Raw genomic sequence first — 115,343 nt, forward strand, 5'->3', positions numbered from 1 at the left:
TGAGGTGATTAAATGTTTAAACAAATTCAATATATAAAAATATATTTATATATATTTTTAATTTTATGGATTTCAAATAAAATTCTAAAGTATATTATAAAGTTTTATGAAAATAAACAAAAAAATAAAAAAAAGAAAAATTTAATTTTAAGTACAGGATGGTTAAAATCTATAAATAAAAATGATTTTCAAGAACAATGTTATAAATATTTAAGTTTATTAGGATATAAAAATATTATATTTATTGAAAATGGTTTTGAGCATTTTATATGTTATAAAGAAAAAGAAACTATTGTAAAGTCTATTCATAAGGAAAATAACAAACTAATTGAAAAAGAACATATATTAATTTTTCTTGGATATCTTATAAATAAAAATATTAATGAGGGAATTATTTTAACTAATACATCTATTGCTAAAAGCGGAGAGGAAGCTTTAGTTCTAGCTAAAGATAAAGGATATAAAATTGCTATTTGTGATGGGGAAAAAATAACAAAAGAAATAAATAAAATAAATGATTTAGAGATTTTAGAAAAGGAGGAATAGTTATATTTTCTTTAATTTTTGGAGTCTTTGGAATACTTTCTTTTTATGAATTGTTAAAATTAGTCTATAAAATAACAAATTTAACAAAAATAATAAAAAACAATTCAAAAGAGGATTTATTAATTGAGGAGCTAGAAGAACTAAATAAAGATGATTTTTATAATTGGATTATAGATTATTTTATTTTTTCAGGATTTAAAGTAAATAAAAAAATATCAAATAATCTCTTAGAAATGACAAAAGAGAAATTTAATTATGGTGTCTTAATATTAAAAGAACATATTAAAGATGAAGATTTATATTTATTAGAAAGTTTAAGTTATATTAATAATTGGGATAATTTGATAATACTAACACTACAAAAGGGAAATAATAATAAAATTTTAGAGAACATAAATCAAAAAAATATAAATATAATAAATGGAGAAATTTTTAATATTAAATATATAGATTTTATAAAAGAAAAAAGAAAAATATTTATATAGTAACGATTTTTAATAAAATAAATGAATTTTTTTCTCATAATAACCAAAAAAAATATATAATTTTTTATATTTCTTAAAAATTATCTTATAAAAAATATATAATTTGATGTATAATTAGATATTGTAAAATAATTATATAGATGGTGATAGTTATGATGAAAAATAAGCTAATTATGTTGACTATTTGTGCTGCAACTATGATTTCTGTTTTAACAGTTAATGAACCTTTAAAGGTAAGAGCGGCATCTAAAGAAAACATTGAAAATAAAATAGAATCTAATAAAAGTAAAATAAGTGATTTGGAAAGTCAGAAAAATCAAATATCAAAGGAAAAGTCTAATGAAAAATCAAAACTTGATGAGATACAAAGTAAATTAGATAGTAAAGGTGAGGAATTAGCTAAATCTCAACAAAAAGTAGATGATTATGAAAATAAAATCGATGTTGTTCAAAATAAAATATCTAAAGTAGAAAGTGAAATAGGAAAGCTACAAGAAGAAATAAAAAATGTAGAAGATGAAATTAAAGCTAAAGAAAAAGAAAAATTAGAAAAAGAAAATATGTTAGGATCTAGATTAAGAAATATTTATAAGACAAATTATACTGAAAAAATGTTAGCAGTTTTATTAAGTAGTAGAGATCTTAGTGATTTTATTTCTAAGTTTGCAAATTTTAGTAAGATTGTAAAGATAGATCAAGGGTTAATAAAAGAGGTAGAATCTATACAAGAAGATCTAAAGAAAAATGAAAAAGAACTTAATGCAAAACGAGATACTTTAAATAATGATAAAAAACAAATAGAAAATCAAAGAGAGGAACTAAAGAAAATTCAAGATGAATATTTAAAAGAAAGAGATGTTTTAGAGGGTCAAGTAAATGAACTAAAGACTTTAGAAAATGAAAAAAATAATATTGTAAATGGATTAAGTGATAAGGAAAAGGAACTTCAAAATCAAATAAGTGATTTATCTTCTTTTAATGAAAATTTAAGGAAAGAATTAGATCAAATTTTTGCAAATATAAATAGTAATTCAAGTAGTAATGGAGTTATTTCTAAAGAAAATGCAGGACAAGGGTTTATTGCCCCTGTTGTAGGAACAATAACTTGTGATTTTGGACCAAGAACCCATCCAGTTACACATAAACAGGGATTTCATACTGGGTTAGATATAGGAGTATCTTTTGGAACTCCTGTGAAAGCAGCTAAAGGTGGTATAGTTGTTAGAGCTGAATATAATAGTGTTTATGGAAATATGGTTATAATAGACCATGGTAATGGTGTTCAAAGTTTATATGGGCATTCATCATCATTATCAGTTAATAAAGGACAGAAAGTTGAACAAGGACAAGTTATAGCTTTAGCAGGGTCTACTGGTATGAGTACAGGTCCTCATGTACATTTTGAAATTAGAGTAAATGGACAACCTGTAAATCCTAAAAATTATATTTAATAAATATTAAGAATTTAATAGTTTAGATAAATTTTTCATACAAAATAGTATATTAATAAAAACAATTATATTAAAATAAATTTTTATTATGATTTTAAAATATTAAAATAAAAAATAAACACTATGAAGTTATTATATAAATAACATCTCATAGTGTTTATTTTTATGTTTAAATTAATTACAAATAATAATTAAGTAAATCTAATATATTTTATATTTATTTAAGACTAATAGCAGTATCTAATGCAGCTTCTATCATTTTTGTAAAGGTAGTTTGTCTTTCTTCTGAGGTAGTTAACTCTCCAGTTACCAAGTGGTCACTAATAGTTAACATAGAAAGTGCATTTACATTATATTTTGCAGCTAAGGTATATAAGGCAGCAGTTTCCATCTCTACCGCTACACAACCAAATTTAGCCCATATTTTCCAACTATCAGGCGCGTCATGATAAAAGGTATCAGAAGTGAATACACTTGCCACTTTAGGATTAAAGCCTTTTTCTAAAGAAATATTGTATGCTTTATTTAATAATTCAAAAGAAGCAGTAGGTGCATAATCACGACCACTAAATCTTATTTTGTTTATATTTGAATCAGTAGAAGCAGTCATTGCTATTACTAGATCTCTAACATGAACATTTTCTTTTAATGATCCAGCAGTACCAACTCTTATAAGATTTTTAACTCCATATTCAGTTATGAGTTCGTTTACATAAATTGAAATAGATGGAATTCCCATTCCTGTACCTTGAACGGAAACTTTTTTACCCTTATAAGTACCGGTAAAACCATACATGCCTCTTACTTCATTATAACATTTAGGATTTTCTAAAAAAGTTTCAGCAATAAATTTAGCTCTTAATGGATCTCCTGGTAATAATATAACTTCTGCAATATCTCCTTTTTTTGCTCCTATATGAACACTCATAAATTAAATCCCCTTTCATATTTTGATAATTTAATTATAGCACATAAATTTTAAAGAAAGATAAAAAATAATATTTATAAATTATGATAAAATATAGTTTAATAAATGATTTTAAATTGAATAGTAATGTTAAATTTTATAGTTAAAAGGAGATGTTATAATGAGTTTTTATGATAAATTAAGTGAATATTATGATATTATTTTTAAGGAGAATAAAAATACATTGAATTTTTTAATGGATGATGTAGATGATAAAATTAAGGTTTTAGATATTGCTTGTGGTACAGGTACTTATTCTATACCTTTTGCAGAGAAAGGCCATGAAATTATAGGAATAGATCTAAATGAGGAAATGATAAAGAAGGCTAATGAAAAGAAAGAGAATCTTAAAGTTAGTTTTGAAATAAAAAATATGGAGAACCTAATAAAGGATTTTAAAGAAAATGAATTTGATAGAGTTTTTTGTATTGGAAATTCTATAGTTCATTTAGAGTCTAAAAATAAAATAGAAAAGGCTTTGAAGGATATTAAAGATTTATTAAAAAATAATGGTGAACTTATTATTCAAATTATTAATTATAATAGAATTTTAAAAAAGGGAATTACTGAATTGCCTACTATTAAAAGAGAAGAAGAAAGAGTGGAGTTTATAAGAAATTATAGATATAATAAAGAAAAAAATAAAGTGGATTTTAATACAACTATAATAATCTATGATAAAAATTTAAATATAAAGAATGAGTATAAAAATTCCATAGAGTTATTACCTTTATTAAAAAATGATTTAGAAGATATGATTAAAAGAATAGGTTTTACTAAATATGAGTTTTTTGGTGATTTTAATAAGTCAAAATATATAGAAGATGAATCATATGCTTTAATAGTTAGGGCTTATAAATAATTTAATATATGTGTTTTTAAAACTAATTATTAAATATAATATTAAAAAATAATTAGTTATTAGTAAATTAAAATTTTTAATAGGTAATTTTAATAAAATAATTTTATAAAATATAAAGGAGAAAATATGAAAGATATATTTAGGGAAAGTTATTTAAAGGATGCTCCTGAGTATGAAGACTATTCAGAAAATGTAGCAGTGCTTAATAAAGAAGAGCTTAAAGAGTTAGGATTTACTTTCTGTGGTTCTAAAGGAAAATGTGGCAGTTGTAGTGGTGGGTGCTGCAATAAGGAAAATGATAAGTGTAAATCCAAATGCTGTAGTAAGAAATAATAGATACAATAAATAGAATTAAATATAAAGTGTATTTAAAGCATAAAAAAAGCATTATTGTTAAACTAATAATAGATTTTTCAATAATGCTTTATTAACTATTAAATTTTTCTGTATAATAGTTTTATAGACAACTTTTAATTTTTATTAATTTCTTGAATTATTAAAAGTTCTTCCTTTTTTTGAGTTATCTCTTCTGAAGTTTCTATTAGAACCGCCGCTTTTTTTAGAATTACCGCTTTTATTAGCAACTTCTACATTAACTCTTCTTCCGCCAAGCTTATTTCCAGAACAGCATTCTAGAACTTTCTTTGCCATATCGCTATCAACATTTACAAATGTAAAGTTTTCTAAAACATCAATATCACCGATAAGAGATGGTCTTATTTTTGATGTATCTTTTATATAATTTACAAGAACCTTAGGATTTATTCCATCTCTTCTTCCTATAGAGAAGAATAAACGAGTTTCTTCCATTGATGGTGACTCTAAAGCGTTAGTAGAATAATCCATAACAGCTTCTTTATCAAAATGTATTTTCATTAAAGCAGCTGCAACATCAACTAAGCTATAATTTTCATCAAGTTCAAGAGCCATTGGAAGGAATTTTGAAAAATCTTCTGTTTCTATAGTGGATTTAATTTTATCCATCATTCCTTGGAATTTATTAGAGAAAATTTCATCTACTGTTGGAACTGTTTTTCTTTGAATATTACTCTTAGTTACTTTTTGGATCTGCTTAAGCATAGTATATTCTTTTGGAGTAACTAAAGAATAAGCTGTACCTTCCTTATTTGCTCTACCAGTTCTACCTATTCTGTGAACATAAGATTCTACATCTTGAGGAAGATCATAATTTATAACGTGAGTAACACCTTCTACGTCAATTCCTCTAGCAGCAACATCTGTAGCAACAAGGAAATCTAAAGAACTTTCTTTAAACTTTCTTAATGTTTGCATTCTATGCATTTGAGTCATATCACCGTGCATACCTTCAACTATATATCCTCTTGCTTGCATTGAACCAACTAATTCATCTACACCTTTTTTTGTTTTGCAAAATATTATTGCAGCTGATGGTTCATCAAAATCTAATACTCTACATAAAGTTTCGAATCTATCTTTATTTTTTATTTCAAAATAATATTGTTGTATCTTTGAAACAGTCATAGAATTTTTCTTTATTTCTATAAGCTTTGCATCTTCTTTCATGTAACGCTTAGCAAGTCTTTTTATTTGAGGAGGCATAGTTGCTGAGAATAATAAAGTCTGTCTTTCCTCTGGAAGTGAACTTATTATTGCCTCTAAATCATCTATAAATCCCATATTTAGCATTTCATCAGCTTCATCTAATACTAAAAATTTTATACTGGATAATGTTAAGCTTCCTCTTTTTATATGGTCTAATATTCTACCAGGAGTACCTACTACTATATCAGCACCTCTTCTTAAAGCTTTTAACTGACGATCTATTGATTGACCACCGTATATTGGAATTATAGATAGATTCTCATATTTAGCAAGTCTTGTTAATTCTTCATTTACTTGAATTGCTAATTCTCTTGTTGGAGCTAAAATTATAGCCTTTGCTCCTTTGTCAGCTTTACATATATTATTTAATATACCACAACCAAAAGCAGCAGTTTTACCAGTTCCAGTTTGCGCTTGCCCTATTAAATCATGACCTTCTATTGCTAAAGGAATACTTTGAGATTGTATTTGAGATGGCTCCTCAAATCCTAAATCTTGTATGGCTTTTAAGATTGAATCTTTTAAGCCTAAATCACTAAATGTTAAATTGTTCATAAAATTCCTCTTTCTTTCTATTTATTTCATTATTTTAAATATCTTTTCTACTTTACGATAAAACACAAAGCTTATAATAACACAGTAAAGAATTAATATCAATTAAAATGGATTAATCATCTAATTTTGTCTTAAATCTACTTAAATTATATTAATAAAGTTAGCGAATTTTAAAGAATTGTATTTATGATAAGATAAGTTGATAAGATAAATTTCCTCAAAAAACATTATAAATTTATTAACGAAAAGAAAAATATGTTTCATTATACAACATATTTTGATTTTTTACAAAATTTATTATTAATTTACCTAGGAATAAGGTATAATATATATGTTGAATTTTTATGGATAGGAGGGAATAAATTTGCGTAAGCCTAGTATTTTTAGTAAAGAATATGAAAGAAAAATGAAAAGAAGAAAAAGAATGTTAATCATTATAGTTATAGTAGCTATAATTTGTATTTTGGCAGCATTTTTTATTAAAGTCCAAGGATTCCCTTCAGATATTAAATCAAAAATAGTATCTATTTTTAATAAATCTAAAACTGATGAAGGTAATAAAAAGGATAATAATTTATTAGAAGAAAAAAATAAGGAAGATGAAAAAGTACAAGAAGCTGCTAATAATCAAGAAGAAAATTCATCTGAAAAAGAAGAGGATAAAGAGTTTGATGTAGCTCTTTCTTCAGGTAATACTATTAAAGTAACTTATAAAGAAGATAATGGTGTAAGAATGTATGAATCAGTAGCGCCTTTAGAAAATGGAACTACCTTTAGTATAAGTCCTACACAACATTCACTTTTAATAGTAGATGGAAGTACTCAAGAATTAAAACTATTTGATCAAAATGGAAATGAAAAAGATTTAACCTTTAAAAGTTATAAAACAAGAGATGGTAGAGTTTTTACAAGAGAACAAATCTTATCATCACAACAAGGATATAAATGGTGTGAAAATGCTAAGTTCTTAGATGATAATAAAATAGTTTATTTATCTAACTTACCATGGTTTGGAACAGGAAATCTTGATACATATCTTTGGATGTTAGATCTTCAAACAGGAAATTATCAAACATTATTTAATGTAAAAGGTAAAGAGATTATTTTAGGGAATCTTACAGACAAAGGATTAGAAATAACAATAGATGGAAATTCTAAGTTCTTAACAGCAAATGGAGAACTTATTAATTAAAATCTTTGCTAAAGTCAAGTTTATATATTAAATTTTTTGTCTATAATTAATAATACCTTAATATTTTTATTAATTTTTAATGCATAATTTAGAAAATTATTTAATTAGAAAAATTGTAATAAATCAAGATAAATTTGTCGTTCTTTGAAAAATAAAAAGTTAATGATAATGTAAAATATTTATAATATTTTATTGTATTTTGATGAATAACCAATAAAATTAAAGAAATATTTGAAAGTGTAAGAAAATATATGTTATAATGGCTTAGTTAATATAAGTAAGTATTAAGATCTTATAACTGTCTTTAGGAGGAATAATACAATGGATGTTAAAATGGAAAAAATAGAGACTAATGTTGTTAAATTTGAGATTAGAGTTGAAGCAGAAAAGTTTAACGAAGCAATAAAGAAAGCTTACCATAAGAATGTTAAGAAACTTAATGTTCCAGGATTTAGAAAAGGTAAAGCTCCAATGAATGTTATTAAAAAATATTATGGAGTTGGAATTTTACTAGAGGATGCTGTAAACATTGCAATAGATACAACTTATCCAGAAGCTATAAAAGAAAATGATATTAAACCAGTGGATTACCCACAAATAGATATCGTTGAAGTTGGAGAAGGAAAAGATTTAGTTTATACTGCAAAGGTAACAGTTTACCCAGAAGTTGAATTAGGTCAATATAAAGATGTAGAAGTTAAAAAACCTTCTTATGAAGTTTCAGAAGAAGAAGTTGAAAAACAACTTAAAGCAATGCAAGAAAGAAATGCAAGAGTAGAAACTAAATCAGAAGGAAAAGTTGAAGATGGCAATATAGCTGTAATAGACTTTAAAGGTTTTGTTGACGAAGTAGCATTTGATGGTGGAGAAGGAACAGATTATCCATTAGAAATAGGTTCAGGTACATTTATAGGAGACTTTGAACAACAATTAATAGGATTAGCCGCTGGAGAAAAGAAAGACGTTAAAGTAACTTTCCCTGAAAACTATGGAAAAGAAGAGCTTAACGGAAAAGAAGCAACTTTCCAAGTAACTATAAAAGAAATAAGAGTTAAAGAATTACCAGCTTTAGATGATGAATTTGCTAAAGAAGTTTCAGAATTTGATACTTTAGATGAATTAAAAGCTGATATAAGAAAGAAAGTTGAAGAAAGCAACGAAGAAAGAGCTAAGAGAGAATTCGAAGAAGCTGTTATAAATGCAGTAGTTGATAATGCAAAAGTTGAAATACCAGAAATTATGGTAGAAAAAGAAGTTGAAGCTATGATTAAAGACCTTGAAGGAAGATTAAAATATCAAGGCTTAACTTTAGATCAATACTATGAATTCACTGGAAATACAGAAGATAAAATGAAATCTTATATGAAAGAAAGAGCTGAAAGAAAAGTTAAAACAGATTTAGTTCTAGATAAAATAGCTAAAGAAGAAAACATAGAAGTTTCAGATGAAGAATTAAAGGCTAAAGCAATGGAAGTTGCTAAGATGTATAGTGCAGACAATGCTGAAAAAATGGCTGATTTAATAATGAATGCTCAAGGTCATTTAATAAGATTAGAAGCGACTACTGAAAAAACAATAAATTTCTTAGTAGACAATTGCAAAATAGCATAATATAATAAATATAATATTTGAAATAAATGCCAGAAATCTTTCTGGCATTTATTTTAAATTCATTAACAAAAATAAAAATTTTTTATATAATTTAAATATAATAAATTTTGTTTTTTTTAAGAGGTTAGGTTATACTATATAGTATTATTTTAATTTATATTTTGAGGAGGGAGATTTATGAGTTTTGTTCCTGTAGTAGTTGAACAGACAAGTAGAGGAGAAAGATCTTACGATATATTTTCAAGATTATTAAAAGATAGAATAGTAATGTTAAGCGGTGAAGTTAATGATGCTACTGCTAATTTAGTTATAGCTCAATTACTTTTTTTAGAAAGTGAGGATCCTGATAAGGATATTTATCTATACATAAATAGTCCTGGGGGATCAATAACTTCTGGAATGGCTATATATGATACAATGGAATATATAAAACCAGATGTATCAACTATTTGTGTTGGAATGGCTGCATCAATGGGTGCATTTTTATTATCATGTGGAGCTAAAGGCAAAAGATTTGCTCTTCCAAATAGTGAGATAATGATACATCAACCTCTTGGCGGATTCCAAGGTCAAGCAACCGATATAGATATTCATGCCAAGAGAATATTAAAGATAAAATCTAAATTAAATGAAATTTTAAGTGAAAACACTGGAAAATCTTTAGAACAAATAAGTAAAGATGTTGAAAGAGATTACTTTATGGATGCTAGTGAAGCAGAAGAATATGGATTAATAGATAAAGTAATAAGAAAAAATGAAACATCTAAAAGTAAAGAATAACCTTTATTAATATAAACCTTAGTGAGGTGTAGTCGATGGCAAAATACGAAGATAAGAAACAGCTAAGATGCTCTTTTTGTGGGAAAAATCAAGACCAAGTGAAAAGATTAATAGCAGGACCTGGAGTGTATATTTGTGATGAGTGTATTGAACTATGCTCAGAAATAATTGCAGATGAATTTGAAGAAAGAGTTGAATTTGATTCAACAAGTTTACCAAAGCCTTCAGAAATCAAAAATTATTTAGATCAATATGTAATAGGTCAAGATGAAGCAAAAAAAGCTTTATCAGTAGCTGTATACAATCATTATAAAAGAATAAACTCAAACGAAATGGAAGATGATGTAGAGTTACAAAAAAGTAATATATTACTTTTAGGACCAACAGGAAGTGGTAAAACATTATTAGCACAAACACTTGCTAAATTTTTAAATGTACCTTTTGCAATTGCTGATGCCACTACACTTACAGAAGCAGGATATGTTGGGGAAGATGTAGAGAATATACTTCTTAAACTTATACAAAATGCTGATTATGATGTAGAGAGAGCTGAAAAGGGAATAATTTATATTGATGAAATAGATAAAATAGCAAGAAAATCAGAAAATCCATCAATAACTAGAGATGTTTCTGGAGAAGGTGTTCAACAAGCATTATTAAAAATTCTTGAAGGCACAGTAGCTTCAGTTCCACCACAAGGGGGAAGAAAGCATCCTCATCAAGAATTCTTGCAAATAAATACTGGAAATATATTATTTATTTGTGGAGGGGCTTTTGATGGCATTGATAAAATCATTGAAAAAAGAACAAGAAAAAGTTCAATGGGATTTGGTGCAGAAATACAATCAAGAACTGAAAAAGATGTTGGTCAATTATTAAAGGAAATAATGCCAGGAGATTTATTAAAGTATGGTTTAATTCCAGAGTTTGTTGGAAGAATTCCAATAGTTGTAACTTTAGAGTCTCTTGATAAAAATGCTTTAATAAACATATTAAGTAAACCTAAAAATGCTCTTGTAAAGCAATATAAGAAGTTATTTGAATTAGATAATGTTCAATTAGAAATAGAAGATTCAGCTTTAGAAGAAATAGCTTCTGAGGCTATTAAGAGAAATACTGGTGCTAGAGGATTAAGGGCAATTTTAGAGGAATCAATGAAAAATATAATGTTTGAAATTCCTTCAAGAGAAGATGTAGTTAAGGTAACTTTAAACGATTCTGTTATAAAGAAAGAAAAGGAACCTGACTTAACTCTATTAAAGGAAGGAGAAACAAGACCAGTTCTTAAAAAAGCAAAAGCAAAAACAAGAAAAGATATAGAAACTGCTTAATAAAGAGAAGTTAGAGCTTAAAAGCATATTTTAAGCTCTTTTTTCTTTTTAAAAACTAATTTAAAAGTTTATATAATAAAAAACTTATATTAGTTGAGTATTTATAATGTTTATATTATTATGTAAGTATTAAATTCTATTAAAATATAGATAAAAGAGACCTTTATAATATATTGAAAATTATTTATTTTATGTGTATACTGAATTAGACTAGGTATATTTTGAAATGGAGGAGCAAACATGAATGATGAAAAATTAGTTCTTCCTTTAATTCCTCTAAGAGGTATAACTATATTTCCTAATATGGTAATGCATTTTGATGTTGGAAGAGAAAAATCAATTGCAGCTCTTGAAGAAGCAATGATGAAAGAGCAAAAAATATTTTTATCAACTCAAAAGGAAGCTAAAGTTGAAGAACCAAGTGAAGATGATATTTTTAAAGTTGGAACTATATGTACTATAAAACAATTACTTAAAATGCCAGAAAATAGAATTAGAGTTCTAGTTGAAGGGATTGAAAGAGCGAAGATAAATTCATTCTTAGATAAAGAAAAATTCTTTACAGTAGAAATAGAAAAATGCCCTGATAAAGTTGATAAAGAAGATACTGAATTAGAGGCACATATAAGGACTTTAAAAAGTACCTTTGGCGAGTATCTAGCTATAGCATCAACACCATCTACTGATATGATAGGAACATTAGATGATGTAGAAGAACCAGGGACTTTAGCAGATATTATAGCTTCTTATATATCTTTAAAAGAAGAAACAAAACAAGAAATTCTTGAAGCTATTGATGTAAAAGAAAGAATAGAAAAGCTTTTAGTTATTTTAAAAAATGAAATTGAAGTTTTAAAGATAGAAAAGAAAATTGGCTATAAAGTTAAGAAAAACATGGATAAAATGCAAAAAGAGTATTATCTTCGTGAGCAGCTAAAGGTTATTCAAGAGGAATTAGGAGAAGATGACGAGGATCAAAAGGATATTAAAAAATATGAAGACAAGATAAAAAAATCTAAGTTACCAAAAGAAGTTAAAGAAAAAGCTCAGCATGAATTAACAAGGTTAAAAAATACTGGAAGCTATTCTTCAGAAGGTAATGTTATAAGAACATATTTAGATTGGATTCTTGAACTTCCATGGAACAAACAAACTAAAGATACTATAGATATAAAAAAAGCAAGAAAGATCCTAGATAATGACCACTATGGTTTAGAGGATGTAAAAGATAGAATAATAGAATATTTAGCAGTAAAGCATATGACAAAAAGTTTAAAAGGTCCTATATTATGTTTAGTTGGACCTCCAGGAGTAGGTAAAACTTCTATAGCTAAGTCTGTCGCTAAAGCATTAAATAGAAATTTTGTTAGAATGTCTTTAGGCGGTATGAGAGATGAAGCTGAAATAAGAGGACATAGAAAAACTTATGTAGGTGCTATTCCAGGAAGAATAATATATGGAATGAAGCAAGCTGCATCAAATAATCCTTTGTTTTTGTTAGATGAAATAGACAAAATGGCAAATGATTTTAAAGGTGATCCAGCAGATGCCTTATTAGAGGTTTTAGATGCAGAACAAAATAGCACCTTTAGAGATAATTATTTAGAGCTTGAGATGGATTTATCTAAGGTTATGTTTATAACTACGGCTAATTCATTAGATACAATACCAAGACCATTACTAGATAGAATGGAGATAATTGAAGTATCAGGTTATACTTATGAAGAAAAGTATAATATAGTTAAAAAGTATTTAATTCCAAAACAATTAAAAGAACATGGATTAAATAATAATGAAGTAAATATAACAGATAATGCTATAAAATTAATTATTGAAGGATATACAAGAGAGTCAGGAGTTAGAAATCTTGAACGTAAAGTAGGAGCTATTATAAGAAAAGCTATAACTGAAATGGTAGAAAAGGATAAAAAGTCATTAAAAGTAACTACTGCTCAGGTAGAAAAATACTTAGGTCCTAAAATCTTTAGCTATGATAAAGTAGATAAGGAAGATAAAATAGGTGTAGTTACTGGAATGGCTTGGACTGCATATGGAGGAGATACTCTTCCAATAGAAGTTATGGTTATGGATGGTACAGGTAAATTAGAGTTAACAGGACAGCTTGGAGATGTTATGAAAGAATCTGCAAAGGCTGGATATACTTATGTAAGATCTAATGCTGAAAGATTCAATATAAATAGTGAATTCTATAAGAAAAAAGATATTCATATTCATGTTCCAGAAGGTGCAGTTCCTAAAGATGGTCCATCTGCAGGTGTTACTATGATAACAGCTTTAGTATCTGCTTTAAGCAATAGAAAAGTAAAACATAATATTGCTATGACTGGAGAAATAACTTTAACAGGTAAAGTGTTACCTATAGGTGGAGTAAAAGAAAAATGTTTAGCGGCCTTTAGAGCGGGAATAGATACTGTTATAATACCAAAAGAAAATGAAAAAGATACGTTAAAAATACCAAATTCAATAAAATCAAAAATTAAATTTATTTTTGCGGAAGAAGTAGATGACGTACTTAAAAATGCACTAGTTGGAGATGATAAAAATGAAAATTAAGACTTCAGAATTTATAACATCTGCTGTAAGAAGAGATCAATATCCAGATGAAGGTAGATTAGAAGTAGCATTTGTTGGAAGATCAAATGTAGGAAAATCTTCAATAATAAATGCTTTAACAAATAGAAGACATTTAGCTAAAGTAAGTCAAACTCCGGGAAAAACAAGACTTATAAATTTCTTTTTAATAAATAATGATTTTCACTTAGTAGATTTACCAGGCTATGGTTATGCTAAGGTATCAAAAAAAGAAAAAGCTAGTTGGGGTACTACAATTAGTAATTATCTTACAGGAAGAAGAGAGTTAAAAAAGGTAGTGTTATTAGTTGATTGTAGGCACAAACCTACAAATGATGATATAACTATGCATGAATGGATAAAACATTATGGTTATGAAGTTATAGTAATTGCAACTAAAAGTGATAAATTATCTAATAACGACCTTAGAAAAAGTGAAAAACTTATAAAAGAAACATTAAAGTTAACTCCAAATGAAACTTTTACATTTTTTTCATCACTAAATAAAAAGGGAAGAGACGAACTTATTGATTTAATATTTACAGACGTGTCTTCTGAAGAATGGTAATTAAATATAATTCAAATATAAAAATATAGGTTAGAGATAAATTCTCTACCCTATATTTTTTTTATAAGCTTAATATTTATAAATATAAAACATAAATAATTTTAATTTTTAATAAAAGGGAAAAGGTATATTAAGGTAGAATATTTATGGGAAATAATTTAGGAAATTATTTGTGTCAAATTTAAAAGAAGAGAATAGAATATAGTATAAAATAAATCTAAATAAAGAAAAGGAGAATTATTATGGAACTAAATGAAATTCTAAATGGATTAAATGAATCTTCAAATTGTAATAATAGGCCAAATTGTGGTAATAACAATAATTGTGGTTGTGGAAATAATAATGGATGTGGCTGCGGAAATAATGGCTGTGGAAATAATAACTGGTGGTGGATAATAATCCTATTGTTATTCTGCTGTGGTGGATTTGGTGGAAACTTTGGTGGAAATTATGGAAATAACTGCTGCTGTTGTTGCGAAAAACCTAAATTTAAGAAATGTAAACAAACACTTTATGTTCCAGAATGCGGAGGCATGGGTGGAAACTATGGCGGACATGGATTTGGCGGAAATAATAGCTGGTGTTGGATAATAATATTATTACTATTCTTCTGCTGTGGTTTTGGAAATAATTGCAATAATAATTGCAATTGCTAAAAATAGAACTATAGAATAAAAAGGAGGAATATATATGTCACGTAGAAGAAGAGATTGTTGTTGTTGTGATAATGCAGTAATTATGTCACCTAACTATGGAAATAATTGCAATAGCTGGTGGTGGATAATAATATTATTACTATTCTGTTGTGGTGGATGTAATAATGGAAATAACAACTGTAATAATAGTGGCTGTGGAAATAATAGTTGGTGGTGGATATTTATCTTATTGATATTATTCTGCTGTGGTGGAAATAATGGAGGATGTTGTTTCTAAGAATTATGAAGATTAGTTTATAAGAATTTATTGTTATAAACTTATAAACAATATTAACTATCTTAGTAGTAATTTAAAATTATATCTGGATGGTAATTGTTGGAGGGCTTTTTAGCCCTCCAAAAAAAATAATTATTTTAGGAAGTTTAGTAAATAAATAATAAGAATATATAAAATAAAAATATTATACATAAAAAAATATTATACATAAAATATTAAGCTAAATAAAAAATTATAGGAGGAAGGTTATGGGGAAAAGAAGACATAAGCAATATAAATATGATAATAATACTAATATGGGAGGTAATCCTTTAGGAAATAATTTTAATCAGATGAATGGTATGAATCCTTTAGTATTATTAAGTACATTAGCTTTTAATAATGGTTCTTTAGGAAGTTTAGGAAATGGAATGAATCCTATGAGTATGATATCCAGTATGCTAGGAGGAAATGGAGGAGTTTCTCCAAATGGAGAAGGAAATGGTGGAATGAATAATCCTTTTAATATGATATCAAGCATGTTAGGAGGAAATGGAGGAGTTTCTCCAAATGGAGAAGGGAATGGTGGAATGAATAATAATCCTTTTAATATGATATCAAGCATGTTAGGAGGAAATGGAGGCTTTTCTCCAAATGGAGAAGGGAATGGTGGAATGAATAATCCTTTTAATATGATATCCAGTATGTTAGGAGGAAATAGAGGCTTTTCTCCAAATGGAGAAGGTAGTAATGGAATGAATCCTATGAGTATGATATCAAGCATTTTTGGAGGAAATGGAGCTAATTCTATGAATCCTATGAATATAATTTCTAGTATTATGGGAATGAATGGAGCATTTCAAGGAGGACAAAATCAAGAAAATACAATGAATCCATTACAATCTTTATTTTCTGCTATGAATAATAATGAGTCTTTTAATTTAAATAATTTTAATGATCTTTCAGATTCTATAGGTAATAGAAGCCCTCAAGATATATTAAATAACTTAGTTAATAATGATTCTAATAATAATATGAGAGAAAATAATCATAGTCATAGCAAAAAAAGAAGGCGTCATAGAAAAAATACTTCTGAGGTTAATCAGTCTAATATAGAGATGTTAAAATCCTTAAGAAACATAGTAGAGCCTTCTAAGGTAGAATTTTTAGATAAATTAATATATATGTATGAAAAAGGAGAAATAGAAGATTAATTTTAATTTATTTGTATAATTTCTATACTATTAGTTAATAATAATACTGTAAGTTAGGAGAATATTTCCTAATAACGATGAAGATATGTTTGTCTTCATTAAAGTTAAAACCCCCCATCCCCCTTTTTGGGTCGCTTATGCGACCCTTTAATTTTGTCAAAAAATAAAATATTTATATTTAAAAAATTTCAAATATTATTTTATAGGTATATTTAAAGGAATATTTAAGGAATACTATATTTTATAGTATTCTTTTGAGGTGATGATATGAAAAATTTATTTAAAGTTATAGGTTGTTTTAGTATAATTTTATTAATATCTACTAATTTATTAAGTTGTAATAAAATTAATAATGATAATAATAAAAATTTAAAAATAATTTTAGAAGATCCTAAAAGTATAGATAATGATTTTATAAATACAATATTTGAAGAATATAAAAAAGAAAATGAGAATATTAAAATTAACATAAAAAATACTAAAGGCTTAGATGAAACTTTAGAAGTAATTAAAAAAGAAGATTATGATATCATACTTTGTGGTAGACAAAGTATGATGGAATTATCAAGAAGAGGAATTATAAAAAATATTTCAGAACTTTATAAAGCTAATAAAATTAATGAAAGATTCTATAATATAGTTTGTAGCTATGGAAAAGCATATGAGGAATACTTTGGATTAGGACTTATGCCATATTCTATTGAAATGTTATGTAAAAAGGAGGATATACCTTTTAATATAGATGGAAGCATAAAGTTAGATGAAAATAATTTTAAAACATTATTAAGTAAAAATAAAGGTGAATTGCCTGTAATAGTTCCAAAAGAGCTAGATTTTAATCTTACCACTTTAACTTACTTAAGTAATAACTTAATAACTTATAGTGATATAGAAAATAAATTTGATGAAAGTAAAGAAAATTATTTAGGGATCAATAAAATGCAAAATGTTTTCTATAGCTTTAATTTATTTTTAAATATATTAAAAGAAAATAATGTTACTTTAGTTAAAGAAGAAGATAAAAATTTTGAAGCCTTTTTTAATGGTGATAAAAAATTAATAATTACTTGTACTGCTGCATTAGGTGGATTAGAAAGTAAAGAAGATATAAAGACTATATCTAATTTGTTTTCCAAAAACTATCATATAAGTCCTCCAGTAGTAGTGGAGCATATAGTTTGTAGCTTTACAGGAACAGATAATAAATCAGAAGTTAATAAATTTTTAGATTATATATGTAGAGATGAGATTTATATAACTTTAGGTAAAAAGGGATTCTTATCAGGAAATATGAAAGGAACTCATTATACACCAGGTCTTATTAATGAAATGGTTTGGACAATAAAAGCTGCTAATGAAAATAATATTCCATTTTATTTAAATTTACCTAAGAAAATTGAAGAAGAGATAAAGGTAGAATTAAAAAGTATTTCTGAAGGAAAATATAGTGGCAATGAGTGGCAAAATATTATAGAGAGAGTTTATAAACAATAAAAAGTTTATTATAAATATAAAAGCTAGGAAATTCCCTAGCTTTTATATTTATAATAAATTGTTATTTTAATATTTTTTTTGACAATCTTCACAAAGACCGTAAAAATAAACTTGATTTGATAAAACTTTATACTTACAATGAGACTCTGCATCTTTATTTAAATTACTGAAATCTAAATCTTCTAAATCGTCTACTTTGCTACAATTTATACATTGAATATGTGGATGACATACAGGATTACCATCATATCTAAAATTACCTTCACCTACATTAAGTTCTTGAATAAGACCAACTTCAACTAAAGTTTTTAAAGCCTTATAAACAGTAGCTAAACTCATAGTAGGATAATCTTCCTGTAAAGATTTATAAATGGTTTCAGCAGAAGGGTGCTCTTTAGTACCTTTTAAATACTTATATACAGCTATTCTCTGTGGTGTTAGTTTTAACTTTTTTTCTCTAAAAATTTGAGTTATATTATCCATATCCACCATCCTTCTTTATAAACTAAAAATATTATATAATAGCTATTATTTGTTGTCAAATGTTATTTACTGCTAGTATCTATTAAAAACTAATAAAATAGAAAAATTTTACTAAGAATTAATAAGATTTTTTTAAAAAGATATTGTCAAAAATAAAACAATCTGATAAAATAATAATATAAGTTGTTAATTAATTAACAAGTTTGTAGTAAAGTCCATGTTCATTTTTCTTTATCCTTAAAGAACAGTTTAACTGTTCTTTTTGTTTTTTTTATTAAAAATTAAATATAATTTAAAATAAGTTTTAAATGCATCTATTGTTATAATATAACACAATAGATAATTTTTCAATATATTACAAAAAACATAGTAATATTTAAATATTCTAAAATTAAAGTCAAATAAATACAAAAGCTAATAAGGCAAAGGATTACATTCCTTTGCCTTTAAATTTTTTTATATAAAAACTAATGATTAAAGTTAATCCATAATCATATATCAAAAATATTATCTCACTTAGTATTATAATTAATGGTTTAGAAATATTTAAATCTCCATAACCTAGAAATAGTATTTTATATAAATAATAAAATATTATTAAAAAGACATTAAAAAATAAAACTTTTAAAATTATTTCTATATAAATATTATTTATTTTTTCAGCAAGGTTTTTTATAAATCCATATACTCCTAAGAAGCTTACATACATAAAAGCTATTTTTTTATCTACGAATAAGAAAGCTAATATAGAAGAGCTTAAATAAATTAGTATAGAACTTTTATATCCTAAGGATATTATTGAAAATGGAATTAAAGCAGATGCTAAGGTTAACAAAGCGATTTTACTTGTAGGAATAATAGATGTTAAATACAATAAAATCAATGTTAAGGCAGTAAAAATACCGCCTTTTGCAAGTTCACTAGATTTATTCATATAAATCACCTAATTTAAATTTCTAACAGCAAGGGATACAGTCAAATCCCATACACTCACATATAGAATCTAAACACCAAAGTTTTAAACAAGTATCACAGGTATCATCGCTTCTTGTTGTTCTGTAGTAATTATTTCCAAAATTATTTGCTCTTGATTTTAATGAGTTTAATGTTTGTCTGTACTCTAAATTATTAGGATCTAGGCTACAAGCTGTTTGAATGTAACTTAAGGCACTATCATACCAGCCTTTTTGAAGTTGAATAACGCCATATAAATAGTTCCATTCAGCATCTCTTGTTCTTATAGAATTAAGCTTTTGTTCTGCTGCCAAAAATTGACCAGCAGCTATATCTTGTTTTACAGCTTGATATGTGTTGAAGTTATTTGTTGATCCATTGTTATAAGAATTATTGTTATAAGAATTATTTGAAAAGTTTTGAGAATTTTTCATAAGATAATCATAAGCTTCATTTAATTCTCTCATTTTTTCTTCGGCTAAATCTTTTAATGGATTATTTCCATATTGATCTGGATGATATTTTTTTGCAAGATCTCTATATGCTTTTTTTATTTCATCTTCACTTGCCCCTTCGCGTATACCTAATACTTCATATGGATTAGTCATATTATCACTCCTCTAGTTTATCTTTTTTACAAATAGATTAATCATTTTTATATAGTACTTTAAAGGTTTTCTCTGTTATACCTAATTTTATTATATTATCTAAAATACCTTTATTTTTAGATATATTTAAATTTTGAAGATGATTATAACATTGAGAGGCACAATTTAAAAGAGAAAATTCAATTCTTTTTAAAATTGTTTCTCTAAAATCTTCAAAGGAAAGATTATCATTATTTAAAATAGAAGACAAAGCATTAAATTTATTATTTTTCATATCTTCTTCTAAGTCATCAAAGGCATCTATTAAATATATCCATTTACCTAGATTATATCCAAGCCAATATAATTGATCTCTTTTATATTGAGAATCATCTTCTATGGGGTTTGGATAATTCATAAATAAATATCCAGTTAAATCACTAAAAGGATGAGCTATCTCATCTAAAGATAAATTTTTGTAATTATTTTCTTTTTCATATAAGTCTTTTAAATTTGAGGTGATTTTAGTATTTATTTCACTATAACTATCCTTAAATTTATTATTAACATTGAAAAATAATAAAGCACCTAATTTACTTTTAAAACTTTTATCATCTTGAATATCATCTAGTAGTTTGTTATAAAATAATATAACATTAATATTTGCAGCATAATCTAAAGCAAAAGAATTATTTATTATAGGTTTTTCCTTATTGGGATGAAGAAAACATCTAATTTTTTTTGCGTTAGAATTATTTATTGACATTGAGTCTAATAAAAGTCCTAAAAATGTCATATCATAATTTAATGAAAGTCTTGGTATATTACCATAAATATTTTTTATTGCATGGCATAGTCCACAATAATAAGCTTTGAATTTTTCATATTCTTTTACTTTTAATTCCATTCTACATGGAAATACATAACCAAACAAATAGTAGGCCTCCTTAATAGGTTTTCAATTTATTATAACAATAAAAAAAATATAAATAAATATTATAAATATAATAAAGATAATTATATTATCCATAATAAGAGAAAAAACCTTAAAATATGCAAAAAAACAGTTATTATAAAGTTTAACTTAATTTTTATAACTTTACTAAAAAAATACAAAGTGATAAACTAAAAGTATATTGATTGAACTTAATGATAAAGGATAGGAGCGATAATATATGGCTAAATATAAAGTTGGAGAAGAACTTATTATAGTGAATGATCCAAATAAAGAAAAGCAAAAATTGAAGGATTTAACTAAACTATCTGTAGATGGAGATTATGCACAAATCTCTTGGGGATTAAGAATAGTTGATGTTGAATATAACAAGCCTAATGTTACATTAACTTATAGGAATGTAGATGGAGAAACTAATAAGGTTTTTGCAATATGTAAAGATGAAGAAAATTTTGATAACGATAGAGTTTTAGAAAAAGCATTATTAAAGGCTTTCCAAAATGAAATAATAAATATTTCAGTTAACAAAAATAATGGAAACAATAAATAGAGAATTATAAAATATTACATAAATAAAAGGTCATGGAATTTTCCATGACCTTTTATTTATATAACATTAATATTTCAATATAAAAAATTACAATAAATTACCAAGTTGTTAAATAAAGCAATTAAGTAATGTAAAATCACAAAAAATTCAAATAATTAAAAATAGCCTTTATTTTTATTCTTTTTTTTAATATAATAATCTATAATTAGGGAATTTATTAACAGTGAATGGGGGGATTTATATGAGTCACTGTCCATTTTGGTCAACATCTAAAAAAATTATAGAGTGTAATGATGAGTGTCCTATGATCAATTCATCAGAAGAAGGAGAAGGTTGTGTTTTTCAAATGTGTTCTATAGAAGATAATATGGATAACTACAAAGGATTTCATAATAGTTTCAAGTATGATAATGATTTAGAACATGATTATTTCTTTAAAAAGTTTGGAATTTCAAGTAATTTTTAAATATAAAAAACCTGCTTAAGCAGGTTTTTTATTTATATTGATCCGTATATTTATGAAGTAAATCCTGTTTTAAATTCCATAAGTCATTGGATAAATCTACATAATAAGTATGTGGATTTTCAAACCTTAAAACCTCAGGCCATAATTTTTCAGTTTCTTGTTTAGCAAGATTTTTAATTTCAAGAACTGAGGGGTTTTTATAAATCGCTTTACCTTTATCAAAAATCTTAACCATTAAATCTTTTATATAATAATTAGTTAATTTTTTTCTTTTCCAAGTATATATAGGGTTAAAGATTTCTAAGGTCTTTGTAGTATCTATAGTTTCATTATTTAAAGATATTAAATCAGCAATAGCTTTATGGGAATCTTTTTCAAAGATTCTATAGATTTTTTTAAATCCTGGATTTGTGATTTTTTCTTCATTTTCACTGATTTTGATCTTAGGTATTATTTTACCATCTTCTTCAATAGCAACAAGTTTATATACACCGCCAAAAACAGGTTCTGATTTAGCAGTAATTAATCTTTCACCAACCCCGAAGGAATCTACCGCAGCACCTTGATTTATAACATCTCTTATTATATGTTCATCAAGAGAATTTGAAATTATTATAGATACATCTTCATATCCAGCTTTATCAAGTAGCTTTCTACATTTTTTAGTAAGATAAGTTATATCTCCACTGTCTATTCTAATTCCTTTAGGTCTAATACCTTGTGGTTTTAATATTTCATCAAATACTTTTATAGCATTAGGAATACCTGATTTTAATACATTGTAAGTATCAACAAGTAATACGCAATCTTCTGGATATACTTTTGCCCAAGCTTTAAATGCTTCATATTCAGAAGGATATAGTTGAACCCAGCTATGGGCCATAGTTCCTACAGCTGGTACTGAAAACATTTGATCTGATATAGTGCAGGCAGTTGAATTACAACCTCCTATTATGGCAGCTCTAGCTCCATATATTGCACCGTCATATCCTTGAGCTCTTCTTGAACCAAATTCCATAACAGGTCTTCCTTGAGCGGCTCTACATATTCTATTTGCTTTAGTTGCTATTAAAGTTTGGTGATTTATAGTTAAAAGAATCATTGTTTCAACAAATTGAGCTTGAATAACAGGTCCTTTAACAGTTACTAATGGTTCATTAGGAAAAACAGGATTTCCTTCTGGTACGGCCCATACATCACAAGAAAATTTAAAGTTTTTAAGATAATCTAAAAAATCTTCAGAAAATAAATTTTTACTTCTTAAATAATCTATATCTTCTTTAGAAAATTTTAAATTAGATAAATATTCTATAAGCTGCTCTACACCAGCCATTATGCAATAGCCACCACCATCAGGTACTCTTCTAAAAAACATATCATAATATGCTATTTTATCTTTTAGTCCGTCATTAAAGTATCCATTTCCCATAGTAAGCTCATAGAAATCAACAAGCATCGTTAAATTTCTTGAGTTTTGTACATCAAACTTGTAATTCATGTTATTATATCTCCTTTATTCGTAGAATACCATAAACATATTGTACCCTCATGAAGAAATTATTACAATAGAGTTATTAGTAACTTTAAATTTGGTAATAATTAATATATAGATTTTAATAAGGAGTAGAAATGATAAGTTTAGATAAATTTCAAAAAGAAGCTGCCTTTTGCGATAATAAGAAGGTTTTAATTGTAGCTCCTCCAGGTTCAGGTAAAACTACAGTAATATTAAATAGATTAAATTATTTAATTAATAAAAAAAATATTTCTCCTTTTAATGTTATAGTTATAACATTTACTAAAGCAGCAGCTAATAATATGAAGGAAAGATTTAAAGAAAATTATAATGAAAACAAATTACCTTTCTTTGGAACTTTTCATGGGCTATTTTATAAAATATTAATAAGACATAAAGGAGAAATAAAATTAATATCTCAGAAAGAGGCCTATGGAGTTGTAAAAAAGGTATTAGAAAGTATATTAAATGAAATAAGTGAAGAAAAAATAAAAGAAGTGTTAAATATGATTTCATATTATAAATGTAGAAAACAAATAAAGGATAATAGTGAATGTAGCGAAGAAATATTTTTTAAATGTTATGAGGAATATGAAAAATATAAAGAGAGGTTAAATCTTTTAGATTTTGATGATCTTCAAATACAATGCAGAGATTTACTTTATAACAATGAAAATATATTAAGAGGATATAGAAGACTTTTTAAACATATTTTAGTAGATGAATTTCAAGATTGTGATCCTATACAAATAGAAATTCTTCAGCTTTTAAATGAAGATAATTCTTTATTTGCTGTAGGAGATGAAGATCAGTGCATATATTCTTTTAGGGGGTCAAATCCACAGTGTATGGTTGATTTTAATAAATTATTTTTAAATGGAGAAAAGAGATATTTAAAGTATAACTATAGAAGTAGTAAAAATATAGTAGATTTATCTTCTAAGGTTATTGAAAATAACAAAAACCGAAATAAAAAAGAAATTATAAGCTATAAAGAAGATAATGGTAGATTTGAAATTATGTACCCTTATGATGAAAATAAAGAAGTAGAGATAATTAGTGATATTATAAAGGAAAATATAAAAAGTGGAGATAATTATGACGATAATGTGATTTTATATAGAACTAATATACAAAGTAGAGGAGTTATTGATGGATTTATAAGAAATAAAATTCCATTTAGATTATTAGATGGGGAATATAATTTTTATGATCACTTTATCTGTAAAGATATAATTAGCTATTTAAAATTATCTATAGATCCTACTGATAGAGAAAGTTTTTTTAGAATTATAAATAAGCCTTTTAGGTATATTTCAAAAAAATCTATAGAAGATATTAAAGGTAAAAAATATAAAGAGAACTTATTTGAGGTTCTTAAAAATTTAGAAAGCATTCATCCATATCAAATAAAAAGTATTGATGATTTATATAAAGATATAGCCTATTTAAATAAAATGTCTTTATGTGGTGCTGTAGAATTTATAATAAATAATTTAGGATACTTAGAGTATATAGGGGATTATTGCAGTAGATATAAACAAGATATAGAAAGTTTTAAGGAAATTATAGAAGAATTTAAAAGTTCTGCATTAGAATTTAAATCCATAATAACTTTTTTAGCTCATATAGATTCTATAAAAGAAAAATTAAAAGAAAGTAAGAATAGTAAAGGAAATAGGGTGATTTTAAGTACTATTCATGGAGTTAAAGGAATGGAATTTAAGAATGTTTTTCTAATTGATGTAAATGAAGAGATAATTCCCCATAAAAATTCTAAAGAAGAAAATCAGGAAGAGGAGAGAAGACTTTATTATGTGGCTTTAACTAGAGCTATAAATAATTTATATATTTACGCACCGAAAAATGTAAGGGGAACTTTTAGAGATAAATCAACTTTCTTAAAGGAAACTGATTATAATAAATTTTTTCTGAAAAGAGATTATGGATTTAAAATAGAAGATAAAATTACACATAAGGTTTATGGACAAGGTAAGATTATTTATTTAGAAAATAATGAAATAAAAATAAAATTTGAAGATGGTGAGGAAAGAAAATTTTCTTTGCAAACTGTAATAGAGAATAAATTAGTTACTAAAATTTAGCAAATAAAATCAATGGAGTATTCTAATTATTTTGTATTTCTATATATAGTATGCTTTATTTTTATAAGTATATTATATAAGTGAAAAAGATATATTTAATTAAAAGAAAAGTGAATATAGTATATTCTAAATGGGGATAATTAGCTTATATAAAAGTTGTTAAAATAAAAATAAATATGATATAATGTAATAGATTTCAATAGAAACTCTATAAAAGGAGGCATTAAGATTGTTAAAGTTTAAAGATATGTGGAATGACGTAAACAAATTAGTAAATGATAAAAAAGATTATTTTTCAATTGACAATGAATTACAAAATGTATTTCTTATAAAAAATGGAGATGATTTTGTATTATTAACTAAAGAAGATTTTGTTAATTTATGGAGTAAAATATTATTAAATAATAAATGCTGCATTAAAGATGCAATAGATAAATCAGATATTAAACTTTATTATATATGCAAAATAATGAAGGAACTACCATATATAAGAGAAGAAAATGAAGAGATGATTTTAATATAATTTAAAGTTAGTTGAATGTTGAAAATCCTTATTATATAATCAATATTATAAGCTCATATTCTAAGAATATGAGCTTATAATATTTTTATGGATACTTATAAAGTTAAAATTTGAAAGTGTGAGGTAACTTATATGGATTTTTATAATAAAGCATTAAATATAAAGGATAAATTAATAGAAATAAGAAGAGATTTGCATGAACATCCAGAGCTAGGATTTGAAGAGTGGAGAACCTCTGGGAAGATTAAAGAGTTTTTAGAGAAAGAAGGAATAGAATATTTTTCTTTAGCTAAGACAGGAGTATGTGGAATAATAAAAGGAACAGGAAATGTAGGAGACAAAGAAAAAGTCATAGCTTTAAGGGCAGATATGGATGGACTTCCAATACAGGATAAAAAGGTTTGTGAATATAAATCTCAAGAACCTGGAAAAATGCATGCTTGTGGACATGATGCTCATACTACTATATTATTAGGAGCAGCAAAACTATTAAATGAAAATAAAAATTTATTTAGTGGAAAAGTTAAACTTATTTTTGAACCTGCAGAAGAAACTGTAGGTGGAGCTAGAAATATGATCGAAGAAGGAGTCCTTGAAAATCCAAAGGTAGATAGGGTTTTAGGCTTGCATGTAACTGAAGATTTAGAAAAGGGGAAAATAAAAATAAAAAAAGGAGTAGTTAATGCAGCGTCTAATCCTTTTACAATAAAGATAAAAGGAAAGGGTGGACATGGCGCAGCTCCTCATAGTACAGTAGACCCTATAGTTATTTCATCACAGGTTATATTAGCTCTTCAAGTGTTAGCAAGTAGAGAAATTTCACCGGTAAATCCTATAGTAATAACTGTAGGGGCCATAGAAGGAGGAACAGCTCAAAATATTATTCCAGATGAAGTAATATTAAAGGGAATAATAAGAACAATGGCAAAGGAAGATAGAGAATATGCAAAAAGAAGACTTGAGGAAATAGTAAAAGGAATAACTTTAACTATGAGGGGAGACTATGAAATAGAGATAGAAGAAAGTTATCCATGTCTTTATAATGATGATAGTATGGTTGATTTATTAAAGAATGCAGCAAAGGAAGTAATAGGAAAAGATAATGTTATAGAGCAACCATCACCAAGTATGGGGGTTGAAAGTTTTGCTTATTTTGCGATGGAAAGACCAAGTGCTTTTTATTTTTTAGGTGCTGCAAATAATGAAAAAGGTATAAACGCACCTGCACATAATGCCATGTTTGATATTGATGAAGAATGTATTCCAGTAGGTGTAGCTATTCAGTGTACTGCAGCTTTAGATTATTTGACAAGTAAGTAAAATAATATTAAGCTATTAAAATGGAGAATTTTAGATAACTTTAGATTGGGAGCTGATTTTTTTGAAAATAGAAATAACTACAAATGAGGCAGGGCAAAGATTAGATAAATTTTTGAGAAAACTGCTAAAAGACGTTCCATTAAGTGCTATATTTAGAGCACTTAGAAAAGGGGATATAAGAGTTAATGGGAAAAAAGGAAAAGAAAAGTATTCCTTAAATGAAGGGGATATAGTAGAAATAAAATATATAATGTCTAAAAAAGAAAAGAAAGATGAAAAGTTTAAAGAAGTAGATCCAAAATCTTTAAGAATTATCTATGAAGATGAAAGCATGGCTTTAGTAGAAAAATGGCCTGGAATTTTAGTGCATAGTGATAAAAAAGATGGAGATCCAACTTTAACAGACTATGTTCTTAGCTATCTTAATAGAAAAGGAGATTATCTTCCAGAAAAAGAGGTTACATTTACACCAGCTTCTTGTAACAGACTAGATAGGAACACTTCAGGAATTGTTTTCTTTGGTAAAACTTTTGAAGGATTAAAGCTTTTAAATGAAATGATAAGAGAAAGAAAAATATCAAAATATTATTGTGCCTTAGTAAAGGGAAGAATAAAAGACGGAAAATATGAAGCTTATATAACTAAGGATGAAGAAAATAACATTTCACAAGTATTTGAAAATGAAAGAAAAAATACAAAAAAAATAGCAATGGAAGTTAAAACATTAGAAAGTAATGGCGCATATTCACTAATAGAAATTAATTTAATAACAGGTAAAAGTCATCAGTTAAGAGCTCATTTATCTTTTTTAGGCAATCCTATAATAGGAGATCCTAAGTATGGTGATAAAAGATTAAATTCATTCTTTGAAAATAAATATGGTTTAAATTATCAGTTTTTATATGCGTATAAGGTTATATTTAAGAATGTACCAGAGAAGTTTAATCACTTAAAAAATAAAACTATAGCAGAAACTCTGCCGCCTATCTTTAAAAAAATAAAAAGGGATGTATTTAAAGTAGTATTTTAAGATAGGGGAATTGTTTTATGAGTGAAAATTCAACGTCAACTACTAGAGGATTTGCAATTTTATCTATTGCAGGTATATTATCTAAATTATTATCACTTTTGTATGTTCCCATGCTTCAATCTATAATCGGGATTGAAGGATACGGAATATATGCAAAAACCTATGAAATATTTGTATTTTTTTATGCTTTAACTAATTTAGGAATGCAAACTGCTATTGCTAAATATGTATCTGAACTTACTACTTTAGGTCAACATAAAGATGCAGTAAGAACCTTTAAAATAGCAAGAACGCTACTTTTAATTGTAGGTACTATAATTACAGTTATATTAATGGTAAGTGCAGACTATGTTTCAATAAAATCAAAAAATCCTAATATTGTATATGGCCTTATGACATTAGCACCAGCAGTAGCTATAACTTCTGTTTTGTGTGCATATAGGGGATATTTCCAAGGTAAAAATTTAATGACGCCTTTAGCAATATCTACGGTATTAGAACAATTTTTCAATGTTTTTGTAAGCTTAATTTGCGCAGCCTTTCTTATTAAATATGGAGTTAATTTAGGTAGTGCAGGAGGAACTATTGGAACCTCAGTAGGAGCTTTATTAGCAGTATACTTTTTAATATATGTATATTATAAAAAAAGATTAGATAGAGAAGCTTATAAAATAGATAAATCTAAAAAGAGAACTAGAAATTCTGTAATAATTAAAAAGTTAATTATGTATGGATTTCCAATAACTTTAAGTGCTGGACTTCAAAATTTAGGAGCTTTAATAGATATGTTTATAGTAAATGCTAGACTTTTATCTGCAGGATTTAATCATAAAGAAGCAGATATATTATATGGGGTTTTAGGATTTTACAAGAACTTATTATATGTTCCTCTTATAATAATAACAGCCTTAGCAACGGCTATACTTCCTATAATAACAAAATCTTATGTTTTAAAGGATAGAAAAGGAATAAAGGATAATTTAATATTTACTATAAGAATAAGCTTTACAGTAGCTATTCCAGCGGCTCTAGCTTTATCTATGTTAAGTAAAGAAGTTTATACAGTATTATTTAATACAATAGAAGGTAATGAACTTATGCTTTATGGTTCTATAGTTGTAGTTTTTATGGCTATGGTTCAAATTCAAAGTACAGTACTTCAAAGTATAAATAAATTTTACTTTTTATTAGTATCTTTAAGTATAGGAATTATTCTTAAGATAATTTCTAATTATATTTTAGTAGGAATGTATAAAATTAATATTTATGGTGCTGTCTTAGGTGGAATATTATGTTTCTTGATACCTATGTTAATAAATCACAAAAAAATATGTTCAGTATTAAAAATTAGAATTTCTTTAATAAAGCTTTCTTTAAAACCAATAATTAGTTCTTTATGTATGGGATTAGTTTTGTATGGAACTAAATATATTTTTAATTTATTAGGTTTTGGAGGAATGAGAAGATTTCAAGAAGTAATTCCATTAACAGTATTAATTATTTTAGGTGGAATCACATATCTTTATGTTATGATATATTTGGGCGGTATAAGAAAAAGAGAAATAAATGCTTTATCACCTAGGTTATTAAGAATGCTTCCTAAGTTTATGAAGAAAAGATTAAGATAATTATTTAGAGTTTTTAAATTATAAATATATATTAAAGTTTAACTAAATTCCTTAAAAATAGTTTTTTAATAACTTTAAATACTATAATTATTAAAAATCTGTGAATTGAGAAAAAATTATTTTCTAATTCACAGATTTTTTATATTTTTAATCTTCACTTATTTTATATTTTAAAGCAAAAAGTACAAAAAATATAAAGGTTATAAGTATGAATAATACATTTTTGAAAATGACATTAGTGTTAATCAATAGGGAAGAAATGATTGATAAAGAAAAATAAAATAATACACCAACTAAAATAAATATTATTATGTTTATTATAGAAAAGTTTATTTCTATAACTTTATTAGTTTCATATAAATTAAGAATTAAACTTAAAGAATGTACTATTAAAGCAGTTATACAGTATCCAAAAATATTAATACGAGAAATTCCAGTTAAAATAAATAAAAGGGTAATTTCTAAAGTTTCTGTAATAATAGTATTTCTAAGTAAAATTCCTTGTCTTCCAAGTCCATTTAATATTCCATACATAGTTAATGATAAAAATTGAATTGGAGCAGTTATAGCAGCAGCTTTTATATATAAACCAAGGTCATTTCTAGAAAAAAACATTTGTCCTAAGGAATCAGGAATAGATAAACATAAAACTGTAGTACCAATTCCTATTAAAAAAACTAATCTTAAAACATCTCTTATTCTTTTGGAAACAGCATAATAATTTTTTTCACTCATAGTTTGAGATAAATCTGGTATTAGTAAAGTATTTAAGGAATTTATAATAACACCAGGGAAAGTAACTATATTTAAAGCCATACCATTATATTTACCTATCATAGATAGAGCAGCTCCATATTTAAATCCAGAAGATACTAATCTTCTTGGAACAATTAAGGCAGAAATTGTATAGAATATATTGTTTAAAAATCCAGTAATACAAAGGGGAAAAGAAACTACCAATACGTCCATTAAAAGCTGAAGTCTACTTTCTCTTTTTTTAGAAGAAACAATAATATCTTTTTTTAGGTTTCTATAATATAAAAATAAAAGAATAAGGCTTTGAAGTTCCCCGATGCATAAAGCAACGTAAGCAACAGTAACTAAAGATGAAAGTGATTTTGCCTTTAAAAAGTAAATTAATAAGGAAATTATAAAGATTCTTAAAGCTTTTTCTAAGATATCTATAAAAGATGGTACAAAAAGCTTAGATGTACCATAAAAATATCCCTTTAATATGTTAGAAAGAGCTATAAAAATCATTGCAGGACAAGTAACCTTAATAGCATTTATAGTTCTAGGATCTTTAATCCAATTAGTACCTAAGAAATCTGCAAAACTAAATACTAAAATGCCAATTATAATGGCCCATATAATATTAAATGTGGATACAGTTTTTATAGTTTTAAAAAGATTACCATAGTCATTTTCAGAAGAGTAAATAGCAGATACTTTAGAAATAGCAGCTATTATTCCTGCAGTCATTAAAGCTATAAATAAATTGTAAACTGGCATAACTAAACTATATAAAGCCATTCCTTCTGCACCTAAAATTTTAGAAAGATATATAGAAAATATAAAACCTAAAATTCCAACAGTAACATTAGAAGCTGTTAATACTATAGTATTTTTATAAAAATTATTTTTCATATATTTCTCACTCCTAAAATATTGTTCAATATTAAACTAATATTCAAAAGCTTGGACGAATATTCAAATTTAAACTTTATAAAGGAATTATTCTAGGGAGTTAAAAATATAAATATTTTGAAGGGAGTGAGAATGTTGGAGAAAATTTTAAAAGTCAGTAGTGCTTTTATATTAATTTTAGCTTTAGCATTAGGATTTTTATTTTTAACTAAAAATCAAGAAATAGATATTTTAAAAGGAAATTGTAAAATTAAAGTAGTTTATAAGGGAATAGATAAAGGTGTAGCCTTAGATTTTGATGAAGAGGGAAACTTATATTTAGCAAAGGAAAAGGGTATAGAAGCTATATATTCTAATGGAGTAGTTAAGGAATTAATAAAAGATGATTCTTTTAAGATATCTTCAATGAGATATCTAAAGAATAAGATATATTATATAGATAGAAATTATTTTAAAGTTTTAGATTTAAATAATATGGAAACAGAAGTACTTATGAATAATTTACCTACTTATGGACAATTAAATGAAACTAAAATTTTAGCATCTTCTGATAATATATATATTAGTATAGGAACAGTAACTAATTCTGGAGTTGCTGAAAATTTAGAAGAAAAAGGAATGGTATATGATTTATCTCCTAAACCTTTAACTTTAAGTGGAATAAATTTTGGAGAAAATATAACAGGTCCCTTTTTACCTTATGGTAGTGGGGGAATAAAAGGACAAATTATAAATAGTAATTTTCCGGGAAATGGAGTAGTTATTAAATATTCTTTAAAAAATAAAAAAAGCAATTTATTTAGTTGGGGTATAAAAAATATTAAGTCTTGGGATACTAATTCAAAAGGTGAAATTTATTCTATAATAGAGGGAATGGATAATATAGGAGTAAGAGCTATAGAAGGAGATAATGATTATTTATATAAATTAGAAGAAAATAAATGGTATGGGTGGCCTGATTATAGTGGTGGAGAACCTATAACATCAGAAAAGTTTCTAGTAAATGGGGAAAGAGGAGAATTCATATTAGATAATCATCCAACTACAGAGATTCCTAAAGCTTTTTATAATCATAATAATTTAGGATCATTAGAAGCTTTAGTTATAGATAAAATGAATGAATTAAATAAGGTAGAAAAAATTTATTTTTACGATAAGAAAGATAAAAAACTTAGTACCTTAACTTATGATTGCCTTATTGATGATATAATAACTTTTAAAGATGATGAAGACATTAAAGATATTAGGATATTTAAAAATAAGTTATATTTATTAAGTAACAAAAAAAATATTATATTTTCTGTAGAGATAATATAATAAAAACGATATAAGAATAAGGCGATATAAAGTTTAAAATATGTTTATAGGATTTTTTTACAAAACATGTTATCATTATGTAAAGCTAATATTTATTCAAAGAAGGGAAAAAGATGAAGAAAGTTGAAAAAACTTATGGAAAAGTAGCAAAGGGAGTTATGTTTGCTGTAAATCCAATAAAAAAGGTAGCTGTAAAAACTACTTGTATAGTCCATAAGTTTATTAATTTACAAGCGATTCAAATACTAAATAATGATGGATATACTATAACTAGTGAGTTTTATAGAAAGTATGTAAGAAATTTAAATGAAGGAGTTTCTTGGGCGGATCAAGATTTTAAAAGCACAAATCACTTTTTTCATTATTCTAAGGAAAAAGGACTTTATGGATTTTCTAATGCTTTAGATGAGTGCATAAAATATCATAATAAAGCTATAAGTTATATAGAAAAAGGCGATTTTGAAAAAGCCATGTTTTATTTAGGAGCAGCATGTCATTTAATACAAGATTCTACAGTACCTCAGCATGTTAATAATAAGCTTCTAAAAAGTCATAGGAGTTACGAGCTTTGGATTATATCAAAGTTATTTAATGATTATGATTTTGCAGTAGAAAAGGGAGCTATAATTTATAAAAGAATTGATGACTATATAAGAGCTAATGCTAAAGTTGCCTATAGTGTTTATGAGACATATATAGGAATAAAAGATAAAGATAAAAGATATTATAATATTTCAATAAGAACTTTAAAACAGGCACAAAGAACAACAGCAGGTTACTTAGCTTGGTTCTATGACGAGTTTATTAAGAATTCCTTATATTAAAAGGAATTCTTTTTTTTATGTAGAATTATAAAATATGGAAAAATATAGAAATGGGGGACGTTATGAAAAAAAGTTTATTTAATAAAACCATTAAAGATAAAATAAATGAATATAAAAAAAATCATTTAAAAGATTTCTCTTTTAAAAATGAAGAAAAATCATTTAAAAAAGAATTAGAAAAGAAAATTAAAAATGAACAAATTATTAATATAGATTTGAGTAATATAAAAATAAATGGTGACATATTAGATATTGGAGAAGAAAACTATGGTATAATATATACTTTATCGAAAACCTTTGATGATGAAGTCTGTGTAGATTATTATGAAGGGATAGAAAGTCCTAAAGATAAAGAGAAATTTGATAATGGCATCTTATTTTTTAATTTATCTAAATTTGGTATTTTAGGAGGAAGGGATAAACTTATAAAACAAATATATGATTTAATTATTCATGATGGATATTTATATATATGGGATTATGAAAAAGAGTTTAAGGAAATAGTTTCTACTAAAATAACGGTTAATTTACCTAGAGAAGATAAAAAAGAGTTTCTTTATAAAGATTTTAATTTTCTTAATAAATTTAAAATGGAAGATGCAGTAAAATTAATTGAAAAATATTTTTTTATAGAAGAGATAAAGGTTTGTGATAAAATATATTTTATTAAAGGAAAAAGGAAGGGAAGCGTAAAAGATGAAGGTATTATTGACAGCAGTAAACTCAAAGTTTATCCATAGTAATTTAGCTGTAAGATATTTAAAAGCATATACTAAGGATTTAAATTATGAAAGTAAAATAAGAGAATTTTCTATTAATGATAGAATAGAAATAATAACTGAAGAGATTATGAAAGAAAAACCAGATATTATAGCCTTTTCATGTTATATATGGAATATGGAATATGTAAACAGACTATCAGAACTTATAAAGTTAATTGATGAAAACATAAAAATACTTTATGGAGGACCGGAGGTGTCTTTTAATAGTGATGAATTTTTAAAAAATTCCTCTGGAGATTATGTAATAGAGGGAGAAGGAGAGGAAACATATAAAGAATTTATAGAAAAGAAAATAAAAGGTGAAAATCTAGAAGTTATAAAAGGATTGTATGTAAAAAAAGAAAATGGAGATATTTCTTATGGAGGAATAAGACCTCAAATGGATATGGATAAACTAATTTTTCCATATAATGAAGAGGATAATTTTGAAAATAAAATAATTTATTATGAAGCATCAAGAGGCTGTCCTTTTAATTGCAAATATTGTCTTTCATCTACAATAAAAGGGGTAAGATTTTTACCGATAGATAGAGTGAAAAAGGAATTAAAATTTTTTATAGACAAAAAAGTAAGACTTGTAAAGTTTGTTGATAGAACTTTTAACTGTAATCATGACTATACAAAAGAGATTTGGAGCTTTTTAAGCAAACAAGATACAGAAACAAGATTTCATTTTGAAATCGCAGCAGATATATTAAAGGAAGATGAAATAGAAATATTAAATAAAGCACCAAAAGGAAGATTTCAACTAGAGGTTGGAGTACAGACTACTAATAATGAAGTTTTAAAAAATATAAATAGGTTTATAGATTTTGAGCATATAAAAGAAAAAGTCTTAGGAGTACAGAGAGGAAAAAATGTTATACAGCATTTAGATTTAATAGCAGGACTTCCTGGTGAAGATTATAATTCCTTTAGAAATTCTTTTAATGATGTCTACTCTATAAGTCCAGATGAACTTCAATTGGGATTCTTAAAACTTTTAAAAGGATCATTAATGAGAATGGAAGCTGAAAAGTGGGGAATAATATATTCACCATATGCTCCTTATGAGATTATAAAATCTAAAGATTTATCTTATGAAGATTTAATGAAACTAAAAAGAGTAGAAGCAGTATTAGACAAATATTATAATTCACAAAAATTTAACACTATAATAAATTTCTTTAAACCTAAATTTAGCACTCCTTTTGATTTTTACTATGAATTAGGGGAGTTTTTTGAGAAAAAAGGATACTTTAATAGAAATATTGGCAATGTAGAATACTATAAAGTATTTTTAGATTTTAACGAAGATAAATTTAATAGAGAAGAAGAGGATGTATTAAAGGAATTAATAAAGTATGATTATTTAATGTTTAATAAGAAAAAATGGCTTCCAGATTTTCTAATAAGAGATATGAAAAAAGAAGAAGAAAGAGAAATTAGATTTTTTGTTAATGAAAATTTTGAAAAGAAGAGATATCATATAGAAAGATTTAGATTAGACATAACAGAATACATAGATAATAACAAAATAAAATTTTCTCCCTGTTATCTAATATTTGATGAAGAAAATTGTAATAATATAATTGATATAACAGATAAGATTTAGCTTTTGCTAAATCTTATCTTCTGAATATATTTCTAAATTGTTAAATTTGTGAATTTTTTAAATATAGAAAAAATATTCAAATAGATTTATAATAGGCATAATATTTAAAAAATTATAGATTTATATAATTTAATTAAGTAAAACTAGATTTTAATAAGGAAAATGGTAAAATAATAACAATAATAGAAATTTAATTAATACTAAAAGGTTGAAAAAATATTAAAAAACTGTATAATACTATAGTATAAGACGTAATTAATACTATATAAAGTATTAATATATATACTCTTAAATCTATTCTAAAGGTGGTGAGATCTTGGCATTAGAGGCAATTAATCAGATTAAAAAAGCTGAAGCTGAAGCAGATGACATTTTAAAAAAAGCTCAGGCCGATAGTAAAGAAATTGTAAATAATGCTGTGGCTGAAGGTGAAGAAACTTATAAGACAATAATTAACAATGCTAAAGCTAAAGCACAAAAAATAATGGAAGAGGCTATAGCTTTAGGGGAGAAACAAGCAAAACCTATCCTTGAAAAAGGAGAGGAAGAAACAAAAGCCATTTATGATGTTCCTAAGAACAAAATAAATGACGGAGTTAAAATAGTGATTGAGAGGATCGTGAATATTCATGGCAATAGTTAAAATGAATAAATTTACATTACTCTCCTTTGAGTCACAAAAGGCAAAACTTCTGGAAGCTATTCAAAGTTTCCAAGGAGTTCAATTCATCAATCTTCAGGAGGATGGAATTGAAGAGGAGATCGAAATATTAAAAGGATTGAATAAAGATTCAGTAGGAACAAGTTGCGTTGAATTTGAGGATAACCTTTTAAAAATAAAATTCACCTTAGATCTTCTTCAAGAATATGCTCCTAAAAAAAGTGGACTAATGACTATGCTTAGTGATAAAGAAAGTATAGGATATAGCACATTAAATGATATGATGAAGAAAAGTGATTGGCAAGAGGTATGCAATACTTTAAAAGAAAAAGAAGTAAGATTAAATGAGATTTCTAACGAGGTTACAAAGCTTAGAACTGAAATCGCTACCCTAGATAAATGGGCGAATTTTGATGCTCCTTTTAGTTCAATTAAAGAATTAAAGTATACTTCATATTTTTTAGGAACTTTCTCAAAACAATATGAAGAAAAACTTATCTCAGAACTAAAAGAAGAGATAACTGATGGCTATTATGAAATATTAAATAGGGATAACCAAGATGCATATATATTCATCTTAGTTAATCATAATGATAAAGATATAGCATCAGAAATATTAAAGGAAAATGGTTTTTCTTCTTTTGCTCTTGTTTATGATCAAATGCCGACCTCTTTAATAAAAGAATATAATAAAAAAATAGAAACTTTATTAAAAGAGGAAGATGAAATAAAGGAGAGCATTAAGTCATTTGCTAATAAAAGAGATGACTTACAAATGGCTTATGATTACTATAATAATCTAATTATAAGATTTAATGCCACTGAAAACTTCCTAAAGACAGAGAAAGTTATAACTATCTGTGGATGGAATATTGAAGAAGACAATAATGAATTAGAAGCTGCTATTAAAGAAGCAGTAGGAGATAATTATTATTTAGTCTTTGAAGCTGTAAAAGAAGAGGAAAATGAAAAAGTTCCAATTAAACTTAAAAATGGTAAATTTTCTTCAGCATTTGAAGGTTTAATTGAAATGTATAGTATGCCTCAATACACAGAAGTGGACCCAACACCAATACTTGCAATATTCTATTTTGTATTTTTTGGCATGATGCTTTCAGATGCAGGATATGGATTAATGATTGTTGCAGCATCAGCTTTTGCTTTATTTAGGGTAAAAGATGAGGAGAAAAGAAAAACATATAAGTTATTCTTCTTCGCTGGAATATCAACAGTAGTTTGGGGAGCTATATATGGAGGATGGTTTGGAGATTTACTACCAGTTTATTTTGGTATAAAGGTACCTTACCTATTAGATCCTGCTAAAGATATTACTACAATATTTATCTTATCATTAGCATTTGGTGTAGTTCATATATTTATAGGACTAGGAATCAAAGGATATATGCTAATAAAATCAGGACAAATAAAAGATGCTATATATGATGTATTAACATGGTATTTAACACTTATAGGAGCCATTTTACTTTTAGTTGGAGTTGGTGGAAGAATAGGTGGAATACTAATGGCCCTTGGATTAGTAGGATTATTATTAACTCAAGGTAGAACAGCGCCTACATTAGGTGGAAAAATAGGTGGAGGAATTTATGGTGTTTATGGAATTACTGGTTACTTAGGAGATGTAGTTTCATATTCAAGATTATTAGCACTAGGTCTTGCAACAGGATTTATAGCAAATGCATTAAATCTAATTATAAATCTTGTACCATCACCAGCTAAGTATCTTTTAGCACCATTTATGTTCTTAGGACTTCACACATTTAACTTATTAATAAATGCTCTTGGTTCATATGTCCATGCAGCGAGATTACAATACTTAGAATTTTTCAGTAAATTCTATGAAGGTGGAGGAAAGAAATTTACTCCATTTAAGCTTTCTGACAAATATATAAAGATCACAAAATAGAGGAGGAATATTTTAAATGAATACATGGATTGAATTCTTTGCAAATGGAACAAACGGTATGATTTTCGCATTATTAGGAGCTGCAATAGCAGTAGGATTAGCAGGTATAGGATCTGCACAAGGTATAGGAATAGTAGGTCAAGCGGCAGCAGGACTTATGGCAGAAGATCCAGACAAATTTGGTAAAACATTTATATTAGTTGCACTACCAGGTACACAAGGTTTATATGGTTTCGTTATCGCACTATTATTATTCACAAAGATTGGTATTTTTGGTGGAGATGCTCCAGAGTTAGGATTAGGACTTAAATATTTCATGGCTTGTTTACCAGTTGCTATAGCAGGATGGAGATCAGCTATATGGCAAGGTAAGGTTGCTGCAGCTGGTGTTCAAATACTAGCTAAGAGACCAAACGATGTAATGAAGGGTGTTATATACGCTGTTATGGTTGAGACATATGCTGTTTTAGGTTTCGTTGCATCATTATTTATGGTTCTATTCATAAAATAGTTTGGAGTGAAGCGTAATGGCTAATTTAGAAAATTTAACAAGTAGGATACTTGAAGAAGCAAAAGTACAAAGTAATGAAATATTAGAAAGTGCTAATGCAGAGAAGAATAAAATAATAGAGAAAAAGGTTAATGAAGCTAAGCAACTAGAATTTGAAATTTTAGAAAAAGCTAAAAGAGAATCAGAAACTAGAAAAGAAAGAATAATTTCTAATGCAGAGCTTCAAGTTAGAAATAAAAAGCTTGAAGGAAAGCAGACAATTATATCTAAGGTTTTTGATGAAGCAGTAGAAGGTTTATGTAAGCTTTCAAAAGAAGAGTTTTTAAACTTTTTAAAGAAAACTATATTAAACAGCGATATTGTTGGAGATGAAAATCTTATATTAAATTCTAATGGTAAGAATATAGTATCAAAAGAATTTATTTCAGAATTAAATAAAGATTTAGAAATTAAAGGTAAAAAAGGTTCTATAAAATTAAGTAATGAAATTGGCCAATTTAAGGGCGGATTCATACTAGAGAAAAATGGTATAGAAATAAATAATACCTTTGAAGCTTTAGTAAGTTCTATGAAAGATGATTTAGAATACGATGTAGCAAATGTATTATTTAATTAAGGAGGGTAACACATGGATGTAATGGAATTTACCCAAGTAATTCCAAGAATTAGGGTTTATGAAACCAAACTCCTTGATAAAGCCAAAATTGACAGAATGATAGAAGCATCCTCTGCTCAAGAGGTTTTAAAAGTTTTACAGGAAACAGAGTATGTCAATGTTATGACTAATGTAAAAAGAGCTGAAGATTATGAAATAGTTCTTAGTGAAGAATTAAAAAGAGTATATAATCTTCTTTATGAAATAAGCCCTGAAAAAAAGATAATGGATGTCATGAGTTTAAAGTATGACTACCATAATGCTAAAGTATTTGTTAAGGGAAAAATTCTAGAAAAGGATTTTTCCCATATGGCAATACCAGTTGGTACTGAAAATGTTGGAAAACTTAAATATGCTATAGATAATGAAGCATATAGAGATTTACATCCAATTATGAGACAGGGTATAGAAGTTGCTTTTGAAGATTTTGCATCTCATAAAGATCCTCAAAGAGTTGATATTATATTAGATAAATATATGTTTGAACATATGAGGGAAATAGTTAAAGAAGTTAATGATAATTTCTTAAATAAATACATTAAAAGTCTTATAGATTTAACTAATATAAAAACTTTATTAAGAGTAAAAAAGCAGAACAAATCAAGAGACTTCCTTTCATTAGTTTTAATTGAAGGAGGAGCAATTGATAATGATAAATTAATAGCTTTACTTAACGATTCTGTTGAAAATATAGCTGGAAAATTATCATATACTGATTACTCAGAAGTTTTAAAGCAAGGTATAGAATCTTATTCTAAAACAGGTTCTGTAAGCCTTTTAGAAAAGTTAAGTGATAACTATATAATGGCTTTAATGAAAGATGCGAAATATGTTAGTTTAGGCATAGAACCATTATTAGCATACTTGTACGCTAAAGAAAATGAAATTAAAGATGTAAGAATAATCATGGTTGGCAAACTCAATAATATTACTGAGGAAGTTATAAGAGAAAGGCTGCGTGATAGTTATGTATAAAAAAGTTGGAGTAGTTGGTGACAAAGACTCAGTTTTAGCTTTTAAAGCATTAGGAATAGATGTATTCCCAGTAGTTGAAGCTGAAGAAGCAAAAAAGACTATTGACAGACTAGCAATGAGAGATTACGCAGTTATCTTTGTAACTGAACAAGTTGCAAAAGATATAGAAGAAACAATAGAAAGATACAATAAAAAAATACTTCCTGCTGTGATATTAATTCCAAGCAATCAAGGAACATTAAATATAGGAATGCAAAGAATTAGTGATAACGTAGAAAAAGCAGTTGGCGTTAATATTTTATAGAAAGTAGGTAGGTAACTTGAAGACCGGAAAGATCATTAAAGTATCTGGACCTTTAGTTGTTGCTGAAGGAATGGATGAAGCTAATATATATGACGTTGTTAAGGTTGGAGAGAAGGGACTTATCGGAGAAATCATTGAGATGAGAGGCGATAAGGCTTCAATCCAGGTTTATGAAGAAACATCAGGAATAGGACCAGGAGACCCAGTTATAACTACTGGAGAGCCACTTAGTGTTGAATTAGGACCAGGACTTATAGAGTCAATGTTCGATGGAATTCAAAGACCACTTGATGCATTTATGAAGGCTGCAAAAAGTAACTTTTTAACAAAAGGAGTTTCAGTACCTTCATTAAATAGAGAAAAGAAGTGGGACTTTAATCCAACAGTTAAAGCTGGAGATAAAGTTAAAACTGGAGATATAATAGGAACAGTTCAAGAGACTGCAGTTGTACTTCATAAGATTTTAGTACCTTTTGGAGTAGAAGGAACAGTTAAAGATATTAAATCAGGATCATTTACTATAGATACACCAATATGTGTTGTAGAAACATCAAAAGGTGAAAAAGAATTAACTATGATGCAAAAATGGCCTGTAAGAAAAGGTAGACCATACCAAAGAAAATTAAATCCCATAGAACCTATGACTACAGGACAAAGAGTTATAGATACATTTTTCCCTGTTGCAAAAGGTGGAGCTGCTGCAGTTCCAGGACCATTCGGTGCTGGTAAAACAGTTGTTCAACACCAGATAGCTAAATGGGGAGATGCTGAAATAGTTGTTTATGTTGGATGTGGAGAACGTGGTAATGAAATGACAGACGTTCTTAATGAGTTTCCAGAACTTAAAGACCCAAAAACTGGTGAGAGCTTAATGAAAAGAACAGTTCTTATAGCTAATACATCTAATATGCCAGTTGCAGCTAGAGAAGCTTCTATATATACAGGTATAACAATAGCTGAATATTTTAGAGATATGGGCTATTCAGTATCAATAATGGCTGACTCAACATCTCGTTGGGCAGAGGCTTTAAGAGAAATGTCAGGAAGACTTGAAGAGATGCCCGGTGATGAAGGTTACCCAGCATACTTAGGATCAAGACTTGCTGATTACTATGAAAGAGCTGGTAAAGTTGTATGTCTAGGTAATGAAGGAAGACAAGGAGCAGTTACAGCAATCGGTGCAGTTTCACCTCCAGGAGGAGACCTTTCAGAACCAGTTACTCAAGCTACTTTAAGAATAGTTAAAGTTTTCTGGGGACTAGATGCACAATTAGCATATAGAAGACATTTTCCATCAATCCATTGGTTAAATTCATATTCATTATATCTTGAAAAAATGGGAGATTGGATGGATGATAATGTAGCTTCAGATTGGTCAGATTTAAGAACAGAAGCTATGGCATTATTACAAGAAGAAGCAAACCTTGAAGAAATCGTAAGATTAGTTGGTATAGATGCTTTATCAGAAAGAGATAGATTAAAACTTGAAGTTTCTAAGTCTATAAGAGAAGACTATCTACAACAAAATGCTTTCCATGATGTTGATACTTATTCTTCACTTGATAAGCAATATAAAATGTTAAAGTTGGTTCTTCAATTTGGTAAAGAAGCTAATAGAGCTTTAGATAATGGCGTATATTTAGAGAAGATATTAGAACTTCCTGTAAGAGATAAGATTGCAAGAAGTAAATATATATCAGAAACTGAAATGAATAAAATAGATGAAATATTTGAAGACCTAACAAATGAAATAAACAACTTAATCAGCGAAGGAGGGGTTCTAGATGCTTAAAGAATATAGAACAGTTACAGAAGTAGTAGGACCTTTGATGGTTGTTGAAGGTGTTGAAGGTGTTAAATACGATGAACTAGTTGAAATAGAAATGCATTCTGGTGAAAAAAGAAGAGGTAAAGTTCTAGAAGTTAATGGTAGTAAAGCTATGGTCCAACTTTTTGAAGGATCATCAGGAATTAACTTAAAAGGAACTAAAGCTAAATTCTTAGGAAGACCACTTGAAATTGGCGTATCAGAAGATATGTTAGGAAGAGTATTTGACGGTATGGGTAGACCGAAAGATAATGGTCCAAAGATAATACCAGAAAAAAGATTAGATATAAATGGTGAGGCAATAAATCCAGTTGCAAGAGACTATCCATCAGAATTTATACAAACAGGTATATCAGCAATTGATGGACTTAACACTCTAGTTAGAGGACAAAAACTTCCAGTGTTCTCAGGATCAGGACTTCCACATGCTCAACTTGCTGCTCAAATAGCAAGACAGGCAAAAGTTTTAAATTCTGATTCAAAATTTGCTGTTGTATTTGCTGCTATAGGTATAACTTTCGAAGAAGCTGAATTTTTCGTTGAAGAATTTACTAGAACAGGAGCAATAGATAGATCAGTTCTATTTATGAACTTAGCATCTGACCCTGCTGTAGAGAGAATAGCAACTCCTAGAATGGCTCTTACAACTGCAGAATATCTTGCATATGAAAAGGGAATGCACGTACTTGTTATTATGACAGATATAACAAACTACGCAGAAGCATTAAGAGAAGTTTCAGCTGCAAGAAAAGAAGTTCCAGGTAGAAGAGGATATCCAGGATACCTATATACTGACCTTTCAACATTGTATGAAAGAGCTGGAAGAATTAGGGGAAAAGAAGGTTCAATAACACAAATTCCTATATTAACTATGCCAGAAGATGATAAAACTCACCCAATTCCAGACTTAACTGGATATATAACTGAGGGACAGATAATTCTTTCAAGAGAATTATATAAGAGAGGAATAATGCCTCCAATAGATGTTTTACCATCATTATCAAGACTTAAAGATAAGGGTATAGGTAAAGGAAAAACTAGAGAAGACCATGCAGATACTATGAACCAATTGTTCTCAGCATATGCACAAGGTAAGCAGGCAAAAGAACTTGTTGCAATCCTAGGAGAATCAGCGTTATCAGAAACTGATAAGAAATATGCTAAGTTTGCAGAGGCTTTTGAAAATGAATATGTAGCTCAAGGATTTACATCCAATAGATCTATAGAAGAAACTTTAAATCTTGGATGGAAACTTCTAAGAATTCTTCCAAGAACAGAGCTTAAGAGAATTAGAGATGAATTCCTTGAAAAGTATATGCCTGCTGGAGAGGAAGAATAGTATATGGCAAGATTAAATGTAAATCCAACCAGAATGGAATTATCTAGGCTTAAAAAAAGATTATCTACAGCTACAAGAGGTCATAAACTTTTAAAAGATAAGCAAGATGAGCTTATGAGACAGTTTATAAATCTTGTAAAGTATAATAATAAGCTTAGAGAAGATGTTGAAGGAGAACTTCAATTATCATTAAAAGACTTTGTTATGGCAAGAGCTGTAATGAGTTCTGAATTCCTTGAAGAAGCTATTTCTTATCCAAAGGAAAGCATCTCTGTTGAGGTTGGAAACAAAAACATAATGAGTGTTAATGTGCCTATGATGAACTTTAAGCGTCAGCTTGAAGAAGATGAAGGCAGCATATACCCTTATGGATTTGCCAATACTTCAGCAGAATTAGATGATGCCTTAGCAAAGCTTTATGCAATACTTCCAAAACTTCTAGAGCTTGCAGAAGTAGAAAAATCATGCCAACTTATGGCAGATGAGATTGAGAAAACAAGAAGAAGAGTTAATGCACTTGAGTATATGACAATTCCTCAACTTCAAGAAACTATAAAATATATAAGAATGAAGCTTGACGAAAATGAAAGAGGAGCATTAACAAGACTTATGAAAGTTAAGTCAATGATTGAACAAAGAGGATAGGAGTTACTTCCTATTAAATTATAAATAAAGATTGATTAAAGTAAGCCCTAATATTCATAACTTTTGAATGTTAGGGTTTTTTTATAAAAAGTATGAAAATATTAACCTATTTTATTTAAATTTTAATGTTATATTTTTTTACTGGTATAAATTATGATATAATTAAATCAAAATAAACTGTTAATGTTTTCAATAAGCTGTGAATACTTTTATAAATTATGGGGCGAATTTAGAATAATATAATAAAAATTTGGGGGTATATTAAATTGAAAGATATTGTTAAGTTAACCACTTTAGAGCAAATAAAAACCTATTCCGATCCTTACAGACTAAAGATAATAACTTTAATTAGAAATAATAAAGAACCTTTAACTGTAAAAGAAATTGCAGATAAACTAGAAGAAGTTCCAGCAAAGGTACATTATCACATAAAAAAACTAGAGAAAGCTGGTATTATAGAGCTAGTTAGAACAAAAGAAATAAAGGGAATAATAGCAAAGTATTACTATTTAACAGCTAATAGTTATGAACTAGTTGGTGAAAATATAAATGAACATAGCAAAAAAATATATAAGTCACAGGTTTTAACAGTTATTAATGAGTTTTATGAAAAATCTAAAAATATGGTAATGGATTCTGTTTCCGAAAGAATAAATAAAGGTAATGATATTAATTTTACATCTTTAGTTGATAGAAAAATTTATTTAACAACAGAGGAGTTTGAAGAATTAAATGGACAAATCAAAGAAATTCTTTATAAATATGAGAAAAAGAGAGAAGGAACGGATTCATGGCATGTTTTTAACGTTGTATGTAAAGACGGAGAAGATAAAAAATAAAGGAATTCTTTAATAAAAAAGCTAATGTTAAAAAGTTAAAGGTAATAATAGACAGAAAATATATATCTTAAAAGATAAAAATGATGATTTTAATTGGATATGAAAATATTTTAATTATAGTTTGTATAAAGATTATGTGAAAAGTTAAGCTTTAGATATAATCTTATTAAATAACAAAATCATTGAAACAATAGCAGTTTATAATAAGATTAGATTAATTATATAAAAATAAATTTAAGGAAAAAGATTTTTATTTATATACATAAATTAATTATAAATAAATGTTATAAAACCGGTTATTACAATACTATATTTAATGTTAACAGAAAATTTGCACAAAAATAAATCCTTATTTAAAGAATAAAAAGAAATAAATTTTTATAAAAATAATGGTTATAATATTATTAAAATTATAAATTTAATTTTATAAAAAGTTTTATTTAAAAAGAATATCATAATATTATAATTCTCCTCATATAGTTAAATGTTGAAATTTAATAAGAGGTGAAAAATGATTACAATAACTATTAATATTAATATTGAAAATCATAAGGATATATTGGAGAAAAACAAAGGTAAAGCAGTAGCATCATTATTTGGAACAAGTGATATAGTTAAAGCTCAAGTAGAAGGGGAAGTTAAAAAAGTTATAGTAAGTTCTCTTAAGAATGCAATTTCAGATGGACTAAAAGAAAATGAAATTATAGGAAATATAAATATAATTTAAGTTTTAATAAATAACTAAAAGATACTTTTTCTTTTTTAAGTATTAATATATAATTTTAATATAAAGATTTTATATTAATACTTCTTAGGGAAAGTATCTTTAATTTTAATAATAAAATTAATACATATAAAAATAAATAATATAAAGTTTTATTGATTTTTTAGAAAATGTTATCAAAAATATGATATAGTATAAGTGTATTTTTAAATTAATTTATATTTGTAAATTAGGTTATAACAATTAAGATGAAGATTTAGAAGGAGAATAAGTATGTTAGGATACTTAATTGCATTAATAGCATCATTTATAATAGTATATTTAACTATGCCTTTTTTTATGAAATTAGCAAAAAGATATAGTTTTACAGATAAGCCTACAGAAAGAAAGAAGCATAAAGGAGCTATTCCATTAGTAGGTGGACTTGGTATGTTTGTAGGATTTAGTATTTGCTATCTATTTTTTGTACATGATAATTTAGAGGAAAAAATAAGTATTGTAGTTGCTGCTTTTTTAGTCCTTTCTATTGGACTTGTAGATGACTACTATAAATCAAGAGGAAAAGAATTTAAAATATTACCTAGGGTAGTAATACAATTAATAGCTGCTAATATTATATATTTTAGTGGTATTGTATTTAAAGGTGTTACAAATCCATTTGATGGTCATTATATTCTTTTACCTATATTATTACAATATATATTAACTATTACTTGGATCTTTGGGGTTACTACAGTTGTTAATTGGTCTGACGGTATGGATGGATTAGCAGGAGGAATTACTTCAATATCAGCTACTACGTTATTTGTTGTAGCTTTAGCTATGCATCAATATGATTCTGCTATTATGTGTATTATATTAGTTGGATGTATATTGGCATTTTTAAGATATAATAGACCTCCAGCAAAAATATTCATGGGGGATTCTGGCGCTAACTTTTTAGGGTTTCTTTTAGCTATTATAGCTTTAGATGGAGCCTTTAAGCAAGCTACTATAATGTCTATACTTATTCCTTTTTTAGCATTAGGAGTTCCTATATTTGATAATTTATTTGTAGTTTTTAAAAGATTTACTGAAGGAAAGCCTGTATATCAAGCAGATAGAAGTCAAATACATTATAGACTTCAAAGAAAAGGACTTAGTACAAAGCAGGTATTATTATGTGTTTGTCTTATTAGTGGAGTGTTATCTCTAATATCAATTTTAATAGTAGTTCTAAAATTATAAATTAATTTATAAACTTAATTTTAAAATAAGTTTTAAAAATAGTGCATTAATTATAAAATTAATTAATGCACTATTTTATTTTAAGAATGACTTTTATATAATTTTTAAGAAAATATTAAGAAATTATGTAAATAAATATTAAGTTTTCCAAAGTATTATATAGTTATAAGGAGGAGGGAGAGAATGAAAAGTAAATTTAAATCAGTTTTATTTTCTATAATACCAGGAGGAGGACAGTTTTATTTAGGCTTAAATGAAAGAGGATCAATATTTCTAATAGCGTTTTTTTCTATGTTTTTTTTATCAAATTTTGCATTAGGAAGTTCCTTTGAATCATTTAATTATAGAGATTTAATTTTTAATTTAAATATGTGTATATGGATTTTTTCAGCGGTAGATGCATATATATTTACAGATAATATTAATAAAGGAATTATAAATTTAGGTGATAATTTAAGAAAAGAAGAAGAAAATAAAAAATTAATATCAATACTATTATGTGTTTTACCAGGAGCAGGTCACTATTACTTAGGGTTTAAAGAAAAGGCATATATGATATTTAAAGTATTTTTTATAGTTTGCTTATTTGCATCAATTATTCCTATAGGAATTTTTAAGCTTTTAGTTCCAGTAGTAATAGTATATTCTATAATAGATATAATTTCTAATAAAAATGATTTATGCAATGAATCTGATGAAGTTTTTCAAGTTTTAAATAAAAATAATAATTTTTTAAATAAAGTTTTAGGTATATTACTTATTTTGGTGGGGATTTTACTTTTAGGAAATAATTTAATAGATGAATTTTTAAACTATGAATTAGCAATTCGTATTAAGCAATATGTAGTAACAGGAATAGTTTCTCTATTTTTAATATTGATAGGCATTAAAACTTTATTAATAAAAGACAAAGATGAACAAGTGGAAGAAAAGAAAGAATATGAAATGGATTATGAAGTAGAGCAAGGAAAAGAAGAATAACATGAGGTATAAAAGGATAGGCACTATAACACTTATAATATCACTTGTTTTTTTTATAATTGAAATAATTATAAGTAATATATATAAAATTAATAATATAATTTTTTTAATAAAGTTATGGCCTATAATTTTTATATTATTAGGAATAGAGGTTTTATTAGGATCAAAATATTTATCTAAAAGAAATTTAAAAATTAAGTTTAGCTTAAAAAGTTTATTAATATTATTTTTAATAATATTAAGTTTAGCTTTTTTAAGCAAATTAAATTATATTTCAATGAATAGGATTCAAGGATTAAATGAAAGAATAAATCATAAAATCATTAATGAAAAAAATATTTATAAAAGATTTATAAATAGTAATTTTGATAGATTATAATAGAGACACTAAAAGGATTTAAAGATAACCTTTAAATCCTTTTAGTATTTTTGTATAATACATAAAGGGGATAATACTTATTTTAGCATTTTGTTTATTGAAAGGAGAATATTATGGCTATAAGAGAAATAGTTCAATTAGGAGCTAAGTGCTTAAAAAATATTTCTGAACCAATAACAGAAATAGATGATAATATAAAAAAATTAATAAAAGATCTTAAGGATACTTTATATTCAGTAGATGGTGTTGGATTAGCAGCTCCTCAAATTGGAGTAAATAAAAGAGTGGTTTTTATAGATTTAAGAGATGGTTCTGAACCTATAGTTTTAATAAATCCAGTAATAACTTATAAAGAAGGAAAAGAAGAAGGCTATGAAGGCTGTTTAAGTTATTTAGGATATGAAGGTATTGTAGAGAGACCTAAAAAAGTTAAATTAGAAACTTTAAATGAAAAAGGTGAAAAAGTTTTATACGAAGCGGAAGGGTTACTTGCTAGATGTTTTTGCCATGAAGTAGATCATCTAGAGGGTATAATGTATGTAGATAAAGCTATAGAAATGTATGAACTTGTTTGTGAGGAAGAATAATTTATAAGTTTTTATGAAAGTAGAGTATTTTAAATTTAAAATTCTCTACTTTCTTTTTATATTGAGAAAAATTAAATATTACTTATATATTCTAACTAAATAGAATAATATTTTTAAGTAAAGGGGGAAACCGTACGAGAATAAGAAAGTAGCAATATTGAAATAATGTGTAAAATAAAATATTTAATATATATTAGCTGTAAAAGATATATTACATAAAGAAGGAGGGAAGGTTCAAATGGATAGAGACATCAGATCTTCTATGATAAAGACAGAACATGAAGGAATCAAAAAAACCATATACATAACAGCAAAAGATATACCTTTATATAAGAAGCTAGAACAATACGCAAAAGAAAATGACATGTCTGTTTATACTCTAATCTCCAATGCCATTGAAAGTTTTGTGGAAGAAAGAATTGATGATACTAAACTTGATAATATAGAGGTTACTGCAATAAGAGAAGCAGAAGATAATATATTTCCTATATTTGAAAAGGAAAAATTTAAAGGAAAGCTTATATTTGAAAAAGAAATTAAGGAAAGACAAGAAAATCAATCTACTGAATATAAAACAAAACGAGTTGAATTGTATAAAAAATTAAATGGGTCTATAGTTACAAAAACAGTTTTTGGCTCCTATAGAGATTTAGGAGTAAAAAAAGTACTGAATGAAGAAAATGGATATATTTTAAACTATAATGATTTAGAAACTCTAGGTAGGGAATTAAAACAATTTAAAGTTGGAGTATTTAGAAATGGTTTTGATTTTTCTATGGTAAATATTTTTAAAGAAGCGGCTAGAGAAATTGTTATTAAATATAATGAAGATTAAAATATAGAGAATTAATATTGGATTATTATAAATAATTCAATATTAATTCTTTATTGCTTTTATTTTGAATTAAAATTTTATATAATTAAGATATTTTATTATAAAAATCAGAAAGTTCCTTAGAGAATTCTTTATTTTTCCTTATAAATTCATCAATTATAATTCTTGTATTATCATCTAAAGATGAATTTTCTTCTAAAAAAGTTTCTGTCATCTTTGTTCCTGTGTCTATAGAATGTTTTACTTCTTTTACCAACTCTATTTCGTTATTAATAGTTAGATTTTTTATATCTTGAAAAAATTCTGATATTTTACCTATAAATCCTTGAGATTTTTCCACTTTACCATTTAATTCTATTATTCTATTTGATATAACCTCAGTATGATTTTTATAACAATCATATATTTTTATTAGCAATTCTTTTAAATTTGAGTCTTTAGATTTATTTATAAAATCTTCAAAGGAAGTGAGTCCCATATACATCCCTTGTATGTAGTTATTTAGATTTATTACTATATCTTTTTTTAATATTACAGGTTCCATATTTATAACCTCCTAAAGTTAAGCTTATTTATATTATGCTCAAAAAACATAATAAAATTATAGAAAAAGTTATAGGAAAAAAATATAATATATGGTAAAATATAAGCAAATATTTAATAAATAAGCAAGTATTAAGGAGAGGCCTATGACTGGAAGAGAAAAAGAGATTTTAGATTTAATTAAAAAAAATCCTTTGATTTCTCAAAGAGAAATTGCTGACATCTTAGGCATTACTAGATCTTCAGTTGGTGTACACATTACTAATCTACAAAAAAAGGGGATGATTTTAGGAAAGGGTTATATAGTTAAAGAAGATGACTACGTAGTTGTTATTGGAGGAGCAAATATTGATATTCAAGGCTTTACTAATGAAAAATTGATATTAAGAGATTCTAATCCAGGAAAAACTATGATTTCATTAGGAGGAGTAGGAAGAAATATTGCAGAAAATTTATCAAATTTAGAGGTAAATACAAAATTAATTACTGCCATTGGTAATGATTTATATGGCAAAAAAATCTTAGAAGATTCTAAAATGAGTGGATTTTCTATGGAGGATTCTTTGATAATTCCAGAAGAAAATACGTCAACTTATTTGTCTACTCTTAATGAAGAGGGTGATATGATAGTTGCAATTTCTTCTATGGATATACTAGAAAAGTTATCAATAAACTATATAAACACTATAAAACACTCTATAAGCAAAGGAAAAGCTTTTGTATTAGACACTAATTTAAGAGAAGATTTATTAGATTATTTAACAGAAAATATTAAAGTTCCTATTTTTTTAGACACAGTTTCTAGTACTAAGGCTATTAAAGTAAAGGATTTCATAGGGAGATTTCATACAATAAAACCTAATAAGCTAGAAGCAGAAATATTATCTGGAATAAAGATTAACAATGATGATGATTTGAAAAAGGTAGGAAAGTTTTTTTTAGAAAAGGGAGTAAAAGATATTTTTATTACATTAGGACAGGAGGGTGTATATTATAGAAATGAAAATAAAGAAGGTAAAATAAAAGGTCTTTCTATAGATGTAGTTAATTCTACTGGAGCAGGGGATGCATTTATAGCAGCGTTAGTTTATGGATATTTAAGAAATTATGATATAGAAGAAAAAGTAAAATTTGCAGTTGGAGCATCGCTAATGGCTATTTCTCATGAAAATACAATTAATCCTAATTTATCAATAGATAATATAAATAAATTTTTAAGGGAGGTAGGATTATGTTAAAAAATTATTTAGACATTAATCCAGATGTAAAAAAGGCATTAGATGAAGAAAAGGCAGTGGTTGCTTTAGAATCAACAATAATTTCTCATGGTATGCCATATCCTAAAAATGTAGAAACAGCTTTAAAAGTTGAAGAGACTATAAAAGAAAATGGAGCAGTTCCAGCTACTATAGCTATTTTAAATGGAAGACTTAAAGTTGGACTAACTAAAGAAGAAATAGAATATTTAGGCAAAAGTAAAACAGTAATAAAAACTTCAAGAAGAGATATACCTTTTGTTGTAGCAGAGAAAAAAGATGGAGCTACCACTGTAGCGGCTACAATGATAATTTCTTCTTTAGCAGGAATAAAAGTTTTTGCTACAGGTGGAATAGGTGGAGTTCATAGAGGAGCAGAACATACCTTTGATATTTCAGCAGATTTGGAGGAACTTGCAAATACTAATGTAGCAGTAGTTTGTGCTGGAGCTAAATCTATTTTAGATTTAGGACTTACTTTAGAGTATTTAGAAACTAAAGGAGTACCTGTAGTTGGTTTTAAAACAGAAGAATTACCTGCCTTTTATACAAGAAAAAGTGGCTTTAAAGTGGATTATAAAGTAGAAAGTGAGAAGGAATTAGCAAAAGTTATAAAGGCTAAATGGGATTTAGGATTAAAAGGTGGTCTAGTTATAGGAAATCCTATACCTAAAGAATATGAAATGGATTATAATAAAATCAATAAAGCTATTGAAGAGGCATTAAAAGAGTCAGAAGAAAAAGGTATAAAAGGAAAAGAAACTACACCATTTCTTTTAGCTAAGGTTAAGGAAATTACTGAAGGAGAAAGCTTAGAATCTAATATAAAGTTAGTTTTTAACAATGCTAAAGTAGCGTCAAAACTTGCCTTAGAACTTGAAAAGTTAAATAATAAAAATGTTTAATTAATTAAATTATAAAAGTTATATTTATATTAAAATAAATATATATAATATAGAAATAAAGATATAAATTTTAATTTTATTTAATATTCTTTTTATATAGATTAAAGACTATAAATTTAGATGTGAAATCTTTTTTATAGTCTTTTATTTTTTTATCTAAAAAGAAAGTTAATGTTTAGATATTATTAGATTTAAATAATATAATTATATTTTATAAAAATTTTGACATAAAAAAAATAAAAGTATATAATAAAAAGGTTATATATAAAAAAGGAGCGTGATATTTAATGGATACTGAAGCTCTAAATTTTGAAAGAGAAAAACTTAAAGAAACAAGAAAATGGATACTAAAAGAAACAAAGGTTAAAAAAAGTGATGAAGAAAAGTTAAGAAATAAGATTAGTGATTTAAAAAAAGCTGCTAAAGGTAAATATGATATAGAACTTGAAACATCTAAAAAGCTTTATGAAATAGTTAGTAAAAATTTAAATCATTTTGAAGATGGGTATAAAGAACCTTATTTTGCAAGAATAGATTTTAGAGAATATAAAAGAGAAAAAGAAAGTCTTTATATTGGGAAATTTGGTTTAGGAGATAGTGAAACAGGAGACGAGATTGTAATAGATTGGAGATCACCTATTGCAGACTTATATTATAGCGGAACTCAAGGAGAAGCATATTATAAAGCACCTATAGGAGTTATAAATGGAGAATTATCATTAAAAAGAAAGTTTCTTTATAAGGATGGAGAAATAGAAAAGATTTTTGATGAGGGTATAAATGAAATTATCTTAAAATCTTCTTTAGGAGAAGAAACAGAATTAGTAGATGAATTTCTTAAAATTAATCTAGAACAAAGTATAGGTAATAAACTTAAAGACGTAGTTGCTACAATTCAAAAAGAGCAAAATGAAATAATAAGAGCAGATAAAAATAGCCCTATAATAGTTCAAGGTTCTGCAGGATCAGGAAAAACTACTGTAGCTCTTCATAGATTAGCATATCTTTTATATAGATTTAAAGATAAGTTAAATGGTAATGACATATTAGTTTTAGCTCCTAACAAATTATTTTTAGATTATATATCAGAAGTTTTACCTAATTTAGGAGTAGACCAAGTTAAACAACAAACCTTTGATGAAATGGCAATGAGCTTTTTAAAGATTAAAGGAAAAGTTTTTTCTAAAGATAAAAAGCTAGGAGAAATTTTAGAAGGTAAAAATAAAGAAGATATAAATTTTATAACGGAAAGCAGTAATTTAAAAGGATCTTATGAATTTAAAAAGATAATTGATAAATATGTAAAATCACTAGAGGAAAAAGATTTAGAAATAAGCGATATAAAAGTTTGCAATTATGTTCTTGTATCTAAAAATGATATAAAAAAATTATATTGCAAAGACATGATAAATCTTCCTCTTAATAAAAGGAAAGATGAGATTAAAAGATATCTTAACTTAAAGTTAAAATCTAAAATAGTTTCTATTTTAGATAAAGTAGACTTTCAATATGAATACCAGGTAGCTAGATTAAAAAAACAAATGGAGGATTCTATTGAAAGAAGAAAAAAACTTATTAAAATTTATGATGAAAGAGATAATCTTAAAAAGGAAATAAGAGAAAATAGTAAAAAGCAATTAGAAGAATACTTTAAAGAATGGAAGGGAATAGATACTAAGAATTTATATGTTTCTATGTTAAATGATGAAGAAATATTTAAATATATTGATGATAAAAAAATATCAAAGAGTCTTTGGAATTATACAAAAGAATCTGTAACTTCTAATTTTCAAAATGGAATAATAGATAGTGATGATTTAGGAGCTATGCTATATTTAAAGTTTTTAGTAGAAGGATTGGATGATAAGAAAAAATTTAAACATATAGTAATAGATGAAGCTCAAGACTATTCTTTTTTACAATTATATGTAACAAATATGATTTGTAAAGGAAATTCCTTAACTATAGTAGGGGATATAGGTCAAGGAATATATAGTTATAAAGGAATAAATTCTTGGAGGGAAGTTATAGATAAGGTATATAATAATCAATGTAATTATAATCCGTTAACTCAAAGTTATAGATCTACAGTGGAGATAATAGATTTTGCAAATGAAGTTCTAAAAAAACAGGATAATTCATTGAATCCAGCACAACCTGTATTAAGACATGGAGACAAACCTAAGATTTATGAAATATGTGATACTAAAGATTTTATAGATAAAATAGACAAAATTGTAGAGAAAGTTTTAAGTAATGGCAAAAATAGTGTTGCAATAATCGGAAGAAATTACGAAGAATGTAAGGAAATAATGAAAAACTTAAAAAAATATAGTGAATACAAATGGTCACTTATAAGAGAAGCAGATAAGGAAATAAAATTAGACAGAATTGTAATACCTTCTTATTTAACTAAAGGTTTAGAATTTGATTGTTCTATAGTGTATAACTGTAGTGAAGAAATTTATAAAAACGATGAACTTGATAAAAAGCTTTTATATGTGGTTTTAACTAGAGCATTACATTATGAATATATATTTTATAAAGGAAATATAAGTCCTCTTTTATCTTCACAGTGATAATATTGTAAATTAAAAATTATTATGCTAAAATCAAGATATTGTTAAAAAGTTGATTTTGTTATTATTTAGGAGGGGATTTATTTGACTATGGAGAAAATAAAAAACAATATATATTGGGTAGGAGTAAAGGATCCAGATTTAAGAATATTCGATATAATAATGAACACTAAAAAAGGTACTACATACAATGCTTATTTAATTGATGATGAAAAAATTTGTGTGATAGATGCTGTTAAAGATGGTTTTTATGAACAATATAAAGAGAATATAAAAGAAGTAATTGGAGACAAAAAAATAGACTATGTTGTAGTTCAACATACAGAATTAGATCATAGTGGATCATTAATAAAATTATTAGAAGATTACCCAGAAGCTAAGGTTGTTGCTTCAAAGGCTGCTATAAATTATTTAAAAAATATATTAAACAGACCTTTTGAAAGCATAGAAGCTAAGGAAGATTTATGCCTTGGTAATACAACTTTAAAATTTATCTCAGCTCCAAACTTACATTGGCCAGATACAATGTTTACTTATGTTGAGAAGGAAAAAGTGCTATTTACTTGTGATTTTACAGGATGTCACTATTGCACAGATGGTAAAATTACAGAGGCCATTGGTGATGAATATTATCCAGAACTAAGATATTATTTTGATGTTATAATGGGACCTTTCAAAAAGTTTGTAAATCAAGGACTTAAAAAGATTGAAGGGTTAGACATTGAAATAATGGCTCCAAGTCATGGTCCAATCCATATGAATGATTGTAAAAAATATTTAGATTTATATAAAGAGTGGGCAAAAATAGATCAACTAGAAGAGAAGAAGATAGAAGTATTTTATATATCAGCTTATAAAAATACAGGAAAAATGGCAGAATATATAAAGAATAAAATTGTAGAAAAAGGTATTTTATGTGATGTTCATGAAATAACTTCAATGGATTTAAATGAAGCTGTAGAACTTATAGAAAAAAGTAGTGGATTTTTAGTAGGATCTCCAACTATAAATCAGGATGCTGTAAAACCAGCTTGGGATCTTTTAAGTCTTGTAAATCCTATAGTTAATAGAGGAAAAGCAGCAGGTGCTTTTGGATCTTATGGATGGAGTGGAGAAGGTGTTCCTATGCTTACAGAAAGATTAAAAAGTTTAAAATTAAAAGTAGTAGATCCAGGATTTAAATTTGCTTTTGTACCATCAGAAGAAGATTATAAAAAAGCAGATGAATTTGTAGAGAGCTTTTTACAATTATTATAATTTAATGTAATTTAATTAAGGTATATAATCTTTGTAGATTATATACCTTTTGATTTTAAATTATAATGGTAATAATATTAAAAATTTTTATATAATAAAATAAAAAAAAGATAATAATATTGACAAATTTAATAAATGGAATATATAATCATTGACGGTTATACTTAGAAAATAAGAAAATTAAATTTTTTTATAGGTTAAATTTAAAAGAAATAAGAGTATTATAATTATTATTAAAATATTATATAAATATATTATACATAAAGATTTTAGAAGGAATGGTGTTAAAAATGGAAATTAAAGAAGTAATGGCTTTTAAAGATGAGGATGGTAATAAGGTAGAATTTGAAGTTATAGCAAAAATATATTTAGAGGAAAGGGAAAAAGAATATTTAATACTTTCACCAGTAGAAAACAAAGAAAGTGATGATGATGCTTTTGTTTTTAGAATAGATGGAGAAGAAGGTAAAGAAGAACTTAATTTAGTTGAAGATAATGATGAATTTGAAGAAGTAAAAAAAGAATATAAAAAGCTTTTATATTAATTTAATAGGAGGAAAATATGAACGTTATTGAAATAATAGAATTTTTAAAAGATAGTGGACTTACTCAAGTTGAAGAGATAGAATATAAGGATGATATATTAGTTTTAAGATGTTATTATGATTTTGATAAAGATGAAATAATCGCAGCAAAATCCTTTGCAACAGAAGAAAGTGACTATGAATTAGAAAGTGAAGAATGGTATAGTGAATATTTAATTCCTTATTTAAATGATATAGCAGTAGATAATCTTTCAGATATAGTTGAAGAAACTATGGATGAGTTTGAGGTAGAAGGTCAATTTTCTTCTTATGATATAGATAGAAATAATTTTCAATATAGTGAATTTATATTAGCATTTTCTGATTCAGAAGAAGAAATTGATATAGATAATATATTAGATGATATAGATTTATAAAAATAACTTGAATTATAATAAACTTATGCTATAATAAATACAAGAACAGATCCTGATGTGTACGCGAAGCTTATGGTATTCAACCTACAGTATAATTACGGGATTGGCAATATTTCTATGGATGTCAGGCTTCACTTAGATTCACTTTGTGGCAGAAGAAGGCTGAAGTAGGATGCGACGAACCCACCTGCGAGATGCAGGTATGAATTCTTAAGCGTGACGGCACGTTGGGTATATATATGTATTTATTAAGCCTCATTTTAATGAGGCTTTTTTGTATTTAAAAATACTGTGTAATCTATTTTTATTGATTATTATTTATGCTAAAGGTAAAATTAAGTTAAGTTATTTTATTTAAAGGAGTTGTTTTATTATGAGTATAGATGAAAAAATAGCAAGAATTAATGAGTTAAGTAAAAAGAGCAAAGAAGAAGGATTAACAGAAGAAGAAAAAGAAGAACAACAAAAATTAAGAAGAGAATATATAGATTTTGTTAAGGGGAATTTAAGAGAGCAATTAGCAACTATCAAACCAAAAAATAAGTAATAAAAAGGGTGATAATGGATGGCGGCAGTAACAGTAGAAACATTAATTAAAGATTTTGATTTAGAAATATTATCCGAAGGTGATGGAAATGTTCCTATAACAGTAAGTGATATTAATAGACCGGGTTTACAATTAGCCGGATTTTATAATTATTTTACTCCAGAGAGAATACAAATAGTAGGAAAAGCTGAGTGGAGTTTTCTTGATGATATGCAAATAGACCTTAGGAAAAAAAGACTAAATAAATTCTTTAGTTTTAATATAAGTTGTCTTATAATTACAAGAGATTTAGAGCCACATAAGGAACTATTAAAAGCAGCTAGAAAAAATAAAACTTGGCTTTTAAGAAGTAATATGATTACAACACAATTTATGCGTAAAATAACTATGTATTTAGCTAGTAAAATGGCACCGGAAACAAGACTTCATGGAGTTTTAGTAGATGTATACGGTATAGGTATACTTATTACTGGTGAAAGTGGAATTGGTAAAAGTGAAACCGCTTTAGAACTTATAAAAAGAGGTCATAGATTAGTTACTGATGATGCAGTAGATATAAAAGAAATAGATGGAGAACTTATAGGAACATCACCTCAAATAACATTTGGAATGTTAGAAGTTAGAGGAATGGGAATTATTGATGTATCTGCTTTATATGGATTAAGTTCCATATTAGCCTCAAAAGAAATAAAGTTAGCTATACATTTTGAACATTGGAAAGACGATGGAGATTATGATAGATTAGGTACAAATGGAGAGTATATCGATATTTTAGGAGTACCGCTTAGAAAATTAACAGTACCAATAAGACCAGGAAGAAATATAGCTGTAATTATTGAAGCTGCTGCAGCAAATTATAGATATAATTTAATGTCTGAGATAACTCCAGTAGATATAATAGAAAATAGAATGAGTAAAATGATGGGGGAATAGTTTAATTTATCATATAATGCACATAATAAAAATAAATTAATTATTATGGTGGGATAATATGATAATATATGATATAACTAATAACTTCAAAAGAGTAGATAGATGGGAATTAGATTCAGGTCAATTTTGGATTATTTTAGATGAAGAAGAACTAAAGGATTTTAATATTATATTTTCAGAAGAGAGTATAAAGGAAAGCAGAGATTTTAATCAATATCCTAAAATAGATTACTATAAAAATTATTTTTTTATGACTATAAATGAATTAGAGAGAAAAAACAATGAAATTCATTCTAAGGAAATCAATATTTATCTTGGAATGAATTTTATAATTATAGTAAGAAAAGAAAAAATAAATATAGTAAAGGATTTAATAGAGGATATAAAAAATAATAGAAATTCCTTAATATTAAAAAGCAAAAAACAAGTTGGAGTTATACTTTATTATATTTTAGATAGAATAATTATAAATAATTACAACTTAATTTCAGAGCTTGAAGCTTATGCAGACAAAATAGAGATAGAAGTATTAAAATCTCCTAAAGCTAAACAAATAAATGACTTAGTTAGAATAAGAAGAGAAGCCTATAAACTTAGAAAATTATTAAATCCTTTAAGATATATTGGGGATAGTCTTATAGTAAATGAAAACAATATTATAAATAAAGAACAGATAAAATTATTTAAAAATATAAATAATAAAATAGAAAAACTTATGATTGCATTAGATAACTTAAATCAAGATATTGGCATGGTAAGAGAGGCTTATGAAGCTGAAATTGCTAATAAAACTAATGAACTTATGAAAGCTTTTACCATAATAACAGCTATTTTTCTTCCTTTAGAGTTAATAACAGCTATATTTAGTTTAAGCTTTGAACATATGCCTTTAAAAGGCGAACAGTTTGCTTTTTATGGATTAATATGTTTTATGATAATAATAGTTATAGGAATGCTTATGTTTTTTAAAAGAAAAAAGATGTTATAGTTTGAAAAGGTATTCCTATTGTAGTAAAATAAATTTAAGGATAAAATTTACAAACTAAAGGGGGAGTAATTTATGAAAAAAGAAGAATTAACAATGAAAAAAGAGCTAGCTTGGGATAAGTATGACGAAAAAGAATTAAAGGATGTATTTGCTCTAAGTGATAGATATAAAGCATTTATGTCACAATGTAAAACTGAAAGAGAATGTGTATCAGAGTTTATTAAACGTGCAGAAGAAAAAGGATTTAAAGATCTTGATAAAATTGTTGAGAAAGGTGAATCTTTAAGACCAGGAGATAAGGTTTATGCTAATAATATGGGTAAAACACTTGCAATGTTTGTTATTGGTAAAGAAAGCCTAGAAAAGGGATTAAAAATTTTAGGTGCTCACGTTGATTCACCAAGACTAGATTTAAAACAAAATCCTTTATATGAAGATACAGACCTTGCAATGATGGAAACACATTACTATGGTGGAATAAAAAAATACCAATGGGTTACATTACCACTTGCAATACATGGTGTATTTGTAAAAAAAGATGGAACTTCAGTTAATGTTGTAATTGGTGAAGATGAAAATGATCCTGTAGTGGGAGTATCAGATTTATTAATTCACTTATCAGCAGACCAATTAGATAAAAAAGGTGCTAAGGTTGTTGAAGGTGAAGATTTAAATATTTTAGTTGGAAGTATGCCAATTAAAGATAAAGAAGCTAAAGAAAGAGTTAAAAACAATATACTTGTTTTATTAAATGAAAAATACGGAATAAAAGAAGAAGATTTTGTATCAGCTGAACTTGAAATAATTCCAGCAGGTAAAGCTAGAGACTGTGGATTAGATAGAAGTATGGTAATGGCTTATGGTCATGATGATAAGGTTTGTGCATATACTTCTTTTGAAGCATTAATGCAAATAGAAGAAACAGATAAAACTTGTGTTGGCTTATTTGTAGATAAAGAAGAAATAGGTAGTGTTGGTGCTACAGGAATGCAATCAAGATTCTTTGAAAATGCAGTAGCAGAAGTTATTGATAGAGTAGAAGGATATAATGATTTAAAACTTAGAAGATGTTTAACAAATTCAAAAATGTTATCATCAGATGTAAGTGCTGCTTTTGATCCAAATTATCCATCTGTTATGGAAAAGAGAAACTGTGCTTATTTTGGAAAAGGTATAGTATTTAATAAATACACAGGAGCAAGAGGAAAAGGTGGCTGTAATGATGCTAATGCAGAATACATGGCAGAAATTAGAGCTATAATGGATAAACATAATGTATCATGGCAAACTGCAGAGCTTGGCAAAGTTGACCAAGGCGGTGGAGGAACTATCGCTTATATTTTAGCTCAATATGATATGGAAGTTATAGACTGTGGTGTTGCTTTACATAATATGCATGCTCCATGGGAAGTTGCATCAAAAGCTGATATTTATGAAACTATGAGAGGATATCATGCATTCTTATTAGAAGCATAAAATTTTAAAACAAAATATATTTTATAAAAGAGCTGTTTTAAAATAGAAATTAAATTTCTATTTTGAAACAGCTTATTTTTTAAGTAAATATAAAACCTATCGTTCCTATGAAAAATTTAATATATCAATAGAAAAACTTATAGATAATAATAAAATAGTTATTAATAATTTTTAATATAAAAATATAAATTTTAATATTTATTAGATTATATTAGAGATTATTTTTATATAATCTCTTTAATTTTAAAACTAAAAATATTGTGTAACATTTAGTATTTTATACAATAAAATATGATAAATTTATATTAATATAAAAAATAATAAAAGTTTCATGAATTATTATTGGAGAGATAACACTATTATTAATAAATTGTAAAAATATAATAATAATAATATAGAAATATTAACATTATATAAAAAAATCATATTAAATTATATAAAAGTTAAAAGATTATAAAAGTATAATAAATAAATACAATAAAACAATATCAAAAATATAATATTTTTAATAAAAATACTTAAAAGGAATTAATTTGAAAATTAATCTTCGTTGAAAAATAAATATTAAAGTAATATTATGAAGAAAATACAATACAAAAATTAAAATAGTTACTAAAATTTTTAATTTTTAGTGGCTATAAAACTTCTTAAAATTTCTAGAGGGGGTCTAAAAATGAATGAAAATCTTGTGGAAGGAATTAATCCTGATCAAAAGAGATGGACAAGAAACTGCTACGTATTCATCTTAAGTTATATTTTTATGGGGGCAGTTACAGGAATAACTAATGATGCATACATAACATTCCTTCAATTATCATCACCAGATGTAGTTAAAGCTTTGCCAGTTTATACTGGGATATCTACTTTAGCTATGGCAGCTATATTATTATTAGCTAATAAAGTAGGATATAAGAAATTAATAATTCCAGCACCGATAATTTTGGTATTATCACTTATTATGACAATTTACTCAGATAATCCAACTTTACTTTTAGTAGGATGTATATTAATAAATATAGGAGCAGGTTTATACGATTACATTTATCCGCTAATTATTACTTCTTATACTACTAGAGAGCGTAGAACATTAATTTTTTCAAGAACTTTATATTGCAATATTATCAGCCAATCTATTTTAACATTTTTTGATGGTAAAATGGTAGTTTATAACTTTGCTCAAAGAATGGGTATAAGTTATGGTGAGGCTTCTACATTAACTAGACATTCAGATGAATTAACACAAGTGCAATTTACAAATTATATGGCATCATATAGAGCTGTTTTATGGGTTGCCTGTGCTTTTACAGTAATATCATGTATATGCTTATTCTTTCTTAAGGAAAAACCAGAGGATTATAGAACAATTAAAAAAGAGATTAAAGTTGAATCTACTAAGAAAAAATCCTTTGATTGGAGTATATTTAGAAATAAGTACATAATTTTTTGGTTAGTATTCATGCTATTAATAAGATTTGGTGCATCATTAATAGTTCAATACTTCCCTGTTTACTTAAACGAATTCTTACATATAAACAGAGGTACAACATCTACAATACTAACATTACAAAGTGTTGCGATGGTGCTATTTATAATGTTAACACCTTATATAGAAAAGAAGTTTGGTGCTATAATAGGTCTTGGAGGATTTACAATTTTATCAATACCACTAATGTTTATAATGGCAAATGGTGCAATGCTAGGATCTAATGTAGCTTGGATTGTTGGAATAGTATTATTCTTTAGATCAGGCCTTGCTAATGCTTGCAATCCAATATCAAGTTCATTACCATTAACTTTTGTTAGTAAAGATGAGAGACCAGCTTACAATTCAGTTATAATATTAGTAAGTGCAATAGGTACTATACTAGCTGGATTCTTCTGTAGATTCTTTTTACTTACTTCTCCATCAGGATATGCAAATGCTTATTATTATACATCTGCATTATATGGATTAGCTAGCGTAATATTAATTTTAGTATTTTACAAAAAATATAATAGGGTTAATGTTGACGAAGAAAACGATACTAAGTTAGAAGAAGAGGAACAACTTGAGAAATAGAATTAAATTACTATAAAAATATTATTAAAGAATACTTAAAATTCAATATTTTCTTTATATAATATAAATCAAAAAGCTGTTTTAAAAAATTCTTTTAAAACAGCTTTTTGTATATTTATATAAATTATAAAATAAATTAATATAATGTGAAATACAAAAATTTCCTTAAAAATTATTAAATATTATATAAAATTATTCTTTAATTTTTAATTTAATCATAAAAATTATTAGTTATTATAAAGAAAATAAAATAAAGGTTAAAGAAAAATATGGAATTTATTCACAAATTATAGTATAATAGTATTTGTTATAACAATAGAAAGATTATTAATTATAAGCATTTGAGATAAAACTAACTAAATAAACATAAATACAAGAATCAGGTTACAAAATAGTAGTATTGTGAGAATTTTAAGAAATTTTAGAAATTGAAAAATTAATATAATAGAGTTATATTTTAAGTGTAGAAATATAGAAAGTAAATAAGATTTTACAACTTTAAGTTAGTTAATAAATATACATAAAGTTTAAATATTTATTACTATGAAACAATATATATGATTGCTCTTAATTCCTTTATATAAAATTATTTATTAAAATTTTAATGATAGATTTATTTTATAAGATATACGAGCACTAAAGCTTTTATATAATAAACATATTTTAAAATAATTCAAGGGGGAAATAGTATGGGCGTTTTAAACAACTTAGAACCAAAAACAGTATTTCATTTTTTTGAAGAGTTAACTAATATACCACATGGTTCAGGAAATGAGAAAGCTATTAGTGATTATTTAGTTAATTTTGCAAAGGAAAGAGGACTTGAAGTAATACAAGATAAAGCATTAAACGTTATAATTAGAAAACCAGCAACAGCAGGGTACGAAAATGCACCAACTGTAATTATTCAAGGTCATATGGATATGGTTTGTGAAAAAACTAAATCTTCAAATCATGACTTTATGAAAGATCCATTAGAATTAAGGATTGATGGCGATTATGTATATGCTACTGATACTACTTTAGGTAGTGATGATGGAATAGCAGTAGCTTATGGATTAGCGATATTAGATTCTAAAGAAATTAGTCACCCAGCAATAGAATTATTAGCAACTACAGAAGAAGAAACAGGAATGGATGGCGCTGCAGCTTTAGATGTATCACCTTTAAAAGGAAAGATTCTATTAAATATTGATTCAGAAGAAGAGGGAATATTCTTAGTAAGCTGTGCTGGAGGAGTAAATACTTTTGCTAAGTTTAAAACAAATTGGGAAGAGGCTAAAGGTGTATCACTTAAATTAGAAGTTACTGGACTAAATGGTGGTCACTCAGGAATGGAAATAGACAAGCAAAGAGGAAATGCAAACAAATTAATGGGTAGATTATTATATTCATTAAAGAAAGAAGTTTGTTTTAACTTAGTATCTGTTAATGGTGGATCAAAGCATAATGCAATTGCTCGTGACTGCCAAGCAATCATTACATTAGAAGAAAAAGACATAGATAAAGTTAAAGAAGTTTGTAAATTAGTACAAGAAGATTTTAGAGTTGAATATAGAGTAGAAGATCCTAAAGTTGAAATTTTAGTAGAAAAGGCTGAAAAAGCTGAAAAACAACTTACAAAGGAAGTAACTAATAACATAGTTTCATTCCTTTTATTAGTTCCTTATGGAGTTCAAACTATGAGTAAAGATATAAAAGGACTAGTACAAAGCAGTTTAAATCTTGGTGTAGTTGAAACATCTGAAGAGGAAATTAAATGTACATTAGCAGTTAGAAGTTCATTAAAGAGCTTAAAATATGAAATAGTTGATAGAATAGAAGCTTTATCAAAAGCTTTAGGTGGATGTATTGCTAATGAAAATGAATATCCAGAATGGCAATATGAAACAGACTCTAAGATAAGAGATTTATGTGTAGAAACTTATGAAAGCCTATTTGGTAAAAAGCCAGAAATAAGTGCTATACATGCAGGTCTAGAATGTGGACTACTAAAAGAAAAAATGCAAGATACAGATATGATAAGTTTTGGACCAGATCTTATAGATGTTCATACACCAAATGAACACTTAAGAATATCATCTGTTGAAAGAGTTTGGAAGTTCTTGGTAGAATTGTTGAAAGAAATAAAGTAATAGAAGGTAATTTTTAAACAGTTAAAATAGATAAGTCTATTGAATATCATTAAAAACAGTAGACTTATCTTTTAATAAAAGTTAGGGGGATTTCTCATGAGCGAGAATAAGAAAAAACTTTCTAGTGGCGCTTATGGTGGATGTTCAGGTGATGATTATGTTCCTTTTATACCTACATCTACTGTAATGCCTGAGACAACTGGCTATTCAATAATACTAGGTGTTATATTTGCCTGTTTCTTTGCAGCAGCAAACACATATCTAGGATTAAAAGTAGGTTTAACTATTTCAGCAGGTATTCCAGGTGCTATTTTAGCAACAGGAGTACTAAAAGGTATCTTTAAAAGAAATAATATCTTAGAAGCCAACATGGTTGCATCACTAGCAGCAATGGGTGAATCTATCGCCGGCGGTATCATATTTGTATTACCAGCATTAATATTATGTAATTTTGGATTAAGTAATCTTACTGTAGTTGTAGTAACTATAGTTGGTGGAATCATGGGTGTATTTTTTGTAACACCTTTAAGAAGATATTGAATAGTTGAAGAACATGGAAAATTAGTATATCCAGAAGCAATGGCTGCTGCTGAAGTACTTGTTACAGGTAGTGAAGGTGGTAGTGGATTTAAAACTGTTGTTGCAGGTCTTAGTATGGGAGCAGGATATAAGTTTTTATCTGGTGGATTAAGACTATGGAAAGAGCAAGCAACTTATACAATACAAGCTTACCAAGGAACTATGATAGGTGTTGATGCTTTAGCATCACTTCTAGGAGTTGGATTTATAGTTGGTACAAGAGCATCACTTCTAATGTTTGGTGGATCAATAGTTGCATGGTTTGCTTTAATACCTATGATTAAATTTTTAGGTGCTGGATTAACTTCAGCAGTATTCCCATCAACAACTTTAATTGCAGATATGTCTGCACAACAAATATGGGCAAACTATATTAAATATATAGGTGCAGGTGCTGTTGCAATGGGAGGATTTATATCTCTTGCAAAATCAATGCCTACAATTATAAGAAGTTTTAAACAAGCTATGTCAGGTATTGGTATAAAAGGAGATGGAAATAAAGATAGAATAAATATTGAAGCTCCAATTACTTGGGTTATAATTGCTGCATTCTTTGGATTCTTCTTAACTTGGTTATTACCACTTATTAATGGAGGATTCTTAGGAGGAATATTAGCTGTACTATTCAGTTTCTTCTTCTCAGTTGTATCAGCAAGAATGGTTGGTATAATAGGTGCATCTAACAACCCAGTTTCAGGTATGACAATTGCAACATTATTATTTGTAACTACTTTATTAAAAGTTACAGGTTCTGTTGGAGACGATGGTATTAAGAAAGCATTATTAATCGGTGGAGTTGTATGTGTTGCTATAGCTGTTGCCGGTGGTACTGCACAAAGCTTAAAGACAACTTTTATAATTGGCGGTACACCAAAGAAAGTTCAAATTGGAATGTTTATTGCAGTTGCAGTTGCATCAGTATTTGCAGCACTTGTTATTAATATGTTAAATAGTGCTTATGGTATAGGTAGTGCAGATGTTGCAGCTCCACAAGCTAGTTTAATGAAGATGTTAGTTGAAGGAATTATGACTGCCCAATTACCTTGGACATTAGTTATAATCGGTGCAGCTATTGCAGTATTCTGTGAATTAGCTAAGATACCAGTTTTACCAGTTGCACTTGGTATTTATCTACCAATAACATTAAACTGTGCAATTTTATCTGGTGGTATAATAAGAGTTTTAGTTGAAAAGAAATTTAAAAATAATAAAAAGAGACAAGAAGCTTCTTTGGAAAAAGGAACTTTACTTGCATCCGGTCTTGTTGCTGGAGATGCTTTAATAGGTATAGTACTTGCTATATTTGTAACATTTAATGTAAACATTGGAGTAGGTGAAAATATTTTACCAGCAATAACTCAAAGTGAAGGTTTAGCATTTATAATGTTTATATTACTAGCAGCTTGGATTTACTCTTTTGCTTGTAAAAAGGATAAGGGAGCTACTGAATAATGACTAAAGAGAAAAATAATGATAAGTACAACTTTTTGCTATATGTACCAGAAATTAAATATGATAATTGGAAAACTACAGAAAGTGGTAATGTAATCTTATATTTTAAAGTAACAGATCCTATTAAAAGATTTGCAGGATGGCTTGTTAAGAAAAAACCAAATTGTGATATGGAATTTGATGATAGATGCTCAGCTGCTTGGCTTTTAATTGATGGAGATAGAAGTATTTTTGATATTGCAAAAATTATGGCTAAAAAGTATGGGGATACTATGGATGATTCTATCTATAGACTTATAACTTATATGAAATTTTTATCTAAAAAAGGATGGATTACTTTTAAAAAGGTTAAAGAACAAAACTAAAAAATATAGTTGTATTTATAGGAAAAGGGATAGCTTTAAGCTATCTCTTTTTTACTTTATAATTTCTTTTTTTAAGTTTATATGTTTTTATTCGAAATTAAAAATAGGAGGAATGATTATATGATTTTAGATTTTGAAATTAATAAAGAGTTTTATATAAAGTATTTGTTAAATCAATGGAATAAAAATAACAAAAATTATGTTAAAAAAATTCAGATATTAGTGAGTATTTTAATATTAATTTTACCTATTATAGCAACTTTTAAGATTACAGTAGCAGAGCTATTTTTTTTAATAGGAAGTATATTGTTTTACATATTATTTCCTAAGGTATTTTTTATATTAAATAAAAGGAGTATTTATGGAAGAAGTGTATTTCCTGGATTTTTAGAAGATTTTATAGAAAAATGCACAATCTCATTTGGAGAAGATTATTTTTGGTTTACTAATAGCTGGATAGAAAGAAGATACTATAAAGATAAAATTACTGAGATTAGAAAAGAAAAAGATGCAATTATACTAGAAATTTCTACAGATATTTTAGTAATACCGTTAGAATCCTTTGAAGATAATGAGGCAGCAGAAGAGTTTATTAAATTTATAAATAAATTTAAATTAAAATAGGTGATTGTATGGAAGTAAAATTTAGTATAAATAATGATGATTGGAATAAGGTATTTTTATATCAATTTAAAAAGTCTAAATTCTTAAAGAAAATATTATTACTAAAAATGTCTATTTTACCATTTATTCTTTTATTTATTTTATCTATAAGATATGTATATATATGTATGAATAAACAGGATATTAATTTACTAGAATTTATAATAGTAGTTTCTATTAGTATTTTTATATCTATAGTTTGGACTATTATAAGTTTTTTTAGGCATAAAAAGTATATAAAAAAATTAGCTTTATTGGAAGCAGAAAAGATGATGGAAGGAAAAAAGGTTAATAAATATAAAATTTCTTTATATAAAGAATTTATAGAGGTTAACTGTGACAATTATGAAGGTAAAGTTTTTTACAAGGGAATTAAAGATGTAATAATTTTAAATGAAGAAATCGTTATTTTAATATATCCTTTTAAATTAATGATAATACCAAAAAGAGCTTTTAATAATATAGAAAGTAGAAAAAGTTTTGTTACTTTAATAAGTAATGAGATAAAAAAATCAAGAATAGTATCAAGAAGAAGAAAAAATCACAATTTATAATTTATATATTGATTTTAATATCTAGGTTTTACCTAGATTTTTTTATTTGTTATATAAAAATTTCATATAGTATTTTAAGTATTCCAGCTAAATAATCCTATTATTACATTAATAACAATATTTTTATATAAAAATACATTATTATATCTTTATTGAAATATTATAAATTTTTTCCTTTTTATAACGATAATAAATTTAATATAACTATTAAGGAGGACAATATAAATGATATTTAAAAGTAGATTAAAAAAACTTAATAATACTATTCAAGGAAAATTAATGATAAGTTTTTTGCCGGTAATTATTGTAGCTTCAATAATTTTATCTTTTATATCCTATGAGTATTTTAAGAAAAATTTAATACAAAGTAATATAGATTTAATGAGTGAGCTTTGTAAGATATCCTCTAGTAAAGTAGATGCAGAACTTAAAGCTAATATAAATATTATTAAATATATAAGTGAAATTGATGAACTTAAAGATGAAAGTATTTCTTTAGATAAAAAGATATCTGAAATTAAGGGATTGATTAAAGCTGAAGGTTTCTTAAATGTAGGAATAGCATCTTTAGATGGAGAGGTAGTATATGCAGATGGAAGTAAAGAGAATCTAAAAGAGGAAGATTTTTTTAATAAAAGTATAAATGGTAAAGATGGAATATCAAATCCTTTTAAGAGTAAACTAAATCAAAAATTGGTAATAGCTTACTCTAGTCCTATAAAAAATGAAAAAAATGAAATAGAAGCAGTGTTGGTAGGATTAAAACCTGGCGATAATTATAGTAATATAATTAATGATATATCATTTTTAAAAACAGGACAAGCATTTATGATAGATAAAAAAGGTAATTCAATTGCAGATTCAGATATATCTCTTGTAGAGAATAAATTTAATCTTCTAGATAAATATAAAGAAAATAAAGAACATAAAGATCTTTTTAAAATTATAGAAAATATGACAAAGGGGAAAACTGAAACTAATTTTTATAAAAAGAAAGGAGAAAAAAGATTTGTAGCTTATTGTCCTATTAGTACTACAGAATGGTCATTAGCTTTAAGGGTTGATGAAAATGATTTATTAAGCGGATTAAACAAGGTGAAAATAGGAAATGCAATAGGATTAATAATTATTATAGTTGTTATGATAATTTTGATTGGTATTATTAGCAAAAAAATATCTAGAAATTTAGTTAGAGCTAAAAATTATATGAAAATAATAGCTAAAGGAGACTTTAGTAAAGAAATAGATAAGGATTTATTAGATCAAAAAGATGAGATTGGTGATATATTTAAAACATTAAATATAACTCAAAAATCTGTAGGTGAGATAATTAATACATCTAAAGAATCTGCTAAAAATGTTGAGGGACATTCTAATAATTTAGCAGCTATCTCAGAGGAGTTGTCTGCATTAACTTCTAATATAACATTTGCTATTGAAGAAGTTTCAAAAGGAACAGGTAAGCAGTCTTATGATTTAAATAATATTTTGAAAAGATTAGAAAGCTTTGGGGAAAGAATAACAAAGGTTAATTTAGATATTAATGAAATAAATAAAGGATCAATAGATATAAGAAATAATTCTAAAAATAGTAAAGAAGATATGAATAACTTAGTGATTTCTATTGATGAGTTTAATAATAAGTTTCTTATATTTATAGATAATATAAATTTAATGAATGGAAATATAAAAAAAGTAAGTGAAATGACTAATTTAATAAATAATATAGCTGAGCAAACTAATCTTTTAGCATTAAATGCAGCAATAGAAGCTGCAAGAGCTGGAGAATCTGGGAAAGGTTTTGCAGTAGTTGCAGAAGAAATAAGAAAGCTTGCAGAGAAGAGTAAGGAATCTTCAAATAGTATATATAGTATAGTATCTATACTTTTACAAAATACAAAAGATATAGTAAATGAAACAGGAAATATAAATAAAGATTTTGAATCTCAAAAGGAAAATATAAAAAATACTATAGAGTCTTTTAATAGTATATCTAATTCTATTAATATAGTTTCACCTAAAATAGAAGATATAACAAAAACTTTTAAAGAAATTGAATTAGAAAAGGAAAATATTTTAGAAAATATTAAAGATATATCAGTAATATCAGAAGAAATTTCAGCATCTTCAGAAGAGATTTCAGCTTCTTCAGAGGAACTTAATAAATCAAGTAAAGAAGTTGCAAATAGTGCTCAAAAATTATCAAAAGAAACAGAAACTATGATAAAAGAGATTGAAAAATTTAAGGTGAAAGAAATTTAAAAATAAAGTATTTAACTTTTCCCAATTAAAATTTGTTTTAAACATTTTAATTGGGAAAAGTTTTATTTTGAAAATTTCATATGGTTTAACTATTAAATAAAGTTAACGATAAATATAAGTAGCTAATTAATTATATATTTGTTAAATTTTTATTTATATAAATATTGAATAATTTGATTAAATATTAATTTATATATCTATAAACTGAGAACAGGGGGAAAAGCAATGAAGTTAAGGACAAAAAGTATAAGAGGAAGGATGTTATTTTTTATATTGCCTTTAGTATTTATAGGAGTTATAGCTCTTTCATCTTTTATATTTTTACAAAGTAAAAAAAGTTTAATTCAAAGTAATATTAGTGTTATGGAAGAAATGGGCAAAATATCTGCATCTAAAGTAGAAGATGCTTTAAAAGAAAATTTATTAAATGTAAAGCAAATAGCTTCTATAAGAGCTCTTAGGGATCCTAATGTTTCTCAAGAGGAAAAAAACACTATTTTAGAGGAACAGAAAAAAGAATTAGGGTTATTAAAAATAAGATGGTTAGATTTAAATGGTGATAACGTATATGCTTCTGATGGAGCTACAGTTAGCTTTAAAGAAAAACCATATTTTAAAGGAAGCAAGGAAGGAAAAGATTGTATTTCAAAGCCTGTAAGAAGTATTGTAGATAATACTTTATTAGTAGCATTTTCTACTCCTTTAAAAGACTTAGAGAATAATATTATAGGAGTATTAGTTCTTGTAAAACCAGGAGATGAGTTTAGTAAAATAACAGATACAATAAAGTTTTTAAATACAGGTTCTGCATATATGATAGATAATGAAGGAACTATAATTGCAAGTAAAGATCAAAGCTTAGTGGAAAATTGTGAGAACTTTATAAAAAATAAAAGTGATGATCCAGATTATAAAGAATTAATAGAGATAGAAAAGAAGATGATTAATGGGGAGTACGGCAATGGAAAATGTGAAATTAATGGAGAACGTAAGTATATGGCATATTCTCCAATAAAACTTACTGGATGGTCTCTAGGAATAGCAGTAGATAAAAATGATCTTTTAAGCAGTTTAAATAAATTAAAGTTTATTACTATTATAGGAACTATAATACTTTTAGTTATAATTACCTTGTTTATACTACTTATAAGTAAAAAAATAACCGATGGACTTAAAGAAGTAGAGAAACATATGAAATCTATTGCTAAAGGTGATTTTAATTATATAATCGACAAAAAATACATAAATAGTAATGATGAGATTGGAACTATTTGTAAAACTCTAAATACAGTTAAGGAATCAATTGGTGAGATGATTGGTGCGGTAAAAAAATCTGCAAATGAAGTTGAAGCTAATTCTGTTAATTTAGCAGCTATATCAGAAGAGTTATCTGCCTTAACTGGTAATATATCTAATGCCATAAGTGAAGTGGCAAAGGGAGCCACTAGAGAAGCATCAGATTTAACATCTGTAGTTGGAACTCTAGATAAATTTGGAGAGCAAATAGGAGAAGTATCAAATAATATAACTAATATAAATAATATGGCTATGGGAATTAGTGAAAGTTCAGAAAAAAGTAAAGGTGATATGGGATTATTAATAAATTCAATTGAGCAGTTTAATAATAAATTTGATACTTTTGTAAGAAGTATATCTGTAATGAACGGTGATATAAAGAAAATTAATGAAATTACAGAGTTAATAAATAGCATAGCAGAACAGACAAACCTTTTAGCATTAAATGCAGCAATAGAAGCTGCAAGAGCTGGAGAAGCAGGAAAAGGATTTTCTGTAGTTGCAGAGGAAATAAGAAATTTAGCAGAACAAAGTAAGGATTCTTCCCAAAATATAAATATAATCATAAATAATATACTTAATAATACTAAAGTTATTGTAGAGCAAACTGATGGTATGAGTTTAGAGCTTATAGAACAAAAGGATACTATAGAAAGTTCAATTAACTCTTTTAATGATATTGCACAATCAGTAGAGAATATAGCTCCAAGAATAAATGAGATTACAGTATCTTTTAGAGAAATAAATGAAAATAAGAAATCTATATTAAACACTATAGAGGAGTTATCTTCAATAGCAGAAGAGGTTTCAGCATCAGCAGAAGAAATTACAGCTTCATCAGAAGAACTTAATAATTCTAGTGGAGAAGTAGCTTCTAATGCTCAAAGTTTATCAGAAGAAACCGATGTTATGTTAGAAGAAATTAATAAATTTAAAGTTGAATAGAAGAATATAAATTAAAAAATAATATTTAAAAAGTTATGAATTTAAAAAATTTAAATTCATAACTTTTTTTACTTTAAAATAAAACCTTAAAGTTTTTAGATAACACCTAAAAAATAAAACCTTTAATTTTATACTTTTTTGCTACATAAATATTTCATATATATTTAAAAATAATTATTAAACTATTAATTGATATTTAAAGCCTTTAAAAATTTATTTAAATCATCTTTATCTAAAAGATTACTCATATCTCCAATATCTCCATGCTTTGTATCTCCATCTGAAATACCATGAAAATCAGATCCACAAGTGATTAAAAGATCCTTATTTCTAGCTAGACTAATTAAGTGACTAGTATCTTTTTTAAAGTTTTGAAAGTAAATTGCTTCTAATCCATCAAAGTTAAATTCTAACATTTCTTCTATTGATGTTTTATGTATAAGCTTTGGATGGGCTAAGATTACTATACCGTTATTCTCTTTAATTAAATTTATACCTTCAGTTATAGAAACCTTTTTATTGTGGACATATGCTGGACTATCTTTTGATATTAATTTATCAAATATATAATTCCAGCTGTAATTATATCCTGCCTCTATAATAGTTGATGCGATGTGAGGACGTGCTATTACTCCATTACCTTTTTCACAAACCTTATTATAATCTATATCAATATTAAAGTATTTTTTTAAATTTGAAACAATTTTTTTCCCTCTTTCTATTCTAGAATCCTGTATTTCCTTTAGAAAACTTTGAAATTTAGGATTTTTATAAGAATCATCCTTAAAGTATCCTAAAATATGAATGCTTTCATTATTATGAATAGTAGAAAGCTCTATACCAGGAATTAATTTAATATTGTTTTCTTTACTAGCTTTAAAAGCCTCATCTAATCCTATTGTGGTATCATGATCTGTAATAGATAAAATAGAAACACCATTATTTTTTGCTCTTATAATAACTTCAGTAGGAGAAAGTTTACCATCAGAAGCATTTGTATGACAATGAAATTCAACTTTGGTATCCAAAAAATCACTCCTTTAAATTTTTTATATTACAGCGAATATTATTAATTTGTAAATAATATTTATATTTTTTTTCATAAAATAATTTTAACACAAAGTAAATTATTTTACTTAATTTTTTATAATTAATTATTCCATAAAAGTTGTAAAATAAATTATTAAATACATAAAACTATGACTTATAATTAATATATAAAGGATTCAAAATAGAATAAATAAAATAAAAGGGGGACTATATTTGTTTATAAACGATGAAAAAGGATATTATAAACCATTAATAAAGGAATCCTTTAAAAATTTTAAGGAAATTTTTCTTAAAGTATTAATTTTTGAAGGAATTTTTAAAACTTTAACATCATTTATTTTAATTCCAGGAATAGCTTTATTATTTCATAAAATTATGAAATCAATAGGAAAGGTTACTGTATTTAATGAAGGAGTATTTAAGGTAGGACTTAATTTAAAAGGATTTTTAGGGATTTTATTTATAGGAATTATATGTGTTTTAATAATTTTTATTGAATTTGGAGTATTGGTAGTTTTTTCTGAAAAGCAATATTTTAATAAACCTGTATCAATACTTACAGCATGTATTATTTCTTTGAAAAGATTTCCAAGGATTTTTGGTATTGGATTAATTCAATTTGGAATATATTTATTTTTAATTTTACCTTTTACAGATTTATTTTTTAATTCATCCTTATTAAGCAAAATTACTTTACCTAAATTTATAGAAGATGAAATATTTAAATCTACACTATATTTATCTATATATGTTTTTTTTATGATTTTAGGAATTTATATGTTTTTAAGATGGTGTTTTACAATACATTCTATAATAATAGAAAAAAGAAAGATAACAGCTTCTATAAAAAGAAGTGTAGTTTTAACTAGAAAAAAACATATAAAAATAATTCTTTCTCTCTTTTTAGTAAATATAATAGCTATAGTTTTATTAGCTATTTTATTAATAATTTTAATATTTATTTTTTATAAAGTAAGCAATTTATTAGATATAAATATTCTAGGAGGCAATTTAGATTATATAAGCACAGTTCTTATAGTAGAAACTTACTTTTTTATAAGTTTAATAGCTACACCTTTTAATATAGTTATATTAACTAATATTTATTATAAAATTAGAATTGAATTAGGTGAAAATCTTAAAGATGAAATTAATGATGTTAATATTGGTAACTTAAAAATTATTGATGGAAAGCTTTATGATAATATAAATAAAAAGAGAAAATCTTTATTTTTAATTTTCACAGTTTTTGTAACTATTTCTATAACTGTAGGATATTTTTTTACGGATAATATGGAGATTTTGACGAGAAATACTTTAGTTGCTGCTCATAGAGGAGATTCTATATATTACCCAGAAAATTCTTTAGGTGCTATTAAAGATGCAATTAATGAGGGGGCAAACTATGTTGAAATAGACTTACAAGAAACTTTAGATGGACAAGTTGTTGTTTTTCATGATAAAAATTTAAAAAGATTAACAGGAGTTAATAAAAATTTAAGTGAAATGACTTATAGAGAAATAGAAGCGTTAAATTTAGGAAAAAATCAAAAGATTCCTACCTTTGAGGAAGTACTGAAAACTTGTAAAGGAAAAATTAAAGTTTTAGCAGAACTTAAACCTTATTATAAAAGTACAAGAGAAAGTTTAGCTAATAAAGCAATAAATCTTATTAAGAACTTTGAAATGGAAAGTAGCTGTAATATACAATCCTTAGATTATGAATCATTAAAGATTGTAAGAAAAATAGAGCCAAGCATAAAAATAGGATATATTTTCTATATTGCAGCAGGAGAAGTTGAAAAATTAGATGTAGATTTTTATTCTGTAGAACAATCTATTATAAATAAAACTTTAGTAAGAAAAATACATAGCTCAGGAAAGAAAATATGGTCATGGACAGTAAATGATGTAGATGATATGGATGAAATGATGTTTTTAAATGTAGACGGGATAATAACAGATAATCTTAAAGGATTTAAAGAAGCTATATCCTTAAAATATATAGAAGAGGCAGAATAAAAATAATATTTAATAAAAAACTATGAAATTAAGTTTAAAATTTCATAGTTTTTATCATATTACTTAATTTTATAGTTGCCATTATATACTATTTATCATTAAATATATATTTGCAATAACCTAATAAATTATATCTTTCAGGTATTTTATCCATAGATATATAATCTTCTTTATATGATGAGTCCCAAGGGTATAAAGACACAATGGAATTTTTATAAACGTTTATTATAAATTTTTCATTATTACAATTGACAAATAATTTATACATAGGTTTTGAAGGTAAATCCTTTGGTTTTTCAATAAATGAACTAGTAGTTAATGAATTTAAAAAGTTTTCCAGTATATTTTTATCATCATTATCTATTATTAATTCACTATAGTAGTTATTATTAAGAATATTTAATGTATAATCATGGGTTTTACTTAAATTATAAAGCTTTTCAGAGTGATAATATAAAGATGGTTTTTTCTTTAAATTTATGTATTTTGGATTATTACATCCAGTTAAAACAGTTATAGAAAAAAATATTATAAATAAGATTTTATATTTATTTGAGAAAATCATAATATCCTCCTAATAATAATATTACATATTAATGTATATTATATAGAACTAAAAATAGAACATTTTTAGATTTAGTGAATATAATATATTAATAATAGGGGTAAACGAATATTTATAGGAGGTAGCTAAATGAAATATGGAATTGACATAATAAATGAAGAAATAAATCTTTCTTTTTTAAGAAAATTAGAAGATAGTAATATATTTATTATAGATTTTTCTAAAATAAGAGGGAACCTTCATGGCGATAATCTTCAAAAAAAAGTTCTTTTAGCTAACCAAACCAAAATTGATGTATACATTTCAATAAGAGAAAATTTAGAGGACAGTAATTCTTTAGAAATATTAAGGGGAGATAGTGATAAGGAAGTATATTTTGAAAATATTCTAAAAAATCAAATTGAAAATATAGATTGGAAAATGCTAAAAATAAATAATGAAAAAAAATTGTATTTAATAAAAAATATTAAGTCTCCTACAATAATAATAAATATTTCTAAAACATATTCACCAAGAAACTTAGAGAAGTTAATTAATTTATTAGTTAATAAATTAGTATCCATATTTTAGTCTTTTAATAATATTCCCTAAATAATTCATAGAATTTAATCTATGAGTTATTTTTTTTGCTATAAATTAGTTATAAGTTTATGTTTTATTAAATATAAATAATAAAAAATTAAAATTAGGAGTTCAAATGTATTTAATAGCATCAATAGGACCGAAAATATTAGATAATAAAAGTATAAAGGATATTATAGAAAACGGAGCCAATAGTATACGATTTAATTTTTCACATTTAAGCTATAAAGAAATTTTAAGTTCATTATCTTTTATAAGGAAAAGTTATCCTCATGTAAAGATTATAGGAGATATTCAAGGAAACAAAATAAGAGTTTCAAGAAAATTTAATGGTACTTTAAGGGTTAATAAGGGAGATGAGGTATACTTTTGTGATGAAAGTTCATATGATGAATTAAATAAAATACTATTAGAAAGTAATGTAGTCCCATTAAATATTAATTTAAAAACTGTAGTTTTAGATGATATACATAAAATTTATATGAAAGATGGTACTATGGAATTTAAAATACAAAATAGAAAAGAAAATATTATAAAAACAGTGGTTAAAAGAGGTGGAGTAATAAGAAAGGAAAAAGGGTGTAATATTCCAAAGATTAATAGAAAAAATATGGGATTAAATGATAAAGATAAAGAAGATATTAAATTTATTATTAATAATAAATTTGATATATTATTATACTCTTATCCTTGCTACAAAGAAGATATAAAAAGAGTAAAGAAATATTTAAATTCCATAGAAGGTTTTGATAAAAAAGATATTGTTATTTGGGGAAAAGTAGAAACCTATGAAGCAGCAAAAAATATTAAAGATATAGTAGAGGAATGCAATGGAATAGTAATAGGAAGAGGAGATTTGGTACCAGAAAGTAATATTTATTTGGTGCCTATTTTACAAAAGAGAATTTTATCCTTAATGAAAAATACTAAAAAAGATTGCATAGTAGCAACTCATATTTTAGATTCTATGAAAAATAAAGATAATCCTAACTTAAATGAAGTAGAAGGTATTTTTAATTTAATTAATAATAATGCAACAGGTTTTTTATTAACAGGAGAAACTACAATAGGAAATAATCCATCTTTAGCTATTAGAACTTTAAAATATATAACTAACTATTATGAGGAATTCTTTTTAAAATATAATATAAAATAAATATTTTTATAAAAGAGAATGTATTTCTATGAAGAACATATGTGTTTTATATGTATATATAGCGTTAAAAATTTTTTCCTTATATCGGAATTATAATTTATTCATCATTTAGAAATTAAAATAAAGGTGTCTTTTTAAGATTTTCTCATACAAGCTTTAGTTCTTATAATATAACTAAAAAATAATTGAAAACAGGAATATTCCTATATATAATACCAATATACTTAAATTAACAAGTGAGATTTGGGGATTTATAAATATTAAGGGGGAATTTTTATGAAAAAGTTAGGACTCATACCAAAACTGATTATTGCAATAATATTAGGTATCATTATAGGATCATATTTACCTTCTAATATTGTCAGAGGATTAGCTACTTTTAATTCAATTTTTGGCAATCTTTTAGGATTTATAATACCTTTAATAATTATAGGATTTGTTGTAGCTGGTATTGCTGACTTAGGTATTGGAGCAGGTAAAATGCTTGGAATAACTACAATAATAGCTTATGTATCAACTATTGTAGCAGGTACTTTAGCTTATTTAGTATCTTCAAAGCTATTTCCTTTATTTGTGGGGGGAACAAACGTAATAAATGCGGTAAATCCAGAAGATAAGTTATTAGCACCATTTTTTGTGGTAGAGATGCCACCGGTTATGCCTGTTATGACCGCGTTAATTTTAGCATTTTTATTAGGTCTTGGAATTGCATCTATAAAAGGGAAAACTCTTTATAATATAGCTTTTGAATTTCAAGAAATAGTAGAAAAAGTTATAAAAAATATAATCATTCCATTATTACCAATTCATATAATGGGCATATTTGCAAATATGACTCATGCAGGAGAAGTAAGTAGAATATTATCAGTATTTTGGAAGGTATTTTTAGTTATAATAGCTTTACATTTTGCAATTATATTTATTCAATTTTTAATTGGTGGTATAGCTACTAAAAAGAATGTTTTTACTTTAATAAAAAATCAAATTCCAGGATACTTAACAGCGGTAGGTACACAATCTTCAGCAGCTACTATTCCAGTTAACTTACAATGTGCTGAAAAAAATGGAGTTTCAAAAAGTGTAAGAGAGTTTGTAGTACCTTTAGGAGCAACTATTCATCTTTCAGGAAGTACAATTACATTAACTTGCTGTGCTGTTGCTGTAATGCTTCTAAATAACGTAACTCCTACTTTGCCACAGATGGTTGGATTTATAGCAATGCTTGGAATAACAATGGTTGCAGCACCAGGAGTGCCAGGAGGAGCTGTTATGGCTGCCTTAGGAGTGCTTCAAAGTAATTTAGGATTTACAGAAGCTCAATTATCTTTAATGATTGCTTTATATATAACACAAGATAGTTTTGGAACTGCTTGTAATGTTTCAGGAGATAATGCAATAGCCTTAATGGTTGATAGCATAAAAACTAAATTCAAACTGGATAAAAATAATAAAGAGGTTGAATTAGAAGCTTAAATAAAACAATGATTAATATATTTTTAAATATTATAAATTATTTTTAAATTTTAATTAATAATAAAAATACTCCATTTAAAGCGAATAAAACATCAGTTTTATAATTACTTTAAAGGGAGTATTTTTTATTTGAAAAATTCTTTTTAAATGCCCTGATTAGGAAGTTTACTTGCTATTATACTTCTAACTTTTTCAGGTAATAATTCTTGTTCTTCACGGGTTAAATTTTTTGTTTCTATCATAGGATGAATATAAATTTCCACATCAGATGGAACTATTTTACCTTTATGAGCCTCTAAAATTTTATAAGATCCATTTATAGTTACAGGAATAATAGGAACCTTAGCTTTTGTTGCAAGTTTAAAACTTCCAGCTTTAAATTCTCCTAATTTATCTCCTTTACTTCTTGTACCTTCTGGAAATATAACTAGAGATTGTCCGTTTTTAAGTATTTTAACTCCTTCTATAATAGATTGAGCAGATTTTCTTAGGTTACTTCTATCCATAAATACACAGTGCATATATCTCATCCAAGTTCTTAGAAGAGGAACTTTTTCCATTTCTGCTTTGGCAATGTAACCTTTAGGCTTTTTTATTAATGACATAAATAAAGCTATATCAAAGTTACCTTGATGATTACTTATAAAAACTACAGGAATATCCTTTGGAATATTTTCTTCACCAAAGATTTTTACTCTAGCACCACTTAACTTTAATTGAGAGAATGCCCATTTTGATGTTATATTATCTATATATTCATATTCATCCTTTATGTTTCCCTTTTTTAAATCTTTTTTTACTTTGTACATTTTAGGGGTATATAATATTAAACTTAAAGCAAAATTAGTATACCAAGCTATTGTTCTTAACATATAAATCCTCCGAATATTATTACATTATATGAGTTAATTATAGTATAAAAGTGAACAATATCAAAGTGAAAGAAAAAGTATAAAAATAATAGTATATAGTTTTTATTATAAAAAGCTAATTTTAAAACAAGGAATTTTTAAATATTAATCATATACTAAAAATTTTAATTATATTTATTAAATAAATTTTAATAAGTTTTTTAATATATTAATAAAGAACAGTTTACAAACTCTAAACCATTAATTATTATTAAATAATAGAAAAATTAATTTTGGAGATATATTTTATGGTAAAGAAAGAAAAGGCTAATAATAAGGTTTATAAGGGCGTAGTAGAAGAAATTAAAAATAAAATAGTAAGTGGAGAGTTAAAAAAGGGACAAAAGCTTCCTCCAAAAAGGGAGTTAGCTGAAAAATTATCAGTAAGTAGAGCATCTGTAAGAGAGGCTATGAGAGCTCTTGAAGTTATTGGTTTTATTGAAAGTAAACAAGGTGCTGGAAATTATATAAAAGAATCCTTTGAAGATGTTTTAATAGAACCTTTATCTATGATGTTTATGCTTCAACAAATTAATGCTGAGGAGATTAGTGAGCTAAGAAGAGGCTTAGAATTAGAGGCAGCTGTTTTAGCAGCAGAAAGGGCAGATGAAGAAGATATTTTAAAGTTAGAGCATCTAATTAAAGAAATGTCTGTTACAGAAAATGAGGATAGAAATGTAATTTTAGACAAAGAATTTCACTATACTATTGCTAAAGCTTCGAAAAATAAAATGTTTTTAAATATACTTAATGTTATATCAGAACTTATAGATAATTTCATAAAGGGAATAAGAAAAGAAATTTTAAGTAAGGAAGAAAATAAAGAAAGACTTTTAAAAGTACATAGTGAAATAGCATTAGCTATTAGAGAAAGAAATAAAATGAATGTTTACAAAGCCATGGAAAAACATTGTACAATAATAAATGAGAATATTTTATTGAGAACAAAAAAAGAATAAATTATAAAAAATACTTTGTTTAAAAAATAACAAAGTATTTTTTTAATTATTAACTAAATGTAAACATTTTCACTTTAATTTAATGAAGTTAAGAAATAGAGAGAATTTATAAAATAATATTAAATTTTATGAACGTTATAAAAATAACAATCCTAGAAATTTAACAAAAAAGGGAGTAAAATGAAATCAAGAAATTGGTCATACCACTTTTAAGGTGATATGGGATATTTGAAAATTTAATAAGGAGGCTAAGGAATTGAATACAGTATGGCTTTTTGTTTTAGCATTAATACCAATCCTATGGTTAATAATATCATTAGGGGTTTTTAAAATTCCCGGTCATAAAGCTTGTCCTATAGCTTTAATTATTACAGTATTATTGTCAATAATTGTATGGAAGATGAGTTTCCTTAATAGTATTACTGCAGCATTAGAAGGTGTTGCACTTGCACTATGGCCTATAATGATAGTAATAATTGCAGCAGTATTTACTTATAATTTATCTTTACATACAGGAAGCATGGAAATTATTAAACAAATGATGACTGGAATAACCAATGATAAAAGAATTTTAGTTTTAATTCTAGCTTGGGGATTTGGAGGGTTTTTAGAGGCTATTGCTGGTTTTGGTACAGCTGTAGCAATACCTGCAAGTATAATGGCTGGTCTTGGATTTAATCCTTTATTTGCAGCAATAATTTGTTTGATTGCAAATACAACTCCAACTGTTTTTGGAGCGATAGGACTTCCAGTAATAACTCTTGCACAAGTAGCCAACATAAATGTAAATCAATTATCCTATGCCATAACGCTTCAATTATTTTTATTAATAGTTCTAGTTCCAATTGTACTAGTTATGATAACAGGTAGATCTATAAAGGCAATAAAAGGGGTACTTGGAATTACTTTAGTTTCTGGAATAGCTTTTGCAGTACCACAAATTTTAGTGGCCAAATATATAGGTGCAGAGCTTCCAGCAATATTAGGTTCAATAATTTCAATGTTTTCTACAATAATAGTTGCTAAAGTTTTTTATAAAGATTCATCAAATAAAGAGCATAGTATTTTAACTTTAAAGGAGAAGACTTTAGCATGGATACCATTTATCTTTGTATTTTTATTTATATTTTTTACCTCATCATTATTTCCTTTTATAAATGAAAAGTTATCTTTAGTAAAAACATCAGTAAACATATATAAAGGTACAGGGGCAAAACCTTATACTTTTTTATGGCTTGCAACTCCAGGAACCTTAATAATAATAGCTACATATTTAGGTGGAATTATTCAAGGATCAAATTTAAAAGAAATAACAATAGTTCTTTTAAATACTTTTAAGCAAATGGGTAAATCTGCAATAACTATAATATCTATAGTAGCTTTAGCAAAGGTTATGGGCTACAGTGGAATGATTAAATCAATAGCTTTAGTTTTAGTGGCTACAACAGGAAAATTTTATCCTATAATTGCTCCACTAATAGGTGCATTAGGAACTTTTGTAACTGGTAGCGACACTTCTGCAAACGTTTTATTTGGAAGTCTTCAAGTTGAAGCAGCTAAATCTTTAGGATTAAATCCTTACTGGCTAGCTGCAGCAAATGGATGTGGTGCTACTGCAGGAAAGATGATATCTCCTCAAAGTATAGCTGTTGCAACAGCTGCAACAGGTCTTACTGGAAAAGAAGGAAAGATATTAAATTCAACATTAAAATTTTGTTTAGTATATGTAATTATATTAGGTTTAATAAGTTATTTTTTAGGACCTATATTTGGATTTTAAATTGAAAGGTGTGGAGTTTTTTATGAATATTTTTGTATGCATTAAACAGGTTCCAGGTACTTCTAAGGTTGAAGTAGATCCTGTTACAGGAGTTTTAAAAAGAGATGGGATTGACACAAAGATGAATCCCTATGATTTATATGCCTTAGAAACTGCATTAAAGATCAGAGAAGATAAAGGTGGAGAAATAAAGGTTATTAGTATGGGACCTCCTCAAGCTAAGGAAGTTATAAAGGAAGCTTATACTATGGGAGCAGATGCAGGATATTTATATCAGATAGAAAGTTTGCAGGAGCAGACGTTTTAGCTACAAGTTATACACTATCTCAAGGTATTAGGAAAATGGGTGACTTTGATGTGATCTTTTGTGGAAAGCAAACAACAGATGGAGATACTGCACAAGTTGGACCAGAAATGGCAGAGTATTTAAATATTCCTCATGTTGCTAATGTTAGAAGAATTGTTGAAGTTAAAGATGATTCTATAGTAGTGGAAATGGACATGCCTAATACTGTTGAAATAGCAGATGTAAAATTTCCTTGCTTATTAACAGTAGAAAAGGATATTTTTCAACCAAGACTTCCTTCATATAGAAAAAAGATGGAAACAAAAGATAGGAAAATAGATGTTATAAGTCTTCAAGATTTTGAAGATAAAAATGAAAAAAAATATGGTTTAAATGGTTCACCAACACAGGTAGAGAGAATATTCCCACCTAAAGTTAATAATGATAGAGAGATGTGGGAAGGAAATGGTGAAGAATTAGGTGATAAAATAGCTTCAAGATTAAAGGAATTAAAATTTATTTAGGGAGTTGAGAGTATGGCTAAACTTGTTATAAATCAAGATAAAATAGGTAATATAGAAGAGATTATAAAGATTTGTCCCTTTGGAGCAATGGAAAATGTAGGTGGAAAACTTGAAATAAATGCTTCTTGTAAAATGTGTAGGTTATGTGTTAAAAAAGGACCTAAGGGAGCTGTTGAATATGTAGAGGAAGAGGTTAAAAAAATAGATAAAAGCCTTTGGAATGGAATAACAGTTTATGTTGATCATGTAGAAGGAGAAATACATCCAGTTACATATGAACTTATAGGAAAGGCAAGAGAGCTAGCTAATAAAGTTAACCAAAAAGTTTATTGTCTTTTTATGGGATATAAAATAAAAGATAAGGCAGAAGAACTTCTTCATTATGGTGTAGATGATGTTTTTGTATATGATAAAAAGCAATTAGAAAACTTTAAGATAGAGCCATATACAGCAGTTTTTGAAGACTTTATAAATAAGATTAAACCATCAGTACTATTGGTTGGTGCAACAACTGTTGGAAGATCTTTAGCTCCAAGAGTAGCAGCAAGATTTAGAACAGGATTAACAGCAGATTGTACTATACTAGATATTAAAGAAAATACAGATTTAGTACAAATAAGACCAGCCTTTGGGGGAAATATAATGGCTCAAATAATAACACCAAATTCAAGACCTCAAATGGCTACTGTAAGGTATAAAGTTATGTCAGCTCCTGAAAGAACTGAAGAAACTAGTGGAAAAATTAATTTATGTGAAATAGATGATGATAAATTAAATTCTAATATGAATGTTTTAGAGGTTGTCCCTAAGGAAAATGAAAAGGGAATAGCTGATGCAGATGTAATAGTTGTTGCAGGAAGAGGTATTAAGAGCGAAAAGGATATGGCAATGGTTAAAGAACTTGCAGATCTTTTAGAAGGAGAAGTTGCAGTAACTAGACCTCTTATAGAAGCTGGCTGGGCTGATGCTAAAAAACAAGTAGGATTAAGTGGTAGAACAGTAAGACCTAAACTTATAATTACTTGTGGAGTATCTGGAGCAGTTCAATTTACAGCAGGAATGGATAATTCAGATTATATCTTTGCAATTAATAAAGATGAAAAGGCTCCTATATTTAAGGTAGCCAATTACGGAGTAGTTGGAGATATATATGAAATTGTTCCGAAGTTAATTGAAAAGATAAAGGTTTTAAAGGAGGCATAAACCATGGATTATAAAGCAGTTGAAGTAAAGGATATAGAATTTATAAAATCAATTATAAATGATTCTGAAAGAGTTTTAGTTGGAGAAAATATTAATGAAGAATATAGCCATGATGAACTAGGTGGAATAAAAAAAGTACCAGATATTGTAGCAAAGGTTTTGACAACAGAAGAAGTTTCAAAAATAATGAAATATGCTTATGAAAATAATATACCTGTTACTGCAAGAGGAGCAGGAACAGGACTTGTAGGGGCTGCAGTGGCTCTTTATGGTGGAATAGTAATAGATTTAAGTGGAATGAATAAAATATTAGAACTAGATGAGGAAAATTTAACTTTAACTGTAGAGCCTGGAGTTCTTTTAATGGAACTTTCAAAGTTTGTAGAGGAAAATGATTTATTTTATCCTCCAGATCCAGGTGAAAAAACTGCCACTATAGGTGGAAATATAAGTACAAATGCAGGTGGTATGAGAGCAGTTAAATACGGAGTTACAAGAGACTATGTAAGAGGCCTTGAGGTAGTTTTACCTAATGGGGAAATAGTAAATTTTGGAGGAAAGGTAGTTAAAAATAGTTCTGGATATTCATTAAAGGATTTAATTATAGGTTCAGAAGGAACTTTAGCTATTATAACTAAAGCTATTTTAAAGCTATTACCATTACCTAAAAAAGCTATAAGTCTTTTAATACCATTTCCAGATTTAGATAGAGCTATAGAAACTGTTCCTAAAATAATAAAATCAAAATCAATACCAACAGCTATAGAATTTATGCAAAGAGCAGCAATTGTTGCTTCAGAAGAATACTTAGGAAAGAAATTTCCAGATAGTCAATCTGATGCATATTTATTATTAACCTTTGATGGAAATAGTAAAGAAGAAATAGAAAAAAATTATGATAATGTAGCTAAAATATGCTTAGATGCTGGTGCGTTAGATGTATTAATTTCAGACACAGAAGAAAGACAAGAATCAATTTGGAAGGCTAGAGGAGCATTTTTAGAGGCTATAAAGGCATCTACAACAGAAATGGATGAAGTTGATGTTGTTGTACCTAGAAATAAAGTAGCTGAATTCGTAAAATTCACCTATGAACTTGAAAAGAAACTTAATATAAGAATTAAAACATTTGGACATGCTGGTGACGGAAATCTTCATGTATATATATTAAGAGATGACTTAAAAGAAGATAAGTGGAAAGAAAAATTAAATGAAACTATGGAATATATGTATAATAAAGCAAAGGAATTAAAAGGACAAGTTTCTGGAGAACATGGTATAGGATATGCTAAAGTACCATATTTAAAAGAATCTCTTTCAAGAGAGACTTTAGAAATAATGAGAGGAATAAAAAATGTTTTTGATCCTAAAAATATTTTAAATCCAGGAAAGGTTTGTGAATAGTAAATTTTTAATTAGAATTAAATAAGGGAAACATTTTTAAGAAATTAAGCTATATTATTTAAATAAAATAATATAGCTTAATTTTTATAGATATTTTTTAATTTAAATTATTTGAAATACTAAGTAAAATTAAAAATAATTTTAGGCAGAAAGAACTTTAGAGTTAGATTTAACTAAATCTATAACTTTAGAATCTTCAACAAGATCTAATTCTTCACCGGATTTTTTTATTATTAATTTATAGATGCTAATATCATTCTTATTATCCTTAGGACGCATTATCATATAACCAGCTTTATTTACTATAAGTTCTTCTAAAATCTCATACTCTATTCTTTTTCCATTTTCATCGATAAAGGACATAATTTTATTCAATTAAAAAACCCCTTTCACATATTGAATAAATTTAGTATATGCAAAAATACAAAAAAAATTATGTTTAAGGATAATTGTAAAATTTACATTTATTATTTGTAATCATTAAATAATATGTAATAATACTAATTAATTATCACAATATTGTATTTTTTTAAAATAATCTGAAAAATTAGAAAAAATTAAGAATAAATGTGATATAATATTAAATAAATATTAATATATAGGGGGAATTTTTATGAGAAAACTGGGGCTTATACCTAAACTTATAATTGCAATTATACTAGGTATCCTAATAGGTTCATTTTTACCTTCTTATGTAGTGCAGGTATTTGCAACCTTTAATGGTTTATTTGGTAACTTTTTAAACTTTGTAATCCCATTAATAATTTTAGGATTTGTTATAGCAGGGATTGCAGACCTTGGAAAAGGTGCTGGAAAGATGTTAGGGATAACAACAGCTATAGCATATGTTTCTACACTTATTGCTGGAACAATTGCTTATTTTGTAGGATCTAAAATTTTTCCAAGTTTTATTTCAGCTACTGCTAATATTGCAGCTGGTAATCCAGAAGAAAAATTATTACCACCTTATTTTACAGTGGAAATGCCACCGGCAATTCCTGTTATGACTGCTTTACTTTTAGCTTTTTTACTAGGTCTTGGAATAGCAGCGGTAAAAGGTGAAACTCTTTATAATATGTCAGTAGAATTTCAAAAAATAGTTGAAAAAACTATTAAAAGTATAATAATACCTCTTTTACCACTTTACGTTTTAGGTATATTTGCAAATATGACTTTTGCAGGAGAAGTTCAACAAATTTTATCAGTATTTTGGAAAGTATTCTTAGTAATATTAGCTTTACATTTTACTATATTAGCTATACAATTTGGAATTGCAAGTATAACTGGAAAGAAAAGCTTTACAATGATGGTTAAAAATCAAGTTCCAGGATATTTAACAGCCTTAGGAACACAATCTTCAGCAGCTACTATTCCAGTAAACTTACAATGTGCAGAAAAAAATGGAGTTGCAAAAGGTATAAGAGAATTTGTAGTTCCACTTTGTGCAACAATACACTTATCTGGTAGTACAATTACTTTAACATGCTGTGCTTTAGCAGTTATGCTTATACATAATACAATACCAAGTGCAGGCCAAATGTTTGGATTTATTGCAATGCTTGGTGTTACAATGGTAGCAGCCCCTGGAGTTCCTGGTGGTGCTGTTATGGCCGCTTTAGGCGTACTTAAAGCTAATTTAGGATTTAATGATGCTCAACTTGCACTTATGATAGCCTTATATATAACTCAAGATAGTTTTGGAACAGCTTGTAATGTTTCAGGAGATAATGCTATTGCTGTAATAGTAGATGGATTAAGAGAAAAATTAAAATTAGGACAATAAATATAAATTAAAATAAATGAATTTATAAAAAGCTAAAGGTGGATTGTTTAAAAATAATTCACCTTTAGTTTTTTATAGGTTCATAATATTTTCAAAAAATTAAAAGATTATGATATAATTAAAACATTATTGTTTTTTAGGAGGAATTTTAGTGATTAAAGAAACAAAAGTAAAAATAAATCCTAATGAGTTATGTCCCTGCAATAGTGGAGAAATATATAATAAATGTTGTATTAAAGATGAGTTTTATAATTTAGGACAAAATTATAAGGGAGATAATATAATATTTAATAAAAGTAAAGTCCATAGGATATATGATGATATAGCAAATATAGGTATAAATAATATATTTTCATTAAAGGATGATGAGTTTATATCTATATCAAAAGGAGAAGAACTTTTAAAAAAAGTATATGAAAAAGTAGATGAAGGAATTAGTGAATATGAAAAATATTCTCCTTGTAAAAAGGGATGTGGAAAATGCTGTTCTTTGTATTTAGAGTGTACAGCAATAGAGGCAGAAATTATAAGAAGGTATTTAGTTAAAAATAAAACTAAAGAGGAACTTGATGTTTTACAAAATAAGATAAGAGAAAACTTGAAGGTATTACCAACTATATCTAATCCTAATGAAGTAGATAAAGAGTCTAAAGATAAAATGATCTTAGATTATTTACACAAAAATATATCTTGCATATTTTTAAATGAAGAGGGAGAATGCTCTTTATATTCAATAAGACCTTTAGCTTGTAGAAGTTTTATTGTATTTAGTGATTCAGAAAAATGTAAATCAAAAGAAGAAATAGTAAAACCTAATTTACCACCAGCTTATATAGGAAAATTAGTAGTTGATGGAATAGCATCAAAGGTAGGTAGATATAAATCTATAACTTTTAATGGAGATAAAGGGCTTAAGGAACCCCTTAGAAGACCTATTTTACAATGGTTTAAAGATGGATTTCATGACATAAATAGAAATTTAGAATAAAAAATTTAAAAAATTATTATAAATTTATAAAGTTCATTTAAATGGTTAGCTTAATATGATAAAATATCTTTTGTTTTTTATAATTTAAATATATAATAAGTATTTATTTATATGGATTTAAAAATAAGATTAAATAATTTTTATTAGATGGAGTGAATAATATGAGATTAAGAAAGAAACCTTGGGCAAGACCAGAACTTGAAAGTTCCGACTTTTTTATAATAGATCCGAGAGAGTATAAAGAAAAGTGGAGTAATCTTTTTAACAATGATAATCCTATTCATTTAGAGTTAGGGTGTGGAAAGGGAAACTTTGTTTGTAAACATGGAGTAAATCATCCTGAAAGAAATTATATAGCTATAGATATTAAAGATGAGGTTTTAGTTCTTGCAAAAAGAAATATAGAAGAAGAATTTAAAAAAGCAGGAAAAGATAAGGTTGAAAATGTAAAGTTAACAGCATTAGAAATTGCTTTTATTGAAGAGGTATTTGGAAAGAATGAAATATCTCAGATATATATTAATTTTTGTAATCCTTGGCCAAAGAAAAAGCATAAAAAAAGAAGATTAACTCATAATCAATTTTTAGAGAGATATAAAAAGTTTTTAAAAGCAGATGGAGAAATATGGTTTAAAACTGACGATGATGAACTATTTTTAGAATCTCAAGAATATTTTACACAAAGTGGATTTGCAATTACATATATAACTTATGATTTACATGAAAGTGGATTTAAAGATAATGTAGTTACAGAACATGAAAGAATGTTTACAGAAATGGAAATAAAAACTAAGTTTTTAATTGCTAAATTAATAAATTAAAAGAAATAAAGGTTTTAAGGTAATATACCTTAAAGCTTTTATTTTTATCGTATATTATAAGAAAGAATTAAAATATAATATATTTAGTTACCGATATATAGGAAGTAACGAATATTTTAGGATAATTATTAAAATATGTCTAATAATATATAAATCTTATATTTAATATTTATTTAGAAATTCTAAATATTTCATAGATAAAATTGTTATATTTAATAATTTTCTTTTAATAGATATTATTTTCACGTTAATATGATAAAATTAATATTATAGAATTGTTAAGTTTTATAGGGAGGAGAGAGAGTTTGATAAAAAAATTTATTAGTTATTATAAACCTTACAAAAAACTGTTTTTTTTAGATATTCTAGTAGCTTTTATAGCTGCAGCTTGTGATTTGGTTTATCCTATGATGACAAGAGATTTAATAAATGAAAGCATACCTGATAGGGATTTTAGGATGATAGTAATATTTGCAGTTATATTACTTTTGATTTATATAATTAAAATGTGTTGTGCTTATTTTATGCAATATTGGGGCCATGTTGTGGGAGTTAGAATGCAAGGAGATATGAGAAGAGATTTATTTAAACATCTTCAAAAATTACCTTGCAATTACTTTGATAATAATAAAACAGGAGATATTATGTCTAGAATTGTCAATGACTTAATGGATATTTCTGAATTAGCTCATCATGGGCCAGAAGATTTGTTTATATCTATTGTTATGATTTTAGGTTCATTTATAATACTTTGTACAATAAATATTCCTTTAACTATAATAATATTTGCTTTTATCCCTTTTATGATTTTATTTACTATGAACAAGAGAAGAAAAATGGGTAAAGCATTTATGGAAACTAGATTAAAAACAGCAGATATAAATGCTAACCTTCAAAATAGTATATCAGGTATTAAAGTTTCAAAGGCTTTTGTAAATAATATTCATGAAATTAGAAAGTTTGAAATAGGAAATAAAAACTTTAAAAATGCAAGAGAATCTGCATATAAAGTAATGGCTCAATATTTTTCAGGTATGGGTTTTTGTACTGATCTTTTAGATTATGTATCAATGATTGTAGGTGGTATATTTACTTTTACAGGAAAGATAAATATAGGAGACTTTATGGCTTATTTATTATATATAAAATTATTTACACAACCTATAAGAAGGCTTATTAATTTTACAGAGCAATATCAAAATGGTATGACAGGATTTAAAAGATTTATAGATATACTTTCTATAGAACCAGAAAAAGATAAAGATCATGCAAAAGATATAGAAAACGTTAAAGGAGAAATAGAGTTTAAAAATGTTTCCTTTAAGTATGAAAATAAAAATATTTTAAATAATCTTACTCTTAAAATAGAGTCAGGGAAGATTTTAGCTTTAGTTGGACCATCTGGAGGAGGAAAAACTACTTTTTGCAATTTAATACCTAGATTTTATGAAATATCTAAAGGTGATATTTTAGTAGATGGTAATAGTATTTATGATCTTACCTTAGAATCTCTTAGAAAAAATATTGGAATTGTACAACAAGAAGTTTTTTTATTTACAGGAACAATAAAAGATAATATTTTATATGGTAATGAAAACTCCACTGAATATGAAATGATTAGAGCTGCTAAAATGGCCAATATACATGATTTCATTATGAAACTTGAAGATGGATACAATACTTATATAGGGGAAAGAGGAGTTAAGCTTTCCGGAGGACAAAAGCAAAGAATATCTATTGCAAGAGTATTCTTAAAGAATCCACCAATTTTAATTTTGGATGAAGCAACTTCTGCTCTTGATAACACTACAGAATATATGATACAAGAATCCTTAGATAAATTATGTAAAGGAAGAACAACAATAGTAGTAGCACATAGATTATCAACAATAAAGAATGCAGATGAAATAGTTGTTTTAACAGATAAAGGTATAGAGGAAATAGGAAGCCATGAAAAATTATTAAATGATAATGGCATTTATGCAGAATTATATAATTCTCAGTTTTTAAATAAGTAACATAAATATAAATATTAGAATAGATTAAAGAGAATATATTAAAATCTTTAGTCTATTTTTTTATAATTAATATGGTTTTTTAATGAATTTGACTTTTATTTATAAATATTAAGTTATTGTTAATAAGGATTTTATTGGAAAAAATATATTATAAATGATATAATAATCCTAAAATAAATCAATAAAATAAGGAGGAAATAGTATGGAATATATTTCTTTTGATGAATTAAGATGGATAAATAAATTTTTACAACCTAATTTAACATTAACAAAAGAGGATATGGAAGAACTTAAAACATTTACATTTATGTGGGAAATGTTTGAAGCAAAGGCATGTGAAGGTGTATCTAATGCTCAAAATATTGCAGACTTTGTACTTCACAAATTAGATTTACCTCCTAAAAATAGAGAATCTAGTGTAATAGATGCTTATTATGTTTATTTTAAAAATCGTTATATAGTAGATGGAAAAGAAAATGAACTTTTTGAAAAGATGACAACTAATTTAAATGAGGGTTTTTCAAATGGTGAAAGAAAATTTGATGTGAAAACTTTTATTTTAGATACTCTTTTAGAAAAAAATCCAACAGAAAAGAATAAACTTTTAACTATTTTACTTATTATATATAGGATAAGAGGAAATTTCTATGAAAGAAGTAGTAATTTAATAAAAGTAAAAGATCAATATAAAATTTATGCAGTTGCTAATAATATAATAGCAATGGTATTAGATAGGTTTGCTAAAAAAATATAATTTTATTATAAGGAAGGCAGTAGATAAAACAAATTATCTACTACCTTTTTATTAATTTATTTTAGTAAAATTCTTACAATTATCTAAAAAGTTATTATAAGAATCTATCTCATCTTTAAAATAAGATTTATTAAAATCTTTGTAGTTATCACTTGGATAATTTATAGAACTTTTATAAACATGAGAAGCATTTCCTATAAATCTAATAGAATATTTTTTATTATCTTTTGATACTGAGATTTTTATCATTCCACCATCATTATATATATTTATAAGCTTGTTATATAAATTAGGATTATTTAAACAATAAGTGGAAGTAGAAGCTGTCATACCGGTTCCACAAGATTTTGTTATACCTACGCCTCTTTCAAAAGTTTTAACATATATATTTAAATCATCTAAAACTTTTACAAAATTAACATTAACCCCTTTAGGAAATAATTCTTTAGAATTATTAGCTAATTGGCCTATAGATATAATGTTCTCTAAATTAAAGTTATCAACAAAGGTTACTATATGAGGATTAGTGATACTTAAAGCTGTAAATTTTAAATTCTTTGAGAATTTATAGATAGGTTTATTTATAAATTCTAAAGTGTCCGCAATCATAGGAAGAGAAGAAGCTTTAAAATTTACTGTGTTTATTTCTATCTCAACAGTATAAATACCTGGAAAAAGAGAAGGAACTTTTTTCACATTATATTTGGCCTTAAGAGTTTCAACACATATATGATCTTTTTTTAAAAAATCCATAATATATCTTCCTACACAGCGAAGTCCATTTCCGCACATTTCAGCTTCAGAACCATCGGAATTAAAAATTCTCATTTTTCCATCACAATCTTTACTATTTAGAACAAATAATATACCATCAGCTCCAATGGCTTTTTCTCTATTACATAAAGTTATTGATAAATTTTTTCTATCCTCTTCTGAAAAGTTAAAATTATTTTGTATTTCATCAATTAAAATAAAATCATTACCTGATCCATGACATTTTATAAAATCTATTTTCATTTTGTACTCCTTTCAAGTTTTAAATAGAATCTTTTATTTTTATTATAGTAAAAACCTTTAATTTGGTAAATAAAATAGAAGATTTAAAAATAAGTTCATTTAATGAAATTAAACTATTTTATTAAATTAAAATAATAACATTTCAAAGTATATACTAAAACTAAAATAATGGTTAAAATAGAAATAGTGTAGATATAAAAAGTTTATTTAATAATTTTAATAAGGGAGAGATCTTTATGGAATTTAGAAGTTGTTGTAATAAAGAAGATAGAGAAAAAGCAATTAAGTTAATAAATAGAACCTTTAGAGGTAGTAGAAATTTAAAAGAAACAATGGATAAAGAATTCCCATTATTACTTGGAGAAAATAATTTATCTAATATGTTTATAGCTATAGATAATGGAAAAGTTGTTGGATCTATTAGTATGTATAAATCTAATATTTTAATAGAAGGAATAAACTTACCAGTGGCATCTATAGGATCAGTATGTACTGATGAAAATTACAGAAAAAGAGGAATAGCATCAAAACTATTAATATTAAGTGAAATAAAATGTCTCGAAGAAAATATACCGGTACAAATAATTTCTGGTATATTACCTATTTATAAAGAGTATGGAGCAGATAAAGTAGGTAGTATTTATCATGGAGAATTAGAAAATTTAAAATCTAACATTAAATATAAAATTATTGATTTTAAAGAAGAACTTTTATGTGAGGCTATAAAACTATATAATAAAGAATCTTTAAGACATTACAGAACTAAAGATGAATTTAAGGATTTATTAAAGGGATCATTAGTACCTTGGGGAAATAATGAATTTGAGTTTGTTTTTATAGAAAAAGATGGTATTTTAAAAGGATACTTGTATTTACAAATTATAAGGAAAGAAGGAAAGATTATAATTAGGGAATTTGTTGGTGATAGGGAAGATATAGTAAATTCTTTAGGGAATATAATGGAAAAGTTTAAACTTAATAAAATAGAATTTAATATATCATATAGAGATAGTATTTTAGATATTTTAAAGTTAAAAAATATTAACTTAGATAAAAGGACACAACATCAATCTATAAAGACTATAGATTTTAAGAATTTAATAAGTAATTTAACACCTTATTTTATGCAATATATGAAAAAAGAACAGATAGATAAATTTACAATTGAGGAAGAAGAAAAAGGATATGCTGTAAAATACAAAAATGATGTTTTAGTATTAGAGGATAATGAACAATTAAATCATTTAATATTTGGGGATAATACTGAAATAATAAATAAATGTGATGGAGAATTAAAGACTTTATTAAAAAATATATTTCCTATTCCAATACCTTGTATAGAAGGAATAAACTATCAATAAGTATATCGACAGCCTTATTTAATATATGATAGAATTATATTATATATAAAATATTCTGAATCTTAGACAGATAATTAATATCTAAGAGTAAGGAGAGGTTATTTAATGAGGCAGAAAGGAAAAATTATTTTAGTAACTGGTGGAAGTGGTAGTGGTAAAAGTTCATTTAGTGAAAATTTATTAAAGAATGAAAAAAATATATTTTATATAGCTACTACAATTGTAAAAGATGAAGAAACAGAAAGGAAAGTAGAAAGTCATAAAAAAAGAAGAGATAAAAGATATAAAACTTACGAAGGTTTTGAAAATCTAGGAGAAATAATCAAGGACAGAAAAGAAGAAGCAGTTCTTTTAGATTGTGTAAGCTCTCTTATAACTAATTATATGTTTAAAGAAAGTAAAGATTATGACTTTATTCCTTTAGATGAAGTAGAAAAAATAAAAAAGGATATAGAAGATGAAGTTATAAATTTAATAAAATCTTGCAAAGAAGAAAATAAGTTTTTAGTTATGGTAACTAATGAAGTTGGGTGCAGCTTAGCACCAGAATTTAAAGTCAATAGGGTATTTAGAAATATAATTGGAATGGTTAATCAAGTAATAGCTTCATTAAGTGATGAAGTATATTTGGTATCTTGTGGAATTCCTTTAAAGTTAAAATAGTTATATTAAAAGAACGTCATAGGAATTATTTTTAAATAAATTCCTATGACGTTCTTTTATATTTTATTAAGAGAGAAAATATATTTTATATTCAATTAAAATATTATTACTGAATTATATATTTTTAGATGCCTTTAAAGGTGCAACCTCTTAATAGATTTTAATCTTTATTATATTTTAAATTATATAATATTTTTATTTAAAATTTCTTTATTATATTTTTATAACTTAAGTATGTTGCAACAAAGTAAGCACCATATATTACGATTATTACTCCCATAGTCATAATAGAAGCTTGAATTATATTAGAATTACCAAAGACTGAAATAAAATCGTTAGCTTGATATATTGCAACAATTGAATGTATTACAGCTAATATTAAAGGAAGGGAAAAATATAATAGTGTTTGAGTAAATATTGATTTATTTATCATGCTTTCTGTTGCCCCAATTCTTCTAAGGGAAACATATCTATCTGAACTATCACTAGCCTCTGATAATTGCTGAAGTCCTAATATTGCAGCACTTGAAATTAAAAAGATAACTCCTATATATAATCCAATATATAAAATTATTGTTGTAATTAGTAGCATTTCTTCTTTAATAGAATTTTTGCTTTCACATAATATAAATTTATCTTTAAAATTTTCTGCTTTTTTAATGGATTTAAAGAATTCTGTATAGTATTTTTCAGAAGTATCTTTGTTATCTTTACTATAATTAATATCTAAATAATATGTATTTATTTTTTTATCTTCTATAACATTATTAGGAACTATTAATGTAAATAAATTATTTTGAATGCTAGATGTTATATTAGAGCTAGTTATAATTTTTTTGTCTGCTATTTTACAATCTTTCCCATCTATTTTTATTGTATTATTATTTTCTATAAAATTATTAACATTTTCTTTAGCAAAGGGAAGATTTGATTGAATTAATACAGAGTTATTATTAAGTTTTAATGGTTTTTCATTATTAAGTTCCCTAATTTTATTGTAATCTGAAATACTTATTGCATTTATTTTTGATTCCCCACTCTCTATAAAGTTCTCTGATAATTTTCCTTTTAAATACTTTCCCAGTACTGATTTAACTGTTTCATTTAAATTATATTCTGATATATAAGCATATTTATCGCCAGGTTGAATTTTAAATCCATTATTATTTAAAGTTTCCTGTAAAGATTCATTAGTGTCATTATACATAAAAAAGGATATATCAAAAGGTAAATTATTATCTATATTTTGTCTTTTAAAACTTATACCTACAGATAGTAAACTTATTGTTATAAATAACATTAAACAAATTATTGTCATAGAAAAGAAATTTGTATTTATTTTGTTATTCATCTGTCTTAAAGTAAATATACGAAGATTTTTTAAATATATATTTTTATTTTTTTCAATAATCATTATTAAAAATGTTGTTAGTCCATAGAAAAATGCAGCAGTTCCTAAAACTCCTAATATTATTGATAATTGAAATGACAATTTTTTAAAGTTTAACCCTGATTTATTAACTAAGTAATATGCAAATCCTAGCATAACTAAAGAAGTTATAAAAATAAATCCTGCTATAATTGGATTTTTAACCTTTATAGACTCATTTTTTCTATGTGCATTTAAAAGATCTATAAGTTTATATTTTGAAATTACCATAGAGTTAAATATCATAACTAAAAGGTATATTATTGCAAAATAAATTATAGTTTTTATAATGGCATCAGTGGAAACTGTAAATTTATAATTTTTTAATTCTAAATCAAATAACTTTGCTGTAATTATTGATAAACCTTGAGATAGAATTAATCCTAAAATTAATCCTACAACCAATGAAAATAATCCTATTACAAATTCCTCAATTACTAATAGTTTAGATATTTTGCTTTTTGCCATTCCTAGGGATATATACAAACCAAGTTCTTTTTTTCTTCTTTTTATTAAAAAGTTATTTGCATATATTATAAGGCAACCTAAAACTATAGATACAAATACTGATATTATAGACATTATATTTGATATTTGTTTAATAGAATCTGATTTAGTATTATTTATAGCGGACATGGCTCTTTGAGAACCTATTGAATTAAATGCATAAAATATGCATACTGCAAAAGTTAAAGTCAAAAAATATATAGTATAGTCTTTAAAACTTTTCTTTACATTATTTATAGCTAATTTAAAATACATCCTTATTTTCTCCTCCCAAAATAGTTATAATTTCCATTATTTTATCAAAAAATTCTTTTCTAGAATCAGTTCCTCTTATTAATTCATTAAATATTTTTCCATCCTTTATAAACAAAATTCTATTAGAATAACTAGCTGTAAATGGATCATGGGTTACCATAAGTATAGTTGCTTTTAATTCTTTATTTATATTTTCAAAGCTTTCAAGTAATTGCCTTGCTGATTTTGAATCTAAAGCTCCTGTTGGTTCATCAGCTAAGATTAATGAAGGATTTGTTACTATTGCTCTAGATGCAGCCACTCTTTGCTTTTGTCCTCCTGATATTTGATATGGATATTTATTTAAAATATTATTTATTTCAAGTTTTTTTGATATTTCTTTTATTAGTTTATCTATTTCCTTTGGATTTTTCTTTTGAATAGTTAGTGCTAAAGCTATATTTTCATAAACAGTTAGAGTATCTAATAGGTTATAATCTTGAAATATAAAACCAAGTTCATCTCTTCTAAATTTTTCCAGTATTTTTCCTTTTAGCTTTGTTATATCTTCTCCTTTTAATAGTATATTTCCAGTTGTTACTGAATCGATTGTTGAAATAGAATTTAGAAGTGTTGTTTTACCACTTCCTGATGCTCCCATTATTCCAACAAAATCTCCTTTTTTAATGTCAAAGCTAATTCCATCAATTGCTTTTGTAACATTATCCTTATTTCCATAATATTTTTCTATATTTTTAACTTCTAAAATATTTTCCATATTTAATCCTCCTAAAGATTTATTTTTGTTTCAACCTATAAATTCATTTTAAGCTATAGATTAAAATATTCATATTGAATTAACTTTCAGTTATCTTACACTTTCGTAAGATAACATTAGAAAAGTAATTATTATTGTTTAAGATTAATTAATTTTTTATAAATAGTTGATTTTAAATTTATTAAAAAATTTTTTCTATAATATAAAGAATTATTTTAGAATAAAAGTTTTTATAAAGATAAAAATAATAAATATATTATCACAAGGAGAAAAAGAAATTATGAAAAATTCAAAGAGTGTTAATTTAAAAAAAGTAGGAAATTATACTAAAAAAGCGGTAAAGACTTTTGAAAATAACATAATAAAAGAAAAAGATTATATAGAGAAAGTTCATAAAAACTTAAAAAATTTAGAAAACTAATATTTATAATGATTTAATAAAATAAAGCTTTTAATATAAATGTATTTAAATTTAATTGAAAAATTAAAAGTTTACGTGATTTTACAAAAATAACCTTTCTAATTAGGGGAAATCTTTGTTATAATAACAAGTATGTTTTACAAATTGGAGGAAGATAAAGTATATGATAACAGTAAATAACGTAAGCTTAAGATATGGTGCAAGAAAATTATTTGAGGATGTTAATTTAAAATTTACTCCAGGTAATTGTTATGGAGTAATAGGGGCAAATGGTGCAGGAAAGTCAACTTTCCTTAAAATATTATCAGGAGAGATAGAGCCTAATACAGGAGAGGTTGTAGTTGCTCCAAATACAAGAGTGTCTGTATTAAAGCAGGACCATTATCAATATGATGAGCATAAGGTTATAGATACAGTTATAATGGGAAATGAAAGATTGTATCAAATTATGATTGAAAAGGAAGCTTTATATGCAAAGCCAGATTTTAGTGATGAAGATGGAATAAAAGCTTCTGAGCTTGAAGGTGAATTTGCAGACCTAAATGGATGGGAAGCAGAAGCAGAGGCTTCAACTCTTTTACAAGGATTAGGAATAGGTACAGATCTTCACGATAAAAAGATGGAAGAATTAAAAGGTGGGGAAAAAGTTAAAGTACTTTTAGCTCAAGCGCTTTTTGGTAAACCAGGAGTTCTTATACTAGATGAGCCTACTAACCACTTAGATATTAAATCAGTAATGTGGCTTGAAAAGTTCTTAGGAGATTTTGAAGGTACAGTTATAGTTGTATCCCATGACAGACATTTCTTAAACATGGTATGTACTAATATCTGTGATGTAGACTTTGGAAAAATTAAATTATATGTAGGAAACTATGATTTCTGGTATGAAGCTAGCAACTTAGCAATGCAAATGGCAAAGGATCAAAACAAAAAGAATGAAGAAAAGATAAAAGAACTTCAAAACTTTATAGCTAGATTCTCAGCTAATGCTTCAAAATCTAAGCAAGCAACTTCAAGAAAGAAATTATTAGATAAAATAACTTTAGAAGATATACCGACATCATCAAGAAGATATCCATTTGTTGGATTTACAATGGAAAGAGAATTAGGAAATGATGTTTTAATAGTAGAAGATCTTTGTAAAACTATTGATGGAGTTGAAGTATTAAAAGACTTTTCAATAAGAGTAAATAGAGATGATAAAATTGCTTTTGTTGGTGATGAAATAGCAATAACTACATTCTTTAAAATAATAATGGGAGAAATGGAGCCAGATAGAGGAACAGTTAAATGGGGAATAACAGCAACAGGTTCATACTTCCCAAAAGATAACTCACAGTATTTTAATGATCGTGATGAAAGTCTTGTAGATTGGTTACGTGAATACTCAGAAGATAAGACAGAAAGCTATTTAAGAGGATTCTTAGGAAGAATGTTATTCTCTGGAGAAGAGGCTTTAAAATCAGCTAAGGTTTTATCAGGAGGAGAAAAGGTTAGATGTATGCTATCTAAGATGATGCTTTCTAATGGAAATGTGTTAGTTTTAGATCAACCAACTAACCATCTAGATCTTGAATCAATTACAGCTGTAAATAATGGATTAAAAGATTTTAAGAGTGTTGTTTTATTCTCAACTCACGACCATCAATTTATGGAAACTATAGCAAATAGAATAGTTGAAATAACAAAAGATGGTATTTTAGATAAGAAGATGTCTTATGATGAATTCTTAGCATTTAAGGGAATACAATAATAAATTATAAAAGATTTATATTTATTTTTTAAAGTTTATTTAAAGGTATTTTTTCATAGTTATTATGAAAAAATACCTTTTTTATATAAATATAAAATTAATTTATGCACTTTGAAAAGTATGTATAAAAAGTTTTTAAGATTTTTTTATTAGTATAAATAGAAAAATAAATAAATTTAATAAAAATAAAATCTATAAAAAATAGAATATATTTAATTGTTTTTATAATCTTTTAGAGTGGTTTAGAGATTTGAGAATTAATATCTATCATGATATAATGACCCTAGGATAATCTTGCATTATGAGTAATAGCAAGGCTTTTTATTATCTAATTTTATGATATATAAGTAAATTATTTTATATAAGAAGTTATTTATAAAAGCAATAAATAAGAGAAACGAGGAATACATATGAATTTAATTACTATAGAAAATATAACAAAGAACTATGGTGATAAAAATCTTTTAAATAGTATAAGTTTAGGTATAAATGAAGGAGATAAGATAGGACTTATAGGTCTTAATGGTACTGGAAAGTCTACACTTTTAAAAATTATAGCAGGAGTAGAACAAGAAGATAGTGGTACTATAATTAAAGGAAATAAAGTTAGAATAGAATATTTATCTCAAAATCCAGAATATAATTTTGAAAGTACAGTTCTTCAGCAGGTTTTTAAAGGAAATTCTGAAGAAATGGCTTTGCTTAGAGAATATGAAGAGGTATTAGAAAAGGTTAATTTAGGAGATTTAGATTTATCTAATAAATTAATATCACTTCAAAGTAAAATAGATAATTTAAATTTATGGCAATTAGAAAGTGAAGCCAAAACTGTACTTACTAAGTTAGGTATTTTTGAATTCAATAAAAAAATCGGACAATTATCAGGGGGGCAAAGAAAAAGGGTAGCCTTAGCATCAGCTCTTATAACACCTTGTGAATTATTAATTTTAGATGAGCCAACAAACCATATGGATAGCGATACTATACAATGGCTTGAAGAATATCTAAATGCTAGAAAAGGTGCCTTATTTATGATAACTCATGATAGATATTTTTTAGACAGGGTAACTAATAGAATAATAGAACTTAATAATGGCAATTTATATTTTTATGAAGGAAATTATTCAACATTTTTAGAAAAGAAAGTAGAAAGAGAAGAACTTGAAGAAGCTGCACAAAGAAAAAGAGAAAGTCTTTACAGAAAAGAATATGCATGGATTAAAAGAGGTGCTAAGGCTAGATCTACAAAGCAAAAAGCTAGAATTGATAGATTTGAAAAATTAAAAGAAGAAATGGTAGTTACAAAGGAAGATGATCTTAAGTTATCTGTAGTAGGGTCAAGATTAGGTAATAAAATAATAGAGCTTAAAGATATAAATAAAAGCTATGAAACAAAAGTTATAAAGGATTTTTCATATATACTTTTAAAAAATGATAGAATAGGTATTGTAGGTCCTAATGGAGCTGGTAAAACTACTTTAATGAAGATAGTAAGTGGAGAAATAAATGCAGATAGTGGAATATTAGAAGTTGGAGAAACAGTAAAGATAGGATTTTTCTCTCAAGAAAATTATCATTTAGATGAAAATATGAGAGTTATTGAATATATTAGAGAGATAGGAGAATTTCTTCCATTAGCTAATGGAGAAAAAATATCTGCCTCTCAAATGCTTGAAAGATTTCTTTTTACTCCAGAAAAGCAATACACTTATATAGGTAAACTATCCGGAGGAGAAAAGAGAAGATTATATCTATTAAAAGTTTTAATGGGAGCTCCAAATGTATTATTATTTGACGAGCCTACTAATGACTTAGATATAACAACACTAACAATATTAGAAGACTTTTTAGATGGATTTAATGGTCCTATAATTACAGTATCCCATGATAGATATTTCTTAGATAGGATTTGTAACAAAATATTCTCTTATGAAGGAAATGGTAATATAAAAATACTAAATGGTAACTATTCAGATTACTTATCATTAAAAGAAGAAAATCAACTAAGCAATATAGTTGTAGAAAAAAAAGAAAAGCCAATAGATAAGAAGAAGGAAAAACCTAAGAATGATAAAAAATTAAAGTTTTCTTTTAATGAGCAAAAAGAATTTGATGAAATTGATACTGTTATTGAGAATTTAGAAGATAGAATAAGTGCCATAGAAGAGGATTTAGCAAAGTATGTTACAGATTTTGTTAAGCTTCAAGAGCTTATGAAAGAAAAGGAAGAGTTAGCTCTAAAACTTGAAGAGAAATATGAAAGATGGACTTATTTAAATGAATTAGCTGAAGAAATAGAAAGACAAAAAGCTAAAAAATAAAACCAATAATAATTTAGATAAACTAAGTATATTTTTTAGATTAATTTATTATTAAAGAGAAATAGAAACTTTCCTTATTAAAAAATATATAAATAAATATAAAGTATAAAAATATTTTTATATTAAAAATCACACTAAATGTTAAATGCATTTTAGTGTGATTTTTTTTAAATTGACTTTATGAAATTTCTTAAAGTATTAAAATTATATATTTGAAGTTATATCTTTAACCCATTTATTTGAATTGAATCTTGGAATTTCAAAGAAAAATTTTACAACTTCTTCTCCACAAACTAAAATATATACAACTATAACTGATAGATTAAAGAATATAGTAGATATAAAGGCTATAGGAACAGCATAAGCCCAAACAGCTATAAGTTCAGAGAAGATTGCATAGTTTACATCTCCACCACCTCTTAAGACTCCTATTATCATAACTATATTAAAAAATCTTAAGGGTGTTAAAAGGGCCATAATTCTAAGAATCCATAATGTATTATTATAGGTTTCAGCATTTATATTAAATAATGAAATTATCATAGGAGAAAATATAAATAATATAATACCTATAATCAGTCCTAAAATAGGAGTGTATAATCCTATCCTTTTAGCATAAACTACTGCTTCATCATTAGTTTTAGCACCTATTTTATTTCCAATTAGTATTGAAGTTGCAGATGCCATACCAATACCAAATATATTAAATAAATTATTTACAGTATTAGCTATTTGTATTGTAGCTACAGCGCTAACCCCTATTTTTCCATAGGCTATAGTATAGCAAGTTATTCCTAAAGACCACATAATATCATTAAAAATAACTGGTGATGCAGTAATAAAATATTTTTTTAATAAACTTTTATTAAATGTAATTTCTTTAAAGGTACACCTTATTTTATTTTTAGTTAAATATACAGATAAAATTATAAAAAGCATTTCAAAAGTTCTAGCTAAGGTAGTAGCTAAAGCTGCGCCAACTACACCAAGTGAAGGAGAGCCTAAATTTCCAAAAATAAAAACCCAGTTTAAAAATCCATTACATATTAGTCCGATTATACTACCATACATTGGAATTTTGGTTTGATTAGTGCTTCTTAAAGCTGTAGAGAAAGATAAAGTTAAATTGGTTAAAATATAGCTTATAGAAACTACCCTTAAATAATTTGATCCAAGAGTTATAACATTAAGATCTTTTGTAAATATTGACATTATAAACTGAGGAAAGATTATTGCTAAAATTGCAAAAGTAAGAGAGGTTATAAATCCTACAGTTAAATCAATACCTAGAAATTTCTTTATGTTTTTTATATCCTTTTTTCCATAAAATTGTGACATAAAAATTGAAGCACCACCGTTAATTCCATTCATAGCTAAAATAAACAAAAAGTAAAATTGATTAGCTAGTCCAACAGCAGCAATTTGATTTTCTCCTAAAGAACCAATCATTAGATTATCTACAAGATTAAGAGATGAAGTTATAAGATTTTGGAATATTATAGGTATTGCCAAAATCAGTACTGGCTTTAAAAAGCTTTTTTCTTTATATATAAATTTTCTCATATAAAACCTCCTAAAAAAAGGAGCAGGTGGGTAATTATAAAGCTGCCCATCCGCTCCAATATTAAGTATATATGAATAATTATATAATAAATGAAATAGATGTCAATTATCTATTAAGTAATTGATTTTTATGTTTAAATTATGAGAAAATGTTAATAATTTATTATTAGAAAGAAGAAAGGATTTATATAATGAGTGATTATACAGTAAATGATATATTAAATAATAGGCCTTGTCCTAGTATAACTCCTATGGTTATTTTAGTGGGGGAAAAATTAGTACCTATAATTATTATAAAAGAATATGAAGAGAGTCTTTTAGAAATTAAGGAAAATCAATTAGTGGGAGTAAAAAGTTCTACTTTAGGAAATAATAATATATCCTTATTTTTGATTATGTTAAAGTTTGGGGAAAGCTTTGATTATACTTATGATATTTGGTTTAACTATGGATATGATTTACATAGAGAGTTTTTAAATTTATTAGAAAAAGATAAAATAATAATTGATTTTAGGAATGATAAAAACGAAAGATATTTAAGTCTAGAATTAAAGAATACTATATCAGAGAATATAAAGTATTATAAGGATTTAAGTGAAGCTCATACTATATTTAAAAAGGAAAAAATAGATAATGTTATTGAAGTGAGTAATGAAAAAAAATATAAGCTTTGGAAAGAAGATGATGCTTTTAATCTTATGGATAAAATATTTTCAGATTATGAAACTATAGAAGAGTTATGGGAATGCTTATAAGTTTAAGATGATTATATCTTAAGAAGATTTTATATTAATCCTGCCTTTTATATGGAGAATAAACTATATATAAAAAGGAGAATATAGTATTAAATATAAATTAGGAGGGATTATTTTGGCACATAAAAATAATAAAAATAGTAAAAGCAACAAAAAATCATCTCAAAAAACTAAGAGTGAATTAGAAAAAATGAAAATGGAAACTGCTGATGAAGTAGGCTATTCTAAAGAATCTAGAAAACTTGGAAAAAATAAAAGAAGAAGTGAGGATAATTAATCTTATAATGGTTAATTATATGTTAAATTTTCTATAATATATAATATAAATATTTAATCTAAAAAGGAATCTATCTTTATTTGTATAAGATAGATTCCTTTTTAAAATAAACTAAAATAAAACCTATTTTTAATCTTTAATTTCAAATTTATATAAATTAAAAAATCAATATTTTTTATTAATCACTTAAAAAGATGTTTATTTTAATTTACCTAAGTTTTAATATATTTTAAACATATTAAAATTTATAAAGTTTCTTAAAATTTTTATATATGATATTATATAAAATATATTATAAAATTTGGAGGAAAAAGTGGTAGATAAAAGAGATAAGAGAATTGAAAGAAGAAAAATAAAGAAAAAAAATAAAGGATTAAGGACAAAGGTAATTACATTTTTTATAATTATATTAACTATAATAGTAGGAATATTTTATTTTAGTTATCACAATTATGATAAAAATAAAAAACTTATGAGCAGGGATGATATTTCTATATATATTAAAGAAACTGATAAAATAAGCAATGGAAAGTTACAGCTTAATTGGAAGCAAATAGCTGCCATAGACGGAGCAATTAAAGATAATGATTTTACATCAATAAAAGAAGAGGATATAAAATCTATTGGAAATAAGTTTTTAAATAAAAAAAGTGTTGATGGACAAGCTACATATACTTTAAAGAGCTTTAATGAAGTTTTAAAAGAAATGAATTTATCTAAAAAACAAATAAGAAAAGCAGAAAGTAATTTAGAAAGATTAAAAAATGAAGGTCTAGTTCCAGGTAACTTAAATTCTGAATCTTCCAATAAACAATTTATAGAAGAAATAACACCAGCAGCTATAGACATATACAAAAAGTATAAGATACTGCCATCTGTAGTAATTTCTCAAGCAATATTAGAGTCAGGATGGGGAAAATCTAAATTATCAGAGGAAGGCAATAATCTATTTGGTATAAAAGCAGATAAAAGTTGGGATGGAAAGAAAATTAAAATGAGTACTAAAGAAAATTATGATGACAAGATAAATGATTATTTTAGAGTTTATAACTCTAAAAAACAATCTATAGAAGACTATGGAAAATTTTTAGCTACTCATAAAAGATATAAAGAAAGTGGAGTATTTAAAGGAAAAACTTATATAGAACAAATAACATCTATAGAAAATGCAGGATATAGCACTGTATCAGATAAAAATGGTAAGCTTATATATAAAGATTTATTAACCAGTGTAATAAGGGAAAATGATCTTCAACTTATAGATTATGAAGTAGAAAAAGGGTAAAACATAGATATAAAAATAGTTTAATAAATAAGTAATATATAAATAAAAACTGAAAAATTAAATAGAACTTAAATTTAGAGACAGTTTAATGAGGTAATTATGAGAAAATTAATTTTTAGAAAGTTTAAAGGAGAAAAAGCTTATTATAGAGAAGGATTTAGTAGAAAAAAATGCAGTAAAGATAAGTTTCCCTTTTATATAAAAAGTGGAGAAGTTTTTATTTTTAATAATGAAGGGGAAGCTATACTACTTAGGGAGGAAAGCATAGAGAGATTTAAATCTATAAACCTAAGGTGGATATATGGAATATTATCTTTAATATTTATTTCAATTATAGGAGCTTTAATTGTGTTTGTAGTTTTTCCACTAAACTTTAACATGGTATATAAAAATAATTTTGGAAGTAAAAAGTTTTTAGAAGAAGGTGAAAACTTTTTAAATATAAGAGCTGATATTAAAAACAATGCTTATTATAAAGAAGTTAAAGATTTTAATATAAGGGAAGATACTTTTCAATTTAAAAATATATCAACAGAAAGCTCACCTTTAGGAAATTGTTTTGGAATAGCTTACACAGAAAAAGAATTGTTTTTAGGTAAATTAAAAGAAAAAGTAGAGAATAAAGATAATAAGCTAGGTTATAATCTTTCTAATATATCAAAAAAAATAGGTGAATATAGTTTAAATAATGATGATATCATAGCTCTTTATGGACCACCAGATGATAATACTTTAGATTCAAGAGAAAAGTTTAATTTGCTTCTAAGAAAAGGGTATAAACCTAAAGATTATACTATTGAAAATATGTATTCTTTAGTTTTTGGTAAAGCACCTACTACTTTTAACGACATACAAGATAAGGATGTGAAAGAATTATTAAGAACTATTAGTTATTATCAAGGAGAATACTTTAATATAAATCCTAAAGTTGAATTTTTGCCATATGTTCTTACTAGTAGATTAGATGCAGCAGAAAATATGGCATATTATTATATTAGAAAAATAAAAAATTTTTTTAATATAGATAAATACAAAATAGAAAAGAAAATAAATGTAAAATATATTACTGATATGATAGATGATAATAATCCACCGGTAATTGCTGTTTTTGGTAATGGTTCTGGACATGCTATTTTAGGTTATGGATATGAGTGGATAGGAGATGACTTTTTAAAGGTATATGTACAAGATAGTAATATTCCACTTTTTAGTGATAAAAAAGAATTTGAAGATGTTAATAATGAAATACTAAAAAATACTTATATATTGTTTCAAAATATAAATGGTAAATGGTATTATAAATATGATCCATATATAAAAGATAAGTTTATATATAGCCATAAATATAATTCATTTATGCCTAATGGATATATAAAAATATATTAAGAATAATTTAAAGTTAAATAAGTATAATAGCCACCTATAAAGAGGTGGCTTATTTTTATATGATAAATCTTTATTTTTAATTAATAAGAGAGCTAGTATGTTATATTAAATTTTTTTTCATCATTAATTATAGGAATTTCTTTAATTGAGTAATCTGTAATTACTGAAAAATTATTTCCACTAATAACTTTAGAAAGAAATTTCATTAAATTATTAGGATTTCCTTGAGCTTCAATTTCTACATCGCCATTAGATAAGTTTTTTACATAACCAGTTAAATTAAAAGGAGAAGCAGTGTATAGTACAAAAAATCTAAAACCTACCCCTTGGACTTTTCCGGTAATTACCATATGATATCTTATCATAAAAATAACCTCCTTTTATTTCTAGGTTAGAAATAAAGACTTAATTAAAATAGAAAAAGATATAATGAAAGTTTCTTATAAAAAAATAAGATAAACAAAGAAATCTTTGTTTATCTTATTTTATATTTAATTTAAATTTCAGTCAATTAATTAGATTTTACTTCCATCCAAGCTTCATCATATTTTTTTATGTTATCTCCAAGATCTTTAAAGACTTCACATTTCTTTAAAACCCCTTCATCTGGATAAGCATTTTTATCATTTTTTATATCATCATTTAAAAGCTCTAAAGCTGCTTTGTTAGGAGTTGAATAACCTATATATTCAACATTTTGTTTTGCAATTTCAGGGTCTAACATAAAGTTTATAAATTTTTCTGCATATTCTTTATGTTTAGCACCTTTTGGGATTACCATAGAATCAAACCAAAGATTAGTTCCTTCCTTTGGTATTACATATTCTAAATCAGGATTTCTTTCCTTCAATACAGGAGCATCTCCTGAATAGATTACAGCTAAAGCAGCTTCATCTGCTACCATTCTATCTTTAACTTCATCACCAACATAAGCTAGAACATTAGGTTTTTGTTTTATAAGTTCATCTTTTGCTTCATTTATTTCTTTAGAATCTGTACTGTTTAAAGAACATCCAAGTTTTTTTAGTGTTATTCCTAAGGAATCTCTCATAGCGTCTAGCATAAATACTTGACCTTTATATTTAGGATCCCAAAGAACATCCCAACTATCAATAGGGCCCTTTACCATTTTCTTATTATATAAAATACCTATAGTTCCCCACATATATGGAACTGAATATTCATTAGTTGGATCGAAAGCAAGATTTTTAAATTTATCATCTATATTACAGTAATTAGGAATATTTTTAAAATCTATTTTTTCTAACATATCTTCTTTTATCATTTTTTCTACCATATAATCAGATGGTATTACCAAATCATAACTAGAAGTATCAGTTTTAAGTTTTTGATACATTATTTCATTAGTTTCAAAAGTCTCATAATTAACCTTTACCCCTGTTTCTCTTTCAAAGTCCTTTAAAAGGGTAGGATCTATATAGTCTCCTGCATTAAAGATATTTATTGTAGGTTTATCTTTAGAATCACCACATCCTACAAATAGTGAAGTCATTAATATTCCAGCAAAAGCTAAAGAAAATATTTTTTTTAATTTAATCAATAATATCACCTCTTACTATAGATTGTTTTTTATTAACTATTAATAATAAAATTAATACTACAACAAACATTAATGTTGAAAGAGCATTAATTTCAGGTTTAATACCTCTTCTTGCCATAGAATATATTTCTATTGAAAGATTTGTAACTTTTCCTCCTGTATTAAAGAAACTTATTACAAAATCGTCAATAGACATTGTAAAAGCAATTAAAAATCCAGCAGCTATACCTGATTTTATTTGAGGCAATATGACCTTTCTTAATGCATAGCTTGGACTAGCGCCTAAATCTAGTGCAGCATCTTCTATATTAGGAGGAAGCTGACGAAGTTTAGGTAATACTGATAATATAACATAAGGTACATTAAAAGTTATATGAGCAAGAATCATTGTTAACAATCCTCTTTCTAAAGCAAAGAAGCCAAATAAGCTCATAAGGGCTATACCAGTTACTATATCAGGATTTAATACAGGTAGATAATTTATATTTAATAAAAGTGTTTTAGTAGAATTTTTAGCTTTATTAATACCTATAGCACTAATTGTACCTAAAATAGTTGAAATTACAGCTGAAATTATAGCAACTAATATTGTGTAATATAATGCAGTTAAAATTCTATCATTTTTTAATAATTCTCCGTACCATTTGAAGGTGAAGCCCTGCCATTTTGCCATAGATTTTGAATTATTGAAAGAAAAAACTACTAAAGCAAAAATAGGAGCGTAAAGAAATAAAAATATTAAAGCTAAATAAACTTTAGAGCTAATTTTTTCTAGTTTTCTTAACATAGCTGTCCACCACCTTCTTTACTATTTTCTGTATCAAATCTAGACATAATTGCCATAGATATTAAAATTATAATCATCATAAATATGGAAATAGCAGAACCAAAGTTCCAATCTCCAGTAGTAGTAAATTGTTGCTCTATTAAGTTACCTACTAACATAAATTGTCCGCCACCTAAAAGTCTTGATATTACGAAAGTTGATACTGCTGGCATAAATACCATAGTAATTCCAGACATAATTCCTGGTGTACTTAAAGGTAGTATTATCTTAAGAAATATATTTTTTCTATTTGCACCTAAATCTGCTGCAGCATTTATTAAGTCCTTATCTATTTTAGTAAGAACAGTATATATTGGTATAACCATGAATGGAAGAAAGTTATAAACCATACCAAGCATAACAGCAGTATCTGTATAAAGAATATTCATAGCTGGTAAGCCTATTGAAGTTAAAATAGTATTTAAAACTCCATTTTTACCAAGTATAGACATCCAAGCATAAGTTCTTAATAAAAAATTCATCCACATGGGAAGTATAAATAGCATTATTATAGTATTTCTTTTTGAAAGTGGTAGCTTTGATATAATATAGGCCACAGGATAGCCCAATAGTAAACAAAGTAATGTTGACTTTAAAGCTAATTCTAGAGATCTTAATAATACTTTTATATATAAAGGATCCATTAATCTCTTAAAGTTGTCTAAAGAAAATTTAGTACCTTCTGGTGTTTTTGTAGTTAAACTGTAAAATAGAACTAATATTAGAGGAATTACAATAAAAATAATACTCCAAATTAAATAAGGATAAGCGGCTAGTGAATTGTTATTTTTCTTTTTCATAATTAATCATCACTACCTTTTTTCATTATGTGAATATCTTCAGGATAAAGAACTAATCCTATTTCACTACCTACTGATGCATTTTTTGTATTGTGTATTATCCAAGTTCTATCATTTTCAACTACAACAATTTCATAGTGAACACCTTTAAATACTACAGAAGTTACAAGACCTTTAATCATTCCATCCTTAGGTTTTGTGATTTTAACATCTTCTGGTCTTATTACGACTTCAATTTCTTCATTTTTATCAAAACCTTTATCTACGCATTCAAAAAGAGTATCGCAAAAATTAACTTTAAAATCTTCAAGCATAATCCCAGAGAATATATTACTTTCACCTATGAACTTTGCAACAAAAGCATTAGCTGGTTCATTGTATATATCTTCAGGAGTTCCCATTTGTTGGATTTCTCCTTTATTCATAACAATGATAGTGTCAGACATAGTTAAAGCTTCTTCTTGGTCATGGGTTACAAAAATAAATGTAATTCCTAATTGTTTTTGTATTTTTTTTAGTTCTAATTGCATTTCTTTTCTAAGTTTTAAGTCTAAGGCACCAAGTGGTTCATCTAATAATAAAACTTTTGGTTCATTAACTAAAGCTCTTGCAATAGCAACTCTTTGTTGTTGACCGCCACTTAAAGAATCTACACTTCTTTTTTCAAAGCCTTCAAGTGCTACAAGTTTTAGCATATCTTTAACTTTTTTATCTATTTCTTTTTTAGGTAATTTTTTAATTTTTAGACCAAAAGCAATATTTTCATAAATATTCATATGAGGAAATAAAGCATATTTTTGGAATACTGTATTTAATGATCTTTTATAAGGTGGAATATTATTTATTAAATTATTATCAAAATAAATATCTCCACTGTCTGCTGTTTCAAAACCAGCAAGAATTTTTAAAGTGGTAGTTTTACCACAACCGCTTGGACCTAGTAGTGTTAAAAACTCATTTCTTTTGATGTTTAAACTTAGGTTATCTAATACCTTTTGACTACCGAAGCTTTTTGAAATATTTTTGATTTCTATAATGTTTTCACCCAAAATAAACACCTCTTTCTGCTTATTAAAATGATGGCGGAGTACTAATCCATATTATCTTTGCATCTTTTTTGCCTGCATTTGATATATAGTGATTAGCTCTAGGTTTAAAATAAAAACTTTCGCCTTTTTTTACTTTTAATTTTTTATCACCTAAATGAAGATAAATAGTTCCATTTAAAACATATCCAAATTCTTCACCTTCATGGGGCTCTTCTTCTGTATATTTTCCATTTGGTTCTAAAGTAACTATTATAGGCTCCATACTATTTTTTTGAGCGTTAGGAACAAGCCACATTAATTTATACTTTAGTTCTTCATTTATTGTTTCAAACATATCATCTTTAGAAAATGTTATCTTTTCATTAGAATCATCACTAAAAAATTCTTTCAAATTTGTTCCTAGGATTTCAAGTATGTCTACTAATGTTGCAATTGAAGGAGAAGCTAAATCATTTTCAAGTTGTGATATAAATCCTTTTGATAA

General features: G+C 25.9%; 103 protein-coding genes, 1 other RNA gene and 2 pseudogenes (1 of these 106 running past the window's edge). 83 read left to right on the plus strand and 23 right to left on the minus strand.

What is annotated here, in order from left to right; genetic code table 11:
- Positions 1-12: 12 nt before the first annotated feature.
- The 3 genes from BUA70_RS03080 to BUA70_RS03090 all read left to right on the plus strand — a co-directional run bounded on the left by BUA70_RS03080 (position 13) and on the right by BUA70_RS03090 (position 2,482).
- Complete coding sequence (locus BUA70_RS03080; RefSeq protein ID WP_072892932.1) at positions 13-546, plus strand: hypothetical protein; 534 nt, start codon at positions 13-15, stop codon at positions 544-546.
- 50 nt (positions 547-596) lie between these two features.
- Positions 597-1,031 (plus strand): hypothetical protein, encoded by a 435-nt coding sequence (locus BUA70_RS03085; RefSeq protein WP_072892935.1) that lies wholly within the window; start codon positions 597-599, stop codon positions 1,029-1,031.
- 155 nt (positions 1,032-1,186) lie between these two features.
- On the plus strand, positions 1,187-2,482 hold the full coding sequence (locus BUA70_RS03090; RefSeq protein ID WP_159429634.1) for a murein hydrolase activator EnvC family protein: 1,296 nt from the start codon (positions 1,187-1,189) through the stop codon (positions 2,480-2,482).
- A gap of 217 nt (positions 2,483-2,699) precedes the next feature.
- Here BUA70_RS03090 and deoD read toward each other — a convergent pair whose 3' ends face one another.
- Positions 2,700-3,410 carry a purine-nucleoside phosphorylase gene (gene deoD, locus BUA70_RS03095; protein ID WP_072892940.1) on the minus strand — a complete coding sequence of 237 codons (711 nt, stop codon included), beginning with the start codon at positions 3,408-3,410 and terminating at the stop codon, positions 2,700-2,702.
- A gap of 160 nt (positions 3,411-3,570) precedes the next feature.
- On the opposite strand from deoD, the gene BUA70_RS03100 reads away from it, so the two are divergent.
- The gene (locus tag BUA70_RS03100; protein ID WP_072892942.1) at positions 3,571-4,311 is read left to right on the plus strand and encodes a class I SAM-dependent methyltransferase; all 741 of its coding nucleotides are present in this window, start codon (positions 3,571-3,573) and stop codon (positions 4,309-4,311) included.
- Between the two features lie 126 nt (positions 4,312-4,437).
- The gene (locus BUA70_RS03105) at positions 4,438-4,644 is read left to right on the plus strand and encodes a hypothetical protein (protein ID WP_072892945.1); all 207 of its coding nucleotides are present in this window, start codon (positions 4,438-4,440) and stop codon (positions 4,642-4,644) included.
- A 147-nt stretch (positions 4,645-4,791) separates the two neighbouring features.
- Here BUA70_RS03105 and BUA70_RS03110 read toward each other — a convergent pair whose 3' ends face one another.
- Positions 4,792-6,450 carry a DEAD/DEAH box helicase gene (locus tag BUA70_RS03110; protein WP_083573439.1) on the minus strand — a complete coding sequence of 553 codons (1,659 nt, stop codon included), beginning with the start codon at positions 6,448-6,450 and terminating at the stop codon, positions 4,792-4,794.
- A gap of 364 nt (positions 6,451-6,814) precedes the next feature.
- On the opposite strand from BUA70_RS03110, the gene BUA70_RS03115 reads away from it, so the two are divergent.
- The 10 genes from BUA70_RS03115 to BUA70_RS03160 all read left to right on the plus strand — a co-directional run bounded on the left by BUA70_RS03115 (position 6,815) and on the right by BUA70_RS03160 (position 18,144).
- Complete coding sequence (locus tag BUA70_RS03115) at positions 6,815-7,642, plus strand: hypothetical protein (RefSeq protein WP_072892948.1); 828 nt, start codon at positions 6,815-6,817, stop codon at positions 7,640-7,642.
- A 321-nt stretch (positions 7,643-7,963) separates the two neighbouring features.
- The gene (tig, locus tag BUA70_RS03120) at positions 7,964-9,253 is read left to right on the plus strand and encodes a trigger factor (protein ID WP_072892950.1); all 1,290 of its coding nucleotides are present in this window, start codon (positions 7,964-7,966) and stop codon (positions 9,251-9,253) included.
- Positions 9,254-9,430: 177 nt separating this feature from the next.
- Positions 9,431-10,033, plus strand: a complete 603-nt coding sequence (gene clpP / locus BUA70_RS03125) for an ATP-dependent Clp endopeptidase proteolytic subunit ClpP (protein WP_072892953.1) — start codon at positions 9,431-9,433, stop codon at positions 10,031-10,033.
- Between the two features lie 35 nt (positions 10,034-10,068).
- Positions 10,069-11,364 (plus strand): ATP-dependent Clp protease ATP-binding subunit ClpX, encoded by a 1,296-nt coding sequence (clpX, locus tag BUA70_RS03130; protein ID WP_072892956.1) that lies wholly within the window; start codon positions 10,069-10,071, stop codon positions 11,362-11,364.
- Positions 11,365-11,604: 240 nt separating this feature from the next.
- The gene (gene lon / locus BUA70_RS03135) at positions 11,605-13,938 is read left to right on the plus strand and encodes an endopeptidase La (RefSeq protein WP_072892959.1); all 2,334 of its coding nucleotides are present in this window, start codon (positions 11,605-11,607) and stop codon (positions 13,936-13,938) included.
- The gene (yihA, locus tag BUA70_RS03140; RefSeq protein ID WP_072892962.1) at positions 13,928-14,524 is read left to right on the plus strand and encodes a ribosome biogenesis GTP-binding protein YihA/YsxC; all 597 of its coding nucleotides are present in this window, start codon (positions 13,928-13,930) and stop codon (positions 14,522-14,524) included. The genes lon and yihA overlap by 11 nt, the downstream gene beginning before the upstream one ends.
- Positions 14,525-14,766: 242 nt before the next feature.
- Positions 14,767-15,180 (plus strand): hypothetical protein, encoded by a 414-nt coding sequence (locus BUA70_RS03145; RefSeq protein WP_072892966.1) that lies wholly within the window; start codon positions 14,767-14,769, stop codon positions 15,178-15,180.
- Positions 15,181-15,214: 34 nt separating this feature from the next.
- A complete protein-coding gene (locus BUA70_RS03150) occupies positions 15,215-15,457 on the plus strand; it encodes a chorion class high-cysteine HCB protein 13 (protein WP_341457265.1) in 243 nt (80 codons plus the stop codon).
- 248 nt (positions 15,458-15,705) lie between these two features.
- The gene (locus BUA70_RS03155; protein WP_072892971.1) at positions 15,706-16,650 is read left to right on the plus strand and encodes a hypothetical protein; all 945 of its coding nucleotides are present in this window, start codon (positions 15,706-15,708) and stop codon (positions 16,648-16,650) included.
- Positions 16,651-16,917: 267 nt separating this feature from the next.
- Positions 16,918-18,144 carry a hypothetical protein gene (locus BUA70_RS03160; RefSeq protein ID WP_072892973.1) on the plus strand — a complete coding sequence of 409 codons (1,227 nt, stop codon included), beginning with the start codon at positions 16,918-16,920 and terminating at the stop codon, positions 18,142-18,144.
- Between the two features lie 66 nt (positions 18,145-18,210).
- On the opposite strand, the gene perR is transcribed toward BUA70_RS03160, so the two are convergent.
- The 4 genes from perR to BUA70_RS03180 all read right to left on the minus strand — a co-directional run bounded on the left by perR (position 18,211) and on the right by BUA70_RS03180 (position 21,102).
- Complete coding sequence (perR, locus tag BUA70_RS03165; protein WP_072892976.1) at positions 18,211-18,627, minus strand: transcriptional regulator PerR; 417 nt, start codon at positions 18,625-18,627, stop codon at positions 18,211-18,213.
- 430 nt (positions 18,628-19,057) lie between these two features.
- Positions 19,058-19,561: a hypothetical protein gene (locus BUA70_RS03170; RefSeq protein ID WP_072892979.1), complete on the minus strand. Its 504-nt coding sequence runs from the start codon at positions 19,559-19,561 to the stop codon at positions 19,058-19,060.
- 22 nt (positions 19,562-19,583) lie between these two features.
- Positions 19,584-20,189 carry a J domain-containing protein gene (locus BUA70_RS03175; protein WP_072892983.1) on the minus strand — a complete coding sequence of 202 codons (606 nt, stop codon included), beginning with the start codon at positions 20,187-20,189 and terminating at the stop codon, positions 19,584-19,586.
- Positions 20,190-20,226: 37 nt separating this feature from the next.
- Positions 20,227-21,102 (minus strand): DUF5685 family protein, encoded by an 876-nt coding sequence (locus tag BUA70_RS03180; protein ID WP_072893002.1) that lies wholly within the window; start codon positions 21,100-21,102, stop codon positions 20,227-20,229.
- Positions 21,103-21,343: 241 nt separating this feature from the next.
- On the opposite strand from BUA70_RS03180, the gene BUA70_RS03185 reads away from it, so the two are divergent.
- Together BUA70_RS03185 and BUA70_RS03190 are read left to right on the plus strand one after the other, a co-directional pair.
- Positions 21,344-21,673 carry a hypothetical protein gene (locus BUA70_RS03185; protein WP_072893005.1) on the plus strand — a complete coding sequence of 110 codons (330 nt, stop codon included), beginning with the start codon at positions 21,344-21,346 and terminating at the stop codon, positions 21,671-21,673.
- Between the two features lie 241 nt (positions 21,674-21,914).
- The gene (locus BUA70_RS03190; RefSeq protein WP_072893009.1) at positions 21,915-22,139 is read left to right on the plus strand and encodes a hypothetical protein; all 225 of its coding nucleotides are present in this window, start codon (positions 21,915-21,917) and stop codon (positions 22,137-22,139) included.
- Between the two features lie 28 nt (positions 22,140-22,167).
- Here the strand turns inward: BUA70_RS03190 and BUA70_RS03195 are convergent, their stop codons facing one another.
- Entirely contained in the window at positions 22,168-23,637 is a 1,470-nt protein-coding gene (locus BUA70_RS03195; protein WP_072893012.1) for a nicotinate phosphoribosyltransferase, read from the minus strand.
- Positions 23,638-23,768: 131 nt separating this feature from the next.
- Between BUA70_RS03195 and BUA70_RS03200 the strand changes: the two genes are divergently transcribed.
- The 5 genes from BUA70_RS03200 to BUA70_RS03220 all read left to right on the plus strand — a co-directional run bounded on the left by BUA70_RS03200 (position 23,769) and on the right by BUA70_RS03220 (position 30,261).
- Complete coding sequence (locus BUA70_RS03200) at positions 23,769-25,760, plus strand: ATP-dependent helicase (protein ID WP_072893016.1); 1,992 nt, start codon at positions 23,769-23,771, stop codon at positions 25,758-25,760.
- Between the two features lie 229 nt (positions 25,761-25,989).
- Positions 25,990-26,283 (plus strand): hypothetical protein, encoded by a 294-nt coding sequence (locus tag BUA70_RS03205; protein ID WP_072893020.1) that lies wholly within the window; start codon positions 25,990-25,992, stop codon positions 26,281-26,283.
- 132 nt (positions 26,284-26,415) lie between these two features.
- Positions 26,416-27,603 (plus strand): M20 metallopeptidase family protein, encoded by a 1,188-nt coding sequence (locus BUA70_RS03210; RefSeq protein WP_072893023.1) that lies wholly within the window; start codon positions 26,416-26,418, stop codon positions 27,601-27,603.
- A gap of 61 nt (positions 27,604-27,664) precedes the next feature.
- A complete protein-coding gene (locus BUA70_RS03215) occupies positions 27,665-28,633 on the plus strand; it encodes an RluA family pseudouridine synthase (protein WP_072893026.1) in 969 nt (322 codons plus the stop codon).
- A gap of 17 nt (positions 28,634-28,650) precedes the next feature.
- Positions 28,651-30,261: a putative polysaccharide biosynthesis protein gene (locus BUA70_RS03220; RefSeq protein WP_072893030.1), complete on the plus strand. Its 1,611-nt coding sequence runs from the start codon at positions 28,651-28,653 to the stop codon at positions 30,259-30,261.
- A gap of 147 nt (positions 30,262-30,408) precedes the next feature.
- On the opposite strand, the gene spoVB is transcribed toward BUA70_RS03220, so the two are convergent.
- Positions 30,409-31,908 (minus strand): stage V sporulation protein B, encoded by a 1,500-nt coding sequence (gene spoVB / locus BUA70_RS03225; protein WP_072893033.1) that lies wholly within the window; start codon positions 31,906-31,908, stop codon positions 30,409-30,411.
- A gap of 135 nt (positions 31,909-32,043) precedes the next feature.
- On the opposite strand from spoVB, the gene BUA70_RS03230 reads away from it, so the two are divergent.
- The 19 genes from BUA70_RS03230 to BUA70_RS03325 all read left to right on the plus strand — a co-directional run bounded on the left by BUA70_RS03230 (position 32,044) and on the right by BUA70_RS03325 (position 50,839).
- On the plus strand, positions 32,044-33,225 hold the full coding sequence (locus BUA70_RS03230; RefSeq protein ID WP_072893036.1) for a hypothetical protein: 1,182 nt from the start codon (positions 32,044-32,046) through the stop codon (positions 33,223-33,225).
- A gap of 113 nt (positions 33,226-33,338) precedes the next feature.
- Positions 33,339-34,049 (plus strand): zinc dependent phospholipase C family protein, encoded by a 711-nt coding sequence (locus BUA70_RS03235; RefSeq protein WP_072893039.1) that lies wholly within the window; start codon positions 33,339-33,341, stop codon positions 34,047-34,049.
- Between the two features lie 62 nt (positions 34,050-34,111).
- A complete protein-coding gene (locus tag BUA70_RS03240; RefSeq protein WP_083573440.1) occupies positions 34,112-34,789 on the plus strand; it encodes a hypothetical protein in 678 nt (225 codons plus the stop codon).
- The gene (locus BUA70_RS03245) at positions 34,746-36,425 is read left to right on the plus strand and encodes a B12-binding domain-containing radical SAM protein (protein WP_072893043.1); all 1,680 of its coding nucleotides are present in this window, start codon (positions 34,746-34,748) and stop codon (positions 36,423-36,425) included. The genes BUA70_RS03240 and BUA70_RS03245 overlap by 44 nt, the downstream gene beginning before the upstream one ends.
- 316 nt (positions 36,426-36,741) lie before the next feature.
- Positions 36,742-37,068, plus strand: a complete 327-nt coding sequence (locus BUA70_RS03250; RefSeq protein WP_072893046.1) for an ATPase — start codon at positions 36,742-36,744, stop codon at positions 37,066-37,068.
- Entirely contained in the window at positions 37,055-39,010 is a 1,956-nt protein-coding gene (locus BUA70_RS03255) for a V-type ATP synthase subunit I (RefSeq protein WP_072893049.1), read from the plus strand. The genes BUA70_RS03250 and BUA70_RS03255 overlap by 14 nt, the downstream gene beginning before the upstream one ends.
- Positions 39,011-39,026: 16 nt before the next feature.
- Entirely contained in the window at positions 39,027-39,521 is a 495-nt protein-coding gene (locus tag BUA70_RS03260; RefSeq protein WP_072893053.1) for a V-type ATP synthase subunit K, read from the plus strand.
- A 16-nt stretch (positions 39,522-39,537) separates the two neighbouring features.
- Positions 39,538-40,137: a V-type ATP synthase subunit E gene (locus tag BUA70_RS03265; RefSeq protein ID WP_072893056.1), complete on the plus strand. Its 600-nt coding sequence runs from the start codon at positions 39,538-39,540 to the stop codon at positions 40,135-40,137.
- Between the two features lie 12 nt (positions 40,138-40,149).
- The gene (locus BUA70_RS03270) at positions 40,150-41,151 is read left to right on the plus strand and encodes a V-type ATP synthase subunit C (RefSeq protein ID WP_072893059.1); all 1,002 of its coding nucleotides are present in this window, start codon (positions 40,150-40,152) and stop codon (positions 41,149-41,151) included.
- The gene (locus tag BUA70_RS03275; RefSeq protein WP_072893391.1) at positions 41,144-41,455 is read left to right on the plus strand and encodes a V-type ATP synthase subunit F; all 312 of its coding nucleotides are present in this window, start codon (positions 41,144-41,146) and stop codon (positions 41,453-41,455) included. The genes BUA70_RS03270 and BUA70_RS03275 overlap by 8 nt, the downstream gene beginning before the upstream one ends.
- A gap of 16 nt (positions 41,456-41,471) precedes the next feature.
- Positions 41,472-43,247, plus strand: a complete 1,776-nt coding sequence (locus BUA70_RS03280) for a V-type ATP synthase subunit A (protein ID WP_072893061.1) — start codon at positions 41,472-41,474, stop codon at positions 43,245-43,247.
- Positions 43,240-44,622 carry a V-type ATP synthase subunit B gene (locus tag BUA70_RS03285; protein ID WP_072893064.1) on the plus strand — a complete coding sequence of 461 codons (1,383 nt, stop codon included), beginning with the start codon at positions 43,240-43,242 and terminating at the stop codon, positions 44,620-44,622. The genes BUA70_RS03280 and BUA70_RS03285 overlap by 8 nt, the downstream gene beginning before the upstream one ends.
- Before the next feature lie 3 nt (positions 44,623-44,625).
- Positions 44,626-45,267: a V-type ATP synthase subunit D gene (locus BUA70_RS03290; RefSeq protein ID WP_072893067.1), complete on the plus strand. Its 642-nt coding sequence runs from the start codon at positions 44,626-44,628 to the stop codon at positions 45,265-45,267.
- Positions 45,268-45,533: 266 nt separating this feature from the next.
- Positions 45,534-46,106 (plus strand): winged helix-turn-helix domain-containing protein, encoded by a 573-nt coding sequence (locus tag BUA70_RS03295; protein ID WP_072893069.1) that lies wholly within the window; start codon positions 45,534-45,536, stop codon positions 46,104-46,106.
- Between the two features lie 511 nt (positions 46,107-46,617).
- Positions 46,618-46,833, plus strand: a complete 216-nt coding sequence (locus BUA70_RS03300; RefSeq protein ID WP_072893072.1) for a hypothetical protein — start codon at positions 46,618-46,620, stop codon at positions 46,831-46,833.
- 270 nt (positions 46,834-47,103) lie between these two features.
- Positions 47,104-48,057: an MraY family glycosyltransferase gene (locus BUA70_RS03305; RefSeq protein ID WP_072893075.1), complete on the plus strand. Its 954-nt coding sequence runs from the start codon at positions 47,104-47,106 to the stop codon at positions 48,055-48,057.
- Between the two features lie 183 nt (positions 48,058-48,240).
- On the plus strand, positions 48,241-49,038 hold the full coding sequence (locus BUA70_RS03310; RefSeq protein ID WP_072893078.1) for a hypothetical protein: 798 nt from the start codon (positions 48,241-48,243) through the stop codon (positions 49,036-49,038).
- 492 nt (positions 49,039-49,530) lie between these two features.
- Positions 49,531-50,004, plus strand: a complete 474-nt coding sequence (gene def / locus BUA70_RS03320; RefSeq protein WP_072893084.1) for a peptide deformylase — start codon at positions 49,531-49,533, stop codon at positions 50,002-50,004.
- A gap of 238 nt (positions 50,005-50,242) precedes the next feature.
- The gene (locus tag BUA70_RS03325; protein WP_072893087.1) at positions 50,243-50,839 is read left to right on the plus strand and encodes a hypothetical protein; all 597 of its coding nucleotides are present in this window, start codon (positions 50,243-50,245) and stop codon (positions 50,837-50,839) included.
- An 85-nt stretch (positions 50,840-50,924) separates the two neighbouring features.
- Here BUA70_RS03325 and BUA70_RS03330 read toward each other — a convergent pair whose 3' ends face one another.
- A complete protein-coding gene (locus tag BUA70_RS03330; RefSeq protein WP_072893090.1) occupies positions 50,925-51,383 on the minus strand; it encodes a DUF2383 domain-containing protein in 459 nt (152 codons plus the stop codon).
- Positions 51,384-51,528: 145 nt separating this feature from the next.
- Here BUA70_RS03330 and BUA70_RS03335 point away from each other — a divergent pair, with 145 nt between their 5' ends.
- The 19 genes and pseudogenes from BUA70_RS03335 (at position 51,529) to BUA70_RS03425 (ending at position 74,594) form a co-directional block, all read left to right on the plus strand.
- Positions 51,529-52,620 carry a PfkB family carbohydrate kinase gene (locus BUA70_RS03335; protein WP_072893094.1) on the plus strand — a complete coding sequence of 364 codons (1,092 nt, stop codon included), beginning with the start codon at positions 51,529-51,531 and terminating at the stop codon, positions 52,618-52,620.
- Positions 52,614-53,543 carry a pseudouridine-5'-phosphate glycosidase gene (locus BUA70_RS03340; RefSeq protein WP_072893097.1) on the plus strand — a complete coding sequence of 310 codons (930 nt, stop codon included), beginning with the start codon at positions 52,614-52,616 and terminating at the stop codon, positions 53,541-53,543. The genes BUA70_RS03335 and BUA70_RS03340 overlap by 7 nt, the downstream gene beginning before the upstream one ends.
- A 287-nt stretch (positions 53,544-53,830) precedes the next feature.
- Entirely contained in the window at positions 53,831-56,122 is a 2,292-nt protein-coding gene (gene helD, locus BUA70_RS03345; protein ID WP_072893100.1) for an RNA polymerase recycling motor HelD, read from the plus strand.
- 84 nt (positions 56,123-56,206) lie between these two features.
- Positions 56,207-57,379 (plus strand): FprA family A-type flavoprotein, encoded by a 1,173-nt coding sequence (locus BUA70_RS03350; RefSeq protein ID WP_111944809.1) that lies wholly within the window; start codon positions 56,207-56,209, stop codon positions 57,377-57,379.
- Between the two features lie 290 nt (positions 57,380-57,669).
- Complete coding sequence (locus BUA70_RS03355; RefSeq protein ID WP_072893399.1) at positions 57,670-57,924, plus strand: DUF1292 domain-containing protein; 255 nt, start codon at positions 57,670-57,672, stop codon at positions 57,922-57,924.
- 17 nt (positions 57,925-57,941) lie between these two features.
- Positions 57,942-58,340 (plus strand): hypothetical protein, encoded by a 399-nt coding sequence (locus BUA70_RS03360; RefSeq protein WP_072893103.1) that lies wholly within the window; start codon positions 57,942-57,944, stop codon positions 58,338-58,340.
- Positions 58,341-58,386: 46 nt separating this feature from the next.
- Positions 58,387-58,578: non-coding RNA, 6S RNA (ssrS, locus tag BUA70_RS03365), on the plus strand.
- Between the two features lie 135 nt (positions 58,579-58,713).
- Positions 58,714-58,887 (plus strand): DUF896 domain-containing protein, encoded by a 174-nt coding sequence (locus BUA70_RS03370; RefSeq protein WP_072893106.1) that lies wholly within the window; start codon positions 58,714-58,716, stop codon positions 58,885-58,887.
- Between the two features lie 18 nt (positions 58,888-58,905).
- Positions 58,906-59,820 (plus strand): HPr(Ser) kinase/phosphatase, encoded by a 915-nt coding sequence (gene hprK / locus BUA70_RS03375; protein WP_072893109.1) that lies wholly within the window; start codon positions 58,906-58,908, stop codon positions 59,818-59,820.
- A 58-nt stretch (positions 59,821-59,878) separates the two neighbouring features.
- Positions 59,879-60,808, plus strand: coding sequence for a magnesium transporter CorA family protein (locus BUA70_RS03380; RefSeq protein WP_072893112.1), 930 nt, complete (start codon positions 59,879-59,881; stop codon positions 60,806-60,808).
- A gap of 72 nt (positions 60,809-60,880) precedes the next feature.
- The gene (locus BUA70_RS03385) at positions 60,881-62,284 is read left to right on the plus strand and encodes an aminopeptidase (RefSeq protein ID WP_072893115.1); all 1,404 of its coding nucleotides are present in this window, start codon (positions 60,881-60,883) and stop codon (positions 62,282-62,284) included.
- Between the two features lie 673 nt (positions 62,285-62,957).
- The gene (locus BUA70_RS03390; RefSeq protein ID WP_072893118.1) at positions 62,958-64,343 is read left to right on the plus strand and encodes an MFS transporter; all 1,386 of its coding nucleotides are present in this window, start codon (positions 62,958-62,960) and stop codon (positions 64,341-64,343) included.
- A gap of 689 nt (positions 64,344-65,032) precedes the next feature.
- Positions 65,033-66,478 (plus strand): aminoacyl-histidine dipeptidase, encoded by a 1,446-nt coding sequence (locus BUA70_RS03395; RefSeq protein ID WP_072893121.1) that lies wholly within the window; start codon positions 65,033-65,035, stop codon positions 66,476-66,478.
- 96 nt (positions 66,479-66,574) lie between these two features.
- A pseudogene (locus BUA70_RS03400) lies at positions 66,575-68,509 on the plus strand (OPT family oligopeptide transporter).
- A complete protein-coding gene (locus BUA70_RS03405; protein ID WP_072893124.1) occupies positions 68,509-68,874 on the plus strand; it encodes a PqqD family peptide modification chaperone in 366 nt (121 codons plus the stop codon). The pseudogene BUA70_RS03400 and the gene BUA70_RS03405 overlap by 1 nt, the downstream one beginning before the upstream one ends.
- Positions 68,875-68,994: 120 nt before the next feature.
- Positions 68,995-69,498, plus strand: a complete 504-nt coding sequence (locus BUA70_RS03410; RefSeq protein WP_072893128.1) for a YcxB family protein — start codon at positions 68,995-68,997, stop codon at positions 69,496-69,498.
- 8 nt (positions 69,499-69,506) lie between these two features.
- Positions 69,507-70,091: a YcxB family protein gene (locus BUA70_RS03415; protein WP_072893132.1), complete on the plus strand. Its 585-nt coding sequence runs from the start codon at positions 69,507-69,509 to the stop codon at positions 70,089-70,091.
- Positions 70,092-70,316: 225 nt separating this feature from the next.
- A complete protein-coding gene (locus BUA70_RS03420) occupies positions 70,317-72,353 on the plus strand; it encodes a methyl-accepting chemotaxis protein (RefSeq protein WP_072893135.1) in 2,037 nt (678 codons plus the stop codon).
- Positions 72,354-72,578: 225 nt separating this feature from the next.
- Complete coding sequence (locus tag BUA70_RS03425) at positions 72,579-74,594, plus strand: methyl-accepting chemotaxis protein (RefSeq protein WP_072893138.1); 2,016 nt, start codon at positions 72,579-72,581, stop codon at positions 74,592-74,594.
- A gap of 185 nt (positions 74,595-74,779) precedes the next feature.
- Here the strand turns inward: BUA70_RS03425 and BUA70_RS03430 are convergent, their stop codons facing one another.
- Positions 74,780-75,622 carry a PHP domain-containing protein gene (locus BUA70_RS03430; RefSeq protein WP_072893141.1) on the minus strand — a complete coding sequence of 281 codons (843 nt, stop codon included), beginning with the start codon at positions 75,620-75,622 and terminating at the stop codon, positions 74,780-74,782.
- Positions 75,623-75,857: 235 nt separating this feature from the next.
- Here BUA70_RS03430 and BUA70_RS03435 point away from each other — a divergent pair, with 235 nt between their 5' ends.
- Complete coding sequence (locus BUA70_RS03435; RefSeq protein ID WP_072893143.1) at positions 75,858-77,666, plus strand: glycerophosphodiester phosphodiesterase; 1,809 nt, start codon at positions 75,858-75,860, stop codon at positions 77,664-77,666.
- A gap of 88 nt (positions 77,667-77,754) precedes the next feature.
- Here BUA70_RS03435 and BUA70_RS03440 read toward each other — a convergent pair whose 3' ends face one another.
- The gene (locus BUA70_RS03440) at positions 77,755-78,231 is read right to left on the minus strand and encodes a DUF4883 family protein (protein WP_072893146.1); all 477 of its coding nucleotides are present in this window, start codon (positions 78,229-78,231) and stop codon (positions 77,755-77,757) included.
- A 129-nt stretch (positions 78,232-78,360) separates the two neighbouring features.
- On the opposite strand from BUA70_RS03440, the gene BUA70_RS03445 reads away from it, so the two are divergent.
- The 3 genes from BUA70_RS03445 (at position 78,361) to BUA70_RS03455 (ending at position 81,442) form a co-directional block, all read left to right on the plus strand.
- A complete protein-coding gene (locus BUA70_RS03445; RefSeq protein ID WP_072893148.1) occupies positions 78,361-78,801 on the plus strand; it encodes a hypothetical protein in 441 nt (146 codons plus the stop codon).
- A 127-nt stretch (positions 78,802-78,928) separates the two neighbouring features.
- On the plus strand, positions 78,929-79,969 hold the full coding sequence (locus tag BUA70_RS03450; protein ID WP_072893151.1) for a pyruvate kinase: 1,041 nt from the start codon (positions 78,929-78,931) through the stop codon (positions 79,967-79,969).
- 276 nt (positions 79,970-80,245) lie between these two features.
- Positions 80,246-81,442, plus strand: a complete 1,197-nt coding sequence (locus BUA70_RS03455; protein WP_072893153.1) for a dicarboxylate/amino acid:cation symporter — start codon at positions 80,246-80,248, stop codon at positions 81,440-81,442.
- A gap of 143 nt (positions 81,443-81,585) precedes the next feature.
- Here the strand turns inward: BUA70_RS03455 and BUA70_RS03460 are convergent, their stop codons facing one another.
- Entirely contained in the window at positions 81,586-82,314 is a 729-nt protein-coding gene (locus BUA70_RS03460; RefSeq protein WP_072893156.1) for a lysophospholipid acyltransferase family protein, read from the minus strand.
- A gap of 287 nt (positions 82,315-82,601) precedes the next feature.
- Here BUA70_RS03460 and BUA70_RS03465 point away from each other — a divergent pair, with 287 nt between their 5' ends.
- From BUA70_RS03465 to BUA70_RS03485, 5 genes and pseudogenes are all read left to right on the plus strand, one after another.
- Positions 82,602-83,312, plus strand: a complete 711-nt coding sequence (locus tag BUA70_RS03465) for a FadR/GntR family transcriptional regulator (protein WP_072893160.1) — start codon at positions 82,602-82,604, stop codon at positions 83,310-83,312.
- Between the two features lie 256 nt (positions 83,313-83,568).
- On the plus strand, positions 83,569-85,092 hold the full coding sequence (locus tag BUA70_RS03470) for an L-lactate permease (RefSeq protein WP_072893162.1): 1,524 nt from the start codon (positions 83,569-83,571) through the stop codon (positions 85,090-85,092).
- 22 nt (positions 85,093-85,114) lie between these two features.
- Positions 85,115-85,902 (plus strand): annotated as a pseudogene (locus tag BUA70_RS03475) (electron transfer flavoprotein subunit beta/FixA family protein).
- Between the two features lie 12 nt (positions 85,903-85,914).
- Positions 85,915-87,105, plus strand: coding sequence for an electron transfer flavoprotein subunit alpha (locus BUA70_RS03480; protein ID WP_072893179.1), 1,191 nt, complete (start codon positions 85,915-85,917; stop codon positions 87,103-87,105).
- A gap of 3 nt (positions 87,106-87,108) precedes the next feature.
- On the plus strand, positions 87,109-88,509 hold the full coding sequence (locus tag BUA70_RS03485; RefSeq protein WP_072893182.1) for an FAD-binding oxidoreductase: 1,401 nt from the start codon (positions 87,109-87,111) through the stop codon (positions 88,507-88,509).
- A gap of 141 nt (positions 88,510-88,650) precedes the next feature.
- Here BUA70_RS03485 and BUA70_RS03490 read toward each other — a convergent pair whose 3' ends face one another.
- A complete protein-coding gene (locus tag BUA70_RS03490; RefSeq protein ID WP_083573441.1) occupies positions 88,651-88,884 on the minus strand; it encodes a DUF1292 domain-containing protein in 234 nt (77 codons plus the stop codon).
- A gap of 238 nt (positions 88,885-89,122) precedes the next feature.
- On the opposite strand from BUA70_RS03490, the gene BUA70_RS03495 reads away from it, so the two are divergent.
- From BUA70_RS03495 to BUA70_RS03515, 5 genes are all read left to right on the plus strand, one after another.
- Entirely contained in the window at positions 89,123-90,292 is a 1,170-nt protein-coding gene (locus BUA70_RS03495) for a dicarboxylate/amino acid:cation symporter (RefSeq protein ID WP_072893184.1), read from the plus strand.
- A gap of 151 nt (positions 90,293-90,443) precedes the next feature.
- The gene (locus tag BUA70_RS03500) at positions 90,444-91,280 is read left to right on the plus strand and encodes a YkgJ family cysteine cluster protein (protein WP_072893187.1); all 837 of its coding nucleotides are present in this window, start codon (positions 90,444-90,446) and stop codon (positions 91,278-91,280) included.
- A gap of 161 nt (positions 91,281-91,441) precedes the next feature.
- On the plus strand, positions 91,442-92,101 hold the full coding sequence (trmB, locus tag BUA70_RS03505; protein ID WP_072893190.1) for a tRNA (guanosine(46)-N7)-methyltransferase TrmB: 660 nt from the start codon (positions 91,442-91,444) through the stop codon (positions 92,099-92,101).
- Between the two features lie 305 nt (positions 92,102-92,406).
- Entirely contained in the window at positions 92,407-94,119 is a 1,713-nt protein-coding gene (locus tag BUA70_RS03510; RefSeq protein ID WP_072893193.1) for an ABC transporter ATP-binding protein, read from the plus strand.
- A 202-nt stretch (positions 94,120-94,321) separates the two neighbouring features.
- Positions 94,322-94,873, plus strand: a complete 552-nt coding sequence (locus BUA70_RS03515) for a hypothetical protein (protein ID WP_072893196.1) — start codon at positions 94,322-94,324, stop codon at positions 94,871-94,873.
- A gap of 51 nt (positions 94,874-94,924) precedes the next feature.
- On the opposite strand, the gene dapF is transcribed toward BUA70_RS03515, so the two are convergent.
- Positions 94,925-95,890, minus strand: a complete 966-nt coding sequence (gene dapF, locus BUA70_RS03520) for a diaminopimelate epimerase (RefSeq protein WP_072893199.1) — start codon at positions 95,888-95,890, stop codon at positions 94,925-94,927.
- A gap of 236 nt (positions 95,891-96,126) precedes the next feature.
- Here dapF and BUA70_RS03525 point away from each other — a divergent pair, with 236 nt between their 5' ends.
- Positions 96,127-97,251 carry a GNAT family N-acetyltransferase gene (locus tag BUA70_RS03525; protein ID WP_072893203.1) on the plus strand — a complete coding sequence of 375 codons (1,125 nt, stop codon included), beginning with the start codon at positions 96,127-96,129 and terminating at the stop codon, positions 97,249-97,251.
- 105 nt (positions 97,252-97,356) lie between these two features.
- Positions 97,357-97,914 carry a bifunctional adenosylcobinamide kinase/adenosylcobinamide-phosphate guanylyltransferase gene (cobU, locus tag BUA70_RS03530; RefSeq protein WP_072893206.1) on the plus strand — a complete coding sequence of 186 codons (558 nt, stop codon included), beginning with the start codon at positions 97,357-97,359 and terminating at the stop codon, positions 97,912-97,914.
- 199 nt (positions 97,915-98,113) lie between these two features.
- Here cobU and BUA70_RS03535 read toward each other — a convergent pair whose 3' ends face one another.
- Both BUA70_RS03535 and BUA70_RS03540 read right to left on the minus strand, forming a co-directional pair.
- Positions 98,114-100,105 carry an ABC transporter permease gene (locus tag BUA70_RS03535; protein WP_072893208.1) on the minus strand — a complete coding sequence of 664 codons (1,992 nt, stop codon included), beginning with the start codon at positions 100,103-100,105 and terminating at the stop codon, positions 98,114-98,116.
- The gene (locus BUA70_RS03540) at positions 100,095-100,862 is read right to left on the minus strand and encodes an ABC transporter ATP-binding protein (RefSeq protein WP_072893210.1); all 768 of its coding nucleotides are present in this window, start codon (positions 100,860-100,862) and stop codon (positions 100,095-100,097) included. Before BUA70_RS03540 ends, BUA70_RS03535 begins: the two co-directional genes overlap by 11 nt.
- A 280-nt stretch (positions 100,863-101,142) precedes the next feature.
- Here BUA70_RS03540 and BUA70_RS13125 point away from each other — a divergent pair, with 280 nt between their 5' ends.
- The 3 genes from BUA70_RS13125 to BUA70_RS03550 all read left to right on the plus strand — a co-directional run bounded on the left by BUA70_RS13125 (position 101,143) and on the right by BUA70_RS03550 (position 105,357).
- Positions 101,143-101,283 carry a hypothetical protein gene (locus BUA70_RS13125; RefSeq protein WP_172607474.1) on the plus strand — a complete coding sequence of 47 codons (141 nt, stop codon included), beginning with the start codon at positions 101,143-101,145 and terminating at the stop codon, positions 101,281-101,283.
- 163 nt (positions 101,284-101,446) lie between these two features.
- Positions 101,447-103,036 carry an ABC-F family ATP-binding cassette domain-containing protein gene (locus BUA70_RS03545; protein ID WP_072893212.1) on the plus strand — a complete coding sequence of 530 codons (1,590 nt, stop codon included), beginning with the start codon at positions 101,447-101,449 and terminating at the stop codon, positions 103,034-103,036.
- A gap of 410 nt (positions 103,037-103,446) precedes the next feature.
- Complete coding sequence (locus BUA70_RS03550) at positions 103,447-105,357, plus strand: ABC-F family ATP-binding cassette domain-containing protein (RefSeq protein ID WP_072893215.1); 1,911 nt, start codon at positions 103,447-103,449, stop codon at positions 105,355-105,357.
- A gap of 204 nt (positions 105,358-105,561) precedes the next feature.
- On the opposite strand, the gene BUA70_RS03555 is transcribed toward BUA70_RS03550, so the two are convergent.
- Entirely contained in the window at positions 105,562-106,920 is a 1,359-nt protein-coding gene (locus BUA70_RS03555; protein ID WP_072893218.1) for an MATE family efflux transporter, read from the minus strand.
- Between the two features lie 191 nt (positions 106,921-107,111).
- Between BUA70_RS03555 and BUA70_RS03560 the strand changes: the two genes are divergently transcribed.
- The 4 genes from BUA70_RS03560 (at position 107,112) to BUA70_RS03575 (ending at position 110,623) form a co-directional block, all read left to right on the plus strand.
- Positions 107,112-107,675, plus strand: coding sequence for a hypothetical protein (locus tag BUA70_RS03560; RefSeq protein WP_072893219.1), 564 nt, complete (start codon positions 107,112-107,114; stop codon positions 107,673-107,675).
- Between the two features lie 115 nt (positions 107,676-107,790).
- Positions 107,791-107,952, plus strand: coding sequence for a small, acid-soluble spore protein, alpha/beta type (locus BUA70_RS03565; protein WP_072893220.1), 162 nt, complete (start codon positions 107,791-107,793; stop codon positions 107,950-107,952).
- A 313-nt stretch (positions 107,953-108,265) separates the two neighbouring features.
- Positions 108,266-109,237, plus strand: coding sequence for a glycoside hydrolase family 73 protein (locus BUA70_RS03570; RefSeq protein WP_242977312.1), 972 nt, complete (start codon positions 108,266-108,268; stop codon positions 109,235-109,237).
- 99 nt (positions 109,238-109,336) lie between these two features.
- Complete coding sequence (locus BUA70_RS03575) at positions 109,337-110,623, plus strand: hypothetical protein (RefSeq protein WP_072893222.1); 1,287 nt, start codon at positions 109,337-109,339, stop codon at positions 110,621-110,623.
- Positions 110,624-110,715: 92 nt separating this feature from the next.
- On the opposite strand, the gene BUA70_RS03580 is transcribed toward BUA70_RS03575, so the two are convergent.
- The 6 genes from BUA70_RS03580 to BUA70_RS03605 all read right to left on the minus strand — a co-directional run.
- Complete coding sequence (locus BUA70_RS03580; protein ID WP_072893224.1) at positions 110,716-110,988, minus strand: acylphosphatase; 273 nt, start codon at positions 110,986-110,988, stop codon at positions 110,716-110,718.
- 146 nt (positions 110,989-111,134) lie between these two features.
- Positions 111,135-112,181: an ABC transporter substrate-binding protein gene (locus tag BUA70_RS03585; RefSeq protein ID WP_423236770.1), complete on the minus strand. Its 1,047-nt coding sequence runs from the start codon at positions 112,179-112,181 to the stop codon at positions 111,135-111,137.
- A complete protein-coding gene (locus tag BUA70_RS03590) occupies positions 112,177-112,971 on the minus strand; it encodes an ABC transporter permease (RefSeq protein WP_072893228.1) in 795 nt (264 codons plus the stop codon). Before BUA70_RS03590 ends, BUA70_RS03585 begins: the two co-directional genes overlap by 5 nt.
- Positions 112,965-113,810, minus strand: a complete 846-nt coding sequence (locus BUA70_RS03595; protein WP_072893231.1) for an ABC transporter permease — start codon at positions 113,808-113,810, stop codon at positions 112,965-112,967. Before BUA70_RS03595 ends, BUA70_RS03590 begins: the two co-directional genes overlap by 7 nt.
- Positions 113,811-113,812: 2 nt before the next feature.
- Positions 113,813-114,859, minus strand: coding sequence for a spermidine/putrescine ABC transporter ATP-binding protein (gene potA / locus BUA70_RS03600; RefSeq protein WP_072893236.1), 1,047 nt, complete (start codon positions 114,857-114,859; stop codon positions 113,813-113,815).
- Positions 114,860-114,881: 22 nt separating this feature from the next.
- Positions 114,882-115,343, minus strand: partial view of a helix-turn-helix domain-containing protein gene (locus BUA70_RS03605; protein WP_072893238.1) — the 3' portion only. Its footprint extends 78 nt past the window's final position; only the last 462 of its 540 coding nucleotides appear in the window; its start codon lies off the right edge, out of view; the stop codon is at positions 114,882-114,884.

This window comes from Clostridium fallax (genome assembly GCF_900129365.1).
GTDB lineage: Bacteria > Bacillota > Clostridia > Clostridiales > Clostridiaceae > Clostridium_AH > Clostridium_AH fallax.

Bases quoted from the DNA above. Each gene is read 5' to 3' on its own strand.
- BUA70_RS03080 (WP_072892932.1), top strand. From the start codon at position 13: ATGTTTAAACAAATTCAATATATAAAAATATATTTATATATATTTTTA.
- BUA70_RS03090 (WP_159429634.1), top strand. From the start codon at position 1,187: ATGAAAAATAAGCTAATTATGTTGACTATTTGTGCTGCAACTATGATT.
- deoD (WP_072892940.1), bottom strand. From the start codon at position 3,410: ATGAGTGTTCATATAGGAGCAAAAAAAGGAGATATTGCAGAAGTTATA.
- BUA70_RS03100 (WP_072892942.1), top strand. From the start codon at position 3,571: ATGAGTTTTTATGATAAATTAAGTGAATATTATGATATTATTTTTAAG.
- BUA70_RS03105 (WP_072892945.1), top strand. From the start codon at position 4,438: ATGAAAGATATATTTAGGGAAAGTTATTTAAAGGATGCTCCTGAGTAT.
- BUA70_RS03110 (WP_083573439.1), bottom strand. From the start codon at position 6,450: ATGAACAATTTAACATTTAGTGATTTAGGCTTAAAAGATTCAATCTTA.
- tig (WP_072892950.1), top strand. From the start codon at position 7,964: ATGGATGTTAAAATGGAAAAAATAGAGACTAATGTTGTTAAATTTGAG.
- clpP (WP_072892953.1), top strand. From the start codon at position 9,431: ATGAGTTTTGTTCCTGTAGTAGTTGAACAGACAAGTAGAGGAGAAAGA.
- clpX (WP_072892956.1), top strand. From the start codon at position 10,069: ATGGCAAAATACGAAGATAAGAAACAGCTAAGATGCTCTTTTTGTGGG.
- lon (WP_072892959.1), top strand. From the start codon at position 11,605: ATGAATGATGAAAAATTAGTTCTTCCTTTAATTCCTCTAAGAGGTATA.
- yihA (WP_072892962.1), top strand. From the start codon at position 13,928: ATGAAAATTAAGACTTCAGAATTTATAACATCTGCTGTAAGAAGAGAT.
- BUA70_RS03145 (WP_072892966.1), top strand. From the start codon at position 14,767: ATGGAACTAAATGAAATTCTAAATGGATTAAATGAATCTTCAAATTGT.
- BUA70_RS03150 (WP_341457265.1), top strand. From the start codon at position 15,215: ATGTCACGTAGAAGAAGAGATTGTTGTTGTTGTGATAATGCAGTAATT.
- BUA70_RS03155 (WP_072892971.1), top strand. From the start codon at position 15,706: ATGGGGAAAAGAAGACATAAGCAATATAAATATGATAATAATACTAAT.
- BUA70_RS03160 (WP_072892973.1), top strand. From the start codon at position 16,918: ATGAAAAATTTATTTAAAGTTATAGGTTGTTTTAGTATAATTTTATTA.
- perR (WP_072892976.1), bottom strand. From the start codon at position 18,627: ATGGATAATATAACTCAAATTTTTAGAGAAAAAAAGTTAAAACTAACA.
- BUA70_RS03170 (WP_072892979.1), bottom strand. From the start codon at position 19,561: ATGAATAAATCTAGTGAACTTGCAAAAGGCGGTATTTTTACTGCCTTA.
- BUA70_RS03175 (WP_072892983.1), bottom strand. From the start codon at position 20,189: ATGACTAATCCATATGAAGTATTAGGTATACGCGAAGGGGCAAGTGAA.
- BUA70_RS03185 (WP_072893005.1), top strand. From the start codon at position 21,344: ATGGCTAAATATAAAGTTGGAGAAGAACTTATTATAGTGAATGATCCA.
- BUA70_RS03190 (WP_072893009.1), top strand. From the start codon at position 21,915: ATGAGTCACTGTCCATTTTGGTCAACATCTAAAAAAATTATAGAGTGT.
- BUA70_RS03195 (WP_072893012.1), bottom strand. From the start codon at position 23,637: ATGAATTACAAGTTTGATGTACAAAACTCAAGAAATTTAACGATGCTT.
- BUA70_RS03200 (WP_072893016.1), top strand. From the start codon at position 23,769: ATGATAAGTTTAGATAAATTTCAAAAAGAAGCTGCCTTTTGCGATAAT.
- BUA70_RS03210 (WP_072893023.1), top strand. From the start codon at position 26,416: ATGGATTTTTATAATAAAGCATTAAATATAAAGGATAAATTAATAGAA.
- BUA70_RS03220 (WP_072893030.1), top strand. From the start codon at position 28,651: ATGAGTGAAAATTCAACGTCAACTACTAGAGGATTTGCAATTTTATCT.
- spoVB (WP_072893033.1), bottom strand. From the start codon at position 31,908: ATGAAAAATAATTTTTATAAAAATACTATAGTATTAACAGCTTCTAAT.
- BUA70_RS03235 (WP_072893039.1), top strand. From the start codon at position 33,339: ATGAAGAAAGTTGAAAAAACTTATGGAAAAGTAGCAAAGGGAGTTATG.
- BUA70_RS03240 (WP_083573440.1), top strand. From the start codon at position 34,112: ATGAAAAAAAGTTTATTTAATAAAACCATTAAAGATAAAATAAATGAA.
- BUA70_RS03245 (WP_072893043.1), top strand. From the start codon at position 34,746: ATGAAGGTATTATTGACAGCAGTAAACTCAAAGTTTATCCATAGTAAT.
- BUA70_RS03255 (WP_072893049.1), top strand. From the start codon at position 37,055: ATGGCAATAGTTAAAATGAATAAATTTACATTACTCTCCTTTGAGTCA.
- BUA70_RS03260 (WP_072893053.1), top strand. From the start codon at position 39,027: ATGAATACATGGATTGAATTCTTTGCAAATGGAACAAACGGTATGATT.
- BUA70_RS03265 (WP_072893056.1), top strand. From the start codon at position 39,538: ATGGCTAATTTAGAAAATTTAACAAGTAGGATACTTGAAGAAGCAAAA.
- BUA70_RS03270 (WP_072893059.1), top strand. From the start codon at position 40,150: ATGGATGTAATGGAATTTACCCAAGTAATTCCAAGAATTAGGGTTTAT.
- BUA70_RS03275 (WP_072893391.1), top strand. From the start codon at position 41,144: ATGTATAAAAAAGTTGGAGTAGTTGGTGACAAAGACTCAGTTTTAGCT.
- BUA70_RS03285 (WP_072893064.1), top strand. From the start codon at position 43,240: ATGCTTAAAGAATATAGAACAGTTACAGAAGTAGTAGGACCTTTGATG.
- BUA70_RS03290 (WP_072893067.1), top strand. From the start codon at position 44,626: ATGGCAAGATTAAATGTAAATCCAACCAGAATGGAATTATCTAGGCTT.
- BUA70_RS03300 (WP_072893072.1), top strand. From the start codon at position 46,618: ATGATTACAATAACTATTAATATTAATATTGAAAATCATAAGGATATA.
- BUA70_RS03305 (WP_072893075.1), top strand. From the start codon at position 47,104: ATGTTAGGATACTTAATTGCATTAATAGCATCATTTATAATAGTATAT.
- BUA70_RS03310 (WP_072893078.1), top strand. From the start codon at position 48,241: ATGAAAAGTAAATTTAAATCAGTTTTATTTTCTATAATACCAGGAGGA.
- def (WP_072893084.1), top strand. From the start codon at position 49,531: ATGGCTATAAGAGAAATAGTTCAATTAGGAGCTAAGTGCTTAAAAAAT.
- BUA70_RS03325 (WP_072893087.1), top strand. From the start codon at position 50,243: ATGGATAGAGACATCAGATCTTCTATGATAAAGACAGAACATGAAGGA.
- BUA70_RS03330 (WP_072893090.1), bottom strand. From the start codon at position 51,383: ATGGAACCTGTAATATTAAAAAAAGATATAGTAATAAATCTAAATAAC.
- BUA70_RS03335 (WP_072893094.1), top strand. From the start codon at position 51,529: ATGACTGGAAGAGAAAAAGAGATTTTAGATTTAATTAAAAAAAATCCT.
- BUA70_RS03340 (WP_072893097.1), top strand. From the start codon at position 52,614: ATGTTAAAAAATTATTTAGACATTAATCCAGATGTAAAAAAGGCATTA.
- helD (WP_072893100.1), top strand. From the start codon at position 53,831: ATGGATACTGAAGCTCTAAATTTTGAAAGAGAAAAACTTAAAGAAACA.
- BUA70_RS03355 (WP_072893399.1), top strand. From the start codon at position 57,670: ATGGAAATTAAAGAAGTAATGGCTTTTAAAGATGAGGATGGTAATAAG.
- BUA70_RS03360 (WP_072893103.1), top strand. From the start codon at position 57,942: ATGAACGTTATTGAAATAATAGAATTTTTAAAAGATAGTGGACTTACT.
- BUA70_RS03370 (WP_072893106.1), top strand. From the start codon at position 58,714: ATGAGTATAGATGAAAAAATAGCAAGAATTAATGAGTTAAGTAAAAAG.
- hprK (WP_072893109.1), top strand. From the start codon at position 58,906: ATGGCGGCAGTAACAGTAGAAACATTAATTAAAGATTTTGATTTAGAA.
- BUA70_RS03380 (WP_072893112.1), top strand. From the start codon at position 59,879: ATGATAATATATGATATAACTAATAACTTCAAAAGAGTAGATAGATGG.
- BUA70_RS03385 (WP_072893115.1), top strand. From the start codon at position 60,881: ATGAAAAAAGAAGAATTAACAATGAAAAAAGAGCTAGCTTGGGATAAG.
- BUA70_RS03390 (WP_072893118.1), top strand. From the start codon at position 62,958: ATGAATGAAAATCTTGTGGAAGGAATTAATCCTGATCAAAAGAGATGG.
- BUA70_RS03395 (WP_072893121.1), top strand. From the start codon at position 65,033: ATGGGCGTTTTAAACAACTTAGAACCAAAAACAGTATTTCATTTTTTT.
- BUA70_RS03405 (WP_072893124.1), top strand. From the start codon at position 68,509: ATGACTAAAGAGAAAAATAATGATAAGTACAACTTTTTGCTATATGTA.
- BUA70_RS03410 (WP_072893128.1), top strand. From the start codon at position 68,995: ATGATTTTAGATTTTGAAATTAATAAAGAGTTTTATATAAAGTATTTG.
- BUA70_RS03415 (WP_072893132.1), top strand. From the start codon at position 69,507: ATGGAAGTAAAATTTAGTATAAATAATGATGATTGGAATAAGGTATTT.
- BUA70_RS03420 (WP_072893135.1), top strand. From the start codon at position 70,317: ATGATATTTAAAAGTAGATTAAAAAAACTTAATAATACTATTCAAGGA.
- BUA70_RS03425 (WP_072893138.1), top strand. From the start codon at position 72,579: ATGAAGTTAAGGACAAAAAGTATAAGAGGAAGGATGTTATTTTTTATA.
- BUA70_RS03440 (WP_072893146.1), bottom strand. From the start codon at position 78,231: ATGATTTTCTCAAATAAATATAAAATCTTATTTATAATATTTTTTTCT.
- BUA70_RS03445 (WP_072893148.1), top strand. From the start codon at position 78,361: ATGAAATATGGAATTGACATAATAAATGAAGAAATAAATCTTTCTTTT.
- BUA70_RS03450 (WP_072893151.1), top strand. From the start codon at position 78,929: ATGTATTTAATAGCATCAATAGGACCGAAAATATTAGATAATAAAAGT.
- BUA70_RS03455 (WP_072893153.1), top strand. From the start codon at position 80,246: ATGAAAAAGTTAGGACTCATACCAAAACTGATTATTGCAATAATATTA.
- BUA70_RS03460 (WP_072893156.1), bottom strand. From the start codon at position 82,314: ATGTTAAGAACAATAGCTTGGTATACTAATTTTGCTTTAAGTTTAATA.
- BUA70_RS03465 (WP_072893160.1), top strand. From the start codon at position 82,602: ATGGTAAAGAAAGAAAAGGCTAATAATAAGGTTTATAAGGGCGTAGTA.
- BUA70_RS03480 (WP_072893179.1), top strand. From the start codon at position 85,915: ATGGCTAAACTTGTTATAAATCAAGATAAAATAGGTAATATAGAAGAG.
- BUA70_RS03485 (WP_072893182.1), top strand. From the start codon at position 87,109: ATGGATTATAAAGCAGTTGAAGTAAAGGATATAGAATTTATAAAATCA.
- BUA70_RS03495 (WP_072893184.1), top strand. From the start codon at position 89,123: ATGAGAAAACTGGGGCTTATACCTAAACTTATAATTGCAATTATACTA.
- trmB (WP_072893190.1), top strand. From the start codon at position 91,442: ATGAGATTAAGAAAGAAACCTTGGGCAAGACCAGAACTTGAAAGTTCC.
- BUA70_RS03515 (WP_072893196.1), top strand. From the start codon at position 94,322: ATGGAATATATTTCTTTTGATGAATTAAGATGGATAAATAAATTTTTA.
- dapF (WP_072893199.1), bottom strand. From the start codon at position 95,890: ATGAAAATAGATTTTATAAAATGTCATGGATCAGGTAATGATTTTATT.
- BUA70_RS03525 (WP_072893203.1), top strand. From the start codon at position 96,127: ATGGAATTTAGAAGTTGTTGTAATAAAGAAGATAGAGAAAAAGCAATT.
- cobU (WP_072893206.1), top strand. From the start codon at position 97,357: ATGAGGCAGAAAGGAAAAATTATTTTAGTAACTGGTGGAAGTGGTAGT.
- BUA70_RS03535 (WP_072893208.1), bottom strand. From the start codon at position 100,105: ATGTATTTTAAATTAGCTATAAATAATGTAAAGAAAAGTTTTAAAGAC.
- BUA70_RS03540 (WP_072893210.1), bottom strand. From the start codon at position 100,862: ATGGAAAATATTTTAGAAGTTAAAAATATAGAAAAATATTATGGAAAT.
- BUA70_RS13125 (WP_172607474.1), top strand. From the start codon at position 101,143: ATGAAAAATTCAAAGAGTGTTAATTTAAAAAAAGTAGGAAATTATACT.
- BUA70_RS03545 (WP_072893212.1), top strand. From the start codon at position 101,447: ATGATAACAGTAAATAACGTAAGCTTAAGATATGGTGCAAGAAAATTA.
- BUA70_RS03550 (WP_072893215.1), top strand. From the start codon at position 103,447: ATGAATTTAATTACTATAGAAAATATAACAAAGAACTATGGTGATAAA.
- BUA70_RS03555 (WP_072893218.1), bottom strand. From the start codon at position 106,920: ATGAGAAAATTTATATATAAAGAAAAAAGCTTTTTAAAGCCAGTACTG.
- BUA70_RS03560 (WP_072893219.1), top strand. From the start codon at position 107,112: ATGAGTGATTATACAGTAAATGATATATTAAATAATAGGCCTTGTCCT.
- BUA70_RS03575 (WP_072893222.1), top strand. From the start codon at position 109,337: ATGAGAAAATTAATTTTTAGAAAGTTTAAAGGAGAAAAAGCTTATTAT.
- BUA70_RS03580 (WP_072893224.1), bottom strand. From the start codon at position 110,988: ATGATAAGATATCATATGGTAATTACCGGAAAAGTCCAAGGGGTAGGT.
- BUA70_RS03590 (WP_072893228.1), bottom strand. From the start codon at position 112,971: ATGTTAAGAAAACTAGAAAAAATTAGCTCTAAAGTTTATTTAGCTTTA.
- BUA70_RS03595 (WP_072893231.1), bottom strand. From the start codon at position 113,810: ATGAAAAAGAAAAATAACAATTCACTAGCCGCTTATCCTTATTTAATT.